Origin of the sequence: Streptomyces sp. NPDC000983 (assembly GCF_040299205.1) — a bacterium.
GTDB lineage: Bacteria > Actinomycetota > Actinomycetes > Streptomycetales > Streptomycetaceae > Streptomyces.
Window position 1 is genome coordinate 107,769 of the sequence record NZ_JBEPBM010000001.1, and the last position, 115,343, is coordinate 223,111.

The 115,343-nt window shown below is 74.0% G+C and carries 83 protein-coding genes (2 of these 83 cut by a window edge); 35 read left to right on the plus strand and 48 right to left on the minus strand.

The features are described 5' to 3' along the window. Positions 1 to 415 carry the final stretch of a M56 family metallopeptidase gene (locus ABT296_RS00340; RefSeq protein ID WP_351922099.1) on the plus strand. Its footprint begins 518 nt before the window's first position, so only the last 415 of its 933 coding nucleotides appear in the window; the start codon falls outside the window, past its left edge; it ends in the stop codon at positions 413 to 415. Positions 416 to 444: 29 nt separating this feature from the next. Here the strand turns inward: ABT296_RS00340 and ABT296_RS00345 are convergent, their stop codons facing one another. The 4 genes from ABT296_RS00345 to ABT296_RS00360 form a co-directional block, all read right to left on the minus strand. Next, positions 445 to 900, minus strand: a complete 456-nt coding sequence (locus tag ABT296_RS00345; RefSeq protein WP_351922100.1) for a tellurite resistance TerB family protein — start codon at positions 898 to 900, stop codon at positions 445 to 447. Positions 901 to 1,017: 117 nt separating this feature from the next. Continuing rightward, positions 1,018 to 1,989, minus strand: coding sequence for a sporulation protein (locus ABT296_RS00350; protein WP_351922101.1), 972 nt, complete (start codon positions 1,987 to 1,989; stop codon positions 1,018 to 1,020). 228 nt (positions 1,990 to 2,217) lie between these two features. Beyond that, a complete protein-coding gene (locus ABT296_RS00355; RefSeq protein ID WP_351922402.1) occupies positions 2,218 to 2,787 on the minus strand; it encodes a DUF4240 domain-containing protein in 570 nt (189 codons plus the stop codon). Positions 2,788 to 2,846: 59 nt separating this feature from the next. Next, positions 2,847 to 3,740, minus strand: coding sequence for an aminoglycoside phosphotransferase family protein (locus tag ABT296_RS00360; protein WP_351922102.1), 894 nt, complete (start codon positions 3,738 to 3,740; stop codon positions 2,847 to 2,849). A gap of 820 nt (positions 3,741 to 4,560) precedes the next feature. Here ABT296_RS00360 and ABT296_RS00365 point away from each other — a divergent pair. Continuing rightward, positions 4,561 to 6,114, plus strand: coding sequence for a pectate lyase family protein (locus tag ABT296_RS00365; protein WP_351922103.1), 1,554 nt, complete (start codon positions 4,561 to 4,563; stop codon positions 6,112 to 6,114). A 73-nt stretch (positions 6,115 to 6,187) separates the two neighbouring features. On the opposite strand, the gene ABT296_RS00370 is transcribed toward ABT296_RS00365, so the two are convergent. After that, the gene (locus ABT296_RS00370; protein WP_351922104.1) at positions 6,188 to 6,964 is read right to left on the minus strand and encodes an IclR family transcriptional regulator; all 777 of its coding nucleotides are present in this window, start codon (positions 6,962 to 6,964) and stop codon (positions 6,188 to 6,190) included. Between the two features lie 72 nt (positions 6,965 to 7,036). Between ABT296_RS00370 and ABT296_RS00375 the strand changes: the two genes are divergently transcribed. The 7 genes from ABT296_RS00375 to ABT296_RS00405 all read left to right on the plus strand — a co-directional run bounded on the left by ABT296_RS00375 (position 7,037) and on the right by ABT296_RS00405 (position 15,053). Then, positions 7,037 to 8,206, plus strand: a complete 1,170-nt coding sequence (locus tag ABT296_RS00375) for a cupin domain-containing protein (RefSeq protein WP_351922105.1) — start codon at positions 7,037 to 7,039, stop codon at positions 8,204 to 8,206. Next, complete coding sequence (locus tag ABT296_RS00380; protein WP_351922106.1) at positions 8,203 to 9,042, plus strand: fumarylacetoacetate hydrolase family protein; 840 nt, start codon at positions 8,203 to 8,205, stop codon at positions 9,040 to 9,042. The genes ABT296_RS00375 and ABT296_RS00380 overlap by 4 nt, the downstream gene beginning before the upstream one ends. After that, a complete protein-coding gene (locus ABT296_RS00385; RefSeq protein ID WP_351922107.1) occupies positions 9,042 to 9,731 on the plus strand; it encodes a maleylpyruvate isomerase family mycothiol-dependent enzyme in 690 nt (229 codons plus the stop codon). The genes ABT296_RS00380 and ABT296_RS00385 overlap by 1 nt, the downstream gene beginning before the upstream one ends. Before the next feature lie 36 nt (positions 9,732 to 9,767). Continuing rightward, on the plus strand, positions 9,768 to 11,033 hold the full coding sequence (locus ABT296_RS00390; protein ID WP_351922108.1) for an FAD-dependent monooxygenase: 1,266 nt from the start codon (positions 9,768 to 9,770) through the stop codon (positions 11,031 to 11,033). A gap of 102 nt (positions 11,034 to 11,135) precedes the next feature. Further along, positions 11,136 to 11,993, plus strand: coding sequence for an ABC transporter ATP-binding protein (locus tag ABT296_RS00395; protein WP_351922109.1), 858 nt, complete (start codon positions 11,136 to 11,138; stop codon positions 11,991 to 11,993). Next, on the plus strand, positions 11,990 to 12,976 hold the full coding sequence (locus tag ABT296_RS00400; protein ID WP_351922110.1) for an ABC transporter substrate-binding protein: 987 nt from the start codon (positions 11,990 to 11,992) through the stop codon (positions 12,974 to 12,976). Before ABT296_RS00395 ends, ABT296_RS00400 begins: the two co-directional genes overlap by 4 nt. Positions 12,977 to 12,980: 4 nt before the next feature. Further along, positions 12,981 to 15,053: an iron ABC transporter permease gene (locus ABT296_RS00405; RefSeq protein WP_351922111.1), complete on the plus strand. Its 2,073-nt coding sequence runs from the start codon at positions 12,981 to 12,983 to the stop codon at positions 15,051 to 15,053. Here ABT296_RS00405 and ABT296_RS00410 read toward each other — a convergent pair. After that, positions 15,020 to 15,862 (minus strand): ABC transporter permease, encoded by an 843-nt coding sequence (locus tag ABT296_RS00410; RefSeq protein ID WP_351922112.1) that lies wholly within the window; start codon positions 15,860 to 15,862, stop codon positions 15,020 to 15,022. The genes ABT296_RS00405 and ABT296_RS00410 overlap by 34 nt on opposite strands. 8 nt (positions 15,863 to 15,870) lie before the next feature. Then, a complete protein-coding gene (locus ABT296_RS00415) occupies positions 15,871 to 17,199 on the minus strand; it encodes a lysine N(6)-hydroxylase/L-ornithine N(5)-oxygenase family protein (RefSeq protein ID WP_351922113.1) in 1,329 nt (442 codons plus the stop codon). A 122-nt stretch (positions 17,200 to 17,321) separates the two neighbouring features. On the opposite strand from ABT296_RS00415, the gene ABT296_RS00420 reads away from it, so the two are divergent. Continuing rightward, entirely contained in the window at positions 17,322 to 18,269 is a 948-nt protein-coding gene (locus tag ABT296_RS00420) for a methionyl-tRNA formyltransferase (protein ID WP_351922114.1), read from the plus strand. An 85-nt stretch (positions 18,270 to 18,354) separates the two neighbouring features. Here ABT296_RS00420 and ABT296_RS00425 read toward each other — a convergent pair whose 3' ends face one another. From ABT296_RS00425 to ABT296_RS00435, 3 genes are read right to left on the minus strand one after another with little or no spacing between them, the layout of a single operon-like run. After that, on the minus strand, positions 18,355 to 19,227 hold the full coding sequence (locus tag ABT296_RS00425) for an ABC transporter ATP-binding protein (protein ID WP_351922115.1): 873 nt from the start codon (positions 19,225 to 19,227) through the stop codon (positions 18,355 to 18,357). A 4-nt stretch (positions 19,228 to 19,231) separates the two neighbouring features. After that, the gene (locus tag ABT296_RS00430) at positions 19,232 to 20,341 is read right to left on the minus strand and encodes a FecCD family ABC transporter permease (protein WP_351922116.1); all 1,110 of its coding nucleotides are present in this window, start codon (positions 20,339 to 20,341) and stop codon (positions 19,232 to 19,234) included. Positions 20,342 to 20,345: 4 nt separating this feature from the next. Next, on the minus strand, positions 20,346 to 21,386 hold the full coding sequence (locus ABT296_RS00435; RefSeq protein ID WP_351922117.1) for a FecCD family ABC transporter permease: 1,041 nt from the start codon (positions 21,384 to 21,386) through the stop codon (positions 20,346 to 20,348). Between the two features lie 175 nt (positions 21,387 to 21,561). On the opposite strand from ABT296_RS00435, the gene ABT296_RS00440 reads away from it, so the two are divergent. Further along, the gene (locus ABT296_RS00440) at positions 21,562 to 40,413 is read left to right on the plus strand and encodes a non-ribosomal peptide synthetase (protein WP_351922118.1); all 18,852 of its coding nucleotides are present in this window, start codon (positions 21,562 to 21,564) and stop codon (positions 40,411 to 40,413) included. A gap of 21 nt (positions 40,414 to 40,434) precedes the next feature. Further along, positions 40,435 to 40,644, plus strand: coding sequence for an MbtH family protein (locus ABT296_RS00445; RefSeq protein ID WP_351922119.1), 210 nt, complete (start codon positions 40,435 to 40,437; stop codon positions 40,642 to 40,644). Between the two features lie 59 nt (positions 40,645 to 40,703). Here the strand turns inward: ABT296_RS00445 and ABT296_RS00450 are convergent, their stop codons facing one another. The 3 genes from ABT296_RS00450 to ABT296_RS00460 form a co-directional block, all read right to left on the minus strand. Then, a complete protein-coding gene (locus ABT296_RS00450; RefSeq protein ID WP_351922120.1) occupies positions 40,704 to 41,768 on the minus strand; it encodes an iron-siderophore ABC transporter substrate-binding protein in 1,065 nt (354 codons plus the stop codon). A gap of 77 nt (positions 41,769 to 41,845) precedes the next feature. Next, positions 41,846 to 43,501, minus strand: coding sequence for an ABC transporter ATP-binding protein (locus ABT296_RS00455; RefSeq protein ID WP_502977153.1), 1,656 nt, complete (start codon positions 43,499 to 43,501; stop codon positions 41,846 to 41,848). A gap of 110 nt (positions 43,502 to 43,611) precedes the next feature. Beyond that, positions 43,612 to 45,399: an ABC transporter ATP-binding protein gene (locus ABT296_RS00460; RefSeq protein WP_351922122.1), complete on the minus strand. Its 1,788-nt coding sequence runs from the start codon at positions 45,397 to 45,399 to the stop codon at positions 43,612 to 43,614. 229 nt (positions 45,400 to 45,628) lie between these two features. Between ABT296_RS00460 and ABT296_RS00465 the strand changes: the two genes are divergently transcribed. After that, on the plus strand, positions 45,629 to 46,936 hold the full coding sequence (locus ABT296_RS00465; RefSeq protein WP_351922123.1) for a serine/threonine-protein kinase: 1,308 nt from the start codon (positions 45,629 to 45,631) through the stop codon (positions 46,934 to 46,936). Positions 46,937 to 46,966: 30 nt separating this feature from the next. On the opposite strand, the gene ABT296_RS00470 is transcribed toward ABT296_RS00465, so the two are convergent. Next, a complete protein-coding gene (locus tag ABT296_RS00470; protein ID WP_351922124.1) occupies positions 46,967 to 48,187 on the minus strand; it encodes a hypothetical protein in 1,221 nt (406 codons plus the stop codon). Between the two features lie 440 nt (positions 48,188 to 48,627). Here ABT296_RS00470 and ABT296_RS00475 point away from each other — a divergent pair, with 440 nt between their 5' ends. Further along, on the plus strand, positions 48,628 to 50,178 hold the full coding sequence (locus ABT296_RS00475) for an MFS transporter (RefSeq protein ID WP_502977144.1): 1,551 nt from the start codon (positions 48,628 to 48,630) through the stop codon (positions 50,176 to 50,178). A gap of 659 nt (positions 50,179 to 50,837) precedes the next feature. On the opposite strand, the gene ABT296_RS00480 is transcribed toward ABT296_RS00475, so the two are convergent. From ABT296_RS00480 to ABT296_RS00505, 6 genes are all read right to left on the minus strand, one after another. Further along, positions 50,838 to 52,919, minus strand: coding sequence for a hypothetical protein (locus ABT296_RS00480; protein WP_351922125.1), 2,082 nt, complete (start codon positions 52,917 to 52,919; stop codon positions 50,838 to 50,840). Then, the gene (locus ABT296_RS00485; protein WP_351922126.1) at positions 52,916 to 56,395 is read right to left on the minus strand and encodes a vWA domain-containing protein; all 3,480 of its coding nucleotides are present in this window, start codon (positions 56,393 to 56,395) and stop codon (positions 52,916 to 52,918) included. The genes ABT296_RS00480 and ABT296_RS00485 overlap by 4 nt, the downstream gene beginning before the upstream one ends. Positions 56,396 to 56,399: 4 nt before the next feature. Next, positions 56,400 to 57,566, minus strand: coding sequence for an ATP-binding protein (locus ABT296_RS00490; RefSeq protein WP_351922127.1), 1,167 nt, complete (start codon positions 57,564 to 57,566; stop codon positions 56,400 to 56,402). Positions 57,567 to 57,624: 58 nt separating this feature from the next. After that, positions 57,625 to 62,613 carry a hypothetical protein gene (locus ABT296_RS00495; RefSeq protein ID WP_351922128.1) on the minus strand — a complete coding sequence of 1,663 codons (4,989 nt, stop codon included), beginning with the start codon at positions 62,611 to 62,613 and terminating at the stop codon, positions 57,625 to 57,627. After that, positions 62,610 to 63,464 carry a DUF4132 domain-containing protein gene (locus ABT296_RS00500; RefSeq protein WP_351922129.1) on the minus strand — a complete coding sequence of 285 codons (855 nt, stop codon included), beginning with the start codon at positions 63,462 to 63,464 and terminating at the stop codon, positions 62,610 to 62,612. Before ABT296_RS00500 ends, ABT296_RS00495 begins: the two co-directional genes overlap by 4 nt. A gap of 95 nt (positions 63,465 to 63,559) precedes the next feature. Then, a complete protein-coding gene (locus ABT296_RS00505; RefSeq protein WP_351922130.1) occupies positions 63,560 to 64,660 on the minus strand; it encodes a CapA family protein in 1,101 nt (366 codons plus the stop codon). 77 nt (positions 64,661 to 64,737) lie between these two features. On the opposite strand from ABT296_RS00505, the gene ABT296_RS00510 reads away from it, so the two are divergent. Beyond that, positions 64,738 to 65,406, plus strand: coding sequence for a dienelactone hydrolase family protein (locus ABT296_RS00510; RefSeq protein WP_351922131.1), 669 nt, complete (start codon positions 64,738 to 64,740; stop codon positions 65,404 to 65,406). A 458-nt stretch (positions 65,407 to 65,864) separates the two neighbouring features. Here ABT296_RS00510 and ABT296_RS00515 read toward each other — a convergent pair whose 3' ends face one another. Continuing rightward, positions 65,865 to 66,152, minus strand: coding sequence for a metal-sensitive transcriptional regulator (locus ABT296_RS00515; RefSeq protein ID WP_351922132.1), 288 nt, complete (start codon positions 66,150 to 66,152; stop codon positions 65,865 to 65,867). Between the two features lie 86 nt (positions 66,153 to 66,238). Here ABT296_RS00515 and ABT296_RS00520 point away from each other — a divergent pair, with 86 nt between their 5' ends. Continuing rightward, entirely contained in the window at positions 66,239 to 66,679 is a 441-nt protein-coding gene (locus ABT296_RS00520) for an RpiB/LacA/LacB family sugar-phosphate isomerase (protein ID WP_351922133.1), read from the plus strand. Between the two features lie 10 nt (positions 66,680 to 66,689). Here the strand turns inward: ABT296_RS00520 and ABT296_RS00525 are convergent, their stop codons facing one another. Then, entirely contained in the window at positions 66,690 to 67,775 is a 1,086-nt protein-coding gene (locus ABT296_RS00525) for a DUF5937 family protein (RefSeq protein ID WP_351922134.1), read from the minus strand. 100 nt (positions 67,776 to 67,875) lie between these two features. Here ABT296_RS00525 and ABT296_RS00530 point away from each other — a divergent pair, with 100 nt between their 5' ends. After that, on the plus strand, positions 67,876 to 69,141 hold the full coding sequence (locus ABT296_RS00530) for an MFS transporter (RefSeq protein ID WP_351922135.1): 1,266 nt from the start codon (positions 67,876 to 67,878) through the stop codon (positions 69,139 to 69,141). Here ABT296_RS00530 and paaK read toward each other — a convergent pair. Further along, positions 69,119 to 70,432, minus strand: a complete 1,314-nt coding sequence (gene paaK / locus ABT296_RS00535; protein ID WP_351922136.1) for a phenylacetate--CoA ligase PaaK — start codon at positions 70,430 to 70,432, stop codon at positions 69,119 to 69,121. The two genes, ABT296_RS00530 and paaK, sit on opposite strands and share 23 nt — an antisense overlap. Continuing rightward, positions 70,429 to 70,827 carry a hydroxyphenylacetyl-CoA thioesterase PaaI gene (paaI, locus tag ABT296_RS00540; protein ID WP_351922404.1) on the minus strand — a complete coding sequence of 133 codons (399 nt, stop codon included), beginning with the start codon at positions 70,825 to 70,827 and terminating at the stop codon, positions 70,429 to 70,431. The genes paaK and paaI overlap by 4 nt, the downstream gene beginning before the upstream one ends. 229 nt (positions 70,828 to 71,056) lie before the next feature. On the opposite strand from paaI, the gene paaA reads away from it, so the two are divergent. Genes paaA through paaE form a run of 5 tightly spaced genes read left to right on the plus strand, consistent with a single transcriptional unit; the run spans position 71,057 to position 74,756 of the window. Then, on the plus strand, positions 71,057 to 72,025 hold the full coding sequence (paaA, locus tag ABT296_RS00545) for a 1,2-phenylacetyl-CoA epoxidase subunit PaaA (protein ID WP_351922137.1): 969 nt from the start codon (positions 71,057 to 71,059) through the stop codon (positions 72,023 to 72,025). Then, complete coding sequence (gene paaB / locus ABT296_RS00550) at positions 72,022 to 72,312, plus strand: 1,2-phenylacetyl-CoA epoxidase subunit PaaB (RefSeq protein WP_351922138.1); 291 nt, start codon at positions 72,022 to 72,024, stop codon at positions 72,310 to 72,312. The genes paaA and paaB overlap by 4 nt, the downstream gene beginning before the upstream one ends. Before the next feature lie 9 nt (positions 72,313 to 72,321). Beyond that, on the plus strand, positions 72,322 to 73,149 hold the full coding sequence (paaC, locus tag ABT296_RS00555) for a 1,2-phenylacetyl-CoA epoxidase subunit PaaC (RefSeq protein WP_351922139.1): 828 nt from the start codon (positions 72,322 to 72,324) through the stop codon (positions 73,147 to 73,149). Then, positions 73,143 to 73,649 (plus strand): 1,2-phenylacetyl-CoA epoxidase subunit PaaD, encoded by a 507-nt coding sequence (gene paaD / locus ABT296_RS00560; RefSeq protein WP_351922140.1) that lies wholly within the window; start codon positions 73,143 to 73,145, stop codon positions 73,647 to 73,649. Before paaC ends, paaD begins: the two co-directional genes overlap by 7 nt. Further along, positions 73,650 to 74,756 carry a 1,2-phenylacetyl-CoA epoxidase subunit PaaE gene (gene paaE, locus ABT296_RS00565; protein WP_351922141.1) on the plus strand — a complete coding sequence of 369 codons (1,107 nt, stop codon included), beginning with the start codon at positions 73,650 to 73,652 and terminating at the stop codon, positions 74,754 to 74,756. A gap of 149 nt (positions 74,757 to 74,905) precedes the next feature. On the opposite strand, the gene ABT296_RS00570 is transcribed toward paaE, so the two are convergent. Continuing rightward, positions 74,906 to 77,071, minus strand: coding sequence for a TerD family protein (locus ABT296_RS00570; RefSeq protein WP_351922142.1), 2,166 nt, complete (start codon positions 77,069 to 77,071; stop codon positions 74,906 to 74,908). Positions 77,072 to 77,156: 85 nt separating this feature from the next. Beyond that, positions 77,157 to 77,552: a DUF5997 family protein gene (locus ABT296_RS00575; RefSeq protein WP_351922143.1), complete on the minus strand. Its 396-nt coding sequence runs from the start codon at positions 77,550 to 77,552 to the stop codon at positions 77,157 to 77,159. Positions 77,553 to 77,609: 57 nt separating this feature from the next. On the opposite strand from ABT296_RS00575, the gene ABT296_RS00580 reads away from it, so the two are divergent. Beyond that, positions 77,610 to 78,353: a LysR family substrate-binding domain-containing protein gene (locus ABT296_RS00580; protein WP_351922144.1), complete on the plus strand. Its 744-nt coding sequence runs from the start codon at positions 77,610 to 77,612 to the stop codon at positions 78,351 to 78,353. A gap of 37 nt (positions 78,354 to 78,390) precedes the next feature. Here the strand turns inward: ABT296_RS00580 and ABT296_RS00585 are convergent, their stop codons facing one another. From ABT296_RS00585 to ABT296_RS00600, 4 genes are all read right to left on the minus strand, one after another. Continuing rightward, a complete protein-coding gene (locus ABT296_RS00585; protein ID WP_351922145.1) occupies positions 78,391 to 81,219 on the minus strand; it encodes a beta-L-arabinofuranosidase domain-containing protein in 2,829 nt (942 codons plus the stop codon). A 128-nt stretch (positions 81,220 to 81,347) separates the two neighbouring features. After that, on the minus strand, positions 81,348 to 82,109 hold the full coding sequence (locus tag ABT296_RS00590; RefSeq protein WP_351922146.1) for a hypothetical protein: 762 nt from the start codon (positions 82,107 to 82,109) through the stop codon (positions 81,348 to 81,350). Further along, positions 82,106 to 82,861, minus strand: coding sequence for a hypothetical protein (locus tag ABT296_RS00595; protein WP_351922147.1), 756 nt, complete (start codon positions 82,859 to 82,861; stop codon positions 82,106 to 82,108). Before ABT296_RS00595 ends, ABT296_RS00590 begins: the two co-directional genes overlap by 4 nt. A gap of 56 nt (positions 82,862 to 82,917) precedes the next feature. Beyond that, positions 82,918 to 83,394 carry an Lrp/AsnC family transcriptional regulator gene (locus tag ABT296_RS00600; RefSeq protein WP_351922148.1) on the minus strand — a complete coding sequence of 159 codons (477 nt, stop codon included), beginning with the start codon at positions 83,392 to 83,394 and terminating at the stop codon, positions 82,918 to 82,920. Between the two features lie 255 nt (positions 83,395 to 83,649). Here ABT296_RS00600 and ABT296_RS00605 point away from each other — a divergent pair, with 255 nt between their 5' ends. Next, positions 83,650 to 85,146, plus strand: coding sequence for an FUSC family protein (locus ABT296_RS00605; protein ID WP_351922149.1), 1,497 nt, complete (start codon positions 83,650 to 83,652; stop codon positions 85,144 to 85,146). 12 nt (positions 85,147 to 85,158) lie between these two features. Here the strand turns inward: ABT296_RS00605 and ABT296_RS00610 are convergent, their stop codons facing one another. After that, positions 85,159 to 85,941 (minus strand): DUF899 domain-containing protein, encoded by a 783-nt coding sequence (locus ABT296_RS00610; protein ID WP_351922150.1) that lies wholly within the window; start codon positions 85,939 to 85,941, stop codon positions 85,159 to 85,161. A gap of 190 nt (positions 85,942 to 86,131) precedes the next feature. Here ABT296_RS00610 and ABT296_RS00615 point away from each other — a divergent pair, with 190 nt between their 5' ends. Continuing rightward, on the plus strand, positions 86,132 to 87,160 hold the full coding sequence (locus ABT296_RS00615) for a lactonase family protein (RefSeq protein ID WP_351922151.1): 1,029 nt from the start codon (positions 86,132 to 86,134) through the stop codon (positions 87,158 to 87,160). A gap of 97 nt (positions 87,161 to 87,257) precedes the next feature. On the opposite strand, the gene ABT296_RS00620 is transcribed toward ABT296_RS00615, so the two are convergent. The 4 genes from ABT296_RS00620 to ABT296_RS00635 form a co-directional block, all read right to left on the minus strand. Then, positions 87,258 to 88,178 (minus strand): sirohydrochlorin chelatase, encoded by a 921-nt coding sequence (locus ABT296_RS00620; protein ID WP_351922152.1) that lies wholly within the window; start codon positions 88,176 to 88,178, stop codon positions 87,258 to 87,260. Between the two features lie 118 nt (positions 88,179 to 88,296). Next, positions 88,297 to 89,274 carry an N-acetylglucosamine kinase gene (locus ABT296_RS00625; RefSeq protein ID WP_351922153.1) on the minus strand — a complete coding sequence of 326 codons (978 nt, stop codon included), beginning with the start codon at positions 89,272 to 89,274 and terminating at the stop codon, positions 88,297 to 88,299. Continuing rightward, positions 89,271 to 89,948 (minus strand): uracil-DNA glycosylase, encoded by a 678-nt coding sequence (locus ABT296_RS00630; protein WP_351922154.1) that lies wholly within the window; start codon positions 89,946 to 89,948, stop codon positions 89,271 to 89,273. The genes ABT296_RS00625 and ABT296_RS00630 overlap by 4 nt, the downstream gene beginning before the upstream one ends. 73 nt (positions 89,949 to 90,021) lie before the next feature. Next, the gene (locus tag ABT296_RS00635; protein ID WP_351922155.1) at positions 90,022 to 91,107 is read right to left on the minus strand and encodes a WD40/YVTN/BNR-like repeat-containing protein; all 1,086 of its coding nucleotides are present in this window, start codon (positions 91,105 to 91,107) and stop codon (positions 90,022 to 90,024) included. Between the two features lie 235 nt (positions 91,108 to 91,342). Here ABT296_RS00635 and ABT296_RS00640 point away from each other — a divergent pair, with 235 nt between their 5' ends. Continuing rightward, complete coding sequence (locus tag ABT296_RS00640; RefSeq protein ID WP_351922156.1) at positions 91,343 to 91,906, plus strand: Rv1733c family protein; 564 nt, start codon at positions 91,343 to 91,345, stop codon at positions 91,904 to 91,906. 767 nt (positions 91,907 to 92,673) lie between these two features. On the opposite strand, the gene ABT296_RS00645 is transcribed toward ABT296_RS00640, so the two are convergent. Continuing rightward, the gene (locus ABT296_RS00645) at positions 92,674 to 94,659 is read right to left on the minus strand and encodes a HEAT repeat domain-containing protein (RefSeq protein ID WP_351922157.1); all 1,986 of its coding nucleotides are present in this window, start codon (positions 94,657 to 94,659) and stop codon (positions 92,674 to 92,676) included. A 92-nt stretch (positions 94,660 to 94,751) separates the two neighbouring features. After that, positions 94,752 to 96,407 carry an acyl-CoA dehydrogenase family protein gene (locus ABT296_RS00650; protein ID WP_351922158.1) on the minus strand — a complete coding sequence of 552 codons (1,656 nt, stop codon included), beginning with the start codon at positions 96,405 to 96,407 and terminating at the stop codon, positions 94,752 to 94,754. Between the two features lie 75 nt (positions 96,408 to 96,482). On the opposite strand from ABT296_RS00650, the gene ABT296_RS00655 reads away from it, so the two are divergent. Continuing rightward, entirely contained in the window at positions 96,483 to 97,241 is a 759-nt protein-coding gene (locus ABT296_RS00655; RefSeq protein WP_351922159.1) for a PaaX family transcriptional regulator C-terminal domain-containing protein, read from the plus strand. 81 nt (positions 97,242 to 97,322) lie between these two features. On the opposite strand, the gene ABT296_RS00660 is transcribed toward ABT296_RS00655, so the two are convergent. Beyond that, positions 97,323 to 98,096 carry a pectate lyase gene (locus ABT296_RS00660; RefSeq protein WP_351922160.1) on the minus strand — a complete coding sequence of 258 codons (774 nt, stop codon included), beginning with the start codon at positions 98,094 to 98,096 and terminating at the stop codon, positions 97,323 to 97,325. 360 nt (positions 98,097 to 98,456) lie between these two features. Between ABT296_RS00660 and ABT296_RS00665 the strand changes: the two genes are divergently transcribed. Beyond that, on the plus strand, positions 98,457 to 99,776 hold the full coding sequence (locus ABT296_RS00665) for an extracellular catalytic domain type 1 short-chain-length polyhydroxyalkanoate depolymerase (protein ID WP_502977154.1): 1,320 nt from the start codon (positions 98,457 to 98,459) through the stop codon (positions 99,774 to 99,776). A 107-nt stretch (positions 99,777 to 99,883) separates the two neighbouring features. Here ABT296_RS00665 and ABT296_RS00670 read toward each other — a convergent pair whose 3' ends face one another. Both ABT296_RS00670 and ABT296_RS00675 read right to left on the minus strand, forming a co-directional pair. Next, positions 99,884 to 101,251, minus strand: coding sequence for a nucleobase:cation symporter-2 family protein (locus tag ABT296_RS00670; RefSeq protein ID WP_351922162.1), 1,368 nt, complete (start codon positions 101,249 to 101,251; stop codon positions 99,884 to 99,886). A gap of 77 nt (positions 101,252 to 101,328) precedes the next feature. Beyond that, on the minus strand, positions 101,329 to 102,681 hold the full coding sequence (locus tag ABT296_RS00675; RefSeq protein ID WP_351922163.1) for an FAD-dependent oxidoreductase: 1,353 nt from the start codon (positions 102,679 to 102,681) through the stop codon (positions 101,329 to 101,331). A 199-nt stretch (positions 102,682 to 102,880) separates the two neighbouring features. On the opposite strand from ABT296_RS00675, the gene ABT296_RS00680 reads away from it, so the two are divergent. Continuing rightward, positions 102,881 to 103,372, plus strand: coding sequence for a DUF6214 family protein (locus tag ABT296_RS00680; RefSeq protein WP_351922164.1), 492 nt, complete (start codon positions 102,881 to 102,883; stop codon positions 103,370 to 103,372). On the opposite strand, the gene ABT296_RS00685 is transcribed toward ABT296_RS00680, so the two are convergent. The 5 genes from ABT296_RS00685 to ABT296_RS00705 all read right to left on the minus strand — a co-directional run bounded on the left by ABT296_RS00685 (position 103,311) and on the right by ABT296_RS00705 (position 107,275). Beyond that, positions 103,311 to 104,051 (minus strand): TetR/AcrR family transcriptional regulator, encoded by a 741-nt coding sequence (locus tag ABT296_RS00685; RefSeq protein ID WP_351922165.1) that lies wholly within the window; start codon positions 104,049 to 104,051, stop codon positions 103,311 to 103,313. The genes ABT296_RS00680 and ABT296_RS00685 overlap by 62 nt on opposite strands. 158 nt (positions 104,052 to 104,209) lie before the next feature. Continuing rightward, a complete protein-coding gene (locus ABT296_RS00690) occupies positions 104,210 to 104,941 on the minus strand; it encodes an HAD family hydrolase (RefSeq protein ID WP_351922166.1) in 732 nt (243 codons plus the stop codon). A 41-nt stretch (positions 104,942 to 104,982) separates the two neighbouring features. Next, positions 104,983 to 105,675, minus strand: a complete 693-nt coding sequence (locus ABT296_RS00695; RefSeq protein WP_351922167.1) for a phosphatase PAP2 family protein — start codon at positions 105,673 to 105,675, stop codon at positions 104,983 to 104,985. A 58-nt stretch (positions 105,676 to 105,733) separates the two neighbouring features. After that, positions 105,734 to 106,672: a M56 family metallopeptidase gene (locus ABT296_RS00700; protein WP_351922168.1), complete on the minus strand. Its 939-nt coding sequence runs from the start codon at positions 106,670 to 106,672 to the stop codon at positions 105,734 to 105,736. A gap of 72 nt (positions 106,673 to 106,744) precedes the next feature. After that, the gene (locus ABT296_RS00705; protein ID WP_351922169.1) at positions 106,745 to 107,275 is read right to left on the minus strand and encodes a DUF5134 domain-containing protein; all 531 of its coding nucleotides are present in this window, start codon (positions 107,273 to 107,275) and stop codon (positions 106,745 to 106,747) included. Between the two features lie 170 nt (positions 107,276 to 107,445). On the opposite strand from ABT296_RS00705, the gene ABT296_RS00710 reads away from it, so the two are divergent. After that, positions 107,446 to 109,146, plus strand: coding sequence for an FUSC family protein (locus ABT296_RS00710; RefSeq protein WP_351922170.1), 1,701 nt, complete (start codon positions 107,446 to 107,448; stop codon positions 109,144 to 109,146). Continuing rightward, positions 109,143 to 109,682: a MarR family winged helix-turn-helix transcriptional regulator gene (locus tag ABT296_RS00715; RefSeq protein ID WP_351922171.1), complete on the plus strand. Its 540-nt coding sequence runs from the start codon at positions 109,143 to 109,145 to the stop codon at positions 109,680 to 109,682. The genes ABT296_RS00710 and ABT296_RS00715 overlap by 4 nt, the downstream gene beginning before the upstream one ends. Positions 109,683 to 109,688: 6 nt before the next feature. Here the strand turns inward: ABT296_RS00715 and ABT296_RS00720 are convergent, their stop codons facing one another. Together ABT296_RS00720 and ABT296_RS00725 are read right to left on the minus strand one after the other, a co-directional pair. Further along, the gene (locus ABT296_RS00720; RefSeq protein WP_351922172.1) at positions 109,689 to 110,456 is read right to left on the minus strand and encodes a VOC family protein; all 768 of its coding nucleotides are present in this window, start codon (positions 110,454 to 110,456) and stop codon (positions 109,689 to 109,691) included. Positions 110,457 to 110,564: 108 nt separating this feature from the next. Continuing rightward, complete coding sequence (locus ABT296_RS00725) at positions 110,565 to 110,957, minus strand: VOC family protein (protein ID WP_351922173.1); 393 nt, start codon at positions 110,955 to 110,957, stop codon at positions 110,565 to 110,567. Positions 110,958 to 111,028: 71 nt separating this feature from the next. Here ABT296_RS00725 and ABT296_RS00730 point away from each other — a divergent pair, with 71 nt between their 5' ends. Continuing rightward, positions 111,029 to 111,565: a GNAT family N-acetyltransferase gene (locus ABT296_RS00730; protein ID WP_351922174.1), complete on the plus strand. Its 537-nt coding sequence runs from the start codon at positions 111,029 to 111,031 to the stop codon at positions 111,563 to 111,565. Positions 111,566 to 111,568: 3 nt separating this feature from the next. Here the strand turns inward: ABT296_RS00730 and ABT296_RS00735 are convergent, their stop codons facing one another. Then, a complete protein-coding gene (locus tag ABT296_RS00735) occupies positions 111,569 to 112,252 on the minus strand; it encodes a glycerophosphodiester phosphodiesterase (protein WP_351922175.1) in 684 nt (227 codons plus the stop codon). Between the two features lie 360 nt (positions 112,253 to 112,612). On the opposite strand from ABT296_RS00735, the gene ABT296_RS00740 reads away from it, so the two are divergent. The 3 genes in view from ABT296_RS00740 to ABT296_RS00750 are tightly spaced (at most 35 nt apart) and all read left to right on the plus strand, a layout consistent with a single transcriptional unit that may run on beyond the window. Next, on the plus strand, positions 112,613 to 114,010 hold the full coding sequence (locus tag ABT296_RS00740) for a DUF6421 family protein (RefSeq protein WP_351922176.1): 1,398 nt from the start codon (positions 112,613 to 112,615) through the stop codon (positions 114,008 to 114,010). A gap of 35 nt (positions 114,011 to 114,045) precedes the next feature. After that, a complete protein-coding gene (locus ABT296_RS00745; RefSeq protein ID WP_351922177.1) occupies positions 114,046 to 114,798 on the plus strand; it encodes an SDR family NAD(P)-dependent oxidoreductase in 753 nt (250 codons plus the stop codon). Beyond that, positions 114,795 to 115,343: the 5' portion of a threonine aldolase family protein gene (locus tag ABT296_RS00750; protein ID WP_351922178.1), read on the plus strand. 522 nt of this gene lie beyond the right edge of the window; 549 of the gene's 1,071 nt are visible here — the first part of the coding sequence; it begins with the start codon at positions 114,795 to 114,797; the stop codon falls past the right edge of the window. The genes ABT296_RS00745 and ABT296_RS00750 overlap by 4 nt, the downstream gene beginning before the upstream one ends.

A 115,343-nucleotide genomic window follows, 5' to 3' on the forward strand; every position in this document is an offset into this window, starting at 1 on the left:
GGCCGCTCGCCACCACCGGTTGCTGCTGACCGTCCAACTGGCCGCGCGCGCCAATCCGTTCCTGCGCCCCCTGCGTGCGGCCGTCTCCTACACGGCGGAGCGCTGGGCCGACGAGGACGCGGCCCGGACCGTCGGCGACCGCCGGCTGGTGGCCCGCGCCGTCGGCCGGGCGGCGCTGGTGTCCCGGGGGACGCCGGTGGCGACCCTGGCCGGGTTCGCGGTGCCCGGGCCGGTGCCGCGCCGGGTGGCCGCCCTGCTCGGACCCGCCCCGCCGGTACCGCGCTGGCCCTCGCTGTTCACCTCGGCGGGCCTGGCGGTGTGGTGCGCGGCCGTGGGGACGGCCGTGTCGGCGATGTCGTCGGCGAACTCGGCGGTGACGATGGTGCTCATCCTGCACGCGGCGACGCCCCTCTGAGCGAGGGGCGCCGCCGTCAGGTGTCTCGCTCAGAGGTCGAACTCGTGCGGCGGCAGGTCGAGCGCGAAGCACGCCTCGCGGACGACGGCCTGCTCGTCCTTGTCGAAATCGCCGTCGGCGCCGCCGATGACGATGCCGATCTGGATGACCGCACGCGCCTCGGCGGGCTTCTTCCCCGCCTTCGCGATCTCCTGCATCACGCTCACCTTGCCGAACGCGAAGTCGGCGGTGAGCTTGTCGAGGTTGGCCTCGAAGCGGCGGCGCAGATCGTCCGCGTCGAAGTTCCGCAGCACCTCGTTGGTGGCGATCAGCTGGGCGACCCGCTGCCGCTCGGCGGGATCGACGGAGCCGTCGGCAGCGGCGACGAGCGCGCACATGGCCATGCTCGCGTCGCGGAACGCACCGCTCTTGAGGTCGTTCTTCTTCGCCAGCAGTTGGGTCTGCATCGTCGACGCGGATTCCTTGACGCGGTCCCACAGGGCCATGAGAACTCCAAACGAAATACGGAGGTACGGGGTTCGAGGGGCCGCCCGGGACGAACGGCCCCAACTTCTACAGCAACGTAGAAGTAAGGCCGACGGTTCCCGGGGGAGCTCTTGGCCTCAGCCCTCCTCCTCGCCGCCCTCCTCGCCCTCGTCCTCGAAGAAGTCCCCGACCTCGTCGATCACCTCCGCGGCGACCATGCCGCCGACGACGCCCGCGGCGAGCCCGGCGGCACCCGCCGCGACGGCCGTGCCCACGCCGACCCCGTGGCCGCCATGGCCCCCGTGCCCGTGCTCGTGTCCGGAGTGCGGCGCGCCGTACGACCCCCGGTGCTCCAGCAGTTGCCGGATCCAGCCCTCGACCTCGGCGTTCCAGTCACGGCCCTCGTCGTGCCCGACACTGAAGCGGGTGAGGGAGTCGTGCCCGGCGGAGAACGGCCCCGCGCGCTTGTCGGCCTCCAGCACCACCTCCAGACCGCCCGGGTGGGCGAGGAAGGTCACCTCGATCTCGTTCACCTCGTGCGCGTACCGGGGCGGCGGGGTGATCTCGATCTCCTGGTAGAACGGCAGCCGTTGTCCGGTGCCGCCGATACGGCCGTACTCCAGGTCCGCCGAGGCGAACCCGAAGCCGAGCGCGCCGAGCGCTTCGAGCACCGCCTCCTGGACGGGCAGCGGGGCGACGGTCAGCGTGTCCAGGTCGCCCTTGTCCTTGGCGCCCGCGACCGACAGCTCGGTGCGCACTCCGAGCACGACGCCGAGCGCCTGGCCGTACAGCTCGGTGATCGGCGTCTCCCAGGGCAGGGTCACGGCGAACGGCACGCTCCGCTCCTCACCCTCGGCGAGCCGGAAGCCGCCGCCCACGGTGAACCGTTCGAAGGCGAGGACCCCCTCGCTCTCACCGTCCTCGTGCTCCGCCTCGACCCGCGCCACCAGTTCGAGGGTGACGGCCTCGATCTCGAAGTCGGCACCGCCACCCTTGATCCGCACCTGCCCGCCGAGCGTGCCGCCGGGCCGGACCGGCCCCGGGTCGAGAACCGTGTCGACCGTGGGGCCACCCACGCCGAGTGAGCCGAGCAGTCGCTTGAACACCATCGTGGCGTTCACTCCTTCATCTGCGTACGAGCGAATCCGTGCGAACGGCCCTGATCCCCGAGACCGTTCTTCTACAAGCGAGTAGAAGCATAGGGTCGCCGAACCTTCCGATCAGGACTCCGTGGCCGGAGCCGCACGACCGAACCCGGGAAAGTCCGAAAACCACCGCCCGACGCCGACCGGGCAGGACGGTGCCGCTCGACGGGGCGGGGGTGCGCCGCCCGCTGGTCAGTCGAGGAAGAGCGCGGCCAGGCCGGGCAGGCGGCGGCGGGTTTCGTCGGTGTCGGCTACGTCCCAGCGCGGTCCGGTCGGCTCGGTGATGGTGCTCAGTGGGCCGGCCTCCGGTGCGCTCTCCAGGGCCTCGTCGAGGCCGTCGGGTTCGCCGGTGAGGCGTTGGTGGGCGCGGTGGGCGACACGGGCGAAGTCCTCGTTGCCGATGAGTACGTCCCCGCCGCCTCGCACGGCGGGGTGCTCGGCGAGGGAGTCGGGGTCGGCCAGTGCGCGCTCGTACCAGTGGCGGCCGAACGAGATCAGGCCGTCGCGGAAGTCCATGAACCCGTCGTCGGACCACCAGCCTTCGATGAGGTACGCCGCCGCCCACAGGTCGTACCGGTACGCCTGGTCGCGCAACTGCCAATGGCGCAGGGCGAACTGGACGATCTCGGCCGGCGTGCGGCTCACGAGCCGCTCCTCGCACGCCCGCACGATGGCGTCGCTCCGTTCGACGTGGCTCGGCCGCTGTGCGTCGACCTCGGCGCATGCCTGGTCCAACAGGGCCCAGAACTCCTCGACTTCCATCACGGCGGCGAGTATGTCAGGCGGCTCGGTGCCGAGGCGTGGGCACTTCCGGCCCGGGTTCAGCCGGCGAGTGCCTGGGTGATCTGGCGGGTGGTCTGTGCGGCGACCCGCGGGTTGACGGCGGCGTAAGTGGTGTACGCGTTCAGGCCGGTGGCCATCGCCCAGGCGCGGCCTCTGAGCCAAGTCGCGTCGTCGACGCCCAGTGCGGTGCGGAACACGGATCTGGTGTGGGCCGACATCAGGGTGAAGGCGATCATCAAGTCGCAGGCGGGGTCGCCGATTCCGAGTTCGCCGAAGTCGATGACGGCGCTCAGGCGGCCGTCGACCGTCAGCAGGTTGCCGGTGTGGAAGTCGCCGTGGAACCACAGCGGCGGGCCGTCCCAGCCGGGCGCGTCGAGGGCGGCGTCCCACAGGTCGGTCATGGCCCGGGCGTCGAACACCCCGCCGGTCTCCTCGACGGCGGCTCGCGTGGCCGTGTCGCGTTCGGCCAGCGACCAGGTGGCGAGGCCGTCCGCGGCCCCCTCGGCCGACCCGGTCCGCGGTGCCCGGTGGAGGGCGGTGAGGAACCCCGCCAGATCCTTCGCGGCCCGGGGTGAGTGGGCGAGCGCCTCCACGGTCGCCGCCTCGCCGTCCAGCCAGCGGGAGACCGCCCAGGGCCAGGGGTAGCCGAAGCCGGGATCTCCCACCGCCACCGGGACCGGCACGGCCAGGGGCAGGTGCGGGGCTAGCGTGGGCAGCCACGCGTACTCCTTCTCGGCCTGTCCGACGGCTCCGGAGTGGCGCGGCAGCCGGACCGACAACTCGCCGCCCAGCCGGTGGATGACGTGGTCGGAACCGGCCGGATCGACCAGGGTCAGCGGCAGTTCGGACCACTCGGGGAACTGCTGGTCCACCAGGCGCCTGACCAGCGCCGTGTCGATGGGCGGGAGCGTGTCCGTGGGGCTGGTGGTCATCTGCTGCGGGCTCCCCGGGGCGGCCCGCTGCGGGCGGCGGGCACTCGGACCCATCTCACGGCTTCGCACCTTCGCGTGTCGACCGGATTTCCCCGCCCCTCGGCTTCGCGAAGGCGAGAGGTCGAGAAAGCGACAAAGCGAGAGGTCGAGAGGTTGGGATGGAGGGAGGGCGAGATGGGGAGAAGGCGGCGCCGGGTCCGGCGAACTCCCTTGTCCTTCAGGGCGGAGAGGATGTCAGAACGGCGAGAAGCGGGTCGGGGCCCGCGCCGATGACGTCCTGTACGTGCCAGTCGGTGGACCGCGCGCCTTCAGGAATGTGACCGACGAGCCGACCTCGATGCTCCTGCTCCTCGCCCTGGGTGCGGGGGAGCGCCCGTGCGGAGGCCCCGTGCGGCGCGACTCCGGCAACTCGGCGCGCCTCAAGGTTTGTTCGAGAATGTGAACCAGATTCTGCGGGTGGTCTTGTCAGCCCGTCAGGCGGCCCCTATCGTCTCCGGCCAGAAAGCGCTTTCCCAGGGTGGGGACGCCCGAGGGAAGCCGCGTCGCGGGGGCCGCCGTGACGTGCGATCGAGTCGCCGACGATCCGTCAGAGGACGTTTCAGGGTGCCCCCGTGCCCCTTGGAACGAAGGGTCCACCTCACAGGGCTCGGCGTGAAACGAGTGCCCGCGAATCCCCGCATCGGCTCCGGCAGGTGCCCGCCCGGCGGCCTCCGGACGGCCCCACCGAGGTCGATGCGCGTGGGCACGGCGGGACCCAGGCCCAGGGTCCCGCCGTACCAGCCACGCATCGGACGAACCACGAACACCCCTGGAGACGACCATGAGAAGCCCTCTCGCGCTGCGGCTGTCGGCCGCAACGGGCGCGCTGGCCCTGGCCGCCGCGGCCGGCATCGCCCTGGCGATGCCCGAGGCGTCCGCCGCCACCGGCGGCGCCACCGGCTACGCGACCCAGAACGGCGGCACCACCGGCGGAGCCGGCGGACAGACCGTCAAGGCGACCACGGGCACCGCGATCCACGCGGCGCTCTGCGGCCGGGCGAGCAGCAGCACACCGATCACCATCCAGGTCGAGGGAACCATCAACCACGGCAACACGGCGAAGGTCTCGGGCAGCAGTTGCAGCACCGCCGCCGGTGTGATCGAGCTCAAGCAGATCAGCAACGTCACCATCGTGGGTGTCGGCAGCGGAGCCGTCTTCGACCAACTGGGCATCCACATCCGTGAATCCAGCAACATCATCATCCAGAACGTCACGATCCGGAACGTGAAGAAGTCCGGCTCGCCCACCTCCAACGGCGGCGACGCCATCGGCATGGAGAGCGGCGTCCGCAACGTCTGGGTCGACCACGCCACACTGGAGGCGTCGGGCGGTGAGTCGGAGGGCTACGACGGCCTCTTCGACATGAAGGACGACACCAAGTACGTGACGCTGTCGTACAGCATCCTGCGCAACTCCGGCCGGGGCGGCCTCATCGGGTCCAGCGAGAGCGACCTGTCGAACGGGTTCGTGACCTTCCACCACAACCTGTACCAGAACATCGACTCCCGCGCGCCCCTGCTGCGCGGCGGTACGGCCCACGTCTACAACAACCACTACAAGAGCCTCAACGAGTCCGGCATCAACTCCCGGGCCGGCGCCAAGGCCAAGGTCGACAACAACTACTTCGAGGACTCCAAGGACGTCCTCGGCACCTTCTACACCGACGAGCGCGGCTACTGGCAGGTCAGCGGGAACATCTTCGACAACGTGACCTGGTCCTCCACCGGCAGCGACAACTACCCCGCGGGCCCGAACGTGCAGTCCAACACCACGGTCAGCATCCCGTACTCCTACACCCTCGACGCCGCCAGCTGCGTGCCCGACGTCGTCAGCCGTACGGCGGGCGCGGGTACCGGTCTGAAGGTCTCCGACGGCAACTGCACCCCGCAGACCCCGTCGCCGACCCCGACCTCGACGGTGACGCCGACCCCCACCGCCACGCCGACCGCGACGCCGACCCAGCCCAGCGGCACCAACCTCAGCATCGGGGCCGGCTCCGACGGCTCCAGCAAGGCCGACGGCACCAGCTACGGCAACGTCCGCGACGGCGACCTGAACACCTACTGGTCGCCGAGCGGCACGACCGGTTCGATCTCCGTCAAGTGGGGGTCCGCCACCTCCGTGTCCAAGGTCAACATCCGTGAGGCGTCCGGATCCACGGGGGCCATCGGCTCCTGGCGGCTGCTCAACGGCGACAACGGAGCGGTCCTGGCCTCCGGCAGCGGCGCGGGCGTCATCAGCTTCGCGCAGACCTCGCTGAAGAAGGTCACCTTCGAGATCACCGGTGCCAGTGGCACCCCGAAGGTCGCCGAGTTCGAGACCTACGCCTCCTGACGGCACGCCACCGGCGTCCCGCCGCCCACCTCCGGGCGCGCGGGGCGCCGTTGGCGTGTGCCGCGGCGGCGGCTCAGGGCCGCTCGGCCAGGTCCCGCTCCAGGGCCTGGGCGGCCGTGTCGAGCGCCGCCACCAGGGCCTGGAGCCGGCGGGCGTCGTAGCGCACGCTCGGCATGGACACCGACAGGCCCGCCACCGCCGTGCCCTGACCGTCGCGCACCGGGACGCCGACCGCGACCAGCCCGCGCTCGGAGCGCTCCTGGTTGACGGCGAAGCCGTTGCGGCGCAGCCGCCCCAACTCGGCACGCAGCCGGGCGAGATCGGGACGCTCGGCCGGGCGGTCCCGGTAGCGGTCGGAGGCGTAGACCTCCGCCAGCTCCTCCTCGGTGAGGCCGGCCAGCAGGAGCAGGCCGGCCGTGGTGCGGTGGGCGGGAAAGACCATGCCCTCCCGGGAGCCGACCCGCAGGGCCTGGCGGCACTCGACGCTGGCGATGAAGCGGGCCGTGTCACCGGCGCGGACGATCAGGTTCGTGGTCTCGTCCAGCAGGTCGACCACCCGGCGCAGATGGGGCAGGGCCGCCGCGCGCAGCCGGGAGACCAGCGACTGGGAGTGCGCCGCCAGTTCCAGCACCGGGCCCGCCCGGTAGACGTGGTCCTCGTCCTGCACCGCGAAGTCCCGGTACACCAGCATCGCCAGCAGCCGGTGCGCGGTGGACCGGGCCACCCCGAGGCGCTCGGCGACCTGGGACACCGTCGCGCCGCCCTCCATCTGGAGGATCGTCGCCGCGCGCAGCGCGTGGTCCACGCTGGCGATGGGATAGGGCGGAGGATTCTTGAGCGGTTTGTCCATGGCGGTGCCCCTTTGATTCTGCTCTGCAGAATCTAGCCGTTCCGCTGACAGGCGCGTCGCAGTCTGGGTGCCGTGACTCAGTCCTCCATCGCCCAAGACTCCGGCACGGGTTCCCCGGTCCGCCTGAAGGCCGTCACCGCGGAGGGGCAGCCCGAGGTCACCCCGGCGCTCGAAGAGCTCTACCGGGGCTTCGAACACGAACTCCTGGTCCCGTTGTGGACCGAGATCGGCGACCTGATGCCCGCCCACCCGCGCTCGCGCGCCGTCCCGCACCTGTGGCGCTGGGAGCGGCTGCGCGCACTGGCCGCGCGGGCCGGTGCCCTCGTCCCGGTCGGCCGCGGCGGGGAGCGCCGGGCCATCGCGCTGGCCAACCCCTCCCTCGGCGGCCGGCCCTTCGCCACGCCGACGCTGTGGGCCGCCGTCCAGTACCTGATGCCCGGGGAGGACGCCCCGGAGCACCGGCACACCCAGCACGCCTTCCGCTTCGTCGTCGAGGGCGAGGGGGTGTGGACGGTCGTCGGACGCGACCCGGTGGCCATGCGGCGCGGCGACTTCCTGCCGCAGGCCGGCTGGAACCTGCACGCCCACCACAACGCCACCGCCGAGCCGATGGCCTGGATCGACGGCCTGGACATCCCCTTCCAGTACGCCACCGAGGCGCAGTTCTTCGAGTTCGGGCGGGACGCGATCAGTGACGCGGAGCGGGCCACGCCCGAGCGATCCCGCTCCGAGCGGCTGTGGGGCCATCCGGGCCTGCGGCCCGTCGCGTCCGCCGCCGCCGGACCCGGCACCCCGCTGCTGGCCTACCGTTGGGAGCACACCGACCGGGCCCTCGGCGACCAGCTCGCCCTGGAGGCGGAAGGGCACCGCGGCACCGTGGAGCCCGGTCACGCGGCCGTACGGTTCACCGACCCGGCCACCGGTGCCGACGCGCTGCCGACCATCCGCGCCGAGATGCACCGGGTGGTCCGCGGCGTCGAGACCGCGCCCGCCCGGGAGACCGGCTCCAGCGTCTACCAGGTCTTCGACGGCTCCGGCACCGTCACCGTCGGCGGCCACAGCTGGTCCGTGACGCGTGGGGACCTGTTCGTCGTGCCCTCCTGGCAGCCGTTCTCGGTCCGCTCAGAGGCCGGTGCCACCGATTCCGACTCCGGCGCGCTGGACCTGTTCCGGTTCAGCGACTCCCCGATCTTCGAAGCGCTGCGGCTCGACCGCGCCCAGGTGGAAGGAACCCCCCGATGAAGCTCGCCACCCTCCGCACCGGCGGCACCACCCGGGCCGTACGGCTCGACGGAGACGTGCTGACCGACCTCGGGGTCCCGGACGTGGGCGCGCTGCTCGCCGAGGAGGGCTGGGCCGAGCGTGCCGCGACCGCCACCGGCACCGCCCACCCCGTCGGGGGCGCCGACTTCGCGCCCCTGGTCCCCGCCCCCTCCAAGGTGGTGTGCGTCGGCCTCAACTACCGCAACCACATCCAGGAGATGGGCCGGGACCTGCCCGAACACCCCACACTCTTCGCCAAGTTCGCCGACAGCCTGATCGGCGCGGGCGACGACATCGTCCGCCCCGACGAGACCGCGAAGTTCGACTGGGAGGTCGAACTCGCCCTCGTCGTGGGCGCGCCCGTGCGGCGCGCCCGGGGTGCCGAGGCCGAGGCGGCCATCGCCGGGTTCACCGTCCTCAACGACATCACCTGCCGCGACTGGCAGTTCCGCACCCGCGAATGGCTCCAGGGCAAGAGCTGGGACTCCACGACACCGGTCGGCCCGTACCTGGTCACCCCCGACGAGCTGCCGGGCGGGGTCCGTCCCGCCCTGGAGGTGAGGCTGCTGGTGGACGGCGAGGTCATGCAGTCCGACTCCACCGGCGACCTGCTGTTCGACCCGGTCGCCCTGGTCGAGTACGTCTCCACCGTGGTCCGCCTCAACCCCGGCGACCTCATCGCCACCGGCACTCCGGGCGGCGTCGGCCACGCCCGCAGGCCCGAGCGCTACCTCCTCGGCGGCGAGAAGGTCGTCGCCGAGATCGAGGGCATCGGGCGGCTGGAGAACCGGGTCGTCGAGGAGAAGTCCGCCTGATGCCCCGCACGTTGGACGACGCCCGCCGCTGGAGTCGGATCGGCACCGAACTGCTGGTGAAGGCGGCTCAGTTCGACGAGGCCGGTTATGCCGCACCGAGTCTGCTGCCGGGCTGGAGCCGCGCCCACCTGGCCGCGCACGTCGCCGCCAACGCCGAGGCGCTCGCCAACCTCGTGCACTGGGCCGCGACCGGCGAACCCACCCCCATGTATGCCTCGCCCGAGGAGCGTCTCGCCGGCATCGAGCGGGGCCGGGCCCTGCCCGCCGCCGAACTGACCGACTGGCTGCGGGAGTCGGCGGCGGCGCTGGAGCGGGGGACGGCCGCGCTGGGGGAGGAACGGTGGCGGACGCCGGTCGTCACCGCGCAGGGCCGGACCGTACCGGCCGCCGAGGTGCCGTGGCTGCGCTCCCGCGAGGTGTGCGTGCACGCGGTCGACCTCGCGAACGGCGTGACCTTCGCCGACCTGCCGTCCGACTTCCTGACCGCACTGTGCGAGGACGTGGTGGCCAAGCGCTCCGCCGTCCCCGGACCCGCCCTCTCCCTGCGGGCCCCGGGGGCCGCCTGGGAACTCCCCGGCACCGGTGAACCCGTGCTGGTGGAGGGTGAGTTGGCAGACCTCGCCGCCTATCTGACCGGACGGGGCGACGGCCCCGGCGCGCCCGCACCCACCCTGGGCACCTGGCTGTGACCGGGGCCCGCCCCGCGAGAGGGAACGGAGCAGACCATGAACCCTGAACCCAGCCCCGACGTCCTGGTGGTCGGCGGCGGCATCGGCGGACTCGGCGCCGCCTTCGCCCTGGCCCGCCAGGGACTGCGGGTCCGCGTCCTCGAACGCGCCATGGAGTTCGGCGAGGTGGGCGCCGGCCTCCAGATCGCGCCCAACTGCACCCGCATCCTCGCCGAGTACGGCCTGCTCGACGAGGCCAGGTCGCTCGGGGTGCTGCCCGAGAGCATGGTGATGCGCGACGCCCTCGATGCCCGGGAACTGACCCGGCTGGACCTGCGCGACCTCGAACGCCGCTACGGCTACCCGTACATGGTCATCCACCGCAGCGATCTGCACGGCATCTTCCTGCGCGCCTGCGAAAGCGCCGGGGTGGAACTGCTCACCGACCGGACCGTCGTCGGGTACGAGAACGTCCCGGGCGGGGCCCGGGTGCTGCTGGCGGACGGGCGGGCCGAGTCCGCGCCACTGGTCGTGGCGGCCGACGGACTGCACTCCGTGGCCCGGCGCCAGTTGGTCGGGGACGACGTCGTCAGCTCCGACTACGTCGCCTACCGCGCCGCCGTCCCCATCGAGGAGGTTCGCGGCAACGGCATCGCGGAGAAGGACGTCACCGTATACGTCGGCCCCCGCTGCCACTTCGTCCAGTACGCGCTGCGCGGCGGCGACATGTTCAACCAGGTCGCCGTGTTCCAGTCGCCCAAGGCCCTGGCCGGCCGGGAGGACTGGGGCACCCCCGACGAACTGGACGCGGCCTTCGAGGGCGCCTGCGACACCGTACGCAAGGGCATCGGGCTGATGTGGCGGGACCGCTGGTGGCAGATGCTCGACCGCGACCCGGTCGAGACCTGGGTGCACGGCCGGATCGCGCTCCTCGGCGACGCCGCGCACCCGCCCCTTCAGTACATGGCACAGGGCGCCGTCATGGCCATCGAGGACGGCTGGGTGCTCGCCCGGCACCACGCCCGGCCGGCCGGCGCCGCCGGCCCGGGCTCGGGGCCGGACTGGGACGGCGCGCTGGCCGCCTACCAGGCGGTCCGGGTGGAGCACTGCGAGCGGGTGCAGAGCACGGCCCGCGCCTGGGGCGAACTCTGGCACCTCGACGGGGAGTCCCGGCTGCGGCGCAACGCGGTCATGCGGGCCAGGGACCCCTACGACTACGCCTTCACCGACTGGGTGTACGGCCCGACCGCGCTCACCCCGGACGAGGAACCGGCGATGTTCACACCGATCCCGCTGTCCTCGGCGCCGGCCGAGGAGTCCTAGGGCGCTGCTCGGTGGCCGCCGTACTTTGGCCGATCTCCTTCTTGCATGTGTGACGAGCACCCCCCTCGCAAGGACTAGTTAGGTTAGGCTAGCCTTTGCGCTGTGCGATCAGGTGAAGAGATCTCCGCGGAGGCGAGCCCCCGCGGTCATGAACTGGCGGCCACGGGTGTCACCGTGGCCTACGACGGCGTCGACGTCCTGCACGACGCCTCGGTGACGCTGCGGCCCGGCCAGGTGACCGTGCTGGTGGGGCCGAACGGCAGCGGGAAGTCGACGCTCCTGCGCACCGTCGCGCGGCTCCAGCGGCCGCGCACCGCCACCGTCACCGTCGACGACACCGACGCCCTGGCGCTGAGCCCCCGTGAGTTCTCGCGCCTGGTGGCCCTGCTGACACAGGGCCGGCCCACCCCCACCGGACTCACCGTCCGGGACGTCGTCGAGTTCGGCCGCTACCCCTACCGGGGCCGCTGGGGCCGCGCCGACGCCGACGGACGGGCCGCGGTGGACCGCGCGCTGGCCATGACCGGAGTCGCGGACCTCGCCGAGCGCGGCGCCGAACACCTCTCCGGCGGCCAGCTCCAGCGCGTGTGGCTGGCGAGCTGCCTCGCCCAGGAGACCGGCGTACTGCTCCTGGACGAACCCACCACCTACCTCGACCTGCGCTACCAGATCGAACTCCTCGACCTCGTCCGCGACCTGGCGGACGACCACGGGATCGCCGTCGGCGCCGTCCTGCACGACCTCGACCAGGCCGCGGCCCTCGCCGACCGGATCGTGCTCCTGCACCGGGGACGCATCGTCGCCGACGGCCTCCCCGAAGACGTACTCACCGCCGAGCGGCTGACCGACACCTACGGCATCCGCATCGAAGTCGGCACCGACCCCCTCACCGGCCGGCTGCGCACCCGCGCCATCGGCCGACACCACTCGCGAAGCGAAAGGCTCAGCACAACCTCATGAGACGCCTCCTGCTCACCGCGGCCGTCGCCACCGCCGCGGCCCTCACCCTGACCGCCTGCGGTACGACCGAGCCCGCCGCCGACAGCGACGACGCCAAGAAGACCAGCGAGAAGATCACCCTCACCGACGCCTCCGGCGCGAAGGTCGAACTCGACGGTCCGGCCACCAAGGTCGTCGGAACCGAGTGGCACGAGGTCGAGCTGCTGGTGTCGCTGGGCGTGGACCCGGTCGGCGTCGCCGACGTCAAGGGCTACAACACCTGGGACAGCGCGGTCCCGCTGAAGAACGACCCCAAGGACATCGGCACCCGCGGCGAGCCCAGCATGGACACCATCGCCGCGCTGAAGCCCGACCTCATCGTCGCCAGCACCGACCTGCCGCCGGCCGCCGTCAAGCAGCTGCGCAAGGTCGCCCCGGTGGTGGAGGTCAAGTCCGCCGACGCCGCCGACCCGATCGGGCAGATGACGGAGAACCTCGACCTCCTCGCCAAGGCCACCGGCACCACCGACCAGGCCGAGAAGATCAAGGACGACTTCGACGCCAAGCTCGCCGAGGGCAAGAAGGCCCTCGCCGACGCCGGCCTCGACGGCGCCCAGTACGCCTTCGCCGACGGCTACGACATGTCCAACCAGGTCTCCATCCGGCCCTACACCAGCGGCTCGCTCATCGGCGCCGTCAACGAGGAGCTCGGCCTGAAGAACGACTGGACCGTCAAGGGCGACGAGAGCTACGGCCTCGCCTCCACCGACGTCGAGGGCCTCACCAAGCTCAGCGACGACGTCCACTTCGCCTACATCGGCAACGACGGCGACGAGAGCAGCAACCCGTTCACCGGCGCCCTCGCCAAGGACAAGGTCTGGACCTCGCTGCCGTTCGTGAAGAAGGACAACGTCCACCGGCTGCCCGACGGCATCTGGATGTTCGGCGGTCCCGAGTCGATGAGTCAGTACGTCGACTCCGTCGTCGCCGCGCTGACGAAGTAACGCCATGGCCGTCACCGCGACAACCCCCGCCACCCGTCCGTCGGCGGCCACGTCCCGCACGGGCGCGGCCGCGGTGACGGCCGCACTGGTCCTGCTGGTCGCCGCCCTCGCGGTCGCCGACATCACGCAGGGCACGGCCGCCGTCGGCGCCTCCGAAGTCTGGAAGGCGTTCACCGGCGACGCCGACCCCGGCGACGCCTCCGTCGTCATCGCCTCCCGGCTGCCGCGCATGACCGCCGGGATACTCGTCGGCGCCATGCTCGGCATGGCCGGCGCCGCCCTCCAGGCGGTCAGCCGCAACGTCCTCGCCGCGCCCGACACCCTCGCCGTAAACGCCGGCGCCTACCTGGCCCTCGGCCTGGTCGCCGTCACCGGCGTCTCGCTGCCGCTGCTCGCCTCCTCCGGCGTCGCGCTGATCGGCAGCCTCGCCGCCGCCGCGGTCGTGCTGGGCCTGTCGGGCCTCGGCGCCGGCACCGTACGCCTGGTGCTCGCCGGCACCGCACTCATGCTCGGCCTCAGCGCCATCACCGAGGGCCTGCTGCTGCTCTTCCCCGAGGAGACCCACGGGCTCTACCAGTGGAACCAGGGCAGCATCGGGCAGAACGGCTTCGACGGCGTGATCCGGATGGCGCCCCTCGGCGCGCTCGGTCTGCTCGGGCTGCTGCTGGTCGCCCGCCGGGTCGACGCGCTCGCCCTGGGCGACGACGCCGCCCGCGGCCTCGGCGTGCCGGTGCGCGCCACCCGGGTCACCGCCGTCGTCCTCGCGGCCCTGCTGTCCGCGGCCGCGGTCACCCTGGCCGGGCCCATCGGCTTCGTCGGCCTGTGCGCCCCGGCCCTGGTCCGCGCGCTCGCCCGCCGGTTCCACGGCCTCACCAGAAGCCGGGTGAGCCTGCCGGTCACCGGCCTCGCCGGCGCCGCGCTGGTCCTCGGCTCGGACGTCCTGCTGCGGTCCCTGGTCCCCGCGGACCTCGCGGTGGCCGTGCCCACCGGCGTGGTCACCAGCCTCGTCGGCGCCGTGTTCCTGGTGGTCATGGCGGTCCGGCTCAAGGACACCGCCACCTCGGCCGCGCCCGACCGGCTGCGCATCCGCAGCCGCGCCGTCTTCCTCACCGTCACCGCCGTCCTGGTCGCCGCGCTCGTCGGCGTGACGATCGCGGCCGTGCTGCTGGGCGACGCCAAACTGCTCCTCGGCGATGTCGTCAACTGGGCCGGGGGCAACGCGGGCCAGACCGTGGGCTTCGTGCTCGACACCCGGATGCCCCGGGTCCTCGCGGCACTCCTGGCCGGCGCGGCCCTCGCCCTGGCCGGGACGCTCATCCAGGCCGTGACCCGCAACCCGCTCGCCGAACCCGCCGTCCTCGGCGTCTCCGGCGGCGCCGCGCTCGGCGCCGTGGTCCTCGTGACCACAGTGCCGCTGGCCGGCTCCTGGGGCCTGGCCGGCGCTGCCTTCGCGGGCGCGGCGGTCAGCTCCGTCATCGTCTTCGGGCTCGCCGCGCGCGGCGGGTTCCAGCAGAACCGGCTGGTCCTCGTCGGCATCGGAGTCGCCACCGCCGCCACCGCGCTGATCAGCCTGCTGATCGTGCTCACCGACCCGTTCAACGCGGTCAAGGCCCTCACCTGGCTGTCCGGTTCGACCTACGGCCGGACCATGCCGGACATCGTGCCGATGGCGATCCTGGTCGCGGTGGGTATCGTCGTCGCGCTGCTGCGCCGCGGTGACCTGGACCTGGTCTCGCTCGACGAGGACACCCCGCGCCTGCTGGGCCTGGACCTGGGCCGGGCCCGCCTCGGCTTCCTCGCCCTCGGCGTGCTGCTCAGCGCGACGGCCGTCGCCGGCACCGGCACCATCGGCTTCGTCGGGCTCGTCGCCCCGCACGCGGCCCGGGCCCTGGTGGGCCGGCAGCACGTCCGGGTCGTCCCGGTCGCCATGCTGCTCGGAGCCGTACTGGTCTGCGGCGCCGACCTGTTGGGCCGTACCGTCATCGCGCCCGCGCAGCTCGGCGCCGGCATGGTGACCGCGGTGATCGGCACACCGTACTTCCTCTACCTCCTGGTGCGCAGCCGCCGCCAGGCGTGAGCACCCCGCCGCTCCGGTTCCCGGGCGCGGTGGAGCCGGCGGCGCGCGACGAGCTCGACGGTCAGGGCCACCGACAGGGCCTCGACGGCGAGCAGCGCGATGAGGACGAAGACCTGCACGGTGCCCGCGAGCACGGGGGAGGCACCGGCCAGCAGCATGCCGACGAACGCGCCCGGCAGGGCGACCAGACCCACCGTGCGGGTCTGGTCCAGGGCCGGCAGCAGCGCGTCCGAGGCCGCGCCGCGCGCCACTTCGAGACGGGCGTCGCGCTCGGAGAAGCCCAGCGAGAGCGCCGCCTCGATCTCGCCGAAGCGTCCGGCGACCTCGTCCAGGGCGCGCCGCCCGGCCAGTACGGTCGCGGTCAGCGCGCCGCCGATGAGGATGCCGCTCACCGGCACGACGGCGACACCGGGCACCGTCAGCAGACCGGACAGCACCAGTGCGGCGACCACCGGTGCCACCGGGGCCGCGATCGGCAGGGCCGCCCACCACCAGGTGCGGTTGGCCGTGATACGGCGTCCCGCGGTCCGGGTGGCGACGGCGAACATCAGCAGGAGGAACCCGACGAGGGCCGCGGTGCGGTGGACGGCCCAGCCGATCACCAGGGACACCGCGGCCAGTTGCAGGGCCGCCCGCACGCCCGCCGTCACGATCTCGCGGGCCCGTCCGTACGACTCGTCGGGCGAGAGCCGGAAGACGGCGGCCACCGCGGTGGCCGCGAGCAGCAGGACCGTGAGAGCGACGGCGAGCGTGGAGTTGACGGGCAGCAGGGTGTCGGCGGCCAAGGTGAAGGCGGCCGGGGTGGGCATGGGGTCGGCTACCCGTGGGCGTCGGCCCTGGTGCGGTCGGCGAGCAGCGTGGAGCAGATCTCCCCGGCCCGTACGGCGGTGGTGGACAGCAGGGTCGAGGTCAGGCCGTGGGTGTGCTCGGTGCCGCCCTGGAGGTAGATGTCCGCCGTGACGTGCGCGGCGGTCTCCACCCGGTGGTCCCGCCCGACGCGGAGCTGGTCCTCGTCGTCGCGCAGGCAGAGCTTGGCGATCTCACCGAGATGGTCGCCGAGACCCCGCGGCTGGTAGCCGGTCGCGTAGACGATCAGGTCCGCGGAGAGGACCTCGCGTTCACCGGTGGGCAGGAACTCCACCGTCACCCACACGCCGTCGTCGTCGCCGGTCACCTCGCGGATGCGGGAGACGTTCATCATCCGCAGCCGCTGCGTGCCCTGGACCTTCTCCTGGTACATGGTGCGCGACAGCGACTCGATCAGGTCCATGTCGACGACGGAGTAGTTGGTGCCGCGGTGGTAGTCGTGCAGGGACCGCTTCACCTGGGGTGGCGCGCCGTAGAACAGGTCGACGGCCTCGGGGTCGAAGATGCGGTTGGCGAACGGGCTGTCGTCGGCCGGCGTGTAGCCGTACTTGGCGAACACGGAGCAGATCTCCGCGTCGGGGAAGTTGCGGTGGAGGTAGTCGACCGCCTCGGCGGCGCTCTGTCCGGCGCCGAGGACGACGGCCCGGCGCACGGGTTTGCCGGAGCGCCGCAGACGCTCCACGCGAGGAAGCAACTCGCTGTTGTGCCAGGCGCGTTCGGACAGCACGGTGCCCGGGGGCAGGTGGGGTTCCAGGCCGGAGGCCACGCACAGGGCGCGGGTCCGGCGCACGGTCAGCCGCTCCGGGGCGGCCGGGTCGCGGCTGGCGACGTCGAAAGAGCGGACCTCGCCCTCCTCGGTCACCGGCCGTACGGAGACCACGTCGGCGGAGTAGTCCACGAGGTGGCCGACGCGGGCGGCGGCCCACTCGAAGTAGTCGTGGAACTCGATGCGCAGCGGGAAGAGCGTCTTCTGGTTGAGGAAGTCCACCAGGCGCCCGCGGTCGCGCAGATAGCACAGGAAGCTGAAGTCGCTGGTGGGGTCACGCATCGTCACCAGGTCCTTCAGGAAGGACACTTGCATGGTCGCGTCGTCGATGAGCATGCCCCGGTGCCAGCCGAACCGCGGTTGCCGTTCCAGGAATCCGACGCGGAACCCGTCTCCCGCCCGGGGCGTACCGCCGTGTTCGTGGAGCGCGATTGCGAGTGCGAGGTTGGAGGGGCCGAAGCCGATGCCCAGTACGTCGTAGATGGAGTCCGGATCACTGTGCAGCGTGGTCACCGCGTCATCGCCTCCTGTAGGGGGGAGTGCACAGTGGTCTCAGATGAGGTGCACAGGCTCCCCCGAGCAGCCATATGCTAGATAAGGTAAGCCTTACCTAGCAATGGCTGAGGAGGGCTTATATGCGGGTCGTCATGTTCGGCTACCAGACCTGGGGACACCGGACGCTGCAGGCTCTGCTGGACTCCGAGCACGAAGTGGTCCTGGTGGTGACCCATCCCAAGAGCGACCACGTGTACGAGAGGATCTGGAGCGACTCGGTCGCAGAACTCGCCGAAAAGCACGGTGTACCCGTGCTGTTGCGCAACCGCCCGGGGGACGAGGAACTGCTCCGGGCGCTCAAGGACGCCGAGCCGGACATCATCGTCGCCAACAACTGGCGCACCTGGCTGCCCGCGGAGATCTTCGATCTGCCCCCGCACGGCACGCTCAACGTCCATGACTCGCTGCTGCCGTCGTACGCCGGCTTCTCGCCGCTGATCTGGGCGCTCATCAACGGGGAGAAGCAGGTCGGCGTCACGGCCCACCGCATGGACAGCGAGCTGGACATGGGCGACATCCTGCTCCAGCGAGCGGTCCCCGTCGGATCCGCCGACACCGCGACCGACCTGTTCCACCGCACCGTCGACCTGATCGGTCCCGTGGTCCGAGAGTCCCTGGACCTCATCGCCTCGGGCCGGGCCGAGTGGATCCCGCAGGACCGCACCCGGTCGAGCTTCTTCCACAAGCGGTCCCTGGAGGACAGCCGGATCGACTGGACCTGGCCCGCCGAGGACCTGGAGCGGCTGGTGCGGGCCCAGTCGGACCCGTATCCGAACGCCTTCACCCACCATCGCGGCGAGCGCGTACGGATCGTCAAGGCGGCTGTCTCCGAGGGGCGTTACGGCGGGACACCGGGCCGCATCTTCATCCGCGAGGGCGACGGGATCGTCATCGTGGCCGGTGCCGGGGCGCGTTCGGGCCGGCTGCCCGGCCTGCTGGTCCGGCGGGTGCGGACCGAGGACGGCACCGAGTACGCGGCGACCGAGTACTTCCGCACGATGGGGGGTTATCTGACGCCCCGTCCGTGACCGGTGCGGCGGTGGGACCGGGGAACGTGCCGGTACCGCCGCCGCGGCCCGTTGCGCCGCCGCCCAGGCCGGCCGTGCCGTCGCCTCAGCCGGTGACGCCCGTGACGCCGGGGACGGTGACGGGGGCCGCGTCCTCGACTCCGTCGTGGTGCCTGCCCATCGGGATCACCATCGGGGTGCCGCTCACCGGGTCGGTGTGCACGACGGACCGCAGCCCGAAGACCTCCTCCACCGTCCTGGCGGTGACCACCTCGGCCGGGGCGCCCTCGCCGACGACGCGGCCCGCCTTCATCGCGACGATGTGATCCGCGTACCGGCAGGCCTGGTTGAGGTCGTGCAGCACCATCACGACCGTGCGGCGCTGATGCCGGTTGAGGTCGGTGATCAGGTCCAGCACGTCGATCTGGTGGGCGAGGTCGAGATACGTGGTCGGCTCGTCCAGGAGCATCACCTCGGTGCCCTGGGCCACCGCCATGGCGATCCAGGCCCGCTGCCGCTGCCCGCCGGAGAGTTCGTCGACGGCGCGGTGCGCGAGGTCGGTCATCCCGGTCGCGCGCAGCGCGTCGTGCACGGCCTCCTCGTCGGCCGAGGACCACTGCCGCCACCACGTCTGGTGCGGCGACCGTCCCCGGCCCACCAGGTCGACGACGGTCAGCCCCTCGGGGGCCACGGGGGACTGCGGCAGGATGCCGAGCCGCTGCGCGAGCACCCGGGTCGGGATCGAGTGGATCGAGCGCCCGTCGAGGTGCACGGCACCGGACCTGGGGGCCAGCAGCCGGGCCAGCGCCCGCAGGAGCGTGGACTTGCCGCACGCGTTCGCGCCCACGATCACCGTGATCCGCCCGGTGGGGACCACCAGGTCGAGATCCTCGACCACCACCCGGTCGTCGTACGCCAGCCGCAGGCCCTCGGCGCGCAGCTCGGGGCCGCCGTTCTCGAGAGGGTCCGTCTTCGACACGTTCTCAGCCTCCTGAACCGGCGCGGTTGGCGCGGACGAGCAGCCACAGCAGAACGGGCGCGCCCAGCACGCCCGTGACGATCCCGACCGGAAGCTCGGTGTCCGTGATGAGCTTGCGCGCGACGAGATCGGACCCGAGGACCATCACGGCGCCGGTCAGTCCGGCGCCGACGGGCGGCGGGAAGGCCGTACCGGCGAGGCGCTGCGCGACCTGGGGGGCGGCGAGTGCCACGAAGGCCACCGGACCGGCGGCCGCGGCCCCGAAGGCCACCAGGCCGACGGCGGCCAGCAGCACCGCCACCCGGACGGTCTGCACCCGGGTGCCCAGGCCCCGGGCGACGTCGTCGCCCAGCTCCAGCGTGCGCATCAGCCGGCCGAGCAGCAGGGCCGGGGGAAGCAGCAGCACGGTCGCCCACAGCAGCGGGGTGATCTGCTCCCAGGTACGGCCGTTGAGGTTGCCCACCAGCCAGCCGAGCGCCGCCTGCGCCTGGAAGCGCTGCCCCCGGGCCATCAGATAGTCGGTGGCGCTGGTGCAGATCCAGGCGACGCCCACGCCGACGAGGACGATCCGGTAGCCGCTGGTGCCCTTCTTCCAGGCCAGGACGTAGACCAGCAGGGCCGCCAGCAGCGCGCCGATCAGGCCGAGCGCCTGGGTGCTCAGCCCGCCGTCCCAGCCGAGCACGATGCCCGCCACCACCGCGGTGCCCGCGCCCTGGGTGATGCCCATCATGTCGGGGCTGGCCAGCGGGTTGCGGGTCAGGGTCTGCAGCAGCGCCCCGGAGACCCCGAAGGCGACGCCGACGAGCAGGCCCGCCAAGGCGCGGGGGAGGCGCAGTTCGTGGACGATCAGCTCGGTGGCGGGATCGCTCGCGCCGACCAGGGCGCCCAGCACGTCGCCCAGCGGCAGGGGGATGTCCCCGACCGACGTCTCCACGGCGAACAGCAGGAAGGCGGCGGCCGCGAGCAGCAGGCAGACGGCCAGCAGCCGGGGCCGCAGCAGCCCGGAGACCGGCGGCACGGCCAGCCGGAAGGTGACCCGGCCCCCGGTGCGCCGGGGAGCCGTGCGGTCGGCGGACTTCTTCGGGCCCGGTACGGGCGCGAGTTCGGTGGTCATGGGCTCACAGCTCCGCGAGTCGTCGGCGGCGCACCAGTGCGATGAAGAACGGGCCGCCGAGGAAGGCGACCAGGACGCCGGCCTGGATCTCGACGGGCCGGTCGATGAGCCGTCCGACGATGTCCGCGGCCAGCAGCAGACAGGGTGCGAGGACCGCGGACAGCGGGAGCAGCCAGCGGTGGTCGGGGCCGATCCCGGCGGCCTGCGCGAGGACGCGGGCGATGTGCGGGACGACCAGGCCGACGAAGACGACGGGCCCGATCACGGCCACCGCGCCGCCGGTGAGCAGGGTGACCGCCAGGACGCCCTGGACGCGGACCAGGCCGAGCCGCAGCCCCAGCGAACGGGCGACGTCGTCGCCGAGCGCCAGGCGGTTCAGCGCGGGCGCGCAGGCCAGCGCCAGGACGGCACCGACGCCGAGGAAGGGCAGGACCCGCAGCAGGACTTCCTCGTTCTGGTTGGCCAGCGAGCCCGCGGACCAGAAGCGGTAGCGGTTCAGCGCGTCAGGGTCGGTGAGGGCGATGGCGCTGGTCAGGGAGAACAGCAGCGAGGTGACCGCGACACCGGCCAGCGCCAGCTTCACCGGTGTGCTCCCGGAGCGGCCGAGCCCGCCCAGCAGGTAGACCAGGACGCTGGCCGCGAGCGCCCCGGCGAAGGCGAACCAGATGTAGCCGTAGACGGAGCTGATACCGACGACTCCGACCGACAGGACGACGGCGAAGGCGGCGCCCGCGCTGACGCCGAGGATGCCGGGGTCGGCCAGCGGGTTGCGGGTCAGCGCCTGCATCAGCGCGCCGGCCAGGCCGAGCGCGGCGCCGGTGGCGAGGCCCAGCGCGGTGCGCGGCAGCCGGACCGACCAGATGACGTTGTCGATCCGGGAACTGGGCGGATCGCCGAGCAGGGTGTGCCAGACCTGGTCGAGGGGGACGCTGAGCGCGCCGAACGCCATCGACAGACCGCACAGGGTCAGCAGCGCCGCGCCGGACAGCGCGAGCAGGAGTACCGCGCGGGGGCCTTTGGCCGCCCGGACCGCCGAGGTCCCCACGTCACTTCCTTCGGTCAGCCTTACCTTAACTGGGGTGACTTTAGGACGAGTTCGTCCCGCGTCTCATCCCCTTGGGCAAATCTGTGTCCGCCCTATTAATTAGGTAACCCTTACCTTACTATGGCGCCGACCCCCGGCCCAGGGCCGGGAACGACCCCGGGGAGGGCGCGCTGCTGTGTGCGGTTCCGAGGAAGTCCTGGCCCATTGGCAGCGGTTGCTGACACCGCTTCCGCTGGAGATCTCACTGCCCGCCGACCGACCTCATCCGCCCGAGCCGGACCCCGGACGAAGGACCCGCGCCATCGGCGCGGTCCCGGACGCCACCGACACCGAACTGCTCACCGCCTTCGTGGCGTTGCTGCACCGCTACGGCCAGACCACCGACATCACCGTCGGCCACGACGGACTGCCCCTGCGCGTCCGGACCGACCACGAGCCCACCTTCCAGGGGCTGTTGCTCCGGGTGGAACAGGCGTGGGCGGAGGCCGAGAACCACCGGCTGCCCCTCTCCATGCTGATCGACGAACTGCACCCCCGCCCCACCCGCGGCGGCGGCCGGTTCTTCAACACCGTGTTCGAGACCGCGGCCCGCCCCGCCGGCGAACTGCCCGGCCCGGTCGACCTGTTGCTGCGGGTGGAGGACGGCGAGGCGCGGGCCACGTACGACCCCCGGCTGTTCGACGACACCACCGTCGACCGGCTCCTCGGCCACTACCGGACCCTGCTCGCCGACGGGCTCGGCTGGCCCGAGACCCCCCTCGACCGGCTGGAGCTGCTGGACGAGCGGGAGTACCGGCGGATCGTCCACGACTGGAACGCCACCGAGCACACCGTGCCGGCCGCCACCTGGCCCGCCATGTTCGCCGAGCAGGTCCGCGCCCGCCCGGACGCCGTCGCCCTGGTCCTGGAGGACGAGCGGCTGACCTACGCCGAGCTGGACGAGCGCGCCAACCGGCTCGCCCACGCCCTCCTCGCGCGCGGCGCCGGACCCGAGCGCATCGTGGCGCTGGCCCTGCCCCGCTCCGTCGACCTGATCGTCGCCGAGGTCGCCGTCCTGAAGTCGGGCGCCGCCTATCTGCCGATCGACCACGACTACCCCGCCGACCGCATCGCCTACATGCTCGCCGACGCCGGGCCCGTCTGCGTCGTCACCACCGAGGAGACGGCCCGGGACCTGCCCGGGCAGGACGGCACCGCGCCGCTGGCGCTCGACGCCCCCGCCACGGCCGCCGAGCTGGCCGCGCGCCCCGCCCACGACCCCACCGCGGCGGACCGCGGCGCGCCGCTCACCGTCGACAGCGCCGCCTACGTCATCTACACCTCCGGCTCGACCGGCCGCCCCAAGGGCGTCGTCCTCGCGCACAGCGGGGTCGCCAAACTCGTCGCCACCCAGTCGGAACGCTTCGGCATCGGCCCGCACAGCCGCGTCCTGCAGTTCGCCTCGCCCAGCTTCGACGTCGCCTTCTGGGACCTGTGCCTCGGCCTGCTCTCCGGCGGCCGCCTGGTCGTCGTACCGGCCGAACGCCGGGTGCCCGGCGCGCCGCTCGCCGACTACGCCCACGCGCACGGCATCACCTTCATGATCCTGCCGCCCGCGCTCCTCGCCGCCATGCCGGACGACGTCCACCTGCCGCCCACCGCGACCCTGCTCGCCGGCACCGAGCGGGTCTCCCCGGAACTCGTGGGCCGCTACGCCCGCGGACGGATGATGTTCAACGCCTACGGGCCGACCGAGGCGACCACCAACTCCACGCTCGGACTGTGCGATCCGGACATCCCGGCCGGCGCCGTCGTACCGATCGGCGTGCCCGACCCGGGCACCCGCGCCTACGTCCTGGACGCCTACCTCCGGCCCGTCCCCGCCGGACTCACCGGAGAGCTCTACCTCGGCGGCGCCGGACTCGCCCGCGGCTACCTCGGCCGGCCCGACCTGACCGCCGAACGGTTCGTCGCCGACCCCTTCGGCGCACCCGGCGAACGCCTCTACCGCACCGGCGACCTGGTGCGCTGGCGGGCCGACGGACGGCTGGAGTTCCTCGGCCGCGCGGACGCCCAGATCAAGATCCGCGGGTTCCGGATCGAGCCCGGCGAGATCGAGTCCGTGCTCCGCGGCCACGCGGCCGTCGACCAGGTCACCGTCGTCGCCCGCGAGGACCGCCCCGGCGACCGGCGTCTCGTCGGCTACGTCGTCCCGAGCCTCGACCGGTCGCGCCACGACGCCGCCGACGCCCGGGTCGAGGAGTGGAAGGAGGTGCACGAACTCCTCTACGGCGCCGCCGGTTCGGAGAGCCCGCGCGAGAACTTCGCGGGCTGGAACAGCATGTACGACGGCACGCCCATCCCGGTCGCCGAGATGCGCGAGTGGCGTGAGGCCACCGTCGCCGGCATCCGTGAACTCGGGTCGGCCCGAAGCGTGTTGGAGATCGGCGTCGGCAGCGGACTGATCCTGTCCCGGATCGCCCCCGACTGCGAGAGCTACTGGGGCACCGACCTCTCCCAGGAGGCGATCCAGGCACTGCGCGCCCAGGTGGCGGCCGATCCGGAGCTGGCCGGCAGGGTCGAGCTGAGCGCCCGCCCCGCGCACGACACCGAGGGGCTCCCGGAGGGCTTCTTCGACACGGTCGTCATCAACTCCGTCGCCCAGTACTTCCCCGACGCCGGCTACCTGGAGGACGTACTGCGGCGGGCCGCGCGCCTGCTGGCCCCGGGCGGCCGGATCTTCGTCGGCGACGTGCGCAACCTCCGTCTGCTGCGCACCCTGCGGGCGGCCGTGGAGACCCGGCGGGCCCCGGAGGGCGGCGACCCCGACAAGAGCGCGCTGCGCGAGGCCGTCGAACGCTCGGTCAGCTGGGAGGGCGAACTCCTGCTGGACCCCGACTACTTCGCCTCCCTCGACGGCTTCACCGCCGACATCCGCCTCAAGCGGGCCGCCCACCACAACGAACTGAGCCGCTACCGCTACGACGTCGTCCTGCGCCCCGGCACCGGTACGGCGGCCCCCGCCCCCTACGAGCGCGAGATCTCCTGGGCCACCGCCGGGGACCTCACCGCCCTGGCCGCGCTGCTCGCCGAGGAGCCGCCCCGGCTCAGGGTCACCGGTGTGCCCAACGCCAGGCTCGCCGACGACCTGACGGACCTGCGCGCCCTGGAGGGCAGCAGCCGCGAGCCGGCGCCCGGGGTCGACCCCGAGGACGTCCACGCCCTCGCCGCCCGGCACGGGTACGCGGCCGCGCTGACCTGGAACGGCACGGCGGACGACGGCGCGTTCGACGCGGTGCTCACGCCAAGGCCCGCCGGCGACGAAGCCGGGTTGTGCGCAGGCCCGTACCGCCCCGCCGGTGCCTACCCCCTCGCCAACCGCCCCGCTCCCTTCCGGGACGTCGCCGCGCTGATGCGGACCCTGCGTGCGCACGCCGCCGAGTGGCTGCCCGACTACATGGTCCCGTCGGCGCTGGTCCCCCTGCACGCGCTGCCGGTCACACCGAGCGGCAAGATCGACGCCCGTGCCCTGCCCGCCCCCGACTTCGGCGCGATGAGCTCCGGACGCGCCCCCGAGACGCCCCGCGAGAAGCTGCTCTGCTCCCTGTTCGCCGAGGTCCTCCGGCTGGACTCGGTCACCGCCGAGGACGACTTCCTCGCCCTGGGCGGCGACAGCATCACCGCCATCCAACTCCTCATCCGGGCGCGGGAGTCGGGGCTGGCCCTCACCACCCGGGACGTCTTCCGGCACCGCACCGCCGAGTCCCTCGCCCGGGCCGCGGTCGAGCGGGTCGCCGAGGACACCGAGCACACCCCGCTGGTGGAACTTGCCCCCGCCGAACTCGACGAACTCCAGGGCGCCCACCCCCTCGACATCGCCGAACTCCTCCCGCTGACCCCGCTCCAGCAGGGCTTCTTCTTCCACGCCCTGACCAGCGGCACCCACGGCGACGCCTACGTCGTCCAGCAGGTCCTCGACCTGGCCGGACCGGTCGACGGCGCCACCCTGCGCCGGGCCGCGCAGCACCTCCTGGACCGGCACGCACCCCTGCGCGCCGCCTTCCGGCAGGGCCCCGACGGCACCCCCGTGCAGATCATCACCCGGAACGCGGAACTGCCCTGGCGGGAGGTCGACCTCTCCGCCCAGGACGGAACCGTCCGGGAGGCCCTCGGCGAGGCCGTGGCCGCCGACGAGCGCGCCGCCGGCTTCGACCCGGCCGCGCCGCCCCTGCTGCGCTGCGCGCTGATCCGCCTGGGAGAACACCGCCACCGACTGGTCCTGACGTTCCATCACATCGTCGCCGACGGATGGTCGCTGCCCGTCCTGCACCGCGAACTGATGGCCTGCTACGGCACCGACACCCCGGACCTCCCCGAAGTGGCGCCCTACGAAGGCTTCCTGCGCAGACTCGCCGCGCAGGACCGCGACGCGGCCCGCACGGCCTGGCGCACGGCGCTCGCGGGGCTCGACGAGGCCACCCGGCTCGTCGGCACCCCGGCCACCGGTGCGCCCGTCCACCCCGCGCACGTCCGGGTGGAACTCTCCGAGCGGACCACCGCCCGGCTCGTGGAGCGCGCCCGCGCGCACCAAGTCACCCTCGGCACCGTCGTCCAGGCCGCCTGGGGCCTGCTCCTGGGCCGGCTCACCGGCCGCGACGACGTGGTGTTCGGCACCACCGTCTCCGGCCGGGACAGCGAGGTCGACGGCATCGCCTCCATGGTCGGCCTGTTCATCAACACCCTGCCGACCCGACTGAGCTGGACGCCCGCCGAACCGCTCGGGGAACTCCTGACCCGCCTCCAGGAGGAACAGGCCCGCCTCCTCGACCACCAGCACCTCGGGCTGGCCGAGATCCAGCGGCTCACCGGCCACGCCGGCGAGGGCGAACTCTTCGACACCCTCGTGGTGTTCGAGAACTATCCGGCCGAGGACGACCTGCGCGACCCCTCGGGCACCGTACGGATCACCGGCGACGCCTTCCACGACGCCGTGCACTACCCCCTCGCCCTCGTCGTCAAGCCGGGGGAGCGGCTCGACCTGCGGCTCAAGCACCACGCCGACCGGCTCGACGGCGACACCGTACGGGTCCTCGGCGACCGCCTCGTCCGCGTGCTCGACGCGATCGCCGCCGACCCGGCCCGGCCCACCGCCTCCGTGGACCTGCTCTCCCCGGACGAGGCACTGCGCGCCCACCCGGCCGGCGAGGAACACGCCGTCCCGGAGACGACCCTGGCCCGCGCCTTCGCCGACCAGGCCGCCCGCACCCCGGACGCCACCGCCGTGGTATTCGCCGGTGAACGGCTCACCTACGCCGAACTCGACGCGCGCGCCGAGGCGTTGGCCGTACGGCTGCGCGCCCGGGGCGCGACGCCCGGGACGTTCGTCGCCGTCGCCGTCCCCCGCTCGGCCGAACTGATGGTGGCACTGCTCGGCGTCCTGAAGTCCGGCGCCGCCTACCTGCCCGTCGACCCGGACTACCCGGCGGACCGCGTCGCCCACATGCTCGCGGACTCCCGGGCCACCACGGTGGTCACCCTGAGCACGACCGCCGACCGCCTCCCCGCCGAGGCCGCAGACACGATCCTCCTCCTCGACCGCGACGAAGACCTCCGCGAAGACCTCCGCGAAGACCTCCATGCATACGGCGACGAGGTCCGCCACGAACCCCCGGCCCGGCCCGCCGAGACGCGCGAGGCCCTTCCCGACGACCCCGCCTACCTCATCTACACCTCCGGTTCCACCGGCCTGCCCAAGGGCGTGATCGTCACCCACCGGGCCATCGTCAACCGGCTCGCCTGGATGCAGGGCGCCTACCCGCTGACCGCCCACGACCGGGTGCTGCAGAAGACGCCGTCCAGCTTCGACGTCTCCGTGTGGGAGTTCTTCTGGCCGCTCCTGGAGGGCGCGGCCGTCGTCCTCGCCCGCCCCGACGGCCACCGCGACCCCGCTCACCTGGTCTCGCTGGTACGGCAGGAGGCGGTCACCACCCTGCACTTCGTGCCGTCCATGCTGGAGGCGTTCCTCCAGGCCGACGAGGTCACCGAGGACTCCTCCTGGGCGGCCTCCCTGCGCCGGGTGCTGAGCAGCGGCGAGGCCCTACCGGCCGCCGCCGCCCGCCGCTGGCGGGAGCTGACCGGCGTACCGCTGCACAACCTGTACGGACCCACCGAGGCCGCCGTCGACGTCACCCACCACCCCTGCGGGGACGACGACGAGGGCACCTCCGTGCCCATCGGCCGACCCGTGTGGAACACCGGCCTGCGCGTGCTCGACACCTGTCTGCGGCCGGTCCCCGACGGCGTCCCCGGCGAGCTGTACCTGACCGGCGTGCAGCTCGCCCGCGGCTACCACGACCGCCCCGCGCTGACCGCCGAACGGTTCACCGCCGACCCCTACGGCCCGCGCGGCAGCCGGATGTACCGCACCGGAGACCTGGTCCGCCGCCGCCCCGACGGCGTCATCGAATACCTGGGCCGCACCGACCGGCAGGTCAAACTGCGCGGCAACCGCATCGAACCCGGCGAGATCGAGGCCGCCCTGACCCGGCTGCCGGCCGTCGCCGGGGCCGCGGTGACGGTACGGGACAACGCGCTCGTCGCCTACGTCGTACCGGCCGCCGGGGCGGAGACCGAACCCGCCGCCCTGCGCGACGCCCTCGCGGACGCGCTGCCCGCGGCGATGGTGCCGACCGCCTACGTCGTCCTCGACGCCCTGCCGCTGACGCCCAGCGGCAAGCTGGACCGGGGCGCACTGCCCGCACCGCGCGCCGTACGGGCCGAGGCACGCGCCCCGCGCAACCCGCGCGAGCAGCTCCTCACGGAGATCTTCGCCGCCGTGCTGAAGCTGCCCGACGCCGGCGTCGACGACGACTTCTTCCTGCTCGGCGGGGACAGCATCAGCTCCATCGCCGTCGCCAGCCGGGCCCGCCGCGCCGGACTGGCGATCGGCCCCCGCGAGGTCTTCGAACACCGCACACCGGCCGCGCTCGCCGCCGCGGCCGGTGTGGAGGACACCTCGGCAGCCCCGCGGCCGTCCGTGTTCGCGCTCACCGACGAGGAACGCGCCCGCGTCGAACGGCTCGCACCCGGCCGCGTCGAGGACGTCTGGCCGCTCGCCCCCCTCCAGGAGGGCCTGTTCTTCCACTCCACCTACGACGACGGCGCCCTCGACGTCTACACCGTCCACGAGTCCTTCGACTTCACCGCCGGAGTCGACGCCGAACGGCTGCGCGCCGCGACCCGCACCCTGCTGGCCCGCAACCCCTCCCTGCGCGCCGGGTTCACCAGCGAGGGACTGCGCCAGCCGGTGCAGTTCATCGTGCGCGACGCCGGGGTCCCGCTCACCGAGATCGACCTGTCCGCGCTGACGGCGGCCCAACAGGACGTGCGGATGGCTGAGTTGATGGACCAGTCGCGCGCCCGCCGCTTCGACCTCGGCGACCCCCTGCTCTTCCGGATGCTGCTGGTGCGCCTCGGTGAGGGGCGCGGCGACCGGCTCGTCGTCGGCCGCCACCTGATCCTCTGGGACGGCTGGTCGGCCTGGCTCTTCCTCGACCAGCTGTTCGCGCTGTACGAGAGCGGCGGCGACCCGGCCGGCCTCGCCCGCCCCGGCTCCTACCGCGACTACCTGACCTGGCTGGAGCAGCAGGACGACACCGGCGCGACCCGGGCCTGGCGCACCGCGCTCGCCGGCTTCGAGGAACCCACCCTGCTGGTCCCGGCCGTGGACGACCGCGGCCTGGAACCCGTCGTCCCCGAGCATCTGGAGGCCGTCCTCGACCCCGGCACCGCGGCCCGCCTGCGGGACACCGCACGGCAGCACGGACTGACCCTCAACACCGTGCTGAACGCCGCCTGGGGCCTGGTCCTCGCCGGGGCGTCCGGCCGCGCCGACATCGCCTTCGGCACGACCGTCGCCGGGCGGCCCAGCGAGGTGCCGGACGTCGAGAACGTCATCGGCATGTTCCTCAACACCGTGCCCGCCCGGATCGCCTTCGACCCGCGCGAGCCGGTCCTCGACCTGCTCCGCCGCGTCCAGCGCGAACGCCTCGACGTCATGCCGTACGAACACCTCGGCCTCGGCGTGCTCCAGGCCGAGACCGGACACCGGCGGCTGTTCGACACCCTGTTCGTGCTCCGCAACGCCGACACCGACGAGCGGCTCGCCGCACTGCGCGAGCGGCACGGGGCGACCGCGGTCGCCAACGTCGACGCCACGCACTACCCGGCCAACCTCGTTGTCACCCCCGGCGAACGGGTCCGCGTCACCCTCGCCTACCGGCCCGACCTGCTGGACGAGGCGTACGCGCGCGGCCTTCTCGACCGATTCGTGCTGCTCACCGGCCGCCTGACGGCCGACCCGACGGCGCCCGTCGGCTCCCTCTCGGCCCTGCTGCCCGCCGAGGCGGACGCCCTGGCCCGCGAGGAGGAGCGGCAGCGCCAGCCCGTGCCGCACGAGACGGTCGCCGACATGCTCGCCGCGCAGGCCGCCCGCACCCCCGACGCCACCGCCCTGGTCTTCGGCGCCCAGCGGATCAGCTACGCCGAACTCGACGCCCGCTGCGACCGCATGGCCCGGCTGCTGATCGCCCGCGGCGCGGGACCCGAGCGGGTCGTCGCGCTCGGCCTGCCGCGCTCGATCGACACGGTGGTGGCGCTCTTCGCGGTACTGCGCACCGGAGCCGCCTACCTGCCGCTGGAGCTGGACCACCCCGCCGAGCGGCTGTCGCTGATGCTCGCCGACGCCCGCCCCCTGCTCCTGCTCTCCACGACCGCCGTCTCCCACACCCTCACCGGCGACACCCCGCGCCTCCTCCTCGACGACCCCGAGACGGCGGCCGAACTCGCCGCCCTGCCCGACGGCCCCGTACGGGTGTCCTTCAGCCTGGACCACCCCGCCTACGTGATCTACACCTCCGGCTCCACCGGCCGCCCCAAGGGCGTCGTCACGCCCTACGTCGGCCTGACCAACATGCAGCTCAACCACCAGAAGGAGATCTTCGCCCCGGCCGTCGCCTCGGCCGGCGGACGGCGCCTGCGCATCGCGCACACCGTGTCCTTCGCCTTCGACATGTCCTGGGAGGAGCTGCTGTGGCTCGTCGAGGGCCATGAAGTGCACATCTGCGACGAGGAGTTGCGCCGCGACGCCATCGCGCTGGTCGCCTACTGCGAGGAACACTGCGTCGACGTCGTGAACGTGACCCCGACCTACGCCCATCTCCTCATCGAGGAGGGCCTGTTGGAGGGCCACCGGCCGCCGCTGGTCCTGCTGGGCGGCGAGGCCGTCACCGAGACGGTGTGGAACACCCTGCGGGACACCGAGGGCACCTACGGCTACAACCTGTACGGGCCCACCGAGTACACCATCAACACCCTCGGCGGCGGCACCCACGACAGCGCCACCCCCACCGTCGGCCGCCCCATCCGCGCCACCCGCGCCCGCGTCCTGGACAGCTGGCTCAGGCCGGTCCCGGACGGCGTGGCGGGCGAGCTGTACATCGCCGGCGTGGGCCTGGCCCGCGGCTACCTCGACCGGCCGGGCCTGACCGCCGACCGGTTCGTCGCCGATCCCTACGGCCGCCCCGGCGAGCGGATGTACCGCACCGGCGACCTGGTACGGCGCCGGCCGGACGGCAACCTCGACTTCCTCGGCCGCACCGACGACCAGGTCAAGATCCGCGGCCACCGGGTCGAACTCGGCGAGATCGAGACCGCGCTCGCCCAGCACCCCGAGGTCTCCCAGGCCGCCGTCCTCGCCCGCGACGACACCGCCGCCCCCGGCACCCAGCGCCTCGTCGGCTACGTCGTTGCGGCCGAACCCGACGCCGAGGCCCGCCAGGAGGCCGAGGAGGAGCAGATCGGGGAGTGGCGGGAGATCTACTCCGCCGAGTACACCGAGATCGGCACCGCCGTCCGCACCGAGGACTTCGCCGGCTGGGACAGCTCCTACGACGGGACACCCATCCCGCTGGAGCACATGCGGGAGTGGCGCGAGGCGACCGTCGAACGCATCAGGGAACTCGCCCCCCGGCGCATCCTGGAGATCGGCGTCGGCTCCGGCCTGCTGCTCTCCCGGCTCGCCCCGGACGCGGAGGAGTACTGGGCCACCGACTTCGCGGCGCCCGTCATCCGCAAGCTCGGCGAGGACCTCGCCGCCGACCCGGAACTGGCCCGCAAGGTCCACCTGCACTGCCGGCCCGCCGAGGTCACCGAGGGCCTGCCGGCCGGGTTCTTCGACACCGTCGTCATCAACTCCGTCATCCAGTACTTCCCGAGCCTGGACCACCTCGCCAAGGTCATCCGCGGCGCCATGAAGCTGCTCGCCCCGGGCGGCGCCCTGTTCCTCGGCGACGTACGGGACCTGCGCCAGGCCCGCGTCTTCCAGACCGGCATCCAGCTCGCCCGCACCGGCCCCGAACCCGAGGCGCTGCGCCGGGCCGTGGACCGCGGCCTCGCCCTGGAGAAGGAACTCCTCGTCGACCCCGACTGGTTCAGCACCCTCGGCCTGGGCTGCGAACTGCGCACCAAGGCCGGCCGGCACCACAACGAACTCACCCGCTACCGCTACGACGTCGTCCTGTACGCCGACACCGAACCCGCCCTCCGACTGGACGACGCACCCGAACTCCCGTGGGGCACGGACCTCCACGCCCGCCTCGACGGCACCGGACCCCTCCGGGTCCGCGCGATCCCCGACGCGCGCACGGCCGAGGACCTCGCCGCCCTGCGCGCCACGGAGTCGGCGCCGACCCCGGCCCCCGGCGAGGAGCCCGAGGACATCCGGCAGCTCGGCGCCGCGCACGGCTACCGCGTCCTGACCACCTGGTCCGACGAACCCGGCTTCTTCGACGCCGTGTTCGTCCCCGACGGCCGATCCGGCCGCACCCTCGGCCTGCACCGTCCCCGCGCCGACCGGGGCACCGCCCCCTACGCCAACACCCCCACCGCCACCCGCGGTCAGGGCGCCCTCGTGCGCAGGCTGCGCGAGGACCTCGGCCGACGGCTGCCCGGCTACATGGTCCCGGCCGCGTTCGTCGTCCTGCCGCGGCTGCCCATGAACGACAACGGCAAGCTCGACGTCCGCGCCCTGCCCGACGCCGAGCCCGCGGTCGCCCTCTCCCGGGGGCGCGGCCCGGCGACCCCCGTCGAGGAAGTGCTGTGCCGGCTCTTCGCCGAGGTCCTCGGACTGCCCCGCACCGGAGCCGAGGACAACTTCTTCGACCTGGGCGGCCATTCACTCCTCGCGACCCGCCTGATCAGCCGGGCCCGCACCGAACTCGGCGCGGAACTGGCGATCCGCGACCTCTTCGAGGCCCCCACCCCGGAGGCCCTGGCCCTGCGCGCCGGGGCGGGCCGCCCCGCCCGCCCCGTGCTCGCCCCGGTGGACGAACGGCCCGAGCGGATCCCGCTGTCGGCGGCCCAGCGCAGGCTGTGGCTGGTCGAGCGGATCGGCGGCGGCGTCGCCTACAACTTCCCGCTCGTCTTCCGGTTGCGCGGCGCACTCGACGTGGACGCGCTGCGGGCGGCCCTGAGCGATGTGACGGCACGTCATGAAGCACTGCGCACGCGGATCCTCGACGAGGACGGCGAGCCGTACCAGTGGATCGCCGCGCCCGGTGAGGCGGAACCCGAACTGCGGGTCGTCGACTGCGCCGAGCGGGATCTGGCCGTACGCGTCGCGGACGCGCAGCGCCGGCCGTTCGACCTGAGCGTGGAACTGCCGCTGCGGGCCGAGGTGTTGCGGCTCGGGCCGGCCGACCAGGTGGTGGCGCTGATGCTGCACCACATCACCACCGACGAGTGGTCCGACCGGCCCTTCCTCACCGACCTCGACACCGCCTACCGGGCCCGCCGCGAGGGCCGCGCTCCCGACTGGACGCCCCTTCCGGTGCAGTACGCCGACTACACCCTCTGGCAGGACACACTCCTCGCCGAGGTCGGCGCCGCCCAGCTCGCCCACTGGACCGAGACCCTGCGCGGCCTCCCCGAGGAGCTGGCCCTGCCGCTCGACCGGCCCCGCCCGGACACCCCCACGGGCCACGGCGGCCGGGTCCGCCTGGAGCTGGACCCCGGCACCGGCGCCGCCCTGCGGGACCTGTCCCGGTCCACCGGCACCAGCATGTTCATGCTGTTCCAGGCGGCCACCGCCGCGCTGCTGCACCGGCTGGGCGCGGGCGAGGACATCCCGCTCGGCGCACCCGTCGCCGGACGCACCGACGAGGCCCTCGACGACCTGGTCGGCTTCTTCGTCAACACCCTCGTCCTGCGCACCGACCTGTCCGGCGCCGACCTCACCTTCCGGGGCCTGCTCGCCCGGGTCCGGGAGGCGTCCCTGGCCGCCTTCGAGCACCAGGACCTTCCCTTCGACCACGTCGTCGAGGCCCTCAACCCGCCCCGGGAGGCCGGCCGCAACCCGCTCTTCCAGGTGATGCTCGGCTACCACCACCGGCCGGACGGCGACCCCGACGTTCTGGGCCTGCCCACCGAGTGGTTCGACATGGACACCGGCGCCGCCAAGTTCGACCTCCACTTCACCTTCGTGGACGAGACCGGCCGGGGCCGCCTGGTGCTGCTCCTGGAACACGCCCTGGACCGGTGCGACCCGGCGACCGCACGACGCCTGGCCCGGTACCTGGCCCGCCTGCTGGACCAGGTGGCCGCGACGCCGGACCTGCCGGTGCGCGACCTGACCCTGCTCGACACCGACGAACGGCACCGGGTCGTCGAGGGCTGGAACGACACCGCCGCCGACCTGCCCGCGACGACCCTGCCCGAACTCTTCCGCGCCCAGGCGGCCCGCACCCCGGACGCCACGGCCCTGATCAGCGGCGAACAGCGCCTGACCTACGCGGAGCTGGACGCCCGCGTCGAACACACGGCACGGGTCCTGGCCGGTACGGGCGTCGGACCCGAACGCACGGTGGGCGTGGCACTGCCCCGGTCGACCGAACTGGTCGTGGCCCTGCTGGCCGTACACCGGGCGGGCGGGGCGTACCTTCCCCTGGACCCCGGCCAGCCCCCGGAGCGCCTGGCGTTCACCCTGGAGGACGCGGCTCCCGTCCACGTCGTCCGCGACACCCTCCCGGAAGGCCCCGAGGGAGAACTGCCCTCCCGATACGACCCGTTGAGCCCGGCGTACGTGATCTACACATCCGGCTCGACGGGCCGGCCCAAGGGCGTCGCCGTCCCGCACGCGGGCATCGCCAACCGGCTGCTGTGGATGCAGCACACCTACCGGCTCACCGCCGAGGACCGGGTGCTCCAGAAGACCCCGGCCGGGTTCGACGTCTCGGTGTGGGAGTTCTTCTGGCCGCTGATCACCGGCGCCGCCCTCGTCGTCGCCCCGCCCGACAGCCACCGCGAACCCGCCCGGCTCGCCGGGCTGATCCGCGAACACGCCGTCACGACCGTCCACTTCGTGCCCTCCATGCTCCAACGGTTCCTGGAGGAGCCCGCCGCCGCGCACTGCACCGGCCTGCGCCAGGTGATGTGCAGCGGCGAGGCGCTCCCGGCGCCCGTGGCCGAGCACTTCCACCGGCTGCTCCCGGCCCGGCTGCACAACCTGTACGGGCCCACCGAGGCGTCCGTCGACGTCACGGCCACCGAGGTACCCGCGGGGGAGCGGCAGGTCACGATCGGCCGCCCGGTGTGGAACACCCGCGCCTACGTCCTGGACGCCGCCCTGCGTCCCGTCCCGCCCGGCGTGCCCGGCGAGCTGTACCTGGCGGGCGTCCAGCTCGCCCGCGGCTACCTCAACCGCCCCGCCCTCACCGCCGAACGGTTCCTCCCGGACCCCCACGGCGCCCCCGGCACCCGCATGTACCGCACCGGCGACCTCGCCCGCTGGACGGCCGACGGCACGCTCGACTTCCTCGGCCGCACCGACGACCAGGTAAAGATCCGCGGCATCCGCGTCGAACCCGGCGAGGTCGCCGCCGTCCTCACCCGGCACCCGTCCGTCGGGCACGCCGTCGTCGTCGCCCGCGACCAGCGCCTCGTCGCCTACGTGATCCCGGCCGCCGAAGCCAGCGCCGACCCGGCGGAACTGCGCCGCCACAGCGCCGCCGCCCTGCCCGAGCACATGGTGCCCGCGGCCTTCGTCACCCTGGACGCGCTGCCGCTGACGCCCAACGACAAGCTGGACCGGGCGGCCCTGCCCGCCCCCGACTTCGCGGCGGAGGGCACCCCGGGCGGACGCCCCCGCACCCCCCGGGAGGAGATCCTCTGCGCCCTGTTCGCCGACGCCCTCGGCGTGCCCCGGGTCGGCGTCGACGACGACTTCTTCGCCCTGGGCGGCCATTCCCTGCTCGCCATGCGCCTCACCGCACGGATCCGCACCGCCCTCGGCGTCGAGGTGGCCCTGCGCACGGTGTTCGACGCGCGCACGGTGGCCGCGCTCGCCGCCCGGCTCACCGAGGACGGCGCCGCCGGGGCGGCCCGCCCGGCACCGGTCGTCGCCCGGCGTCCCGAGCGGCTGCCGCTCTCCTCCGCCCAGCGCCGCCTGTGGGTGCTGTACCAGGTCGAGGGCCCCAGCGCGACGTACAACATCCCCTCGGCCCTGCGGCTCACCGGCGCGCTGGACGTCGACGCGCTGCGCGCCGCCGTGCACGACCTCGTCGTACGGCACGAGACCCTGCGCACGGTCTTCCCCGACGAGGACGGACGGGCCTTCCAGCTGGTCCTCCCCCCGGACCGGGCCCGGATCCCCTTCGAGGTGGCGGACACCGACGAGGAGCGGCTCCCCGCACTGCTGACCGAGGCCGGCGCCTACGGCTTCGCACTCGACCGCGAACCCCCGCTGCGCGTCCGTGTGTTCCGCACCGGCGAGGACCGGTGGACGCTGCTGCTCCTGCTGCACCACATCGCCGGCGACGAGTGGTCGCAGGCCCCCTTCCACCGCGACCTGGCCCTCGCCTACGCCGCCCGCACCGAGGGCCGGGCCCCGGACTGGGCGCCGCTGCCCCTCCAGTACGCCGACTACACGCTGTGGCAGGAACGCCTGCTGGCCCAGGTCGGCGACGGCCAGATCGCCTACTGGCGGCGTGCGCTGGCCGGGCTGCCGGAAGAACTCGAACTGCCCGCCGACCGGCCCCGGCCCCTGGAGTCCAGCTACCGGGGCGGCTCCGCCGACCTGTCGCTCGACGCCGAACTGGCCGCGGACATCGACCGGTTGGCGAGCGCCAACGGCGTCAGCGTGTTCATGGTGCTCCAGGCCGCCGTGGCGACGCTGCTCACCAGGCTGGGCGCCGGCCACGACATCCCCATCGGCAGCCCCATCTCCGGGCGCACCGACGCCGCCCTGGAGGACCTGGTCGGCTTCTTCCTCAACACCCTGGTCCTGCGCACCGACACCTCCGGCGACCCCACCTTCCGGGAACTCCTCGCCAGGGTGCGGGAGACCGACCTGGCCGCCTTCGACCACCAGGACGTGCCGTTCGAACGCCTGGTGGAGGTCCTCAACCCGGCCCGCTCCCTCGCCCGGCACCCGCTGTTCCAGGTGATGGTCGTGTACCTCACCGCCGGGGAGGAGGAGGCGGGCCTGCCCGGACTGACGGCCCGCCGCGACGAAGTCGCCCAGACGACCGCCAAGTTCGACCTCTCCTTCGACTTCGTGGAGCGCGGCGACGGCAGCGGCGTCGACGGCGTCCTGGAGTACAGCGCCGACCTGTTCGACCACGCCACCGCCCAGTCCTTCGCCGACCGGCTGCGCCGCGTCCTGCGCGCCGTGACCGCCGACCCCGACGTCACCGTGGGCCGGGTCGACGTCCTCGATGCGGACGAACGCCGGCTGCTCGGCGAGGGCTGGCACAGCCGCCCGGCCCTCGCCCCGCCGACGACGGTGCCCGCCCTCTTCCAGGAGCGGGTGCGCACCTGCCCGCAGCGGCCCGCCGTCGCCTCCGACGGCATCGAACTCACCTACGCCGAACTCGACGCCGAGGCCAGCCGGCTCGCCCGCCTCCTCGTGGAACTCGGCGCGGGACCCGAGCGGTTGGTGGCGCTCGCACTGCCCCGCACCGCCCGCTTCCTGGTCGCCGTGCTCGCCGTCCACAAGGCGGGAGCCGCCTACCTGCCCCTCGACCCCGACGCGCCCCGGGAACGCACCGCCGACGTCCTCGACGACGCCCGGCCCGTGCTCACCCTCACCACCCAGGGCCTCGTCGGCATCCTGCCCACGGGCTCGGAGCGGCTGGTCCTGGACGAGCCCGGCACGGCCCGCCGGATCGCCGCCCAGGACGCGTCCGACCTCACCGACACGGACCGCGACCGCCCGCTGACCCCGCTCCACCCCGCCTACGTCATCTACACCTCGGGCTCCACCGGCCGCCCCAAGGGCGTCGTGATCACCCACGAGACCCTCGGCAACCTCTTCCACAGCCACCGCGAGACCCTGTACCGGCCCGCCGTCGAGGCCACCGGGCGGCGCCATCTGCGCGCCGGGCACGCCTGGTCGTTCTTCTTCGACGCCTCCTGGCAGCCCCAGTTGTGGTTGCTCGACGGCCACTGTGTGCACATCGTCTCCGAGGAGGTCCGGCGCGACCCCGAACTGCTCGCCGCGGCCGTGCGCGAGCACCGCCTCGACTTCCTGGAGGTCACTCCGTCGCTCTTCGCCCAGATGGCCGAGAGCGGGCTGCTGGACGGTGACGACTGCCCCCTCGCCGTCGTCGGGGTCGGCGGCGAGGCGGTGCCCCTCGCGCAGTGGCGGCGGCTGGCCGCACTGCGCGGCACCGAGGCGTTCAACCTCTACGGACCGACCGAGTCCACCGTCGACGCCCTGGTGGCCCGGGTCGGCGACAGCGAACGCCCCCTGGTGGGAAGGCCGGTGGCCGGGACGCGGGCCCATGTGCTCGACGGACTCCTGCAACCGGTGCCGCCCGGGGTGACCGGCGAGCTCTACCTCGCGGGCGGCGGACTGGCCCGCGGCTACCTGGGCGCCCCCGCGCTCACCGCGGAACGGTTCGTCGCCGACCCCTTCGGCCCACCCGGCTCCCGCCTCTACCGCACCGGCGACCTCGCCCGCTGGACGTCCGACGGCCGCCTGGACTACCTCGGCCGGGCCGACGACCAGGTCAAGATCCGCGGCTTCCGCGTCGAACCCGCCGAGATCGAGTCCGCCCTCACCACCCACCCCGGCGTCGCACAGGCCCTGGTGACGGTCCATCGGGACGGCGTGCGCACACTGCTGGTGGCCTACGTGGTGGGCGCCCCGGACGCCGCCCCGCCGGACCCGGCGCGGCTGCGCGGGCATGTCGCCGCCCGGCTCCCCGACCACATGGTGCCCGCGGCCGTCGTGGCCCTCGACCGGTTCCCGCAACTGGCCAACGGCAAGCTCGACCGGGCCGCCCTGCCCGCGCCCGACTTCACCGCCCTGTCCTCGGGACGCGCCCCCGGCACCGCGCTCGAAGTGGCGCTGTGCGCCGTCTTCGCCGAGGTCCTCGGTCTGGAACAGGTGGGCGCGGACGACGACTTCTTCGCCCTGGGCGGCGACAGCATCGTGGCGATGCAACTCGTGGGCCGCGCCCGTGCCGCCGGTGTACGGATCACCCCGCGGCTGGTGTTCCGGCACCGCACCGTCGCCGCCCTGGCCGCCGTCGCGGAGACCGCCGACGCCACGGCACCGCGACCCGAGGACGACGGCACCGGCACCGTGCCGCTCACCCCGGTCATGCACTGGCTGCGCGAACTGGGCGGCCCCACCGCCACCTACCACCAGGGCGCGCTCGTCCGGACCCCCGCCGAGCTGGACCTGCCCGGCCTGACCGCCGTCCTCCAGGCGCTGGCCGACCGCCACGACCTGCTCAGGGCCCGTCTGGAGCGGCCCTCCCGGGAGGCACTGGAGGACTGGTCGCTGCACGTCCCGCCTGTCGGCTCGGTGAACGCCGCCGGATGGATCCGACGGGTCGACGTGACCGGCCTCGACGCCGCCGCGCTGGACGGAGCCGTGCGGGAACACGCTCACTCCGCAAGGGCGTTGCTCGATCCGGACGCGGGCGCGATGGTGCGGGCGGTGTGGTTCGACGCGGGCGCAGAGCCCGGCCGCTTGCTGCTGATGGCCCACCACCTCGTCGTGGACGGCGTCTCCTGGCGGGTGCTGCTGCCCGACCTGGCCGCCGCCTGGCGGGATGTCCGCGCCGGGCGGGCGGCGCGCCTCGACCCCGTCGAGACCTCCTTCGCCCGCTGGTCCCGTGTCCTCACCCAACGAGCCCAGGAACCGGCCCTGGAGGCGGAACTTCCCCTGTGGACAGCCGTGTTGGACGGAGGCACCGAACCGCTGCCGCTGACGAGGCCGTTGGACCCCGACCGCGACACCACCGCCACCCAGCGGGAGGTCGTCATGCGACTGCCCGCCGAGCGGACCGGGCCCCTGCTGTCCACCGTGCCCGCCGCGTTCGGCGCCGGAGTCAACGACGTACTGCTCGCCGGGCTCGCCCTGGCCTGCACCGACTGGCGGCGGCGCGCGGGCGGCACCGACACCTCCGTCCTGGTCGACCTGGAGGGCCACGGCCGCGAGGAGGAGCTCGCCGGGGACCGGGCCGATCTCTCCCGCACGGTCGGCTGGTTCACCAGCGTCTACCCGGTGCGGCTGGACTCCGGCACCGCCGAACCCGCCGACGCCTTCGCCGGCGGCCCGGCCGCCGAGCAGACCGTGCGACGGGTCCGTGAACACCTGGCGTCGCTGCCCGCGAGCGGCGTCGGCTACGGCCTGCTGCGCCACCTCAACCCGCGCACCCGCGAGGAGCTGGCCGGCCGGCAAGGAGCGCAGATCGAGTTCAACTACCTCGGCCGCTTCGGCATCCCCGAGGAGACCGACTGGTCGTACGCGCCCGAGGAGGACGCCGCCGACATCGGACCCGAGGCCGCGATGCGCCAGGGACACGCGCTGACCGTCAACGTGGTCACCGAGGACCGGGCGGACGGCCCCGTGCTCACCGCCCACTGGTCGTACCTGGAAGGGCTGTTGCCGCGCGAGACCGTCCAGGACCTCGCCGAGACCTGGTTCCGGGCACTGGAGGGAATCGTCGCCCGGGCCGAGCGCGATCGTCGACCGTAGGACCCTGAGGAGAGGATGACCATGAGCAACCCGTTCGAGGACCCCGAGGGCGTCTACCTGGTTCTCGTCAACGACGAGAACCAGCACAGCCTCTGGCCCGACTTCGCCGACGTGCCGGCCGGCTGGCGCACGGTCCACGGCCCCGCCGCGCGCCAGGACTGCCTGGAGTACGTGGACACGCACTGGACCGACATGCGGCCCCTGAGCCTCGCGGAGGCCATGGACCGCTGACCGCACGCGGAAGAGGGGCGGCCGCCCGGCCGCCCCTCTTCCTCATGCCTTGTCGCGCGTCAGTCGGCGGGCTGCTCCACCGCGGTGTCCGGCTTGCCGTCCACGGCCGCCGCCAGCTGCGGGACCAGCCGCTCCACCACGTACGGCAGGCTCAGCGGGGAGACGAACGAGGTGGCGTTGCCGTAGTCGCTCGACTCGTTGACGAAGACCTCGCGGCCCTCCTTCACGACGCCGAGGTCCTTGTAGGAGGCGTCCTTGTGCAGCTTGCCGGACTCCTTGTCGACGTCGGCGACGATCCAGACCACCGCGTCCTGGTCGAGCAGGTCGGTGCGCTCCTTGCTGATGTTCGCCCCGAACTGGTCACCGATCGCCTTGTCCAGGTCCTTCGGCAGGGCGAAACCGAGCCCGGTCAGCAGCCGGGAGCGCGCGTCCTGACTGCCGAAGACGAACATGCCCTCGTACGGCGTGGCCATCACCGCGCTCGCACCCTTGAACTCGGGGTGCTCCCCGGCCGCGGCCTCGATCTTCGCCTCGGTGTCCGCGACGACCTTCGCCGCCTCCTCCGACTTGCCGAGCGCCTTGCCGATCGTCTCGGTCTGCTCCTGCCACGGCACGCCCCAGTCGTTGTACTCCTTGGGCTGCGCGACCACGGGCGCGAACTTGGACAGCGACTCGTACTGCTCCTTGGTGAGCCCGCCGTACACGGCGAGGATCAGGTCCGGCTTGAGCGCCGCGATCTTCTCCACCTGCGGGCCGGTGCCGGTGTCCTTGAGCACCGTGGGCGCCTCCGCCCCGCCGAGCCTGTCCTCGGCCCAGGGGCCGATCGCGCCCTTGTAGCCGCCGAGCCACTCGGTGGTGCCGACCGGAACCTGGCCGAGCGCCAGCACCGAGTCCTGGTCGGTGAGGCCGACGGTGACGATCCGCTTCGGCTCGGCGTCGACGGTGGTGCTGCCGTACTTGTGGGCGATGGTGACCGGGAAGGCGGACGTCCCGGGTGAGCTCGCCTTCGCTTCGGTGTCCGAGGCGTCGGCGTCGTCGTCGCCGCAGGCCGTGGCGGCGGTGAGGAGGAGGAGAGCGGAGGCGAGGGCGCCGGTGAGCCTTCGGGTTCTGCGCGAGCGGAGCATCGGTGGTCCTTCGGTTCGGTTTCCTGCGGTGCGGTGCGGTGCGATGCGGGGGACGGGTAACGCGTGGGGTCGAAGGGCTAGGAGCCGGTGTCGCGGGTGTCGGACCAGGCGGCCCAGAGCGTGGCGTAGGGACCGGCGGCGGCGCGCAGTTCGTCGTGGGTGCCGGTCTCGACGATTCGTCCGGCCTCCATGACGACGATCCGGTCGGCGGTCGCCGCCTGGCTGAGCCGGTGCGCCACGATCAGCGCCGTCCGCCCGTCGGTGGCCTGGGTGACGGCCTTCTCCAGCGCCCGCGCCCCGGCGCTGCCCGCCTCGGCGGTGGCCTCGTCGAGGATCACCAGCGGAGGATCGGCGAGGATCAGCCGGGCGAGGGCCAGCGCCTGGGTGCGGTCCCCGGTGAGCCGGTGGCCGCCGTCGCCGACGACCGTGGCGAGGCCCTCGGGCAGTGCCTCGGCCCAGGCCAGCGCGTCGACCCGGTCGAGCGCGGCCCGCAGTTCGTCGTCGGTTGCGTCGGGTTTGGCGAGCCGGAGGTCGTCGGCGAGCGGACCGGCGAAGACATGCGTCTCCTGGGTGATCAGGGCGACCGTGCGGCGGGCCGCGGCCCGGCTCAGCTCGGTCGGCGGCACGCCGTCGACGAGCACGGTTCCGGTGGTCGGCGGCTGGATGCCCGCGACGAGCCGGGCCAGGGTCGTCTTCCCGGCCCCGCTGGCGCCCACCAGTGCCACCCGCTCGCCATGACGGATCGTCAGGTCGATGTCGTGCAGCACGGGATGGCCCGGACGGTAGGCGTGCCGCAGGCCGCGCACGGTGACCTCGAAGCGGCCCGTCCCCGCCGCGGCCGTGTGCTCCGCCGGCGCCTCCTCGTCGGTCACGCCGACGAGCCGGGCCAGGCCCGCCGTCGCCGACTGGGCGTCGTCGAGGAGGACGAGAGCGGCGTTGACCGGGGTGAACAGGCTGTGGAAGTACAGGGCGGCGGCGGTCGCGGTACCGATGGACGCCGAGCCCTGGCGGACCAGCCAGTACCCGGTGAACAGCACCGCGGCCAGGCCCAGGTACTCGGCGATGTGCAGCCGGCTGTAGAAGCCCAGCACCAGCCGCACCCCGCGCATGGTCAGCGCCACCACCGACCGGGACCGCTCGGTGACCTTCTCCATGTGCTCCCGCTCCAGCCGGAACGCACGCACCGTGGAGGCACCGGCGACGGTGTCGAGAAGCTGCTGCTGCTGGGCGCCCGCGGCCACCCGCTGCTCGGCGTAGAGCGGCACCGCCCGGGCCACGTACCAGCGGGCGGTGGCCACCTGCACGGGCACCGCCAGCAGCGCCGCGAGCAGGAACCGCCAGTCGAGCAGGGCCATCGCGCCCAGGGTGAGGAAGATGGTCAGCAGCGAACGCGCCAGTTCCGGAAGGGCGTTGCGGACCGCTTCGGCGATGAGGGAGACATCGGCGGTGACCCGGGCGGTCAGATCACCGGCCCCGGCCCGCTCGACCCGGTCCAGCGGCAGGCCGAGGGCGCGTTCGACGAACCTCTCCCGCAGCCGGGCCAGCGTGGTCTCGCCCAGCCGGGAGATCAGCGACAGGCCGAACCCGGAGAGGACTCCCTGGGCGACGGCCACGGCCACCAGCAGGGCCGCGGTGGTGGTGATGGCGTCGACCGACCCGCGGTCGGCGGCCAGGTCCACGATCCGGCCCAGCAGCGGCTGGGTGAGCAGCGCGACGGCGGTGGCGCAGACCATCACGGTCACCGCGGTCAGGGCCAACCCCTTCTGCGGGCGCAGCAGTTCGGCGACGGCGGCACGGGTGCGCGCGGGTGTCGCCACGGGCAGCAGCCCGGTCCCGGACTCGCTCACGCCAGCACCGCCCCACGGTAGGTGTCGTGCCGGTGGACCAGCCGCTCATGGGCGTCGGCCGCCACGACCGAGCCCCGGTCCAGCAGGACGACCCGGTCGGTCACGGCGAGCAGGGCGGGGCTGTTGGTGACCAGCACGGTCGTCCGCCCGGCCCGCAGCTCCTTCAGACCGGCGGCCATTCGGGTCTCGGTGACCGCGTCGACCGCGGTCGTCGGCTCGTGCAGGACGAGGACCGCCGTGTCGGCGGCCAACGCCCGCGCCAGCGCGACACGTTGGCGCTGCCCGCCGGAGAGCGAGCGGCCCCGCGCGGTGACCGCGGTCCTTGTCCCGTCGGGCAGGGTGCGGACGATCTCGTCGGTGCCGGAGGCGGTGATCGCCGCTTCGACCGGCGCGTCCGGCCCCGCCGCCGCGGTCACGTTCTCCAGCAGGCTTCCCTCGAACAGGTCCGCGTCGTGCTCGGCGACGAGGAGCGCCGCCCGCAACTCGGCGAGTTCCAGCGCGGTGACGTCCGTCCCGTCGAGTTCCACGGTGCCCTCGTCGGGGTCGGCGTGCCGGGCGAGGCAGCGGAGCAGGGCGGTGGAGTCGGCGGGGTCGGTGGCGACGACGCCGACCGTCTCGCCGGGCGCGACGTCCAGGTCCACCCCACGCAACGGCCCGTACGACAGCCCGCGCAGCCGCAGCCCGCCCTCGCCGGGGACCGGAAGGGCCGCCGACGGTACGTCACCCTCCGCGCCGGCCTTCCGCGGCCGTACGGCGTGCTCGGGGTCGACGTGCTGCTGCCGTACGGCGTGCTCGGCGTCGACGTGCTGCTGTCGTACGGCGTGCGGCGAGCCGAGGACGGCCGCGATGCGCGCCGCGGACGCCCTGGCCTGTGCCAGCTCCGCGTTGACCCAGGAGAACTCGGAGAGCGGGCCGATCAGGAAGAGCGCGAGCGCGACGACGGAGACCAGCTCGCCCAGGCCGATGTCACCGCGCGCGGCGAGCCGTCCGCCGACCAGCGCCACCACGGCGAGGAACGCTCCGGTCAGCATGGTGACGACACCGCTCTGCCAGGCCTCGGCCCGCGCCGCGCGCAGCGTGGCGGTCAGCGAGTCCTGGCTGATCCCGCGGTAGCGGGCGACGGCCGCCGGTTCCGCGCCGATGCCCTTGAGCACCCGCAGCCCCGCCACCAGATCGGCCGCCACCCCCGAGGCCCGGGCGGCGCGCTCCTGCTCGGTCTCGCTCCGCCGCTCGAGAGGCTTGCTCAACAGGTGGACCAGCCACAGCAGCACAGGCGTGCCCAGCAGCACCAGCAGACCGAGCGGAACGGAGACGCGCAGCAGGACGACCGCCCCCACCGCGAGCCCCGTCGAGGCCGCCACCCCGACTACCAGCGCCATCATCACGGCGCCGACGCGTTTGGCGTCCTCGGTCGCGGTGTTGGCGAGTTCCCCGGGCAACCGGCCCTCGTCCGCGCCGCCTTCGGGGGCGAGGACCCGCTCGACCAGCTCGGTACGGAGCCGGTGCGCCGCCGTCACCGAGGCGCGCTCCCCGGCACGCGCGCCGAAGCGGAAGCTGTACGAGAGGCCGACGTAGACGAGGGCCAACACCCCCAGCCAGAACAGCAGTCCACCGATGTCGCCGTCCACCACACCGCTGTCCACGGCGAGTCCGATGACGACGGGGACGAGTGCCTCGCCCGTCTGGTGCCCCATACCCAGCAGCGCGCCGAGCGTGACGTCGCGGCGCTGGCCGCGCACCGCGCGCCGCAGGACGTTCCGTCCCGGCAGGTCCGCTTCTCTCACGCATCCTCCGGACCGGATCCACAGCGTTCATGAACCGTACTCACAACTTAGGTAAGGCTAACCAGAAGTCCTTTGTGCTGCCACCCCTTTGGCGAAGCCCGGTCACGCACTGTCGCGGGCGTGAGAGGTGACGAGCGGGGTAACCGGTGCGCTGTAGGAAGCGGAAGGACGAGCGGCCGTCGTGAGGGCCGGACGAAACCGGACCGAAGCGGGGGAAGGGCGGAGACCAGTGCTGGTCGCACAGCGGTACCGGCTCGACGAACCACTCGGACGCGGTTCCACGGCCGACGTCTGGCGGGCCACCGACCAGATCCTCGACAGGCCGGTCGCGGTGAAGCTCCTGCGTGCCGACCGGCCGGACCCGGAGGCGGCGACGGACATCGAGCGGCTGCGCAGGGAGGCCAGGACCGCCGGGCGTCTCAACGACGCCCATGTGGTCACCGTCTACGACTTCGGCTCCGACGACGGCCGGCTTCACCTGGTGATGGAACTCGTCGACGGGCACAGCCTGGCCCAGGAGCGGGCCGCGCGCGGTGCGCTGGAGCCCTGGGAGGCCGCCGGAATAGTCGCGCAGACGGCTTCCGGCCTGGCCGCCGTGCACAGCCTGGGCGTGATCCACCGGGACATCAAGCCCGCCAATGTGATGCTCGCGGCCGACCGCAGCGTGAAGATAACGGACTTCGGCATCGCCCGGCTCGCCGGCGAGGCGGCGTGCTCGCTCACCGCGACCGGTCAGATCGTCGGTTCCGCTGCCTATCTCGCTCCCGAGCGGGCCCTCGGACGCCCCGCCGAACCCGCCTCGGACGTCTACTCACTCGGCTGCGTACTGTACGAACTACTCACCGGGGGACCGCCGTTCGCCGATACCACCGCCCTGTCGGTGGTCCGTCTGCACGTCGAGGCCGCCCCGGTCCCGCCCGAACGGCGACGGCCCGGCATTCCGGTGGAGCTGAGCGACTACGCGATGCGGATGCTGGCCAAGGACCCGGCGTTGCGTCCCTCGGCCCACGAGGCGGCCCGGTGGCTTGCGGACCGCGCGCACGGGGAGGCGGTGGCACGCCCCGCGGCGCCGGCGCCCGGCCCGTGCGCGGTGCGCGACTCCGCGAAGACGTCCCCGCCGTCGTCGGCGCGGCTCAACCCGACGGAGAAGCTGTCCACGGTCACCCGGTCGCATGCCGCCCCGCGCCGGAGCGGGTCCCGGAGGGTCCTGCTCGCCGCGGCCGGGGTCGTCGTGTCCGCCGTCGTCACGACCGCCGGGGTGACGCTGTCGCCCGACGGAGGCGGCTCCGTGTCCACCCCTCCGCCCGGCACCTCCGCGCCGGCCCCGGCCGCACCCCCCGCCGCCGAGCACTCGGCGACAGACCGTCATCGGGGCGTCGGCGAACCGGCGGAGAGGGCGGCGCACCGCGAACGCAAGGCGGCCGAGGAGGAGCGCAAGCGGCAGGAGAAGGAACGGGACCGGCGGGCGGACGAGCGCGAGGACCGGGAGAAGGAGCGGCGCAAGGCGGCCGAACGGGCCGGCGACGGGGACGACTGACCCGCCCGCCGACCCGCCCGGCCCGCCGTGTCAGCAGATGGACTGACGGCTGTTCACCAGCGTGTTGTTGCGGAACGTGGTGTTGTTCCCGCACGGGTTCTCGGTGATCGCCGAGTTGGTGACGGTCAGGTTCTGCACGAGGATGTCGGAGTTGTTGGCGAACTCCGACCGGGCCGCCAGGCGGATCTCGCCGCCGCCGGTGACCGTGCCGCCCTGGGCGGCGAGGTTCACGTTGTGGCAGTTCTCGATCAGGACCGCGTTGTTGCCGGTGTTGGACAGGTAGATCCGGTCGATGACCGCGCCGCCGCTCTCGGACACGCAGAACACCCCGCGTCCGCCGCCGCGCGCGACGACCTCGCCGACCCGGATGTTGGTCGGGTACGAACTGCCGATGCGGCCGTTGCGGTTGGCCATCCGGAAGGCCGCGTAGCCCGTGCCGGTGCCCGCCCCGTCGGCGTCGACCTTGGTGACGGTGGCGTTGATGGTCTGGTTCAGCAGCAGTCCGGACTCGCCGACGTTGCGGGCGGTGACCGTGCCGACGGTGAGGCCGTCCACGCCGTAGGTCTCCACCGCGTGGCTGCTCGCGCCGGACACGTACACGTTGTCGATGCGTACGTTCCTGGTCCACTGGCTGGTGTCGCCGCGGTTGTCGATGCGCACGCCGAGCCCCTTCGACAGCCGCATGTCGATCTGGCCGAGCACCACGTTCTGGACGTTGCGCATGAAGACGCCGTACAGCGGCGCGCCGGTCACGTTGAGGTGCTGCACCTCGATGTCGCGGACCCCGCGGGCGTAGACCGGGGCCTGGTCGCCCGAGCCGGAGCCGGTGACGTTGATGGTGCCGCACACGTCGAGGATGGTGTAACTGGGCAGTGACACGCGGGAACCGGCGCTGATCGAGCCCGAACCGCGCACCACCACGCGTTCCTTGGACGTGCGGCCCGAGGTGAGGCTGCTGATGGCCGCCTGCATGGCGGCGCGCATGTCCGTGCCGGTGTACACGGCCGAACCGCCGCGGCGGGCGGTCCAGGTGCTTCCGTTGAGCACGGCCTCCGCCTGGTAGCTGCCCTCGCCGCAGGCCGCGGCGAGCTGTGGTGCCGCCGCGAGTCGCGGTGCGGCCGCGTTCGCGGGCTGGCTCACTAACGCGGCGCCGGTGAGCAGTGCGGTGGCGCAGGCGGCGGTGACGACGGCGCGCCGGTGACGGTGGGCCGGGGTGTGCGGGGCGAGGTGAACTGCGGCTCTGCGTTTCATCTCGGCTTCTCCTTGGGGGGTTGGAGGCGCCCGGGCTGCGGGGTGCGGTGCGCGGCGGTGCACGGAGGTGCGTGGTGTGGTGCGCGGCGGTTCGCGGCGGTTCGCGGTGCGTCGTGGCCGTGGCTGGGCCGGATCGTCGCGTCGCCGTTGCTGAGTGAATCATGGGGTTGAATCGATTCACTCATGGGCCCGGGGTGGCCGGGGGCGTGCGGTGCCGCGGGTGCGGGCGGGCGCCGTGGGTGCCCATCGCGGGCGGTCGCAGCAAGCGTTTTCTACGACGCGGCGTGAGTGTGTCAACAGCCCGCGCGGGCGTCAAGGGGGGCTGTAGATCAAGTGGTGACCCGAGGGGCGCGGGCGTACCGTCGACTGGTGGACCGACGGTGGACGCAGTCGTTCACCGACCCCTCGCGAGGGCCCTAGCCCCGAGAGTGCGAGAAGCCATGAGCAGCAGCCCGCAGCCCACCTCCGCGCAGACCACCGCCCAGGAGAACGGCGGTGGCCGCAAAGCGATGGCCCTGTTGGTCATCGCTTCCTGTCAGTTGATGGTGGTCCTCGACATCACCATCGTGAACATCGCGCTGCCCGACATCCAACGCTCCCTGGACTTCTCCACCACCAGCCTGTCCTGGGTGGTCAACGCCTACACGCTGACCTTCGGCGGACTGCTCCTGCTCGGCGGCCGGGCCGGCGACATCCTGGGCCGACGGCGGGTGTTCATCTTCGGTGTGCTGCTGTTCGTCCTCGCCTCGCTGCTCGGCGGGCTCGCCCAGAACGAGGCCCAACTCCTCGCCGCGCGCGCCCTCCAGGGCGTCGGCGGAGCGATCGCCTCGCCGACCTCCCTCGCCCTGATCAGCACCACCTTCCGTGAAGGCCCGGAACGCAACCGGGCCTTCGGCGTGTTCGCCGCCGTCTCGGCGGGCGGCGGCGCCATCGGACTCCTCGCCGGCGGCATGCTGGTGGAGTGGCTCAACTGGCGCTGGGTCTTCTTCGTCAACGTCCCCATCGGACTGCTCATCGCCCTCGCCACCCCGCGCTTCATCAGGGAGTCCGAACGCCACCCCGGGCACTTCGACATCACCGGCGCCCTCGCCTCCACCCTGGGCATGGTGCTCCTGGTCTACGGCTTCATCCGCGCCGCCCAGGACGGCTGGCGGGACCCGCTGACCCTGGCCTCGTTCGCCGCGGCCGTACTCTTCCTCGCGCTGTTCGTCTTCGTGGAACGGCGCTCCGCGCAGCCCATCACCCCACTGCACATGTTCGCCGACCGCAACCGCGCCGGCACCTACGGCATCATGCTCTGCCTGGCCGCCGCGATCTTCGGCATGTTCTTCTTCCTCACCCTCTTCGTGCAGAACGTGCTGGACTTCAGCCCCTTGCAGGCCGGACTCGCCTTCCTGCCGGTCAGCGCGGTCATCGCGATCGGCGCGGGGCTCGCCTCCCGCTTCCTGCCCACCTACGGACCCAAACCGTTCATGGTGGTCGGCGCGATCCTCGCGGCCATCGGGCTGAGCTGGCTGACCCTGACCGACATCCACTCCACCTACGTCGGCAGCGTCCTCGGGCCGATGCTCGTCTTCAGCCTCGGCATGGGCATGGAGTTCGTCTCACTGACGCTGATGGCCCTGTCCGACGTGCCCGTCCGGGAGACCGGCGCCGCCTCCGGACTCCTCAACGCCACCCAGCAGGTCGGCGGCTCGCTCGGCCTGTCCATCCTGGTCACGATGTACGGCACGGCCAGCACCAACGAGGCGGAGGAGCAGATCCCGCTCTTCCTGTCCCAGGCGACCCCGGTGGAACGGCTGCGCTTCGAACGCACCGGGGAACTGCCACCGCCCTTCTCCGACGAGGTCCTCACCGCGGGCGTCTCGTCGGCGTTCATCATGGCGGCGATCTTCACCGTCGCCGCGGCCCTGATCGCCATCCTCGCCATCCAGGTCCGCCCGTCCGACCTGGAGCGGTTGAAGGGCGACGGGGTGCCGGGCGGGGTTTGAGGGGTGGGGGCGCGGTGCGGGGTGCCAGCGCTGCCCGAGAGCCCGGGCCTGGTGCGAAGGTGGCCTGTGCTGTGAGGCGCCGCCGCACCGCCTCATGCACCGGGCGCCGCACGGCGGCCCGTCGGGGAGCATCCACCTCTGCGGCGGAGCCGTTGCGCAGGCCCGCACCGGCTGTCGCGTGGCCGTCCTTCGGGCCCGGATGTCGCCTCCGTGACGGGGCCGTAGTACCACCCTCACCGGCTCACGCACCGGCTGCCCGAGCGGTCGCCCCTCGGGCAGGGAACCACCCCCGCGACGGGGCCGCTGCGCCGGCCCGCACCGGCTGTGCCGTGGCCGTCCTTCGGACCCCGATGTCGCCTCCGTGAACGGAGCCGGTGCACCGGTCCCACCGGCTGCCGAGCGGTCGCCCCTCGGGGAGTGAAGCACCCCCGCGACGGAGCCGTTGCACCTGCCCCACCAACTGCCGCCCGGCCGTCCTTCGGGCACCGACGGCACCTGCGCGACGGGGCCGCTGGGCCGGCCTCCACCGGCTGTCGCGTGGCCGCCCTTCGGGCCCCGACGTCATCCCCGTGTCGGGGTCGCTGTACCGGCCTCACCGGCTCACGCACGGGCGCCGCACGACCGCCCCTCGGGCGGCGGGCCAACCCCCGCGACGGGCCCTACCCGGTCACCCCCTGTTCCGCGCCCCAGGCCGCCGCGCACAGCGAGCGGTCGACCTCCGCGACGTAGTGGGCCGAGGCCAGCCAGGCGCGGGCGAAGCGGTCGAGGTCGGCCGGGGCGAGCCGGCCGAACACGTCCCGGTCCCGGTCGGCCGCCGCCGCGTGCAGTTCGTCGAGGAGGTCTCCCGCCGTGCCGAGGCCCAGCCCGCGCAACCGTCGCCCGTCGGTCGCGCTGTCCCCGGGGAAGGCCAGGACGCGGCGGCCGCCGGAGACGGCCTGGTGGACCCGGCGCGTCAGGAGGTGCAGGGGTGCCTCGTCGGTGGACGCACGCGGTGGCGCGGCCGCCGGGCCGGTCGGCAGGTCCGCGTGCTGGAGCCGGTCCACTCCGAGGTCCAGCCGGGCGGACGGGTCGGTGGGATGGGAGGCGGCCAGCAGGAGGGCGCGGGCGTGCGGGGCGGGGGAGAGGCGGGCCACGACCCGTAGCCGGGTGCCCCGGGCCGCCGCGAGAAGCCGCAGGTTGTCGCGGTCCGGGAGCGCCGGATGGTCGTGCGCGGCGGCCAGCCGGACCGTCAGGCCGTCGCAGTCGGCCAGCAGACAGTCGCCCGCCGCCTCCCGCACCGTGCCCACCAGGGTCACGTCCAGGAAGAGCAGGCCGTGCCCTTCACCGGCCAGCGCGCGCACCGCCTGTTCGGCGGCGGGCACCGCCCACATCCGGTCCAGCGGCTCGCCGTCCCAGGCGGCGCCGGACGCGCGCACCGCCCGTACCGCCTTCCCCGCCCCCAGCCGGCCCGACGGTGACACGGTCGCCCCGGACACCGCGAGGCCCGCCCGGGACAGCTCCCGGTGGGACAGCGCCGTGTCACCGATCCGTACGGCACGGTCGGCGGCGCCCACCGCCCGGCTCGGCCCGCCCGGCGCCACGTCCGAGACCGTGTAGAGGCGGCCCTCGGCGTCGGCGGTCCAGGTGACGGCACCGGCGTATCCGGTCGCGGTCAGCACGGGTTCCGAGAACAGGCCGTACAGCCGCAGTGAGCCGTCCGGTGTGTACGGCTGCCGCACTGTGCCGCGCAGCTCGGCCAACTCCGCGCCGTCCGCGTGCGGGAGCCGGTGGGCCGAGCCGAGTACGGAGTGCAGGGCCGCGACCAGGTCGGCGAGCCGGTACGACGGATCCGCGGCGCGGGCCGCGCGCAGCGCCGTGACGACGGCGACGGCCGAGGACGCGGCCCGGGGCAGCCCGGCGAGGCGCGCGGTGTGCGCCGCACGCAGCAACTCCGCCTGCGGCACGGCTCCGGCACCGTCGGTACCCGCGTCGAGGACGGCCGCGGCCGCGGTGTGCAGAGCGCGGGCGGCGGCCCGCTGCGCGGGGGTCGCGGAGGAGTCGGCGCCTGAGCCGCCGGCGGGTTCGGAGGCGGGGGCGCGCGGACGCCGGTGACCGTCCGCAGCCTCGGCCCGGTGCCCGGACTCCGTGCCGACGGCCGCAGCCCGCCGCCTGGCCTGCGCGTCGGCCGCAGCGCCGCGCCCGGGCTCCGCATCGGCCGTCTCGATCTGCTTTCCGGGCTCGCGGCCGGTCGTCTCGCTCTCCTGCCCGGGCTCGCCGCCAGTCGAGTCCGCCGCCCCGGTCGCCCCTCCCGGGGTTGTTGCGGTGGCCCCGGCCGGGCGCCTCGTACCTCCGTCCGGTTGCACGGCACTCGGCCCCGTGTCTCCGCGGAGTTGCCCGGCCCCCGCCCCCGCACCCCCGTCGGACCCCGTCGACGCGACGGGCTCCGCGGGCTCGCTCAGTTCCATGTCCTCCATGGACGCCACCGGCGCCGCCGAGGCCACCGCCGCCCGATGCAGGCAGTCCGGGGCCAGCAGGCACCCGCAGTGGATCGCCTCCGGGGTCGTCACGACCCCGCCCGGCGCGTGCAGGGTCAGGTCCGTGTCGTCGTCCACGGCGACGCGCACCGTGTCGCCGTCCACGACGACCGGGCGCCCCGACAGTTTCGCGACACCGGAGTCCAGCCGTTTGCGCAGCCGGGGCGAGAGCGCTCCGACGAGGTCCGCGGTCACGTCCGGGGTGACCGGGGGAAGGCCCGGGCTCATGCGATCTTCTCTCCTACCCAGCGGGCGAGTTCGAGCGGACTGAGGGCGGCCACCGGCATGCCCGCGGCGACGAGCTGTCCCGCCACGCCGGTGGAGTAGCGGGGCCGGCCCGCGTCGTCGAGGCTGGCGCAGCCCAGCACATGGCAGCCCGCCCCGACCAGGGCGCGCACCTCGGCGAGCAGCCCGCCCAGCGGGTAGCCCTCCTCGAAGTCGCTGACGACCACCACGAGCGTCCGGGACGGCACGGTCACCAGTTCGCGGGCGTGCCGCAGCCCCGCCGCGATGTGCGTGCCGCCGCCGACGCTGACCTCCAGCAGCAGCGACAGCGGGTCCTCGACATGGCCGGTGAGGTCGATGACCTCGGTGGAGAAGGCGAGGAAGTGCGTGGACAGTGTCGGCACGCCGGCCAGCACCGACGCGGTGAGGGCCGCCCAGACCGTGGACGCCTCCATCGACCCCGACACATCGGTGACCAGGACGAGCCGCCAGTCCGCGGCCCGCTTGGCACGGCTCCGGAAGACCGGCCGCTCGGGGATCACCACGACCCGGCCGTCCGGGCCGCGTCGCGCGGTCGCCAGGTTGGCGCGCAGGGTGCGCGGCAGGTCCAGGCCGCCGCCGGGACGACGGCTCGGGCGGGGCAGCGCCGTGCCGTGCAGGGCGGGGCGCAGCCGTGTGGCCAGTTCCCGGGTCAGTGCCTCCACCAGCCGTGCGACCAGCGGGCGCAGTGCGGCCAGCCGGGCCTCCGGCAGCCCGCCCGCGTGCCGCAGCACCGTGCGCAGCAGGTCGACGGAGGGGCGTACACGGTCGGGATCGAGCTCGGCCAGCACGTCGGTCCGCCCCGAGGCGGCCGCCGCGGCCAGCACCTCCTCCCGGATCCCCGGCCCGAACAGGGCCGCGAGTTCCTCCGACCACTCCCGCACCCCGGGGTACGGGGCCTCCCGGCCGCCCCCGGAGCCGGGCAGGCCGCCCCGGCTGCCCTCGCCGCGCCCGGTGCCGTACAGCTCGTCCAGCGCCGTCGCCAACCCGGCCGCGGAGGGGGAGAGTTGGTCGGAGCGGCGGCCCAGCAGGAGCCGCCAGCGGTCGGCGGGGGAGAGCCGCCGGTCCGCGGGCGCGGGCGCCCGCCGGGGCTCCCCGGGAGCCGGGCCGACGGCCGGGACGGCCGCGGGCGGCGGCAGCAGGCCCCGACGCTCCAGGTCCGCGCGCGCCAGGAGGTCGGCGCGGGTCCACGCGGCGAGCGACGCGGGGGAGACACCACCGGTGTCGGTCACCTCCGCCGAGCCGTCCACCCGGTCCTCGACCGCCGTCAGCAGGCGCTCGCGAGCCGCCGGACTGAGCGTGTCGAAGCCGCCCCGCAGCGCGGGCAGCCGGTCCAGGAACGCCCGGTCGGGCAGGTCCGTCACCCGGTCGAGGAGCGGTTCCAGGGCGGCCGGCGCCGACTCCAGCAGCGGTCCGGCCGCCGTCAGTACGCCCGTGAGCCGTGCGGTGAGCGCCGCCCGGGACTCGGGGCCGGTGGCCGAGTCGACCCAGGACGCGAGCCGCCCGCCGAGCGCGGCCGGCGTCTCGTGCCCGAGCAGCACCCGTACCGCCCCGGCCGCACCGCGCATCAGCGGCGAGCCGTCGGCCGCCAGCCGGGCCAGCGCGTCGGTGAGCCGCACCCCGCCCAACAGGTCGGCTCGGTGGGCGAGTTCGAGGAGGGCGTGGGCGTCGGCGGGCTCCTCGGAGCCGGTGAGTCCGTCGACCTGGCGGACCGCGGCCGCCGTCAGCAGCCCGGCGACCGCCCCGGCCCGGGCCGTACGCTCCTCGTCGGCGCCGAGCCCGGGAATGTGGCCGGCGCCCACCCGGTCCAACAGGGCGAGACCGGCGAGGAGTTCGGGCAGGGTCCCGGAGTGCGGCAGCACCTCGGCCACGTCGTCGAGCCGTTCCTCCGCGAGCGACCCGAGCCCGCACAGGGCAGCCTCCCGCAGCCCGCTCAGCGCCTGCTCGGCCGTGCACCCGCCGGCCTCCCGCTCCAGCCGCCGCCCCTCGCGCAGCATGCCCTCGGCGGCCTGTGCGGCGGTGACGCCCCGCACCCCGGCCGCGGTCAGCATCGCCGCCGTCGCGGGGGTCCACCGCACCGTCCACCGCGAGGTGAGCGCCTCCGCGCCGCCCGCACCGGTGACCTCCTGGGCCTCCGCGTAGGGAATCCGGCACACTCTCAGCCGGTGCAACAGCAGCTCGCGCCGCCGGTCCAGATCGGAACGCAGGGGATCCAGGCGCAGATCGCGGGCCGCCCCGGCCGCCCCCGGACCCGGCAGGCCGAGCGCCGCCAACTCCTCCTCCACCGCGGGCGCGAGCCCGCTGCGGGGCGCGTCCGGCGCGGGCCGCCCGGCGCGGGTGCCGACGAGCACGCGCTCCATCGCCCGTGCCACCGCCCGCCCCCTGCCGTACGGCTCACCCTGCGTCAGCACGGTCTGCACCGCCTCGACCAGCTCACCGCGCCCCGCCGCGGGCAGCCCCCGCAGCCGGGCCAGGTCACCGGCGAGCCGGGTGATCTCCCGTGCGTCGGCGGGCCCCGACGGATGGCCGAGCGCACGCAGCTCGGCGCAGACCCGTACGGCCGCCCGGGTCAGCGCGTCCTCCAGCGCGCCCGGATCGCCGCCCGCCTCCAGGACCAGGTGCTGCCACTCCGGGTCGCGGATGCCCGCCGGGTAGCCGGACCGTTCGTCGAGCAGCGCGTAGGTGTACGGGATGAGCGAGGTCGTCCAGCCGGCCTTCTCCGCGGGCGTGCCGTCCTCCCGCGTGGGCTCGTCCGACAGCAGCGCGGGGGCGTGGAAGGCGCCGACCAGCACGGCCGCCCGCCGCCCGTCCGCGGTGGCCGACGTCAGCCGCGCCCGCATCCACCGCTCGCGGCGCAGATCCAGCTCGGGAACGCCCCCCGACCCCGCGGCGTCCTCCCGCAGCGCCCAGCCGGTGAGCAGGGCGGCGCGCCGCAGCGCCTCCGGGGAGGAGCCCGGCGCGGTGGCCTCCACCAGCCGGTCCCACAGGTCGTCCCCCGGCCGGCCGGTCAGCCGGGCCCGCAGGGCGTCGGCGAGACCGGGCCCCACCGACGGCGCCCCGGCCGTCCCGCGCCCCTCGCCCCACGCCCGGTCGGCGAGCGGCAGGTCACAGGTGAGGACCGGCACGCCCCGCCCGGCCGCCCAGCGGACCGCCGCCAGCTCCGGAGAGAAGTCGGCGAACGGATAGAACGCCGGCCCGCCGGACCCGTCCGCCGGAGCGGCCGCGAGAGCGACCGGCGCCCGGGTCTGCGGGTGCCCCAGCCACGGCAGCCACTCCTGGAGCTCCTCGGGGAGTTCCACGAGCACCACGTCCGGGGCCGCCGCCTCCAGCAGCGCCGGCACGGCCGCCGCGAGGGACGGCGCGTGATGCCGCACGCCGATCAGGTACGGCGCCGCCGGGTCGGTGAGGGCCGCGACGGCCTCGTCGGGGGAGAGGGGCACGGCGTCAGCCCTCCAGGACCGTGCGCAGGTCCCACAGGGTGCGCCAGGTGGCGGAGCCCTGCTCGGCGCGCCGCCGCACCGGACCGTCCCAGTAGCCGCGCAGCCGGGCCGCGTCCGCCGGGTCGTCCTTGCGGACCACGCCGAGCAGATGCCCCGGCAGCAGACCGAGGACGTCGTGGTCGCCGGGGAAGTACGCCGCGGCCAGCCCCAGCGCGCCCGCCACGGCCACCGCCTCGGCGGTGCTCATCACCGTGGACGGCCGCTCCACCTCCCAGCCCTCGGCGGACCGGCCCTCGCGCAGATCGCGGAACGCCGTCACCAGGGCCTCGAGGACCGCGTCGTCGACCGCGAAGGCCGCCCCCGCCCGCTCCACCGAGGCCCGCGCCTGGGCGCGCACCAGCGCCGTCTCGGTGTCGAGGTCGGCGATGGGGCCGACCGTCTCGAAGTTGAAGCGCCGCTTGAGCGCCGCGGACATCTCCGACACGCCCTTGTCGCGCAGGTTCGCGGTGGCGATGAGGGTGAAACCGGGCGCGGCGTGCGCCAGCGCGTCCTCGCCGCCCGCCAGTTCGGGCACCGCGATCCGCCGCTCCGAGAGCAGGGAGACCAGCGAGTCCTGCACCTCGGGCAGACAGCGGGTGACCTCCTCGACCCGGGCGACCGCACCCCGGGTCATCGCGGTGAGCACCGGCGAGGGCACCAGGGCCTGCCGGCTGGGCCCCTGGGCGAGCAGCAGGGCGTAGTTCCAGCCGTACTTGAGCTGGTCCTCGGTGGTGCCCGCGGTGCCCTGCACGACCAGGCCGCTGGTGCCGCACACGGCGGCCGACAGCAGCTCCGACAGCATGGACTTGGCGGTGCCGGGCTCGCCGACCAGCAGCAGTCCGCGCTCACCGGCGAGCGTGACCACACAGCGCTCGACGAGCGCCCGGTCACCGACGAACTTGCCGCTCACCTCCATGCGCCGCGGCACGCCGTCCGGCGCCTCGGCGGCCTCCGGCAGCTTCAGGGCCCGGCCGCCGCTGCCCATGACGAAGGTGACGACGGCACGCGGGGTGAGCCGCCAGGCCGGCGGCCGCGGCCCGTCGTCGTAGGCGGCGAGGAAGGCCAGTTCCGCGGCGTACAGCTCCTCGGGCGGGACGATCTGGCGGGGTGGGGCGGTGGTGAGAGTGCTCATCGGCGGTCGTTCTTCCGGTCGGCGGGGGTGCGGGTCGGCTGGTGCGGGACGGCGCGTCTCATCGGCGGCGGCCCTTGCGCGTGGCCCGGGTGGTGAGTTCCTCGTAGGCCGGCGGGTCGCCGTCGAGCACCCGCGCCCAGGCGCGGGCGAACAGCTCCGGCAGCGGCAGCAGCGGGACGGCGCGCACATGGTCGTGGATCGGGTACAGGCCCTCCTTCCAGGACTCCACCGGCAGGGCCGAGCCCTTGAGGTCGCGCCAGCCGCCGGGCAGGAACAGGGTCCGTCCGGCGCGGGGCCGCTTGGCCTCCACGACCAGGCCGGACGCCGCGAGCTCGGCGCGGGCCTGCTTCAGCCGGGCCGGCTTCCAGCCCGTCCACCGGGCGCAGTTGCGGTCCGTCGGGTCGGGCAGCGCCAGCAACTGCAGGTACAGGGCCGCCGCGTCCTCGCCGAGGCCGTGGGCCGCCGCGACCTCGGCGACCAGCTCCGGCACGCTCACCGTGGGGTCCTGCGCGTGACCGGCCGGGCCGTCGGGGTCGATGCCCGCCGCGACGGTCCGGGCGAGGTCGTCCGAGAGCAGGTTCCGCAGCGACCGCATACCGGCGCCCCGCAGCGGTCCCGTCACCCCTTCGAGCAGCCCGAACACGGCGTCGTCGGGGCCGGTCAGGCCCGCCGGGCGGACCAGGGTGAGTTCGCTCTCGCCGTGCCACGGGCGCAGGACCAGCGCCTCCCCGGCGCGGGTCAGGCCGAGGGCGTCCGCGCCGCCGGTCTCCGGGAGCCCGTACGTCTTGCGCACCTCCACCGCCGAGGGGCTGCCCTTCTCCGTCCACTCCACGTCGAGCTGGAGCAGCAGTTCCGGGTCGGCGACCCGGCGGCGCAGCGCGGCGAGTCCCTCGGGCAGGGCGGCGCGCAGCGGATGCCCGTGGGGCAGTGCGTAGGCGAGCGAGGCCAGGGCGGCGACGGCGCCGGTCAGGTCGTGCGCGCTCGGCACGGCCGACGGGTCCTCGGCGACCAGGTTGCCGTCCTTGTCCAGGCCGAGGACGGTGGTCCTGCTGACCCAGGCCGAGTGCCCGGGGTTCAGCACGACCTGGGCGGATCCCGCGGGCAGCCCGGCGAGGTCCGCCGCGACGTCCTCGGGCAGCCGGACCAGCGAGCCGAGGCGCTCGGCCCACACCCGGCCCGCGGCCCCGGTGTCCGGGCCGGTGCTCCACAGGTCCGCCGGTTCGGCGGGCAGCAGCGCCCCGAGCAGGGCGTTGCGGTCCTGCGCCGAGACCGTGCTGAGCATGCGCGTGGCCTGTTCCAGCTGGCGCGGCTTGAGGTCCATCAGGGCGAGGGCCTGGGCGTCGCGGTCCTGGGGCTGACCGGCGAGCAGCACGGTCGCCTGGAGCGCGCCGAGTCCGCCCCGGGTCGCCGCGGCGAGCGCCTCGGACGCCTCCGGCCGCCAGGGGGCTGCCCCCTTGTCCCGGATCAGCCGGGTGAGCGCGGTGAGCCCGTCGGCGGGGAACACCTGCCCGATCCGGGTCTCCTCCTCCAGTGTGAAGTGGGCGATGGCGCCGAACGCGCCGGAGGGATCGTGGTCCAGGGCGGTCCAGTGCACCCTGCCGTTCACCCCGTGGGAGTTGGGGCAGCTCAGCACCACGACGGTACGGCCGTCCCGGCGCAGCACCTGGCCCACGCGCGGCTGGTTCTCATGCGGCTCGCTGAGGACGACCTGGCGCAGGGCGGACCCGGGCTCGGCGAGCGGGCCCTCGGCCACCGCCTCCAGCAGCAGGACCAGCGCCTCGCGCGCGGTGTCCGGCGTGGTCGGCAGGGCGGCCCGGTAGGCGAGCGCCCGGAGCGTGCCGAGCAGCGACGGCCACACCGCGCCCATCCGCGGGATCGTGCGCTGGTCGCTGGCCCAGCCGTCGCCGAGGACGCCGGGGTTGCCGGGCTTGGCGGGCAGCGCCGTTCCGTCGGCCGGCCTGCCGGACAGGACGTGGTTCACCGCGCGGATCTGCCGGAGCACGGTCCACTCCCGCTCGCCGCCCCAGCCGCCCCACAGCGAGGCGATGCCGGAGGCGGCGTCACGGACCGCCCGGTCGTTGCCGTGCTCGGGGCTGTAGTCCGCGAACATGCCCTGGGTGTTCCGCCGGTCCGGCTGCTCGCGGGGCACCGGCGGGGTGGCGAAGGTGGTGGCCGAGTCGCTCAGCCACAGCGCCGCGCGGACCAGCGCGGCCACACCGATGCGCAGCCGCTTGTCGGTGATCTCGGGCAGGACGTCGGCGACCATCCGCCTGATGAACACGTCACCGTTGGGCACCGCGGCCCGGGCGTCGGTGTCGTCACCGGCCGCGTCCAGCAGCGCCTTGCGCTCCGCCACGGCCTCGGCCCCGGCCCGCAGCAGCTTCGCCGCCCGCTCGTCGGTGAGCGCGCGCAGCGCCGCCGAACCCTGCTCGTCGCGGGCGCGCAGGGCGTGCCAGAAGGCCACCGGCGGGACGAACCGGGTCCCCGAGGCGAACTCGCTGCCCCGCTCGCCCAGCGTCACCCGGCCGAGCAGACCGCCCTCGGAGGTGTCGTCGGGGGCGAACAGGGCCACCCGCCCGTCGCGGTACGTGGCGACGGGTTCGGCGCCGCCGGGCAGCCGCAGCGCGCCGATCGGCACCCCCGCCGCCCGGCCGACGGTGACGGTACGGCCGTCCGGCGAACCGGCGGTCGTCAGGGTCTCCTCGCCGTCCTTCGCCGTGCGCACCCAGCGTCCGACGACCTTGCCGTCGGTGCCGAACGGGCTTCCCTCCAGGCCGGGTTGCAGCGGCAGGACCTCGCACGCCGACTGCACCAGCGAGGCGTCCTCGTGGATGCCGGACTGGAGGAAGGCGGGCAGGGAGGCACGCCCGTGCGTACCGGTCGCCGGGTCGTACTCGAGCCACACCTGCTTCAGGCCCTGCCTGCCCTGCCGCCAGCAGGTGACGCCGTCGCCGAGCAGGGGACGGCTCGGCGGCAGCACCGTGTCCCCGGCGTGCAGCGTGCGGCCGCCGGTCGCCACGCCGCCGCCGGACAGCGGCACGGAGGGGTGGCCGGCGTCGGAGCTGCGCCAGTAGGGCAGTTGCTCCCCGCCGAGGGCGAACACCTCCGACGGGCGGTTCGACCAGTAGCCGACCTGCTTGCCGTCCTGCCGCCACATCACCATCAGTTCACCGTCGGCGTAGCGGAACTGCGGACGGTTCCACCGGTCCAGCTCGATGGGCAGCCGCAGCTCGTGTTCGAGGAGCGTCCCCTGCGGGCCGACGACGATCACCTTGACGCCCCGGGACAGGATCAGCGCGGGCCAGGCCTCGGTGACCGTCAGTTCACGGTTCGGGTCCTTGGCCGGGACGGCCTCGTCGAGCACGCGCAGGGCCTCGTCGAGGGCGGGCCAGCCCAGCTCGTCGAGGATGCCCGCGCGCAGCGTACGGCCCAGGAGCGGGGCGACGTCGTGCGCGGCCACGCCGGCCACGGCCTCGGCGTCGACCCGGAACGCCACCGGCCGGAAGGGCTGGATCCGCTCCAGCGCGGCACGCGCCCCCGGCAGACCGGTGGCGGCGGTGTACCGCCCGGCCGACCGCTCCAGCCACGCCCGCAGCACCTCGCCCAGCACCGGGTGGTCGGCGAGGGGTTCCAGCAGCTGGGTCAGGCCCCGGTGCTCGCCGCCGAGACGGCCGACCGCCTCGTGGAGCAGCCGCAGCAGCCGCGGGTCCGCCGCGGTGGCCGTCAGGTCGCGGGCGCCGGGGCGCTCGTCGCGCAGCCACCGGTCCAGCGCCAGGTGGACGCGGGTCTCCGCGTCGGGCAGGGCCAGCGGGACCTTCTCGGCCGCGCACAGGTCCAGCAGGTCCAGGTCCGCGCCGGCCTGCCAGCGGCCGGAGAACAGGTCGACCGGCCGGCCGTCGGCGCGCAGCCGCTCCGCCATGCGCGCGGCGAGCGCCAGGGTGCCGGGGGAGCGCCAGGAGATCGCGGAACCGTGCTTGCGGTGGAACGCCCAGCGGCCCAGCCAGTCCGCCGCGTCGACCTCGCCGGCCGCCTCGGTGTCCTCACCGGTCAGCAGCCGGTCCGCGCCGCACTCGGCGAGCAGCGCCAGCCAGAACTCGTCGTCCTCCACGGACCGGCCCAGGCCGCCCGGCATGATCTCCAGCAGCCGGACCCGGGCGGCGGGCCGCCGCTCGGCGAGGACGCCCAGCGTCGCCCGGTAGGCGTTCCAGAACGAGGCCGGCGCGCGCACCGCGGCCGGGGAGGCGATCAGGTCGCCGACCAGCTCGCACTCCTCGTCGACCCGGGACAGACCGGCCGCCTTGATCAGACTCCGGGCGTCCTGCGGCAGCGAGGCGTACGGCGGCATGCCCGCCGCGCAGCGCTCCACCGTCAGCTGCCGGTACTGCGCCCACGCCTGCGCCGGGTCGAGCCGCCGGGCCAGGTCCTTGACGTGCTCCTTGAGCGCCTTCACCGTCAGGGCGCCGGCGAACGCGAACTCCAGGAACACCGCCCGCTGCCGGTCCTCGTCCACGGCGAGCGCGTGCACCCGCTCGGCCTGGCGCGCCTTGCCGAAGAAGGCCGCCGCGTAGGTGGTGTTCTCGTGCTGGAGGAAGATCCGCGCCGCCTGCTCGTAGAAGGTCGGCAGGAAGTGCGGCACGGCCCGGCCGAGCCGCTCGCCCAGCTCCTCGAAGCCCTCCTTGGCGGCGCCCGGCCGGGACTTGGCCTGGCGGGCGAGCCGCTCGACGTCCTTGACCAGGGCCAGCGCGTGGTGCCCGTTGGCCGGGTCGTTGACCAGCGCCCAGGCGGGGAAGCCGAGCGTCTCCCGGCGTACCTGCCCGACCTCGGGCACCTCGGCCTCGCGGGCCAGCCCGAGGAACTCCAGGGCGAGGTCCTCGGCCTCGCCGAGGGTGCCCGGCACCAGCCGGACGATCCGCCGGTCGTCCAGGGCGGGGTGGGTGTAGGTGCGGACGGTGAGGGTGTCGGCGTCCTCACGGTCGGTGGTGCCCGGCGGCAGGACGGCGCCCGCCTCCAGCAGCGCGGCCGCGGTGGTCTCGTCGTACGTGTTCATGCGGCCTTCTCCTCGTCCTCGATGTCGCGTCCGGCGTACAGCGCGGCCGCCATGCGCATGCCCTCCGACCAGGCCACCGGCCCGACCTGGCCGAGCTTCAACGGCCGTCCGGAGCCGTCGGTCCAGGTGAGGGGACCGGTCTCGGTCTCCATGTAGCCGTCGTAGTCGCCGATCCAGACGCGGGCCTCGATCGCGCGGCCGTCCTCGCGCAGCGAGCACACCGCGTCGCCGCCGCGGGCGCGGTAGCCGAGCTGGGTGGTCCTGCCGTGCAGGAACCGCAGTTCCTTGAAGACGCCGCCCGCGTAGTCCTCGACGGACGTGGACTCGGGGTCCAGGTCGGCCGGGCGGTGCCACACCTCGCGGAAGAGCTGCTGGGCCCGCTGCTCCACACCGAGTTCGACGGCGAACTCCCGCAGTTCCTCCAGGTCCGCCAGCAGCACCGGGTGCGGGATGTGCACGAGTTCGGGGCGGATGCGCACGGTGTCGCCGTCGAGGTCGACCAGTCCGAGGCCGCGCTCGGGGTCGGCGTCCCGGAGGAACCCGGCGACCTCGCCGTCCGGCCCGGTCACGACCACGTCCCGCAGGGCCGCCTGCCAGGCCGGGTCCGGCCACACCCCGGCGACGACCGCGAACGGCACCGGCAGCGAACGCACCATCCACTTCTCGACGTCGGCCAGGCACTGCCGTTCGTGCCGCTCCAGCCACTCGGTGAGCTGACGCAGCCCCACCACCGCCGGGTCGTCCGCGAGTTTGGTCGGTACCGACTTCAACCGCCGTCCGGCCGCGTTGCGGCACACGACCTTCCCCGACTCCAGCGCGACCTCGTAGTCGCCCGCCGTCACCCACCCCACAGGTGCCTCCCCCACATCCGTGATCAAGTGACCGGAACTCTAGGGCAGGCCACTGACAACGCCCTCACCCGGCCGCTGAACGGGGTCCGAACACCTCAGCGCAGGGTCAGCGACCCGTCGTCTTCCAAGGTGGGGCGCACTCCGTCGCTGATCCGCTCGACGGTCGCCCGCAGCCACTCCCGGTCCGCCTTCCGTGCCCCCTCCAGGCGCATCCGCCGGGCCGCGAGCGGGACCATGCGCAGCCCGGCCAGCCGTCCGTCGCCCGCCGCCAGCGTGGCGAGGAACATCAGCCGCAGGTCGTCCCGGTACCGCTCGAACCCCGGAATCCCCTCGTAGTCGTCGACGAAGTCGCCGCAGCCGTACAGGATCAGCCGCCCGCGGTACACCTCCACCGGGCGCGGGTGGTGCGAGGAGTGCCCGTGGACGAGGGCGACGCCGCCGTCCACCAGGGCGTGCGCGAAGCCGACCTGGTCCCGCGGTACGCGATAGCCCCAGTTGGAGCCCCAGTGCACGGAGACGACCACCAGGTCGCCGGGGAGCCGGTGCCGGCCCACCCGCTCCAGCACGGCACGGGCGGCCGCCGGCGTCGGCGCGGGCAGGTACGCCACCCCGGGCCCGTCCCCGGTCGCCGCCCACCCCGGGGGGACGCCGCTGGACCGCATCCCCAGCGCGAACACCAGCACCCGGCCGCCGCCGGGCAGGGGGACCGCCGCCGGCGCGTACGCCTCGTCGGCGTCCCGTCCCGCGCCCGCCGTCCGCAGTCCCGCGCGGGCGAGCGAGCCGAGCGTCTGCGCCAGACCGGAGCGGCCGAAGTCCAGGACGTGGTTGTTGGCCAGGACGCACACGTCGGGCCGGGCCACGGACAGGGCGGGCAGGTTCGCCGGGTGCATCCGGTAGTGGATCTCCTTGCCGGGCGCGAAGCTGCCGCCGCCGGTGACCGACGTCTCCAGGTTCACGATCCGCACGTCCGGCTCGGCCGCGCGCAGCACGCGCAGCGCCTCTCCCCACGGCCAGGACGGCCGCACCGGGGCGGGCACCGGGCCGTGCACCGACTCCGCGAGACGCACGTAGTCACGGGCGTCCGTCACGTACGGCTCGCGCAGCACCGGGTCACCGGGGTGCGCGAGGATCTGGTCGACGCCGCGCCCGAGCATCACGTCACCGCACAGGAACAACGTCACTGCACCGTCGCCCACACCTCCACGGTAGGCCGGTCGCGGTTGCGCCTGCGGATCGGAGGAACTCGGGGACCGGCCGACCGTGGAGGCAGGCGATGACGACGATCTCCGACCCGGTGCTGGTGCCCGCGGGCCCGGGCGTCGAACTGGCGGGCGACCTGGTGGTGCCGGAGTCCGCGCGGGCCGTGGTGCTCTTCGCCCACGGCAGCGGCAGTTCCCGGCACAGCCCCCGCAACCGGCGGGTGGCCGCCGTGCTGCGCACCGCCGCGCTCGGCACCCTGCTGATGGACCTGCTCACCGACCGGGAGGAGGAGCGCGACGCGCTCACCCGAGAGCACCGTTTCGACATCCCGCTGCTCGGCGGGCGGCTGGTCGCCGCGATCGACTGGCTCGCCGGCCGGGCGGACACCCGGGAGCTGCCCGTCGCCCTGTTCGGCGCCAGCACCGGGGCCGGCGCCGCCCTGGTGGCCGCCGCCGAGCGGCCCGCGCGCGTACTGGCCGTGGTCTCCCGGGGCGGGCGGCCCGACCTGGCCGGGGACGCCCTGGACGCCGTACGGGCGCCCGTGCTGCTGATCGTGGGCGGGCGGGACCGGGAGGTGCTGCGGCTCAACGAGGAGGCGGCGCGGAGGCTGCGGACACCCTGCGAGCTGTACGTCGTGCCCGGCGCCACGCACCTGTTCGAGGAACCCGGCGCACTGGACGAGGCCGCCGACGCGGCGCGGCGCTGGTGCGCCGAAAGGGCCGGGACGACCACGCGCGAGTGAGCGCGGCCGACCCGCGACCCCGGCCCGATCCGCCGGGCCGATCGGCCCGGGCCTCGGCGTGAGCCGCCATGCCGGTGGGGGCGGTTGACCTGTGACCCGGTGTGAGCCGCCAGGCTGGTGGGGGCGGTCGGCCCGGGATCCGGTGTGAGCCGTGAGCTAGGAGAGGGCGGCAGGCCCGGGACCCGGCGGGAGCCGTCAGCTGAGTGAGGCCGGCCGGGGACCCCGGCCCGAGCCGAAACCCGGCGACGCCGTCAGACCCCTGAAATCCCGGCGGGAGCCGTCAGCTCAGTGAGGGCGGCCGGCCCGGGACCCCGGCCCGAGCCGTCAGCCCGGTGAAGGGCGGAGGGCCACAATCCCGGCGGCAGCCGTCGGGCAGCCGTCGGGCAGCCGTCGGGCAGCCGTCGGGCAGCCGGAACGCGGCGGACGCCGTCAGGCGTCCGGAACCCCGGCGGGAGCCGTCAGGCCAGTGACAGGAAGAGCTTCTCCAGGCGGGCGCGCATCTGCTCGGCGTCCTCGCCCGTGCTGCGGCCCGACTCCATGTCGGCCACGCACCGCTGCAGACCCGTGGCGATGATCGCGAACCCGGCCCGGTCCAGGGCGCGGGACGCGGCGGCGAGCTGGGTCACGACCTCCTCGCAGTCCCGCCCCTCCTCGATCATGCGGATCACCCCCGCGATCTGCCCCTGAGCCCGGCGCAGCCGGTTCAGCACGGCCTTGAGCTCGGCACCCGCCAGATCCAGTTCCATGATCACCCCTCCGGAAATACCCCGAGGGGTACTCTACGTCCCGGTTCGGGACGACGTCGAACACCTGGCTGAGTAGGCTCCGCTCCATGCGGATCGCCGTCTCCTCCGACATGGACGAACCTGTCGCGCGCCTCCTCCTCGCGGAGCTGGAGCGGCGCGGCCACGAAGTCGTGCCGTACGGGGCGCTGCGCGAGGGCGACGACCCCCGGTGGGCGGTCTGTTCCGAGGCGGCCGCCCGCGAGGTCGCCGCCGGGACGGCCGAGCAGGCCGTGGTCTGCTGCTGGACCGGGACCGGGGCCTCCATCGCCGCGAACAAGGTGCGCGGGGTCCGCGCGGCGCTGTGCACGGACGCCTACACGGCGGACGGCGCCCGCCGCTGGAACGACGCCAACGTGCTCGCTCTCGGCCTCCGCCTGACCTCCGGGCCGCTGCTGACGGAGATCCTCGACGCCTGGTTCGCCGCCGAGGGCGGCCAGGACGCCGAGGACCGGGCGAACGTCGCCCACGTCGCGCGTATCGAGCGCTGACCCGGCCGGCTCAGCGCAGCACCGCGGCCAGCAGGTCGGTGCCCAGCGCGGTCAGCCCGGGCAGGTCGAGGGTGTGGCGGACGTAGCGGCCCTGCCGCCGGGCCGTGAGCAGGCCCGCGCGGCGCAGGACGGTGAGATGCCGGGAGACCTCCGGCGCCGACAGCTCCCAGGTGTGGGCCAGCTCGCCGGTGGTGTGCGGCCCGCGGGCCAGGGTGCGCAGCAGCCGCAGCCGTACCGGATGGGAGAGCGCCTCCAGGCGCAGGGCGACCGTGTCCAGGGACACCGGAGGTGCCGGGCTCGGCTCGCCCACGGGGTACTGCACCACGGGTCGCCAGCCCGGCGCGTGGACCACCGTCAGATGCGGGCTGCCGAAGACGCTCGGGACGAACGTCACCGCGGCGCCGTGCGCGGCGGTCGCCTTGTCCTGGAGCTTGTCCACCACGATGCAGTCGCCGTCCGACGAGAGCGCGACGGCGCCGGAGACCGCGGCGAGGGCCGCGCCGGCGCCCTGCCGCCGCAGCAGGTCGTTCTTGGTCCGCAGATCGGTGGCGAGGGACACGGCGACCTCCGCCCAGGCGGCGTCGAAGAACGCCTCCGCACACCGTTCCAGGGTGCCGCGCACCCGCGCCCGCACGGCCCCGGGGTCCGCGAGCAGCCGCTCCGCGAAGGCCTCCTGGCGGGGCCCGCGCGCCTGGGCGACGTCCAGCGCCCGCTCACGCGCGGCGGCGTCGGTGAGCGGGGACGGCGCGGCGACGGGGACCCGGCCGCCGCCGCAGGTGGTGACGAGCGCGGCCGTCACGTACGCCTCGTCGTCGATCCGGTCCACGTCGTCCAATTCCTCGGCGAGCGTCGGCCGGGGCCGGGCCGGCAGCAGGAAGTCGGCCTGCGAGGAACGCCAGAGGAACTCCGCCTCCCTGAGCCGCTCGGCCACCTCCGGCCGCAGCCCCGCCCACACGTCCGCCGCCCAGCCGGCGAACCCAGGATGATGACCGGGCTCGGCCAGCACATGCAGCATCGCGGTCAGCTCCGCCAGCGGGGACGCGGCGAACCGCAGACGCTCGGCCGACAGGCCGCTGATGTCGATCCTCAAGGTCACCCGCACAGGATCACCGACGGGGCGGCCGACGGCGGCGTCGATTGACGGTCTTCGTCAACTCGCGTGCCGGGCACGGCGGCCGAGGCCACGGTGGGGCGCCATGGCGACCCTCTCCAAGATCCGGCCCCGCGCCCTGGTCCACGCCTCCGGCGGCCCCCGCTACGCCGTGGCCCTGGCCGTGGACGCGCTCGGCACCGGCCTGCTGCGGCCCTTCCTGCTGCTGTACGGGGTGACGGTGCTCGGCCTGTCCGCACCGGCCACCGGCATCGCCATGACGGCCGGGATCGTCGCCGGCCTGGTGTGCGTGCCCGCGGTCGGCCGATGGCTGGACCGGGGCGCGCGCAGCACGGTCGTCGCGGCGTCGATGCTCGTACGGGCGCTGGGCGTGGCCCTGCTGCTGGCCACCCCTTCGGGACACGTCTGGCTGTTCGCGGCGGCGGCCCTGGTCCAGGGCGTCGGCAACCAGGCGTGGCCGCCCGCCCACGCCGCCCTCGTCGCCACGGTCTCCCACGGCCGCGAACGCGACGCGGCGCTCGCCGCGGGGCGTGCCCTGCGCAACGCCGGGATGGGGGTGGGCGCGCTGATCGCCACCGTGTGCCTGACGGGCGGCACCACGGCACTGCGGGCGCTGGCGGCGCTGACCGGTGTCGCCTGTCTGGTCGCGGCGGGCCTGGCGTGGTCGGTCCGCCTGCGCGCGCGGCCGTCGGCCGACCCGGCCGCGACCGCCGACGACGGCCCCGCCCCGCGGATGCGCGCGCTGCTCACCGCCAACGTGGTCTACGTCTTCTGCCTCAACGTCCCCGAGATCGCGCTCCCGCTGATCCTGGTGACCCAACTGGACGCGTCCCCGGTGTGGTCGGCCGCCGTCTTCGTCGCCAACACGGTCCTGGTGGTCACGCTCCAGGTGCCGGTCACGGTGCTGCTGTCCCGCTATCCCCGGCGGACCGTGCTGGCCCTGGGCGGCGTCCTGCTCTCCGTGTCCTACCTGGGCTTCCTCGCGGCGGCCTCGCTGGGACCCGGCCGGGGCGCCCCGGCCGTCGCCGCGGTCTCCGTGGTCTGCACCTTCGGCGAGATCGTCTACGCCGGCAGCGCCACCGCGCTGGTCACGGCCCTCGCCCCGGCCCACGCCCTGGGCCGGGTCCTGGCCCGCTTCGAGGTCTCCACCGGTTTCGGCCTCGCCGTCTCCCCGATGGTCATCACCGCCCTCGCGCCCCATGGCCCGACGGCCCTGTGGGGCACGCTCGGCGCGGCGACCCTGCTGTCGGCCGCCGCCGTGGTGGCCGAGCGGGACGGGGCGTCGACGGCCGCCGGAACGGCCGGGCGCGCCCCCGCCCTTCCGGCCGCTACTCCTCCCGGAGGTCCCTGACCCGCTTGATCTTGCCGACGGAGCGTTCCAGGGTCTCCGGTTCGACGATCTCCACGTCGACGCTGACGCCCACGCCGTCCTTCACGCCCTGCGCGACGAGCCGCGCCGCCGCCTGCCGCTGCTCGGCATCCGCGCCGGGGCGGGCCTCCACCCGTACCGTCATGTGGTCCATCCGGCCGCGCCGGGTGAGCCGGATCTGGAAGTGCGGGGCCACCGCGGGAGTGCGCAGCACGATCTCCTCGATCTGCGTGGGGAAGACGTTGACCCCGCGCAGGATCAGCATGTCGTCGCAGCGGCCGGTGACCTTCCGCATCCGGCGGAAGGCGGGGCGGGCGGTGCCCGGCAGCAGCCGGGTGAGGTCCCGGGTGCGGTACCGGATGATCGGCAGCGCCTCCTTGGTGAGCGAGGTGAACACGATCTCGCCCTCCTCGCCCTCGGCCATCACCTCGTCGGTGACCGGGTCGACGATCTCCGGGTAGAAGTGGTCCTCCCACACATGGAGTCCGTCCTTGGTCTCCACGCACTCCTGCGCCACGCCCGGGCCGATCACCTCGGAGAGCCCGTATATGTCGACGGCGTGGATGCCGGTGCGCTCCTCGATCTCGCGGCGCATCTCCTCCGTCCACGGCTCGGCGCCGAAGATGCCGACCTCCAGGGAGGTGTCCCGGGGATCGACGCCCTGCCGCTCGAACTCGTCGAGCAGGGTGAGCATGTAGGACGGGGTGACCATGATGATCTCGGGCCGGAAGTCCTGGATGATCTGCACCTGCCGGGCCGTCATCCCGCCGGAGGCGGGGATCACCGTGCACCCGGCCCGCTCGGCGCCGTAGTGCGCGCCGAGACCGCCGGTGAACAGGCCGTAGCCGTAGGAGATGTGGACCTTGTGGCCGGGCCGGCCGCCGGCGGCGCGGATCGAACGGGCCACCACGTCCGACCACATGGAGATGTCGTTCTCGGTGTAGCCGACCACCGTGGGGCGTCCCGTGGTGCCGCTGGAGGCGTGCACGCGCCGCACCTCGGACAGGGGCACGGCGAACATGCCGAAGGGGTAGGTGTCCCGCAGGTCGGCCTTGGTGGTGAAGGGGAACCGGGCGAGGTCGGCGAGCGACCGGCAGTCCTCGGGGATGACACCGGCCTCGTCGAACTTCTTGCGGTACAGCTCCACATGGTCGTAGGCGTGCCGCAGCGTCGACCGCAGCCGTTCGAGCTGGAGCTCGGCGAGCTGCTCCCGGCTCAGCCGTTCCGCGTCGTCCCGCAGATCGTGGGGGAGGGGTTCGCCCGGCTTGCTCATCGCGACTCCTTCGGCGCCTGGGTGGGGGTCCGGCCGATGCTGCGGCTGCGTCCGCGGAACTCCGCGACGGTCTCGTCACCGCGCAGGACGCTCACGTCGTAGATACCACTGCGGCCGTACCGGGTGCGTTCCTCCGCGCGGGCCACGAGGACGTCGCCCTCGTGGGCCGGGGCGACGAAGGTGATGTCGGCGCCCGCCGCCACGGTCACCGGGCCGTGGCTGTTGCACGCGCACGCGAAGGCGGTGTCGGCGAGCAGGAACACATAGCCGCCGTGGGCGATGCCGTGGCCGTTCACCATCGCGGAGGTCACGGTCATCCGCAGCACGGCCGTGCCCTCGCCGTGCTCCAGCAGTTCGATCCCGAGCCCCCGGGACGCCTCGTCCGCGGCGAACATCGCCCGGGCGGGCGACGCCGGGTCGGAGGTCCGTGTCACCGTCTCCACCACCTCATGTACCGACCGACCATTCGGTCCGGGTTCCGCACCGCCAAACAACCAGTCCCGCCCGCGGCCTGTCAAGGGTGGTCCGCGGCTTCGACCGCGGGGATGCGCGGGGGTCTTGCCGGGGAGGCGGAAACGCGTCACACTGATACCGAACGAATGGTCGGTTGGGAAGCTGGTGCTGATGACCACGACACGCCTCGCCGAGGACTCGCCCCCGGACGGACTCCAGGAGCACTTCGACGCGACGATCGCGCGCGACCACCGCGTCGAGCCGCGCGACTGGATGCCCGAGGCTTACCGGAAGACGCTGGTCCGGCAGATCGCGCAGCACGCGCACTCGGAGATCATCGGCATGCAGCCCGAGGGGGAGTGGATCACCCGCGCGCCGTCCCTGCGCCGCAAGGCGATCCTCTTCGCCAAGGTCCAGGACGAGGCCGGCCACGGTCTCTACCTGTACTCGGCCGCCGAGACCCTCGGCGCGGACCGCGCGGACCTCACCGACCGGCTCATCGAGGGCCGCCAGAAGTATTCGTCGATCTTCAACTACCCGACGCCGAGCTTCGCCGACGTCGGTGTCATCGGCTGGTTCGTCGACGGCGCCGCGATCTGCAACCAGGTCCCGCTGTGCCGCAGCTCCTACGGCCCCTACGCCCGCGCGATGGTGCGGATCTGCAAGGAGGAGTCCTTCCACCAGCGGCAGGGCTACGAGCTGCTGATGACGATGATGCGCGGCACCGAGGCCCAGCGGGAGATGGTCCAGGACGCGGTGAACCGCTGGTGGTGGCCGTCCCTGATGATGTTCGGCCCGCCCGACGACGCCTCGCCCAACTCGGCCCAGTCGATGGCCTGGAAGATCAAGCGGCACAGCAACGACGAACTGCGCCAGCGCTTCGTCGACATGACCGTCCCGCAGGCCGAGAAGCTCGGCGTCACCCTGCCCGACCCGGACCTGAAGTGGAACGCCGAGCGCGGCGCCCACGACTTCGGCACGCCCGACTGGGACGAGCTGATGCGGGTCATCAAGGGCGGCGGCCCCTGCAACGCCCAGCGGATGGAACGGCGCAGAAGCGCCCACGAGGAAGGCGCCTGGGTGCGCGAGGCGGCCACCGCCCACGCGGCCAAGCGGGCCCGGAAGGAACCGGCGGCATGAGCCACACCGAGAGCTGGCCCCTGTACGAGGTGTTCGTGCGCGGCAAGCGCGGACTGAACCACGTCCACGTCGGATCGCTGCACGCGGCCGACGACGCGATGGCCCTCACCCACGCCCGCGACCTGTACACCCGGCGCAACGAGGGCGTGTCGATCTGGGTGGTGCGCTCCGAGCACATCGCCGCCTCCACCCGCGACGAGAAGGACCCCTTCTTCGCCCCCAGCGCGGACAAGGTCTACCGCCACCCGACGTTCTACGACATCCCTGACGATGTCCCGCACATCTAGGAGCCGGGGATGAGTGAGGACCACGTCTACATGACCCTCGCCGAGGGCCACGAGGACGACACCCGCTGGGCCTACGGCACCGGCTTCGAGGACCCCCTGCACGGCGTCGACACCACCGTCCCGGACGGCGTCGACGCCGCCGCGCTCGCCGCGACCTGCGTCGCCCTGGCCGACGACGCCCTGGTCGGCGCCCAGCGCCTCGCCGAGTGGATCACCCGCGCCCCCGAGCTGGAGGAGGAGGTCGCGCTCGCCAACATCGGCCTCGACCTGCTCGGCCAGGCCCGACTGCTGTACTCCCGGGCCGGCCAGGCCGACGGCACCGGCCGCGACGAGGACGCCTACGCCTACCTCCGCGACCCCGCCGACTTCCGCAACGTCCGCCTGGCCGAACTTCCCAACGGCGACTTCGCGTTCACCATCGTCCGGCTGCTGGTGCTGGCCAGCTGGCGCCTCGCCCACTTCGAGCGGCTGGCCACCCACCCCGACCCGGTGCTGTCCGCCGTCGCCGCCAAGGGTGTCAAGGAACTCGCCTACCACCGGCAGTACGCCGCCGAGTGGGCGGTGCGTCTGGGTGACGGCACCGAGGAGTCGCACCGCCGGATGCGCAGGGCCGTCGAGCAGGTCGCGCCGTACCTGGGCGAGCTGTTCACCGCCTGCGACGTACGGACCGAGGTCGTCGCCGTGCTGCGCCAGGTCACCGAGGAGGCCGGACTGCCCATGCCGGTCTACCGGCCGTGCCCCGGCTCCGGCCGCGACGGCGAGCACACCGAGCATCTCGCCCCACTGCTCACCGAGTTGCAGAGCGTGGCCCGCGCCCTCCCGGGGGCGACATGGTGACCCTCGCGCTCGACGCGGAGCACGCCCGGCGCGTCGCCGAGCAGGTGCCCGACCCCGAGCTGCCCATGCTGACCCTCGCCGACCTCGGTGTCCTGCGCGCGGTCACCCTCGCCGAGGACGGCACCGTCGTCGCCGAACTCACCCCGACCTACTCGGGCTGCCCCGCCATGGCGGAGATGCGCGCCGACGTCGCCGCCCGGCTGAGGGCCGCCGGCTACGAGCGCGTGGAGATCCGCACGGTGCTGAACCCGCCGTGGACCAGCGACTGGATCACCCCGGAGGGCCGGCGCAGGCTCACCGAGCACGGCATCGCCCCGCCCGGCGCCGCCCCCCGCGGCCCGGTCACGCTCACGCTGTCGCCGACCCGGCGCACCGTGGCCTGCCCGCGCTGCGGCTCGGCGGAGACCGAGGAGACCTCCCGGTTCGCCGCCACCTCCTGCAAGGCGCTCTGGCGTTGCCGCGCCTGCCGCGAGCCGTTCGAGTACGTCAAGGAGATCTAGATGGCCCCGACCGCCCCCGCCGAGGCCGTGAAGCCGCGCCCGCGCCGCCGCCCGGTCTTCCATCCGCTGCGGGTCGCCGCGGTGCGGCCGCTGTGCGAGGACGCCGCCGCCGTCGGCTTCGAGATCCCGCCCGAGCTGGCCGAGGAGTTCGCCTTCGCGCCCGGCCAGTCGCTGACCCTGCGGCGTGAGATCGACGGCCGCGACGAGCGCCGCTCCTACTCGATCTGCACCCCCGCCGGATCGGCCCCCCGTATCGGCGTACGGGTGGTGCCCGGCGGCCTGTTCTCCGCCTGGCTGGTCAACGAGGTGCGCCCCGGCGACACGGTCGAGGTGATGGCCCCCACCGGGAACTTCACGCCCGACCTGACCACCCCCGGACACCATGTGCTGATCGCCGCGGGATCCGGCATCACCCCCATGCTGTCCATCGCCGAGTCCGTCCTGGCCGCGGACTCCCGCTCCACGGTCACCCTCTTCTACGGCAACCGCCGCACCGGCACGGTGATGTTCGCCGACGAGCTGGCCGACCTCAAGGACCTCTACCCGAGCCGCTTCCAGCTCGCCCACGTCCTGTCCCGCGAGCCCCGGGAGGCCGAGGTGCTCTCCGGACGCCTCGACGCCGAGCGGCTGGCGGCGCTCGTCGACGGGCTGGTCGACGTGACGACGGCCGACCACTGGTGGCTGTGCGGCCCGCACGGCATGGTCCGTGACGCGCAACGCGTCCTCGACGGGCTCGGCGTCCCCGCCGACCGCGTCCACCAGGAGCTGTTCTACGCCGACGACGAGCCGGTGCGCGAGGTCCGCCACCAGGAGACCGGACCCACCGGACCGGTCAGCCGGGTCACCGTCGTCCTCGACGGACGCTCCACCACCGACGCGCTCCCCCGGGAGCGGACCGTCCTGGACGGCGCCCAACGCTCCCGCCCCGACCTGCCGTTCGCCTGCAAGGGCGGCGTCTGCGGCACCTGCCGGGCCCTGGTCACCGACGGCGAGGTCGACATGCGCCGCAACTTCGCCCTGGAGAAGGCCGAGGTGGAGGCCGGATACGTCCTCACCTGCCAGTCGTACCCGGTCTCCGAGACGCTGACGGTCGACTACGACAGCTGAAAAAGGCTCCGGCCGCCCCGCGTTCGGGCGGGGCGGCCGGAGCCTTCGTCAACGGCGAGGAGAGCGTGGGGACTAGATCCATTGAAGCCGCTTTCACGGCGGTGAGAAGGAAGCCCCCTCCATGGCCTCGCCACGGCTCACGCTACCAGTCACTCCGGGATCAGGTCGCGCAGGTTTTCCGGGGTGAAGACCCGCGAGTGAGGGTGCAGTCCCTCCGGGCGCTCCAGCCCGATGTAGGTGACCGGACCGTCCGGCAGGTCCGCGCCGTCCCACTCCGTCACCGCACCACCCGCCATCAGCCCCACCAGGTGACGCACCGTCAACTGCTCCCGCTCCACGATCCCGCGCAGCAGGGCGGCCACCGACACCCGGTTGCCCTCGACCTGGTTGGCGTTCGGGTCGCCCCGCAGGTACAGGTGCAGCCACTTGGCCCGCCACAGCCCGTCCTCGCCGCGCAGGAAGGCGAGCGGCAGCGCCACCCGGCCGGGCCCCCGCAGTTCCGACTTCATCCGCACGGTCCGCGGCTCGAACGGCCGCCCCCGCTGCTCGCCCTCGCGCAGCATGAATCCGAAGAACGACTCCGCGGCCTCCTCGAAGCCCTCCCCGGAGTAGACGTTGACCTGCGGCACGACGAACGTCCCGCGCACCGCCCCGAGCCGGAGGTTGATGAACTCCGAGGCACCCCGGGGCGCTTCGGTGATGTCGCCGGAGTGTTCGCCGCCCACCGCCGTGAGGCTGGTCCACGACAGCCAGCAGTCGGTGGAGTAGTCGGCGTTCAGGATCAGCGCGGACAGGTCGTAGTCGGTGGTCCGGGCGGCCTGCTTCCAGTACACGAAGAACCGCAGCAGTTCGCCGTCCACCACCGAGAGCGAACCGCGGGGCAGCACACCGAGCCCGGCCGCGGTCGCCCGCCCGCTGAGCGGCAGCGCCACGTCGAGCATCTCCGGGTCGACCACCAGCCGCCCGGGGTCGGGCAGCCGGCGGCGGATCTCCGCGTCCAACGCGGCGATCAGCGACTCCCGTTCGGCCTGCGGCAGCGCCGCCCGCGCGTCCTCGGTCACCCACGCCCGCCCGCGCCGGTTGACGAACACCCGCCGCCCGCCGCCGTCACCGGTCCGGTTGTGCAGATGCTCACGCACCGAGAGCACGACCCGCCCGGAGACCCGCGGCGCCGCCTCCACGACGGCGGCCACGACGGCCTCCCGCTCCTGCCCCGTACGGCACATCCGCAGCAGCCGGTCCAGGGCACGGTAGAGCCGGCCGGGCGCGTCGACGAGCACGCCCACCGCGCCGACGACATCACCGGCGCCGAGCAGCTCCTCGACCCGGCGGTCGAAGGACGGCGGCCTGCGCTCGCCGCGCGCCACCGCGAACACCTCGGCGGCGTGCGGCCACCGCGGGTACTCGTGCGGGTGCAGCCGCTCCCCGAGCCGCTTGAACATCTCGCGGTGCACGGGCACGTCGGCGAGCTTGCCCGGTGCGGCCGCGACGACGGAGTCCAGACCCGCCAGCAGGGCGCGGCGCACCGGACGCGACAGCGCCCGCAGCCGCGTCGGCCGCTGGAGCGTGACGTCGCCGCCGGAGAGCGCGCAGGCCAGCCGCAGCACGTCCGTGACGGTGTCCAGCAGCGGCGCGGCGCCCGCCGCCAGGCGGGCCCGGTTGACCACGGCCCGGTTCTCCCGCACCGGAATCGTCCCGGGCTGCGGTCCGTCGGCGCACACCGCGGCGAGGGCCTCCAGATCGGCGAGGTGCTCGTCGCCCGGCGGAGTGGTGGACCCGGCCAGCGCCAGGTACAACGCGCTCACCTCGTCGGCGAGTTCACCGCCCAGGTGCAGCACGGTGACCCGGTCGCCGGCCGCGGCGAGCAACTCGTCGTGCGCGGCGAGGAGTTCCTCGTAGGTGTGCTGGTAGCGGCCGTACGAGGGAAGCGTCAGCAGGTTCACCGCGCCGGCGCTCGACTCGGTGAGCAGGCCGGGGCGTACGGACCCGTCGGCGAGGGCCCGCACGACGCAGTCCCGCCAGAAGTCCACCGTGTCGGGCACGTTGGCGGGGAAGTCGACGAAGTAGGCGTTGTGACGGACGTGGTCGCCGACCGAGGCGCGGACCGTGGCCAGGGTGCGCGCGGCGGTGTCCACGACCGTCTCCACGGACAGCCCCGAAAGACGCTCCAGCAGTTCGCCGGAGAGCTTGAAGCCCACCGTCATCAGCGCCGCGTCCAACTGGCGTGCGGCGACGGCCCCTTGACCCGGGGTCCCGACGGGGGAGGGGAGTCGGCGGGTGTGCTGGACGACCAGCGATTCCAGGCTGTGCGACATGTCCGGGATGATCCCAGGGGCGCACGCCTGTACGCATTCGGTTTTGCCGGGCGCGCCCGGCGCCCGGCACCCGCGACGCGATGGGTCAGGAGTCCTCGCGGGCCGCCCGCTCGGCGTTCTTCTGCTTGATCCGGACCGACTCCTTGCGGACCTCGGCCTGCGTGGCGCGCTCCTTCGTCAGCCACTCGGGCTGCTCCTGCTTCAGCGCCTCGATCTGCTCGGTGGTGAGCGCCTCGGTCACGCCGCCGCGGGCCAGGCCGGCGATGGACACACCGAGCTTCGCCGCGACCACCGGGCGGGGGTGCGGGCCCGTGCGCCGCAGCTCGCTCAGCCACTGCGGCGGGTCCGCCTGGAGCGCGTTCAGCTCGGCACGCGAGACGACACCCTCCCGGAACTCCGCGGGGGTGGCCTCGAGGTACACACCCAGCTTCTTGGCGGCGGTGGCCGGCTTCATCGTCTGGGAGGTTTGGTGCGACGTCATGACCCAAGGGTATCCACTGGCCGGACCCCCGCCGACCACGGCCGGTAACCTGGCCTGGTGACAGGCTCGCAAGCACCCTCGACGTTCCGGCTCGCCTACGTTCCCGGAGTGACACCCTCGAAGTGGGTGCGGATCTGGAACGAGCGCTACCCCGACATCCCCCTGGAGCTCCTCCCGGTCACCGCGGCCGAGGCGCCGGGGGCCCTGCGGGACAAGGCCGCCGACGCCGGGTTCGTCCGCCTGCCGGTCGACCGGACGTTCTTCAGCGCGATCCCCCTCTACACCGAGACCACCGTGGTCGTGGTGCCCAAGGACCACGCGGCGGCCGCCGTGGAGGAGCTGACCGCCGAGGACCTCGCCGACGAGGTGGTCTTCCATCCGCTGGACGACGTGATCGGCTGGGACCGGCCGCCGGGCCTGCCCGGCTTCGAGCGCCCCGCCACCGTCGCGGACGCCGTGGAGCTGGTCGCGGCCAACGTCGGCCTGCTCGTCGTGCCCCAGTCGCTGGCCCGGCTCCACCACCGCAAGGACCTCACCTACCGCACCCTCGTGGACGCGCCCCAGTCGGGCATCGGCCTGGCCTGGCCGGAGGAGGCCACGACGGAACAGGTCGAGGACTTCATCGGCGTCGTACGCGGCCGGACCGTCAACAGCACCCGCGGCCGTACGGCCCCTCAGACGCAGCAGGCCGCCGAGCAGCCCCGGCGCAAGCGTCCCGAGGCCGCCGCCCAGCGCCGCAAGCCCGCCCCCGCGAAGAAGGCCGCGGCCGGCCGCCGGGGCAAGCCCCGCCGCAAGTCCTGACCGAGCGGGGGCCCGGTCACCTGGGCCCCCGCTCGGTTCAGCGGGCGTACGTCGCGCGTTGCGCCGTGCCCACCACCGTCCGCCCCTCGGCCGCCCCGAGCAGGCCCGCGGCCACCCAGGTGTCCACGGTGGACCGCACCCGGGCGACCAGCGCGCCCTTGCCGGTGAACGGCGCCCCGGCCCAGACCTCGTCCAGCAGCGTGGTCCCGTCGGACCGCACCGGATTGGCGACCCCCGAGTCGGAGTTCCCGAACACCACCCGGGGTTCCGCACGCCGGAAGTAGGCGTGCGTCGGGTCCTCCGTGCCCTCCGCGAAGGGCGCGAACACGGTGCCGTCGAGGGTGAAGTGCAGCGGGCTGCCCGCCACCGGGGTGAGGGTGGGCAGCAGATCGCCGGAGAGACCGGCGTTGCGGAAGAGCCCCAGGTTGAGCAGCGCCGTCGAGGCGTTGCGGCCGACCAGGTTCACCGGGCCGAGGAAGAGAGTCTGCAGCGAAGGGTCGTCGAGGGCCTTCTCCACCCGCAGCCGCAAGGGCACGGAGATCCGGACCACGTCGCCGCCGCGCCAGGTGCGGGCCACCGTGAAGTAGCTTCCGGGCGTAGCCGTCCCCGGCACCGCGGCGCCGTTGACCGTCACCCGGAACCCGGCCGTCGCCCACTTCGGCACCCGCAGCCGCAGCTCGAAGGCGGCGCTGCCGCCCGAGAAGGCCAGCGTGGTGCCCTGCTCGCTCGGGTAGCGGGTGGTCTGGGTGACGGTGAGGCCCTTCTCCGCCCAGGTCAGGGTGGAGGGGCTGAACAGGTTGACGTACAGGGCGCCGCCGTCGGCCGTGCGGAAGTACACCGAGTCCTGGTACTTGGTGGCGCTCTCCATGCCGGTGCCCTCGCAGCAGGTGGTGCCCTGCTTGGGGGTGTAGTCCCGCACATGGCCGGGCGTCAGCCCGATGAAGTAGGTCACCAGCGGCTTCTCCGCGTCGGCCCGGTCCTGCTTGGAACCGAGCACCTGGTTGAGGAGCGCCCGCTCGTAGTAGTCCATGTACTTCGGCGCCTGCTCGTGGAGGAACAGCGTCCGGCTCAGCTTCAGCAGGTTGTACGCGCAGCAGGTCTCGGCGGTGGTGGCGCCGATGCTGCCCGCGATGACGTCCCGCCCCTTCCAGAACTCGCCCGAGCTGGTGCCGCCGATGCCGTACATCCGGTGCGGGACGACCATGTCCCAGAAGTTCCGGGCCGCGGTGAGATAGCGCTCCTCGCCGGTCGCGTCGTAAAGCCGGACGTACCCGGTGAAGATCGGGATGTGCTGGTTGGCGTGGAGCCCGTCGAGGATGTCGGTGCCGGCCGCGCAGGCGTCGATCAGCCGGTCGAGGTCGAACAGTCGGGCCAGCGCGAGGTGCTCGGCCTTCCCCGTGAGCGTGTGCAGGTCGACGATCGCCTCCACGATGCCGCCGAACTCGCCGCTGGAGAAGATCCCCCACATCCGTTGCAGGGTGGCCTCGGGCAGCTTCGACAGCCGGGAGTGCATCCAGTCGCCCATGCCGGAGGCGAGGTCGAGGGCCCGTTCGTCTTCGGTGGCGAGATGGGCGTCCAGCAGCCCGCGCAGGATCTTGTGCGCGGTGTAGTACGGCGCCCACACCCGCGTGTAGTCGGAGCCGGTCATCGACTCCAGCTCGATGAACTGGGTCTCCGGACAGGCGGCGAGAAACCCCGGATGGCTGGGCCCGCCCCAGGTGCGGCGCAGGGTGGCGGTCAGCCCTCGCCCCGAGCGGTCGGCGAAGGCCGCGCCGGCGGTCTCGTCGAAGTCGTACGACACCAGGTCGCCGCGTCCGGCGGCGCTGTCCGCGGGGCGGCTGTCCCGCAGCGCGGAGATCTCGTCGGCGGACAGCGCCCGGGACCACAGGTCGAATGCGTCGAAGGCGCCCGCGAAGACGGGGTCGGCGGGGTAGTTCGAGCGGCCCAGCCAGTTGTTCACGGGGGTGCCGAGCGCGGCCGGGGTGAGGGTCATCGCCGTGTTGCGGGCCACCTCGGTGCCGTCGACGTAGAGGACGCCGGTGCCGTCCGCGAGGGTCACGGCGAGGTGGCTCCACCGGTCCAGCGGCAGTTCGGCGGTGCCGTCGAGCCCCTGCTCGGCGCCGGGCCCGCCGGTGGTGATCGCGAACCGGGGGACGCCGGCGGCGTTGCGGGCGGCCAGGTACAGATAGCGGGTGGTGTTGTCGCCGCAGTCCAGGATCCGGGCCCAGTTCCCGGCGTGGGCGGGCCTCACCCAGGCGGAAACGGTCACCGCCGAGGCGCCGCCGAGCACCCCGGAGGGCAGGTCGACGTACTGGTAGGAGCCGCGCGGCTGCTCGACGGCGGTGCCGAAGCGGCCGACTGTGGGGTGCACCACCGGGTCCCGGCGCAGCGCCTCGCGTACCTCGGTCAGCGCGTCGGTCATGGTGCGCAGCCGGTCTCCGAAGACCTGTTCGCCGGTGCTCGCCCGGGCCTGGGCGAGCATGGTCATGAAGTGGCCGGTGTAGTGGCCGCGGAGGTTGCCGTTGGCCTCGCCGTCCAGCCCTTCCCAGCCGCCGGGGGCGACGGCGTCGCCGGTGGGCAGACCGGCGTTGGCGCGGAAGACCTGGAGCAGCCGGTTCACGTCGTAGCCGCGGGCGTGGTCCAGCATCAGCTCGCGCTTGTCGGCGAGGACACCGGGCCCGAGGGCGACCTCGTCGAGGGTGAAGGGCCGCACGGTCCAGGCGGCGGGCGCGGGCAGCGCGGCCACGGTGGCGGATGCCTGCCCGGGCGCGGCCGCGGCGGGTCGGGCGGGGAGGTGGGCGGCGGTCGCGGCCGCGGTGGCCGCGCCGGCCTGGAGAAGGGATCGTCTGGAGAGGGGCGGTGCCATGGGTGCTCCTCCACGGGTCCACGTCGTAGCGAGTGGTCGACATGTCGAACGTCGTGCGGATGATCGACCAGACCCTAGGGAGGAGGCGGATGGTGGTCAACGGGTCGGGAGCGGCCAGTTCCGGCCGTTCAGTCGGCGGCCGTGCCGGGAAGCTTCGCGGCGACCTTGTTCACGGGGGCGATGAGCAGCCACAGCGCGGCCAGGCACACCAGGCCGCCGGTCCAGGCACCGTGCATGCCGGACAGCCACGGCGCCGCCAGCGGCAGGGGCGTGCCGTAGACCGTCAGCCAGCCGACCGCGCCCCGCGGGGTCCAGCAGTCCTCCGTGTCGGCGCCGAGACCCACGGACAACCCGCCGACGATCCCGCCCATCAGCGCCGTCAGCAGCAGGGCGCATCCGGCGGCCGCCCAGCGCAGGGCCGGCAGCCCGGGGTCGGCGTCGGCGAGGACCTGGTCGGCGACGAGGGCCAGCGTCAGGCCGGCGACCGGCACGCCCAGCAGGACCAGGTTCGCGATGCGCAGCGTGTTCCACAGCCACTCGGGGTCCCCCAGGTTGTCGGGGGCCAGGCCCGCCACCCGCGGCGCGCTCCCGGCGTCGTCAACGGCGCCGTCCCGCACCCAGCGGGCGGCGCGCCCCAGCAGCACCGTCCAGAGCACCCCGCAGCCCAGCGCGGCCCCGGCCACCGCCAGGGCCCGGCGCTGCCCGGCCCCGTCCGGGTGCCACCACAGGAGCACCCCGGCCAGCCAGCCGAGCAGCACCGCGGCGCCCGCGGCCAGCCGGGCCGCCCAGGTGCGGAGCTGCCCGGTCCGCTCCGCCCGCCTTCCGTCCGGGTGGAGACGGCGCAGCTCGTACACATGGATCAGTCGGCCACGCTGCCGGAGCCGGCTCACCACAGCAGCCCGAAGACCATCACGACGCCGACGACCAGCCACACCGCGCAGCCGACGAAGAGGACCACGGCCTTCGCGACGGCGAGGGGAAGCGACAGCGCGTGCACGGCGCGCTTGGGCTTGAGCGGGTCGTAGGAGAGCTGGGTGGCGGGCATCCGGCGCCGGCACGCGTAGGTGTGCGTCCGGCCCTCGGTGTCGGTGTACTCGAACACGACCGACCGCTTGCCGGTGGTGCCGACGGCGTGGGCGAGGACGGTGATGCCGCGGCGGGAGAGCAGGATCCGGCGAAACGTTTCCTGGACGGTCGTGCCGAGCCCGAACAGCCCCAGCCCGAGCGGCAGCAGACCGACGACGACGCCGAGGACGCGCGCGCCGTGCGTGGCGGCGACCCACACCGCGTACGCGAGGTAGCCGACCACGACGAGGGCCGCGGCCGCGAGCGGCCACCAGTCGCCGAAACCCGCGCGCCGGTTGGCGCTGCTGGTGACAAGCCTGCTGCCGGCCGGATCGCGTTGTTCCGGCAGTGCGGCCGTCAGGGCCGCGGCGAACGCGGCCGTCGCGGTCGGATTGCCGCCCTCGACGCGATGGGTCACACCGTCGGTGAGCACGATGTCGACCGCCCGCGCCTGAGCGGCCCGGACCTCGCGGACCGCGGCGAGCGGGATGTCGACACGCTGATCGGAGCGGTCCAGGTGAACGCCGTCGGCGTCGAACGCCGCGCGGACCCCACGACCGTTGAGTATCTGGGACACGCAGGAATGACCTTCGAGGCGGCCTCGGGGTTGTACGGCCGCGCCGACGGGAACGATCACTTGCGGGCCGCGCGGCCCACCGACTCCACCAGCGGCAGCAGCCGGTGCGCCACCCGCTCGCGCAGCGCCACCTCGGTCCGGGTGCGCACCACCCCCGGGAGACTGATCAGTTTCTGGATCACGTCCTCCAGATGCGCGTTGTCCCGCGCCACCACCCGGGTCAGCAGATCCCCGCCGCCCGTGATCGAGAACGCCTCCACGATCTCCGGTACGGCCGCCAGCGCGTCGCCCACGTCGTCGAGGTGTCCCTGGGTGACCTCGATGTGCACGAACGCGAGCACCGGATGGCCGAGCGCGCCGGGCGACAGGGCGGGTCCGGTGCCGGTGATCACACCGTCCCGCTCCAGCCGGTCGAGCCGGGCCTGGAGGGTGCCGCGGGCGATCCCGAGGACGCGGGCGTACTCGCGCACGCTGGTCCGCGGCTGCTCCAGCAGCAGCCGCAGGATGCGGGTGTCCAGCTCGTCCACGGTCATGCGGCCCGACCTCCTCGTCGCTCGTCGATCACCGGCGACTGTACCAATGGCCCAGCCTGACGGCCCGGCGGTGGTCCGTCCGACCTGGTCCGTTGGCTCGAGGGCGGCCCGCTCGACTCCGTCGCCGCTGGGCCAATGGACCAGCGGTTCGAGGTTCACTTGAGCCAGAAGCGGAAGGGATGCTCTCATGGAGCCGTCGATGGCGCTGCGGATCCCGCGGCGCCTTTTTCATGCCGGTCCGAAGGGCGGAGTGCATTGCTGAAGAGGGTGTTCGCGGCGCCGGACCCGGGGCGGACGCGGCTGCGCTTCGCCACCCGGGCCGTGCTCGGCATCGGTCTGGCGGTCGTGGTCTGCGGGCAGGCCGGCCACTCCCTCGTCGGAGCCGTCACCGGCGGACTGGCCGCCCTGCTCGCCCTCTTCACGGTCACCGACGCCACCGTCCGCGGCCAGGCCGTCACCACCGCGCTGCTGCCCCTGGTCGGCCTGCCCGTGCTCGCCGCCGCGGCCGAACTCCACGACCAGCCGCTCGCCCGTGACCTCACCTTCCTCGCGGTCGTCGGCGCCGGCGTGTACGCCCGCCGCTGGGGCCCGCGCGGCCACAGCCTCGGCGTCTTCGCGTTCATGACGTACTTCGTGGCGCAGTTCCTCCAGGCGACCCCGCGCCACCTCCCCGAGCTGTACGCAGCCCTGCTGCTCTCCCTGCTCACCGCCTTCGCCGTCCGTTTCGGGCTGTGGTGCTACGAGCGCCGCATCCCCCCGGCACCCCAGCCCGCCGCGCCCGGCGGCACCGGCCTGGCCCGGGTGACCACCCGCCAGGCCGTCCAGGCCACCGCCGGCGCCGGCTTCGCCCTGGTGGTGGGCCAACTGGTCTCGGGGGAGCGCTGGTACTGGGCCGTCGGCGCCACCTGGTGGGTCTTCGTCAACACCACCTCGCGCGGCGAGACCCTGGTCCGCGGCTTCCGGCGGGTCCTCGGCACGGTCCTCGGCATCGGCCTCGGCCTGGCCGTCGCGGTCCCGCTGCACGGCGCGCCGGCCCCCACGGCCGCCGTCCTCGCCGTCTGCGTCTTCGGCATCTTCTACACGGCGGCCGTCTCCTACACCTGGATGATGCTCTGCGTCACCCTCCTCGCCGGCCTCCTCTACGGCCTGCTCGGCGTCCTCGATCCCGCGCTGCTCGCGCTGCGGCTGGCGGAGACCGGCGTCGGAGCGCTGGGCGCCGTGCTCGCGGTGCTGTTCGTGCTGCCGGTGACGACCCACGCCGTCACCGACGCCTGGATCCAGCGGGCCCTGCGCTGCGTCCACGCGGCGACCGCCGAGGCCGCGGCCCGCCTCGCCGGCTCCCCGACCGCCGACCCCGCCTCGCGCGTCGCCGAACTGGAGACCCTGCTCGGCCGGGTCCGGCTGTCCGTCGCCCCGCTCGTCCACCCGCTCAACCCCATGCTGGGCCGCAAGCGCCGCGCCCGCCGGGTGCTGGCCCTGCTGGACGACTGCGCCCGCGAGATCCGCGGCCTGGCCGCGGTCGCCGCCGACCCGGTGGCCTCGCACGACGCCCGGCTGGCGGCGGCCTGCTGGCGGGTGGAGGCGGCGGTCGAGGCGCTCACCGGGGACGCCCCCGACGAGCCCGCGCGGCCGGCCACGGCCCCGGTGGCGGCCGAACCCGCCCTGGCCCACCTGCACGGCCTGGAGCGGGCGCTGGCCGAACTGGCGACGCCCCTGCGGACCCCCACGGGGTCGCCGCTCGTGGGGGCCTGAGACCCGCCCGCGTCAGTGGTGAGGACCGCTCCGGCCGAGGGTCTCTACGGGGGTCGCGCCGGGGCGGGTCCACTGGGGCACGGGACGGCTGGTGGGACCCCAGGTCGGGGCGCCGTCCGCGTCCGTGCGCCAGTACCAGCAGGCGTGGCGCCCCTCGGGCCGGCCCTCCGGGTTGTCCTCCCACGCCTCGCCCCGGCCGTACGGCGTCATGTCGAGCAGGCCGAAGGTCGCGTTGGCCGGCTCGATGCCGCGGCCCGTCGTGGAGTAGGTCAGGAAGACCCGGTCGCCGTCGCGCAGGAAGCAGTTCAGGTGGCCCATCTCGCCGCCGACCGGCCCCGGCACGCCCCGGACCGAGTACCAGGGCTGCGTGTAGCCCATGAACTCCACGAACGCGGCCACCTCCGCCCAGCGCCCCGTGGTGACCACGGCGAACGACACGCCGCGCGCGTTGAGGTAGACCGAGTCCCGGAGGTTCCAGGCCGCGTCGGTGCAGCCCTCGCACTGCCCCTGGTGCGGCGCGCCGTCGTACCACATGTGCTGGTAGACCACGAGCTCCGCACGGCCCTGGAACAGGTCCCGGAACGGGACCGGGCCGTCGGGTCCCACCACCTCGACGGACCTGTCCACCTCCACCATCGGCAGCCGGCGGCGCGCCGCCGCGAGGGCGTCGCCCGCCCGGGTGTGCGCCTTCTCCCTGACCAGCAGCTCGTCACGGGCGGTCTGCCAGGCGGCCAGGTCGACGACGGGCGGGCGGCCGGGCAGCGGGCCGGCCGGATCGTCGGGCACGGTCGTCATGATGTCCTCCGGGATCTGTCGGCCCGGGCCGGGGCGCCGGGCCGTCCTGAGACGGTCACCTGAAGAGACTCGCAAGGCCCCCGGAACTCATCGCCGCGGACGCCCTCAGCATGCGGTTCATTTGGTCTAGACCGCAATTGATCGACTGCTACCGTCACCTCCGGACGCACCCGACGGAGAGGGGACAGCGGTGGCAGACAGGGGCAGCAGGAGAGCCTTCATCGGCTCGTTCACGGCGGCCGGCGGTGCCGGCATCGTGGTGGCGGCCGTGGACCCCGACAGCGGCGCGCTGGCCGTCGTCGGCGGCGTGGACGACCTGCCCGATCCCTCCTACCTCGCCCTGGCGCCGGACGGCGGCACGCTCTACGCCGTCAGCGAGACGACCGAGGGCGCGGCGGCCGCGTACCGGGTGAACGGCGGCAGGCCCGAGCGCATCGGCCCGCCCACTCCCGTGGCCGGTCGCGGCCCCACCCACCTCGGCCTCCACGCCGGACACCTCCTCACCGCCAACTACGGCTCCGGAAGCGTCAGCGCCGTCCCCGTGCGCCCCGACGGCTCCCTCGCCGCCGCCACCTCCAGCGTCCTCGCGCACACCGGCTCGGGCCCGCACACTCCCCAGCAGCAGGGCCCGCACGCCCACCAGGTGCAGGCCGACCCCAGCGGCCGCTGGGCCGTCAGTGTGGATCTCGGCACCGACTCGGTGCGGGTGTGCACCCTGACCGAGGGCCGCCTCGAACTGCACGGGGAGTACGCGCTGCGCCCCGGCTCAGGCCCCCGGCACCTGGCCTTCCACCCCGACGGCACCCACGCCTACGTGCTGAACGAACTGACCCCCACGGTCACCGTGTGCCGGTGGGACGCCGTCGACGGCTCCCTGAAGCCGCTGACCGAGACCCCGGTGCTGCCGGGCGCCCCGGCGGGCGACGCCTACCCCTCGGCCCTCGCCGTCTCGCCCGACGGCCGCTTCCTGTGGACCGCCACCCGCGGTGAGGACGTCCTGTCCGCCTTCTCCGTCGAGGGCGAGGCGCTGCGGCTCCTGGGCACCGTGTCCTGCCGGGGGCACTGGCCGCGCGACCTCACCGAGTCCGGGGGCCGCCTGTACGTCGCCAACGAGCGCTCCGGCGACGTGGCCTGGTTCACCGCGGACCCGGCCTCCGGCCTGCCGCGCTACGGCGGCTCCGTGGAGGTCACGGCGGCCTCCTGTGTGATCATCGGCTGACCCGTGCCTGCCTGCCCCGGATCGCTCCGGGGACGACGAAGGGCCCGCTTCCGGCACGGAGCGGGCCCTTCTCGTCGTACCGGGGTCGTGCCGGGCCTCAGCGGGCCGGCGTGCCCTGCGGCTGCGGGGGAGCGATGCCCAGCGCCGTCGTGTACTTGGCCAGCGCGAGCTTGCCGATGGCCGGGTAGGGGCCCAGCGCCTCGGCGGCGGCGCAGCCCGCCTCCTTGGCCGCCTCCTCGATCAGCGCCGGCTCGATCTCCGGCCCTATCAGGTACGGGGCGAGCGCCAGCTGCTGCGAACCGGAGCCGCGCAGCTGCTCGGCGACGGAGGCGATGGAACCCTCCTGGTCGAGCGCCGCGGCCATCACCGGCACGGCGAGCCGCGCGGCGAGCAGCATGCCGGTGATACCGGCCGCCTGCACGGCCTCCTCGCCGCCCACGGAGGCCAGGATGATGCCGTCGGCGGCGGTCGCCACCGTGAACAGCCGGGCGCGGTCGGCACGGGCCAGACCGGCCTCCGACAGCCGTACGTGCAGCGCCTCGGCGAGCAGCGGGTGCGGGCCGAGCGCGTCGGTCAGATCCGCGGCGACCCGGCTTTCCATGACCGCCTGGCGGATCTGGCGCAGCAGGGCGCTGTCCGGGCCGGCCAGCAGGGGCACCACGACGGCCACCGGGCCGTCGGGCTCCTTGGCCTCCACACCGGCGGCGACGGCCTGCTCGTAGCGTGCGGTGCGCTCCTGCGCGGTGTGCGCGAGCACGTTCTGCAGCGTGGGGAACTCGGAGTCGTCCCCGTCGAGGTACCCGATGCGCGCGTCGAGGCCGGGCAGCTCGGAGCGGGCGATGCTCACGACCTCCTCGGCGAGGCTGCGGGTGGCGGGACCCGGCGTGCCCGGGACCGCGAGAACGAGCGCGGGCGCGCCCTCGGGAGCGGCCAGCGGCTCGGGTCGGCGGTGCCGCCCGGGCTGTCGCGGTCGCGGCATTCGTACTGGCAGGCCGGCGGGCCCAGTGGGGGAGCTCATGGCGCCGCATGTTACTGGTTTCCGGGGTTCCCCTGTTCGGGGAGGGTGCAGGTGAGCGGTATCCGTCCGGTTTTGTCTGATGAGTTACGCGCGCTGCGGAACCGGGCGGCGCGACCGGTCAGTCACCGGCGCCGGTCACCACGCTGAGCAGCGCACTGTCACCCGGCAGGGTGAGGTCGCCGGCCGCCAGCTCGGTCGCGATGCGCACCGCCCCCAGCAGCGGGTCCCCGGCGGCGGCCACCCGGCGCGCGTGCGGCAGCCGCTCGGCCAACTCCTCCTCCAGGGGGACGACGAGCGCGTCCCCGGTTTTCAACAGCCCGCCGGTGAGTGCCACTCGCGGTGCGCCGTCGGCGGGGCATACCGCGGCGGCCGATTCGGCGATGTGCCGTGCCGCCGCGCGCAGGACGGCCGCGGCGACCGGGTCGTGCCCGGCGAGGGCGGCCACCTCGGGAGCGAAGGAGGCGAGGACGGCGGGCCGGTCCGGCCGCGGGTACAGCTGCCCGGGAAGCCCGGGCATCGGCCCGAACATCTCCTCGGCCCGGGCGAGCAGCACCGTCGATCCGCCCGGCCGTCCGTCGTGGGCGCGCAGCGCCGCCTCCAGGCCGGCCCGTCCGATCCAGGCGCCGCCGCCGCAGTCGCCGAGCAGATGGCCCCAGCCGTCCGCCCGGCGCCAGCGCGTCAGATCGGTGCCGATGGCGATGAGACCCGTACCGGCGGCGACGACGGCACCCGGCCCGGTACCGAGCGCGCCGACGTAGGCGGTGACCGCGTCGGCGGCCAGCGCGACCCTGCGGATGCCGAACTCCCGCTCCAGCGCGGCCGGCAGCTCCGCGCGCAGGGCGTCACCCAGGGTGGCGAGCCCCGCGGCGCCGACCACCGCGGTGTCCAGCCGGTCGATCCGTGTCTCGGCGGTCAACTCGCGCACGAGGGGGACCACTTGTGCCATCAGATGGTCCGGGTCGATACCGCGCGCCCCGGTGCGTACCGGCTCACGGGACTCCCGCTGGCCCAGCACCCCCCGTTCGGCGGTGCCGACCACGACACGCAGCCCGGAACCCCCCGAGTCGACGGCGAGGAGCCCGCGCCGCCCGGTCACGGCAGGCGCCAGTCCACCGGCTGACCGCCCTGACCGATCAGCAGCTCGTTGGCCCTGCTGAACGGGCGGGAGCCGAAGAAGCCGCGGTCGGCCGACATCGGCGAGGGATGCGCCGACTCCACCGAGGGCAGCGAGCCGAGCAGCGGGCGCAGATTGCGCGCGTCGCGGCCCCACAGGATGGACACCAGCGGCTTGCCGCGCGCCGCGAGCGCCCGGATCGCCTGCTCGGTGACCTCCTCCCAGCCCTTGCCGCGGTGGGCGGCGGGCTTGCGAGGAGCTGTGGTGAGCGCCCTGTTGAGCAGCAGCACGCCCTGCTGCGTCCAGGGCGTCAGATCGCCGTTGGACGGCTGCGGCAGTCCCAGGTCGGTGTGCAGCTCGCGGTAGATGTTGATCAGGCTGCCGGGCAGCGGCCGCACCTCCGGCGCCACCGAGAACGACAGTCCCACCGCGTGTCCCGGTGTCGGATAGGGGTCCTGTCCGACGATCAGGACGCGTACTTCGTCGAAGGGCTGCTGGAAGGCGCGCAGTACGTTCGCTCCGGCGGGGAGGTAGGTGCGTCCCGCGGCTATCTCCGCGCGCAGGAAGTCGCCCATCTCGGCGATCCGTCCGGCCACGGGTGCCAGGGCCTCAGCCCAGCCCGCTTCGACGATCTCATGCAAGGGTCGTGGTGCCACGGGCGTCACCCTACTGCCGTACACGGAGGGGAGATCAACCCGTGGCCCGAACCCCGGCCCCCCGCGGTGCGGTTCATCCGACCACCGCGGCGCGCACGCACAGCACGTCCGGCAGATGCGAGGCCAACTGCCGCCAGGTGTCGCCGTCGTCGGCGGAGGCGTACACCTCGCCGTTGCGGTTGCCGAAGTACACCCCGGCCGGGTCGGCGTCGTCGGTGCACAGGGCGTCGCGCAGCACCGTGCCGTAGTGGTCGCCCTGCGGCAGCCCCGAGGAGAGCGCCTCCCAGCTCCGCCCGGCGTCCGAGGTGCGGAAGACCCGGCAACGCCGGTCCGCGGGCACCCGGTCGGCGTCGGCGTTGATCGGGAAGACGTACGCCGTGTCACCGCGGTGCGGATGGGCGGCCGCGGCGAAACCGAACGTCGACGGCAGCCCCTCGCCGATGTCCGTCCAGGTCGCCCCCGCGTCGTCGCTGCGGTAGACGCCCCAGTGGTTCTGCAGATACAGCCGGTCCGGGTTGGCCGAGTCCCGGGCCACCTTGTGCACGCACTGGCCGAACTCGGGGTCGGGGTCGGGCAGGAACACCGCCGAGACACCGGAGTTGGACGGGGCCCAGCTCTCGCCGCCGTCGGTGGTGCGGAAGACGCCGGCGGTCGACACGGCGACGGTGACCGACCGCGGGTCACGGGTGTCGGTCAGCACCGTGTGCAGGCCCTCCCCGCCGCCGCCGGGCACCCACTGGGAACGGGTCGGGTGCTCCCACAGCGGGCGGACCAGCTCGAAGGTCTCCCCGCGGTCCTCCGAGCGGTACAGCGCGGCCGGTTCGGTGCCCGCGTAGATGACGTCCGGCTCGGCCGCCGCCGGGTGCAGCTGCCACACCCGCTCCAGCGAAGCCCCGGTGTCCTTGGGGAACTTGACGGCCGGCCGGGCCGGTTCGGTCCAGGTGCGGCCCAGGTCGTCGGAGTGGAACACCGACGGGCCCCAGTGCGCGCTGTCCCCGCCCGCCAGCAGCCGCGGACGCCCGCCCCGGGTGTCGACGGCGACCGAGTACACGGCCTGCGCGTTGAAGTAGGGGCTCTCGTCGAACTCCCAGTCGTCATCTCGCCTGCGCCCGATGAACAGGCCCTTTCGGGTGCCCACGGCGAGCAGTACCTCGGTCATGCCGATCACCTCCGCGACGTCGCTGTCCCAGACACCGGCCAGTCTGCACCCCGGCACTGACAGTCACCTCTGGAAACGGCTCCGCCGCAGTTCAGGACGGCGATGGCGGCCGGCTGCCCGAGATCGCGAGGGCCGGCGGGCGCCGGGAACCGGGGCGCCGTGAGCATCCGGAGCGCGTCCGCCGTATGGGAGGGCGGTCGGGCAGTTCGGCGTGTGCATGAGGAGGAGCCCCGCGATGGCGCTGCGAGGTCCGAGGGTGTGGCTGTGGCGCTGGCGGCGCAACCCGCTCAAGCGTCGTGCCGACATGGTCGAGTCCTGGGTGCTGGTGGCCGCCTGGGCGCTGACCGTCCTCGTGGGCGTGGCCGTCGGACTGGCGACCGCCGGTTCCGTGGAGCGGGGTCTGGCCCGTGAGCGCGCCGAGTGGCGTCCCGTACAGGCCAGGCTCACGGATCCGGCGCCCTCCGCGGCGGGCTCCGGGCAGTTGTGGGCGCGGGTGAGCTGGACGGCCCCCGACGGCTCCGCCCGCACCGGGCAGGCACGGGTCGGCTCCGGCGGCGGATCGGGGACCACGGTCACCGTCTGGACGGACCGCTCCGGTCGCCTGGTCATCCGGCCCGCCACCGTCACCCAGGCACACCTGCGCGCGGGCCTCACCGGCGGCCTGGTGGGAGCCGGCGCGGCGATGTTCCCCTTCATGACCGGCCGGATGCTGCGCGACCGCATGGAACAGCGGCGCATCGACCGCTGGGACACGGAATGGTCCCGCTTCGGCCCCTTGTGGGGCCGCACCACGGGCTGACCGACGACGGGCCCCACCGACCGGGCTGACCCAAGACCGACCTCACCGGCCGAGCTGAGCCACGGAGGGCATCGCTTCCCCGGCCGTCCGGCGGGACGCCTCCGCCCCGAGCCCTGTCTGCGGGGGTTGCGTCACGGGCTGAGCCGCGAACGGCCTCGCCGGCCGGGCTGAGCCGCGAACGGCATCACTGTTCCGACCGGGCCATGGCGGGGCGCACCCGGCCGGAGCCCTGTCTGCGGGGCGGCGGTTCGGTCCGTCCTGCGGCCCCGTCCGGGCACCTGGCGGGGTGCACCCGCCCCGAGTCTCCCCACGGGGGCTGCACGACGGGCTGAGCGGCGACCGGCACGGCCGGACGGGCTGAGCCGCGGGCGGCAGTGCTCCCGGCGGCCCTGGCGGGGCGCACCACAACCCGACCCCTTCCTGTTGGGGCCGCATCACGGGCTGAGCCGCGACCGGCACGGCCGGACGGGCTGAGCCACGGCATCGCCGTCCGGGCCATCCGGCGGGGCGCACCCGGCCGGATGGCCTGTCTGCGGGGCGGCACGACGGGTCGAGCCACGGGCGGTCTTGCCGACCCGGCATCTGGCGGGGTGCACCCGCCCCGAGTCTCCCCACGGGGGCTGCACGACGGGCGGAGGCAAGATGATCGGCCTCGTCGGCCGGGCTGACCCGCGGTCCGCATCGCCTCCCGCCGGAGGGGGCCGCACGACGACCCGGACCGCCGCCCAAGCGGCGCGCCCCACCGACCGAGGCGAGACGGCCGTGTCCTAGTGACCCAGCAGCACCTCCCGGCACAGGCTCAGCAGTTCCTCGTCGTCTGCGATGTCATGGCTGCCGTAGCCGTCCGCGGTGGCCGTGTGGCGTCTCGGCTCCGCCAGTTCCGCCTCCACCAGGTCGTGCAGGGGCGTGCCGGCCGGGCCCATCGCGCGCAGCCACCCGGCCAGGGAGCGGCGCAGCCGGGGCTGGCCCGTCCAGGCGGGGCGCAGCACGGTGTGGCAGGCGTCCGCGTCGCCGTCGATCCGCCAGCGGGCGTACGCGGCCGTGGCCCGCCGCGCGGAGGGTCCCGCGGCCCGCGTCACCCGGCGCAGCGCGGGTAGCGCTGCCCGGGCCGGAGGCCCCAGCAGGCCCAGGGTCTCCACGGCCGTCTCCCACCGGCGGGCCGCCGGGTCCTTCGACACGTCCAGCAGCACGGGCAGTACGGCGGACGCGTCCCCCTCGATCTGCCACAGGGCGGCCGCCGCCGGAACCGCGTGGGCCGAGTCCAGCAGCTCCCGCAGGACCGGGACGGCCTCCCGGGACCCCCACGCGCCGAGGGCCCGCACCGCCTGCTCGGCGACCGTCTCCCACAGGAGACCGCCGACGCCCACGCCCCCGAGCAGCCGCAGCGTCTCGGGCACCGCCTCCGCGTGCCCCAGCGCGGTCAGCGCCCGCAGCAGCGGGACCGCCCGCGCCGGTGTCCCGGGGTCGTCGAGCGCCAGGGAGCCCAGGCGGCGCCGCAGCGCCGGGGCGAGGGGAGCGGCCGACGCGCCCAACGCGGCGACCTCGTGGCCGAGTTCGTCCGGCACCACGGCTCCGGCGAGCACCTCGCCCAGGATCGGCACCGCTCGCGGGTCCCCGCACCGCACCAGCGCGGTGAGCGGATCCGCGAGAGCGGGCGGACTGTGCTCCCGCTGCCGCACCCACGGCTCGAGGCGGGCCGCGACCAGGGCGTGCAGCGCGTCGGCGGCCGGGGCGGCCAGGGCGAACAGCGGTTTGAGCGCGGACACCGCGGCCTCGCGCAACCGGTCGTCGTCCTCGGCGAGTTGGGCCCCGATGAGCGCCACCGGCTCGCGGTAGTCGGCCCGCCAGCCGCGGAAGAGCCCACCGGACATCCACACCGCGTTGCACCGGTCCGCCCGGTCCGGGCTGCCCAACTGCCCCACCAGCAGGGCGATCCGGTCGCCCACCCGGGTGTCCAGCGCGTGGTGCAGGGTGCGCAGCAGCTGCGCGCCCTCCTCGTCCGAGGGTCGCAGTCTGCGCAGCCGCCCGACGAGCGTGTCGGTGTGCCCTCCGGTACAGGCCACGGGTGCGCCCTCCCGCCGTTCGGACCGCTCCCGAAGCAGCCGTACGGCGGTGGGCACGAGGCCGGCCGTTATCCGGCCGGGGGCGCAGGCCGCCAGTTGCCCGAGTGCCGCGAGCCGCAGCTCCGCCCCGTACGGCGGGGCGCTCTGCGCCACCAGGAGGTCCACCGCGGCGTCGGCGTGCGCGGGGTGCCTCCGGGTGTACAGGCCGAGGCTCTCGGTCAGGGCGAGCAGGACCCGGTCGTCCCGCTCCACCCTGATCCGCTGCCGTAACAGGTCCAGTACGCGGGCCGGTTCGTCCAGGAACCGCACGAGCGCGCCGGGGGCGGTCCGGCGCACCCCCACGTCCCGGTCCCCGGTGAGGCGGCCGAAGACCTCGGCGCCCGACCGCACCGCGGCCGAGCCGTCGGCCGCGCCCGCCTCCCCGCCGATGCTGACGAGGAGTTCCACGACGGCGCCCCGGTCCGGCAGCTCCTCGGCCGCCGCGAGCGCGAACAGGAACGGCACGCAGGCGAGCGTCGAGTCGTACACGTCGCCCTGGTGGTGCACGGCGCCGTACAGACCGTCGAGCGAGGACTCCCGCTCGGCGGGATCCGCCGAGGCCAGCCCTCTCAGCAGGCCGGGAACGTCCTCGGCGCTGCCGTACGCATGTCGCATCGAGGCCCAGTCGACCTCGTCGATCCCCGTGAACACCTAGTCCTCCCCACAGAGCGCCACCTGCTTCGGAGTCTGCACCACGGCACTGACAACGGGGTGGAATCGAGACGTAACCGTGTGCGATCCGGTCAGTCGGAGTCCGGTAGTGCGCGGTCCAGGACGGCCCCGAGGTCCACGCCGTCCGGCAGGGTGCCGAAGGCGTGGCCCCAGTCGCCGCCGAGGCGGCTCGCGCAGAACGCGTCGGCGACCGCGGGCGGGGCGTGCCGGACCAGCAGGGACGCCTGGAGCGCCATCGCCATCAGCTCCACGAGCCGCCGGGCGCCGGCCTCGGAGGCCGTGGTGAGCATGGACTTCAGCCGGGTCACGGCCGCGTCCAGCCGGGCGTCCGCTCCCCGGGCCAGGGCGAGTTCGTCGAACAGCGCCTGCGCCGCCCCCGGTTCCCTGCCGAGCGCCCGCAGGACGTCGAGCGCGTTGACGTTGCCCGAGCCCTCCCAGATCGACAGCAGGGGGGCCTCGCGGTAGTGGCGGGGCATGCCCGACTCCTCCACGTAGCCGTTGCCGCCGAGGCACTCCAGGGCCTCCGCCGTGAAGGCCGGACCGCGCTTGGTGACCCAGTACTTGCCGACCGCGGTGGCGATCCGCCGGAAGGCCGCCTCCCCGGCGTCCCCGCGCACCGCACGGTCGGCGGCGCCGGCCAGTCGCAGGGTGAGCGTGGTGGCGGCCTCCGACTCCAGCGCGAGATCGGCCAGAACGTTGCGCATCAGAGGCTGGTCGAGCAGCCGCGCGCCGAACGCGCTCCGGTGGCGCGTGTGGTGCCCGGCCTCGACCAGCGTCTTGCGCATCAGCGCCGCCGACATCGTCACGCAGTCCAGCCGGGTGCAGTTGACCATCTCGATGATGGTCTTCACGCCCCGCCCCTCGGGCCCGACCAGCCAGGCCACGGTCCCGTCGAACTCGGGCTCGCAGGAGGCGTTGGAGCGGTTGCCCAGCTTCTCCTTCAGGCGCTGGATCCGGAAGGCGTTGCGGGTGCCGTCGGGAAGGATCCTCGGCACCAGGAAGCAGGACAGCCCGCCCGGCGCCTGGGCCAGCACCAGGAAGACGTCGCACATGGGCGCCGAGGTGAACCACTTGTGGCCGCGCAGGGTGTACACGCCGGGTTCGGCGCTGGGCGTGGCCAGCGTGGTGTTGGTCCGTACGTCGGAGCCGCCCTGCTTCTCGGTCATCCCCATGCCCGCGAGCAGCCCCCGCTTCTCGGTCGGCACGCGCAGGCCCGGGTCGTACTCCCGGCTGGTCAGCAGGGGTTCGTAGACCTTGGCGAGTTCGGGCTGGGCGCGCAGCGCCGGTACGGCGGCGTACGTCATCGACGTCGGACAGCCGTGTCCGGCGTCGGTGTGCCCCCACACCAGTCCGCGCGCGGAACGGGCCACATGGGCGCCCTCGCGGTCCTCCGCCCAGGGCGCCGCGGCCAGGCCCTCGGAAACGGCGACCCGCATCAGGTCGTGCCAGCTCGGATGGAACTCGACCTCGTCGATCCGCCGGCCGTACCGGTCGTGCGTACGCAGCTCCGGCTCGTGCCGGTTGGCCCGCTCGCTCCACTCCTGGGCGGCGGCGCCACCCGCGGTACGGCCCAGCCACCGGATGTCGTCCTCGGCCCACCCGGCGCCCTCCCGGCGCAGCCCTTCGAGCAGGGCGGTGTCCTCGGAGGCGTCGTAGGGGGCGAGGAAGGGGGGCTGGTTGGTGACGTCGTGCGTGGCGTACGGGGCGTACCCGGGTGACTGGACCATACGGCGAGTGTTGCATTTCCGCTGCGATCGCAGCAATGGTGCAACATGAAGATCGGCGCCGTACAGTACGTGCCCATGCGGACGAACCAGACGGCGGAGGAGGGGGAGCCGGCCCTGCGCCCGCTGTCCGCGCGCTCGGTCGTCCTGAGCCTGCTGCTGGGCTGTCATCCGCCCGAGCTGCCGGTGAAGGACCTCGTGCGCGGCGTGGAGCCCTTCGGGGTGGGCGGCTCCACGGTGCGGGCAGCGCTCAGCCGGATGGTCGCGGCAGGCGATCTCCGGCGCGCCGACACCGTCCACCGGCTCAGCGACCGGCTGCTGGAGCGCCAGCGCCGCCAGGACGAGGCGGTGCGTCCCCGCACGCGCGCGTGGGACGGCGACTGGGAGATGGCCGTGATCACCGCGACGGGCCGCGGTCCCGCGGAACGCGCCGAACTGCGCACCCGGCTGGCGGCCCTGCGGCTGGCCGAACTCCGGGAGGGCGTCTGGCTGCGCCCGGCCAACCTCACCCGCCCGCTCCCGGCGGACCTCGGGCCGGTGTCCCAGCACTGGACCGCGCGCCCGGACGCCCCGGCGCGCGAACTGGCGGGAAGCCTGTGGCCGTTGGACGCCTGGGCCGCCACGGCGCGGGCCCTGCTGGCCAGGGTCACCGAGACGGACGCCCCGGCGGACCGGTTCGCCGTCTTCGCCGCCGTCGTACGCCACCTGCTGGCCGACCCGGTCCTCCCGCCCGCGCTGCTGCCCGCCGACTGGCCGGGCGCGTCGCTGCGGGCCGAGTACACCCGGTACCAGCGCGAGCTGACCGAGCGGGTACGCGCGCGTACCGGCCGGACATGACACGGAGGCCGTACGAAGCGCCGTGTGGGGACACTTCGTACGGCCGCCTTCACCAACCGGGGGGCTTTTGGGGGCCGACCCCTAGCGGTAGGTGATGTCCGAGGTGGAGTACAGGCAGTTGGTGCTGTCCGGGCCGGTGCCGACCGCGGTGGTGTTGTTGTACTTCTGGCAGGGAACGACCTTGCGGCTCGAGTCGTTCAGGATGGTGATGCCGCGCAGGGTCGCCACGTCGTTGCGGTTGACGTTGATGCCGACCAGGCGCGCGGTCGAACCGGTGCCGGTCGCCTCGATGTTGCTGAGGTTGACCTTGCGCGTGTACTGCGTGGAGCAGTCGCCGCAGGAGCGGTAGAGCGTCTTGAACTCGCTGACGGCGAAGTTGGAGATGTTCACCGTGCCGGGGCCGTTGTGCTGGAAGACCTTGTCCGCGGCCTTCTTCGCGCCGCCGCCGGTCACCGTGTAGGTGGACCCGCCGCGGAAGGTGGCGGCGTCCTCGCCGACGTCCTCCCACCAGACGTTCTGGAGCGTGCAGTTGCCCTCGCAGTGGATGCCGTCGGCGCCGGGCGCTCCGATGATCACGTTCTTCAGCGTGGCACCGGCGGCCAGCTTGAAGATCGGGTCCTGGCCCTCCTCCTGGCCGTCGCCGGCCAGGTCCCCGCTGCCGTAGTAGCGCTTCATGCCGCCGTCGACCGTGCCGGAGACGGAGATGGTGGAACTGACGGCCTGGCTGCCGTTGGCCGACGGCCAGGTGGCGGCGTGGGCCGTCGGTGCCGTTCCTGTCGTGATCATGCCAATCGTGACGCCGAGTGAGGCGATTCCGCCCATCAGGGCGCGTCGCCTGGTGTTCAGTGAAGTCATGTCCCGATGCCTTCTTCTGAGTGGGGGTCAGATGCGGGGCGTGCGGTGGCGCTGCCGGTCGGCGAGGTTCGCTCGCTGTTCGGGTACGTGAACGATGCTTGTCATGCAGAACACCGCACGCGCACAGGGTGACCTTCTGGGGGATTTGCGCCGCGGCTCGGTCACTCTGTTGAACGGAACGTAAGCGGTAAGCGCTTTCTGGTCAACGCTTTCGTCAAAAGAATCACGTCCGCCCTGGTGAAAGGGAGGGGGCCTTTCCCGCTTGTGCCCCGAGGCCGTGGGAGCGCTTCCATGGCAGGCGTGTCCATGCCACGATGCCCTTCCCGGACGCCACGAGTCGTGACCAGAAGGGACAAGGACGTGCCCACCCCCACCCGCACCCTCACCTCCGCCCGGTCCATCGCCCTGTGCGCGGCGCTCCTCGCGCTGCTCGCGACACTGCTCGTCACCGCACCCGCCTCGTCCGCCGCACCCGCCGCCCGCGCCGACGCGGTCCCCGCCGCCACCCTCACCGAGGTCACCGGCTTCGGCGCCAACCCCAGCGGCCTGCAGATGTACGTGTACGTCCCGGAGAGCGTCACCGACGATCCCGCGGTCCTGGTGGCCGTGCACTACTGCACCGGGTCCGGCCCGGCGATGCACTCCGGAACCGAGTACGCCTCGCTCGCCGACCGCTACGGGTTCATCGTGATCTACCCGTCGGTCACCCGTGCCGGCAAGTGCTTCGACGTCGCCTCCCCGCAGGCGCTCACCAGGGGCGGCGGCAGCGACCCGGTCGGCATCAAGTCCATGGTCGACTGGGTCACCGCCGCCTACGACGCCGACACCTCACGCGTCTACGCCACCGGCATCTCCTCCGGCGCCATGATGACCAACGTCCTGCTCGGGGTGTACCCGGACGTCTTCCGGGCGGGCGCCGCCTTCGCGGGCGTGCCCTTCGGCTGCTTCGCCACCACCGACGGCTCCGAGTGGAACAGCGCCTGCGCGGGCGGCACCGTGGCCCGCACCCCGCAGCAGTGGGGCGACCTCGTCCGCTCCGCGTACCCCGGCTACTCCGGCCCCCGGCCGCGCATGCAGCTCTGGCACGGCACCGAGGACGACGTCCTGCGGTACCCCAACTTCGGCGAGGAGATCGAGCAGTGGACGAACGTGCTCGGCCTCGGCCAGACCCCGGCCGCCACCGACTCCCCGCAGCCGGGCTGGACCCGCACCCGCTACGGCGGCACCGGTGACCAGGCCCCCGTCGAGGCGATCAGCCTCCAGGGCGTCGGCCACAACCTCTACAGCTACGGCGTGATGGGCCCGCTCGCCATCGCCTACTTCGGCCTCGACGGCGACGGGCCGGCGCCCGAGCCCCCGGCCGGCCCCTGCAAGGTCGCCGTCACCGTCAACGCCTGGAACACCGGCCTCACCGCCTCGGTGACGATCACCAACACCGGTACCACCACGGTGAACGGCTGGCGGCTCGGCTTCACCCTGCCCGCGGGCCAGACCGTCACCAACGGCTGGAACGCCTCGTACGCCCCTGCCTCCGGAGCGGTCACGGCGGCCAACGCCTCCTACAACGGCACGATCGCCCCGAACGCGAGCGTGAGCATCGGCTATCAGGCGACCCACTCGGGCGACAGCGCCGCGCCCGGCGCCTTCACGCTCAACGGGAGCGCCTGCACCGTCGGGTGAGCCCCGCGGCCGTCGGGGGGTGCCGGTGCTCCCCGACGGCCGCCGGCCTGCCGTCGAACTCCCGGCTGCGGTGCGGGGATTCGAACGCCGGCCCGCGACTCCTGCGGCTATCCGGCCTCCTCGCGCACCGGGGCCGCCGCCGGCACCGGCGCGGGCGTCGGTGCCTTTGCTTCCGCCGACGTCCCCTTCGAGGGAAGGTGGTTGAAGATCAGGTTCAGTGCGATCGCCGTCAGGCACCCGGCGCTGATCCCGCTGTGCATCACCGTCTGGAACCAGTCGGGGAACCCGTCGTAGAGCGTCGGCACGCCCACCGGCAGCACGCCCATGGCGACCGAGACGGCCACCACCGTCAGGTTGTTGTTGCCCTTGAAGTCGACCTGGGCCAGGGTCCGCAGGCCGCTCGCCGCCACCGTGCCGAACATGACCAGACCCGCGCCGCCCAGCACCGGCGCCGGTATCGCCGCCACCACGGCGCCCAGCTTGGGCAGCAGCCCCAGCAAAACGAGGATGCCGCCGGCCGCCGCGACCACCCAGCGGCTGCGCACCCGGGTCATGCCCACGAGGCCGACGTTCTGCGCGTACGCCGTGTACGGGAAGGTGTTGAACACCCCGCCGAGGACGGTCGACAGGCCGTCGGCGCGCAGTCCGTCGGACAGGGAGCGCGCGTCGACCTTGCGGTCCGTCATCTCGCCGACCGCGATGAAGTCGCCCGTCGTCTCGGTCATCGTCACCAGGGCCACCACCAGCATCGCGATGATCGCCGACGCCTCGAAGGTGGGGGCGCCGAAGTGGAACGGCGTGCTGATGCCCACCCAGTCCGCGTCCGCGACCCCGTCGAAGTCCGTGAACCCGAACGGCACGGCGACGGCCAGTCCGACGACGATGCCGACCAGCACCGCGATCCGGCTGAGGAAGACCGGCGCGAAGCGCTGCACACCGACCACCACGGCCAGCACGAACGCGGCGAGCGCGAGGTTCCTGGGCGCGCCGAAGTCCTGCGAACCGGCGCCTCCCGCCACCCAGTTGCCCGCCACCGGCAGCAACGAGATGCCGATGATCAGGATCACCGTGCCGGTGACCAGCGGCGGGAAGAAGCGCAGCAGTCGGCCGAACACCGGCGCCAGCAGCATGATCGCGAGCCCCGCGACGATCACCGAGCCGTAGATGGCGGGCAGTCCGCCGCCCGTGGTGCCGATGATCACCATCGGTGAGACGGCGGCGAAGGTGCAGCCCTGCATGATCGGCAGCCGGACGCCGAAGCGCCAGAAGCCGATGCACTGGATGAGGGTGGCGATGCCGCACACCAGGAGGTCGGCGGTGATGAGGTAGGCGAGGTCCGCCGGCGGCAGTTTCATCGCGCCGCCGACGATCAGGGGGACGGCCACGGCGCCCGCGTACATCGCGAGGACGTGCTGGAGGCCGAAGGCGGCCAGTTGGCGTGCGGGTGGGACTTCGTCCACGGGGTGCGTCGTCATGGGCGAGACCGTAGGCGCCTTGAACAGTTTGTTGATTTCGAAGCTGTTTCCGGTCGGTGACCCGTCCCCGGGGCCTGTCAGCGGGGCGGGACGGACCCGCCGCGCGCGGCGTCGAGCAGGGACCGCCAGTCCGCGAGCTTCACCACGCGCCGCCCGAGCGCGGCGCCCAGTTCCGCCTCCGCGCGCTCGATGGAGCGCCAGCCCTCCCACGGCACCGGTTCGCTGCCCGCTGCCCGCAGCGCGTCCAGCGGGTCCTCGGGCACGGCCCTGCCCGCGAGCGCGGGGGCGTCCTCGATCAGTGAGGTCACCGTCTCCTTGGCGCAGGGCCGGTTGGTGCCGATGACGCCGGTCGGGCCCCGCTTGATCCAGCCGGCGACGTACTCGCCGGGGGCGACCGTGCCGTCCCGCAGCACCCGGCCCGCCGAGTGCGGCACGGTCGCGGTCGCCGGGTCGAAGGGGAGTCCCTCCAGCGGTACCCCGCGATAGCCGACCGAGCGCAGCACCAACTGGGCCCGCACCACCTCGAACCGCCCGGTCCCCAGCACCCCGCCCCGCCCGTCCGGTGCCGTGCGCTCGAAGCGGACGGCGCCCACCCTCCCGTCCTCGGCGAGGAGTTCGACGGGACGCAGGAAGAACCGCAGCCGGATGTGGCGCAGGGCCTCCGGGGTCGCCGCCCCGGGCCAGCCGCGCAGCACCTCCACGTTGCGGCGCTGGGCGCCGGGGAGGTCGGACGGGTCCGCCCAGGCGGGGTCCGCCGCCGCCTCCGCCGGATCCACCGTGACGTCGGTGTCCGGCAGCGAGCCCAGCTCGCGCAGTTCCTTGGTCGTGAAGCGGGCCTGCGAGGGGCCGCGCCGGCCGACCATCGCGATGTCGGTCACCCGGCTCGCGGCCAGTGCGGTCAGCGCCTGCTCGGGCATGTCCGTCGGACGCAGTTCCGCCGTGCCCCGGGCCAGCATGCGGGCGACGTCCACCGCGACATTGCCCATGCCGATCACCACCGCCGACCGTGCGCCGCTGACGAACCCGTCGTCGGCCGCGTCCGGATGGGCGCTGTACCAGGACACGAACTCGGTCGCCGACCAGCTGCCCGGCAGCTCCTCGCCCGGGATCCCCAGGTGCCGGTCGGTGGCCGCGCCCACGCAGTACACGACCGCGTGGTACAGCTCCAGGAGCCGGGCGGCCGCGACCCCGCCGGGCCCGATCCGCACCCCGCCGAGGAACCGCACCCGCTCGTGCTCCAGCACCGTACGCAGGTTGTTCTGCAGGGACTTGATCTTCTCGTGGTCCGGGGCCACGCCGTACCGGACCAGTCCGTAGGGGCAGGGCAGCCGGTCCAGGACGTCCACCCGGACGGCGGAATCCAGCTGTACGAGACTCTGCGCGGTGTAGCACCCGCTCGGCCCCGAGCCGACGACGGCGACATGCAGCACGGCGGAACTCCTCACCCGTGGGATCTCAGGAGAGCGCTGGTGGCTCCAGCATGGCACCCGGCGGGCTGCGCTGACAGGGTGCCGACCGTGACGGGCCGCGCGTGTTCGTTTGTATGGAATGTGATCATGCGGTTACGTTCCGTGTGTGCTAGAAGCATCCTTTCTTAATCTTTCTGATCGTTGTCCGACGGATGGCCAGGTGTCCGTGTGGCCCGCGTGGGAAGTGCGGGAGGACGGGGGCGCGACCTCGTGGTTCCAGGTCCGCCTCGCGTTCGCGGACGGTGCCCGGGTCGACGCGCTCGCCGTGGTCACCTCCGACGGGGGCGTCTCCGTCGAGGACGTACGGGCGCAGCCGGCCCTCTCCCTGGACGACCTGTCCGTGCTCGCCGACTGGATCGAGGAGCCGCTGTTCGAGGCGTGCGGGGTGCCGGACGGGCCCGGCGCGCGGACGGACGGCGCCGACGGGGAGCGGGACGCGGCCGGTACGGGGCGGCGGGCCCGGCCGGCCTGGCCGCGCGGCGCGGAGGGCCGGTGGCTGCTCGCGCAGGAGTACCGGGCCGCTCAGGAGGAGGGCTTCGACCCCGTGCTCGCGGTCATGTGCGCGACCGGGCACAGCCGCCGCAAGTCGCTCAGGCTGATCGCCCAGGCCCGGGACGCGGGGCTTCTGACGCCCCGGCACGCCCGGCGCTGAGTTCGCAGCCGGGCGTCAGCGGCTCGTCGCCGGTGGCGAAGAACCGCGAGAGGTCGGCGTCGCCGCAGGCGCCGGGCGGTGCGTCGGGGTCCGGCGGGAAGCCCATCTCCCGGTCGAGCCCGTAGCGCTTGAACAGCTCGGCGCGCAGCACCCGCACGGGCATCGGGACCCCGGGCACCACCGCCGCGTAGACCGCGCCCATCAGCAGCGCGCGCAGCATCGGGTAGTCGGCGTCGACGTCGGGGGAGCCGTACCGGGCGCAGGTGTCGCGGAGCAGTTCGGCGAGCCGGCGCTGCTCCGGGCACTGGACGAAGCCCTCGGCCTGGAGGATTCCCGCCATGTGCTGGCGCATCAGCACGGGCCGGTCCCGGGCCAGTCCCAGGATCGCGTCCACGGCCCGGGCCATCCGCTCCCGGCCGTCCTCGGCGCCCGGTTCCCGCTCCAGGGCCTCCTCCAGCGTGCGGTGCATCAGCCGGTGCACCGCGGACTGGAGGAGCTGGCGCTTGCCGGGGAAGTAGTAGGAGACCAGGCCGCGCGCCGAACCGGCCCGGTCCGCGATGTCGCCCAGGGTCGTGGCCTCGTAGCCGCGCTCGCTCACCAGCTCGACCGCTGCCTGGAGGAGCCGCTCCCGGGAACGCCGCCGCAGTTCTTCATTGACCGAGGCGCTGCGCGGGGACATGCTGTACTCCTGCGTTGACTGGCTGCCAGCCAACTATACTCAGCGCAGCCCGTCGGCCGCTGTGCCGTTCGGGTTTCGGGTTGCCGCCTGCCTTGGGCGACACGGGGGATCGCCCAAGGCGGGCGTGCGACTCCCCGATGGTGGCCCCGGGCGACCGATCAGACGCCGACGCCGGAGTCCTCGTGCCGGCCGCCCCGCATGCGCTCCACCACGTCCAGTACCGGGCGCAGCGCGTCGGGCCGTTCGGCCGCCGGCAGATGGTCCACGAAGTGGACCCCGCACCCCAGCGCCGCGGCCCCGCCGTCCGCCCGGCGGTTGTCGCCGACCATCAGGACCTCGCGCGGATCGGCGTCCAGTGCGGCACAGGCCGTCCGGAACAGCCGCGGGTCCGGCTTCTGCACCCCGTGCTCGAAGGACAGGACGTAGACGTCCACGTACCGGTCGAGCCCGTGCTCGCGGAAGACGGGGCGCAGGTCCCAGCCGATGTTGCTGACCACGCCGACCCCGATCCCGCGCTCCTGCAGGCCGGCCAGCACCTCGGCGGCGTCCGGGTAGGGCCGCCAGGCGTCGGGGTCCATGTGGCGGTCGTAGAGGAGGTCGTGCAGCCCCTCGTCGGGCAGCGGGACGTGCCGGGACAGTCCCGTGTAAGCGGCCCGGTGCAGTTCCGGGCTCTTGTCCCGTACGCCCCAGACGCTCGCGACGTCCTCCGGCAGCCAGGCGGGATCCGCCCCGCCCGGCAGCGCCCCCATCCGTTCCAGGGCCCTCGCGGTGCCGGACACCTCCGGCTCCGGCAGTTCGATGTCCCGCTCGGCCAGCGCCCCGCGCAGCCAGGACTCGGCGGACTGGATGCGGAAGAGCGTGCCGGAGAAGTCGAACAGGACTGCCGTCATGCCCGAAGCCTACGGGGGAGTGGATCTGCCGCGAGGGCGTTTCAGTCCGTTGCCCCGCCCCGCCGCCGGGACCCCCAGCGGCCGTGCGCGATCACCGCCAGGGCCACCAGCGCGGTGCCCATGACCCAGCCGCCGACCACGTCCGAGGCCCAGTGGACGCCCAGCCACACCCGGGTCAGTCCGACACCGAGCACGGACACCACCGCCACCGCGACGGCCGTGCGCCACACCGCGCGGCCGACGCCGTGGCGGTGCAGCAGGTACAGCAGGAGCCCGCAGACCACCGTGGCGGTCATGGCGTGGCCGGACGGGAAGGCGGAGTAGTGGGCGGAGTCGACGGGGTCGGGCCAGACCGGGCGAGCACGGTCCACCGCTGCTTTCAGGCCCTGCTGGAGGGCGGTGCCGAGCGCGGTGGCGAGGACCAGCCACAGCGCCGTCCGGCGGGCCGCGTGCCGCCACAGCAGCCACACCACCGCCGCCGCGCACAGCAGCCGCATGGTCCAGGGGTCCCAGACCCAGTCCGTCAGGATCCGGAACGTCTGTGTCAGCCCGGGTTCGTCGACCGCCCAGCGGTGGGTGGTCTCCGCGATGTCCCCGTCGAGGGTCATCAGGGGACGCCACCGGGTCGCGACCAGGGCGAGCAGGAGAGCGGAGCACAGGGTGAGCACGGCCGCCCAGCGGGCGGGGGCGGGGGCCGGCGGACGGGGCGGGGAGTCGACGGGCTGGGTGTGCATACTGCGATACTCGCCGACCTCGGGTGCCGGAGGCCAACTCCGGCCCGCCCGTGCCGGACTATCCGAGTGCCCGCAGCCCCGGTCCGAACGTCACCAGCACCGGGATCACGGGCACCAGAGCGCCGGCCGCCGTCAGCCGCAGCCGGCGGGCCGGGGTGAGCCGCCGGGGCGGAGTGAGCAGGCGGGTCACCCGCTGGGGCACATGAGCCTGCGTGCTGGGGCCGGGGCCGAACACGCCCCGGTCCTCGTTGAGTTCGACCAGCGCCAGCGCGGTGGTCAGCCGGCCGTGGCGGCGCGAGGCCATGTCGTCGGCGGCCAGTTCGACCAGCCGGTGCATCTCGTCCCGGAACGCGGCGAACACCGGCACCTGCGGAAACGCCGTGGCCAGCGCCGCGGAGGAGTGCAGCAGCCAGTCGTGCCGGGCCCGGGCGTGGCCCTGTTCGTGGGCGAGTACGGCGTCCAGTTGCCGCCCCTTCAGGCGGCGCAGCGCGGCCGTGGTGACGACGAGGCGCGGCACCGACCCGGGCAGCCACCAGGCGTCGGGCCGCTCGCTCTCCAGGACCACCAGACGTCCGTCGGGACCGCTCTCCTCGCCGGGCAACAGCGGGGCGCGGTCGAGGAGTTCGGCCTCCTGGCGGCAGCGTCTGGCCCGGGCCCGCGCGATCTCGCGGACCAGCGTCACACCGCTCCACGCCCCGGCGCAGGCGAGCGCCACCGCGGTCACCGCCGCCCAGGGGCCGGGCACCCCGAAGGCGTACGCCTCGACCACGGTCGACGGGGCCGGCGCGAACACATGACCGCGCACCGCCTGCCAGGCCGCGGCCGCGCTGAGGGTCATCGACAGGGCGCAGCACAGCAGGACGGCCACCACCACGCACTGCCACACCCAGAGCGCCACCACCGGTTCACGGTCGGGGAATTCGGCCCGGGCGAGCACGCGGGGCGCCAGCACGGCGGTCAGGGCGCCGAGCAGCAGCAGTGCCGCGGGGACCATCATGGGAGCAGCCTATGAGGGCCGTACCGCCGAGGGGTACGGGCCGCGGCGGCAAAGTGACACAGGCCACGGGGCTCACACGGTCAGCAGCATCGCGACCATCGCGATGCCCATCGACAGCCGGCACGCCCGCGCCAACTCCGGCCGGTCGCCCAGCCGTACGGCGCCGCCGCCCGCGGCCACCGGGACCAGCCGGACGCCGGTCACCAGCACGTAACCGGTGAAGTAGAGCAGGAGCGTCCCGGTCAGGAGGGGGACGCCGGAGGTGCCGTGGTGGCCGGGGGAGGAGGACATCGCGACCGCCATGTAGACCATCGCGCAGGCGCCGACGAGATGGTGCAGATGGTGGGCGCTGGCCCGGGCCGCCCACAGGGCGTGCAGGGCCGCCGCGCCGAACACCGCCGCGTACCCGGGCCAGGCCCAGGACGGCGGGGTGAACACGGCGGCCGGTACGGCCATCACGGCCATGCCGAAGCCCATCAGCGCCTCGCCGCCCGCGGCCCGGCGCTGTTCCTCGACGCCGCTGCGCATCCGCAGCAGACAGTAGGCGCCGGTCGCCGCGCACAACGCGACCAGCAGCCAGCCGGGCGAAGCCGGTAGATGCACACGTCCTCCCCGCTGGGCGCCGCCGGGCGGTCCCCCGTTGGTCGCACGGAGACTGCCCGGGACACGCGGCGCGCACGCGAGCGCAAGGGTGTACACGGGGAGCATTCACGGGAGCACGACAGGTCGGCGCATATCTTTTACGAGTAAAACACCTGCTAAGGTTATGAGTCATGAGCAGTGCGACCCCCTCCCGACGTCTTCCGCTGGCCGGCGCGCTGCGCCTCGGCCGCCCCTCGGAGATCTGGTTCAAGCCCGCCCTGAGCGTGATCGTCGCGGTCGCCCCGCCCAACCTGACCCTCCTCGCCCTCGGCCGCCTCGACCTGGCCATGTACACGATGGCCGGATCGCTGTGCGCCCTCTACGCCCACAACCGCCCCTACGCCGCACGGGCCCGCACCCTCGCCCTGGTCGTCGCCGGGATGCTCGCCGGGCTCGCCGTGGCGCTGGTCGCCGCCTCGCTCACCGGCAGCGCCGTCGTCCTGGTGGCCGTCGGGGCGCTGGTCGCCGCGGTCCAGAAGGCGCTGTGCGACGCCACCCGCGTCGGCCCGCCCGGAAACGTCGTCCTCACCTTCATCAGCTCCGCCGCCCTCTTCGTGCCGCAGACCCTCGCCCAGGTCCCCGGCCATCTGGCGCTCGCCGCGGCGGCCGGCGTCTGGGCCTGGGCCGTCGGCATGGCCCCCGGCCTGCTCCGCCCGCACGGCCCGGAGCGCCGGGCCACCGCCGCCGCCCTGAACGCGGCCGCCGCGTACGCCGCCGCCCACCGCCCCGGGGACGGCGCCGCCGAGCCCACACCCGGCCGCCCCAGGGCCGCCGCCGAGCACACCCTCGGCCGCGCCCGGGCCGCCGTCGCCCTCCACACCGCCTGGCAGACCCTGCTCTCCGCCGGGCGCCGCTCGGCCACCCGGCGCGCCCTGGAACGGCTCCTCGTCCGCGCCGAGGTCGCCCTCGCCGCCCCCGCCGACGCCGACCCCGAGCGGCTGCGCGACTGGGCCCGCGCGCTGCGCGGCACCGGCGCCGTCCCGAGCACCGGCGCCGCCGTCCCGGACACCGAAGGGCTCCCCGGCCGGAGCGCCACCACCCCGGCCGCCCCCGAGCGGCAGCCCCTGTGGCCCCGGCTCCGCCCCCTGGCCCCGCTCGCCGCCCGCACCGCCCTCGGCTGCGCCCTCGCCGGATACGCCTCCCTCGCCCTCGGCATCGGCCGCCCCTACTGGGCGCTCGTCACCGCCGCCGCCCTGTACCAGGCCAACCTCACCCTGACCTGGAGCCGCGGCGTCCAGCGCGTCGTCGGCAACCTCGCGGGCGTCCTGTTCTTCGCCGCCCTCGCCCCGCTGGCCCACCTCGGCCCGGCCGCCCTCGTCCTGTGCTGCCTCGCCCTGAACTTCGGCGCCGAGGCCCTGATCGGCCGCAACTACTGGCTCGGCAGCGTCTGCGTGACCCCGATGGCGCTCCTGATCACCGAGTTCACCGGCTTCCAGGAACCCGGCACCCTCATCACCGAACGCGTCGTCGACACCCTGGTCGGCGCCCTCGTCGGCCTCGCCGCGGCCCTCCTCGTCGCCGACCGCGGCGCCGGTGACCGCGTCGAAGGGGCACTCGCCGGCCTGGAACACGCCCGGGAGCGCGCCGTCCGGCTGCTCGCCGAACCGCGTCCGGCGCCCGCCGCCGTGGACGCCGCCCACCGGTCCCTGACCGCCGCCCTGGTCGACCTGCGCGCCGTCTTCGACACCGCCTGCGGCGAACGGGTGCGGCGCGCCCTGCCCGCGGACCGGGTGGTGCTCGCCGAGCACGCCGGACACCGTACGCTCGCGGCGACCACCCGGCACCGGGCCGCACGCCCGGACCACCGCACCACGGAGGGCGTACGACCATGACGGCATCACCGGCGGGAGGCGCACGCGGCGGGCGGGACGACACGGTCGCCGCGGTCGTCCGGCAGTGGCGGGCCGTCCACCCCGACCTGGACACCGGGCCCATGGAGATCATCGGCCGGGTCAACCGCTGCGCCGCACTCCTCCAGCAGGCCGAGGACGCGCCGCTGCGCCGGGCCGGACTCAGCCGCCCCGAGTTCGACCTGCTCGGCGCGCTGCGCCGCACCGGCCATGAGCTGACGCCCGGCGAACTGGCCCGCGAGACCTTCTCCTCGGGCGCCGCGGTCACCAAACGCCTCAAGCAGCTCACCGAGCGCGGCCTGGTGGAGCGCCGGGGCGACGACCGCGACCGCCGCGTCACCCACGTCCGCCTCACCGAGGCGGGACGGACCCTGGTCGACGGCATCCTGCCCGAGCAACTGGCCTACGAGACGGCCGTCCTGTCCGACCTCGACACCCCCGGGCAGACCCAACTCGCCGCGCTGCTGGGCGAGTTGCTGATGCGTCTGGAGGGCCGGGCGGGAACCCTGCGGGTGTGAGGCCGCTCAGTCCTGGTAGTCCGCGGCGCGGTGGACGCCGAACATGGCGCCCTGCGGGTCCCGCAGCACCGCGATGCGCGGGCCCTCGGGGACCGAGGTCGGCTCCATGAGCACGGTGCCCTCCGCCTCGGTGGCGGTGGCCGCGGCGGCGTCGACGTCCGCCACGGCGAAGTACGGCAGCCAGTGCGCGGGCACCTCGGGCGGGAACTTCTCGTCCATCGCCACCATGCCGCCGAAGTCGGCGCCGTCCAGGCCCCACTGGGTGTAGTGCTCGGAGGCGTCGACGCTCCAGCCGAACAGCGCCCGGTAGAAGACCACGGCCCGCTCGGGGGCGCGGGTCATCAGCTCCACCCAGCCGAGCGCGCCCGGCACGTTGAACAGGCCCGCGCCGGGGAAGGCGCGGGCCTGCCACAGCTGGAACGCCGCCCCGCCCGGGTCGAGGACCACGGCGAAGCGGCCCATGTCGAAGACGTCCATCGGCCCGACCAGCACCGTCGCCCCCGTCGCCTCCGCCTTCCCGGCGGTGGCGTCGGCGTCGGCGACCAGGAAGGACACGTTCCAGGCGACGGGCTGCGACTCCTGGTACAGCGGGCTCAGCGCGGCCACCGCGGCGTCGCCGAGGTGGGCCACGGTGTAGCCGCCCGCCTCCTGTCGCGGGTCGGTCTCGCCGCGCCACCCGAAGAGGTGGCCGTAGAACCGCCGTGCGGCCTCGAGATCGCTGGTTCCCAGCTCGGCCCAGCAGGGCCCGCCGATCACCGGCCGGTCGACCTTCATGGCGCCCCTTCCGACAGCACGGCCCCCACCAGCACGCTAAGGCCCCCGTCCGCACCGGGCCAACGGAGCCGCGACCGGCCCGGTGCGACTGCCACGGGCGGAGAGCGGCTAGATGCCCGGCCGGTACCGCAGCGGATGGTCCTCGGGCGTCTCCACGAGCGCGATGCGGGTGCCGTCCGGGTCCTCGATCCACATCTCGACCAGCCCCCACGGCTCGCGCACCGGCGGGCGGACGATCTCGACGCCCTTGGCCAGCAGTTCCTCGTGCGCCGCGGCCGCGTCGGCCACCTGGAGCCAGAGCTGGAGCGCGGGGGAGGGCGGTGCCGTCGCCCGGCCGGAGACCTCCAGGAAGCCGCCGCCGAGGAAGTACACGGTGCCGCGCTCGACGCCGGTACCGAACTCGCGCTGGATCGCGAGCCCCAGCTGACCGCCGTAGAAGGCGCGGGAACGGTCGGGGTCCACGGGGTGGAGCAGGATTCTGCTGCTCAGTACATGCACCATGATCCCGGAGGGTAGTGGCAGCGGGTTACGCTCGTCCCTGCCCGTGCCGTGCGAGACAGGAGACGCGACCGATGGGGACCGCCGCCGCAGTGACCTTCCGTGACGCGACCGACGCCGACGTCGACGCCCTGGTCGACCTGGTCGAGTCGGCGTACCGGGGCGACTCCAGCCGGACGGGCTGGACCACCGAGGCGGACATCCTTGAGGGGCAGCGCACCGACCGGCAGGGCGTACTGGAGGTCATCGCCACCCCCGACAGCCGGCTGCTCGTGGTCGAGCGGGACGGCCGTGTCGTCGCCTGCTGCCATGTCGAGCACCGCGGCTCCCACGCCTACTTCGGCATGTTCGCGGTCAGCCCCGACCTCCAGGGCGCGGGGCTGGGCAAGGTCGTCCTCGCCGAGGCGGAACGCGTCGCCCGGGAGGGCTGGGGCGCCACCGAGATGCACATGACGGTGATCTCCGTGCGCGAGGACCTCATCGACTTCTACGTGCGCCGCGGCTATCGCCGTACGGGCCGGATGACCCCCTTCCCGTACGGCGACGAGCGCTTCGGCGTCCCGCAGCGCGACGACCTCCGGTTCGAGCTGCTCACCAAGGAACTCGGCTGACCATCAGGCGGTGAAGCGGCCGGTGCGCTTGATCTCCGGGAGGTCGGTGGTCGCCCCGTCCAGCTCCAGGGCGCGGACGAGGCGCAGGTGCTCCTGGGTGTTCACCACCCAGCCGATGATCCTCAGATCCGCCGCGCGGGCCGCCTCGACCACCTCCAGGGTGATCCGGCGGATGTTCAGGCAGACCGTACGGGCGCCCACCGCCACGGCCCGGTCCACGATGTCGGTGCCGTAGCGGCTGCCGATCAGCGCGGTCCGCACGCCCGGCACCAGGCGGGCGATCTCGGCGACGGCCTCGTCGTGGAACGACGACACCTCCACCCGGGAGACGAGGTCCCGCCGGAGCATCACCTCGGCCAGCGCCCGTGCCGCGGCCACGTCCTTGATCTCCGCCTGCAACGGCGCCGTCACGGCGTCCAGGACCTCCTCGAAGACCGGTACCCGCTCGCCCCGGCCGGCGTCCAGGGCGCGCAGCTCCGCGAGGGTCTTCTCGGCGATCGGGCCGTTGCCGTCGGTCGTGCGGTCCACGTCGGTGTCGTGCATGACGACCAGGTGGCCGTCCTTGCTCAGGTGCAGATCGAGTTCGATGAGGTCGAGGCCGGCCTGCTGGGCGGCGACGAAGGATCGGAGGGTGTTCTCGGGCTCGACACCCATGACTCCGCGGTGACCGATGGTGAGGAAGTTCAAGGTTCGACTCGCTTCCGTCGACGGCGGCTCGGCACGCGCCCGACCCGGAACGGCACGTTCGCGTGACAGTGCCGCAGCCTAACCGCCGGGGAGGCGGATGAAACCCGTGCGTACGCCGGGGATCGGCCCCGTGGACGGCGGGATCCGGCCGGTGCTCACCCGGCCGTGGGCACATCGCGCCGCGATTGACCGATCGGAGCATTGCGCCTACCCCGGAAGAGTGCAGCCATCCCGTCAGACAGGAAAAACTTCGGTGACGATGGGGGGTGCGCAGGATATTTTCCCGGGCTTCCTCTTGCTGAGGTAAAGCTCCTACGCGTACGGTGGCCTTACGCGAGGTTCTCCCGTGGAGGATGGGACATGACGGAAATTCTTGTGCAGTCGGGTACGGAGATGCAGGTTTCTCCTGTGGCCAGGGTGGTGGAGCACCCGGCATGGCCCGTGCTCAAGGATGCCGTGGAGCAGATCCGGCCATGGCAGTCCAAGGACGGGTCGATCGACTTCGTGGCCGAGGGCGCACCCGCCCGGGCGGACGCCGAGGCCGCCGTACGGCGTGTCGTCGAGGCCGTCGAGGAGCTCTCCCCGCTGCTGCCGCACGACGCCGACTACCACAAGGCCCTGGTGCAGGACCTGAACCGCTGGGCCGACGGCGGCTTCGAGGTACCGGACTTCCTGGACTCGCTGCTGGCCTTCCAGCCCGCCGCCAACCGCGCCGACGGCCTCCAGCACCTGGTCGTCTTTCCGATGTACACGCAGAACGGCAACCCCGACCGCAACCTCGAAGCGGTCGTGCTGCGCATGGTCTGGCCCGACTGGCTGGCCGAACTGGAGCGCACCCGCTACGACAACCCGCTGTTCTGCGGCATCAAGTTCGAGGACTTCACGGCCGGGTACGACACCAACTCCGCCGTGCTCTTCCCCGAGACGATCGCCGTGCGCGAGGCGCCCGAGCGCTTCACCTGGGGCGGCATCTTCTGCGACCGCGAGGCCGCCCGCTTCCGCCGGGTCACCGAGGCCTCCGTCGACACCCTGGGTCTGGAGCTGCCCGAGGACATCGCCGCGATGGTCCACGACCAGAAGCGCTGCGAGGAGGCCTTCGTCCTGTGGGACATGGTCCACGACCGCACCCACAGCCACGGCGACCTGCCGTTCGACCCCTTCATGATCAAGCAGCGCCAGCCGTTCTGGATGTACGGCCTGGAGGAGCTGCGCTGCGACCTCACCGCCTTCAAGGAGGCCGTGAAGCTGGAGGCCGAAGGCGTCCCGCAGGCCCGCGACGTGCAGTACGCCGTGCTCTTCGACCGGATGTTCCGCTTCCCGCTCACCGGCGACCGCAACCGCAACTACGACGGCCTCGGCGGCCAGCTGCTCTTCGCCTACCTGCACAAGCACGACGTCGTCCGCTGGACCGACAACAAGCTGTTCATCGACTGGCAGCGCGCCCCGCAGGTCACCAACCAGCTCTGCGCCGACATCGAGAAGCTGTACCGCGACGGCATCGACCGCCCCAAGCTGGTCCACTGGTTCGCCGGGTACGAGCTGGTCTCCGGCTTCCTCTCCCCGCACCCCGGCTCCAAGTGGGCCAAGGGTCCCGACGCCCTGGACCTGACCCAGCCGCCGCGCAAGCTCGTCGATGACGTGCTTCCCGACGAGTTTCCGCTGAGCATGTTCTATGAGGCCCTGTCCAAGAAGCTCAAGAACGTGATCGCCTCCACCAAGGGCATCACGGCGGACAGCGCCGAGCGGGTCGCCGCGTGAGCGACCGTGCCGAGGACCTGGCTCAGGAGGGCAAGATGGCAAACGGGAACGGGACGCTCAACGGTGCGGTGATCGCGGTGGCGGGCGCGGGCGGGCCCGCCGGACGGGCGGCCCTGCTGCGGCTGGCCGAGGCCGGCGCGACCGTCGTGGGCTCGGACAACGACCCGGAGCGCCTCGCGGCGGCCGTGGACGCGGCCAGCTACGCGCACGGCGGCGCCACCGTCGTCGGCGACACGGTCGACCTGCTCGACCTGGACTCCACCCGCGACTGGGCCACCCGCATCGAGAAGGACTTCGGCCGGGTCGACGGCCTCGTCCACCTCGTGGGCGGCTGGCGCGGCAGCGAGACCTTCACCAAGACCAGCCTCGACGACTGGGACTTCCTGGAACTGCTGCTCATCCGCACCGTGCAGCACACCACCCTCGCCTTCCACGAGGCGCTCCAGCGCAGCGACCGGGGCCGGTACGTCCTGATCAGCGCGGCGGGCGCCAGCAACCCGACCGCCGGCAACGCCGCCTACGCCGCCGGCAAGGCGGCGGCCGAGGCGTGGACGCTCGCCATGGCCGACTACTTCAAGAAGGCCGGGGGCGAGCAGGGGCCCACGTCGGCGGCTGCCATCCTGGTGGTGAAGGCGTTGGTGCACCAGGCGATGCGTGCCGACCGCCCCCACGCGAAGTTCGCGGGCTTCACCGACGTCGACGACCTCGCCGAGGCCATCGCCGGCGTCTGGGACAAGCCCGCCGCCGAAGTGAACGGACAGCGTCTGTGGCTCACCGAGAAGCCGTGAACCCCCCGAAGACCGATGCGCGTCGCCATCACGACCCGGAGCTCCGCGGTTTCGCCAGCGACAACTACGCCGGCGTCCACCCGGAGATCCTCGCCGCGCTGGCCCTGGCCAACGGCGGCCACCAGGTCGCCTACGGCGAGGACGACTACACGGAGAACCTCCAGGGGATCATCCGCACTCACTTCGGTCCCACGGCCGAGGCGTTCCCGGTCTTCAACGGCACCGGCGCCAACGTCGTCGCGCTCCAGGCGGTCACCGACCGCTGGGGCGCGGTGATCTGCGCCGAGAGCGCGCACATCAACGTCGACGAGGGCGGTGCGCCCGAGCGGATGGGCGGCCTGAAGCTGCTCACCGTGCCCACCCCGGACGGCAAGCTCACCCCCGAGCTGATCGACCGGCAGGCATGGGGCTGGGAGGACGAGCACCGGGCGATGCCCCAGGTCGTCTCGATCACCCAGAGCACCGAGCTGGGCACGCTCTACACGCCCGACGAGATCCGCGCCATCTGCGACCACGCCCACGCGCGCGGCATGAAGGTGCACCTC

Bases quoted from the DNA above. Each gene is read 5' to 3' on its own strand.
- ABT296_RS00640 (WP_351922156.1), top strand. From the start codon at position 91,343: ATGGCGCTGCGAGGTCCGAGGGTGTGGCTGTGGCGCTGGCGGCGCAAC.
- ABT296_RS00405 (WP_351922111.1), top strand. From the start codon at position 12,981: ATGGCCGTCACCGCGACAACCCCCGCCACCCGTCCGTCGGCGGCCACG.
- paaB (WP_351922138.1), top strand. From the start codon at position 72,022: ATGAGCCACACCGAGAGCTGGCCCCTGTACGAGGTGTTCGTGCGCGGC.
- paaK (WP_351922136.1), bottom strand. From the start codon at position 70,432: ATGAGCAAGCCGGGCGAACCCCTCCCCCACGATCTGCGGGACGACGCG.
- paaC (WP_351922139.1), top strand. From the start codon at position 72,322: ATGAGTGAGGACCACGTCTACATGACCCTCGCCGAGGGCCACGAGGAC.
- ABT296_RS00655 (WP_351922159.1), top strand. From the start codon at position 96,483: ATGCGGACGAACCAGACGGCGGAGGAGGGGGAGCCGGCCCTGCGCCCG.
- ABT296_RS00360 (WP_351922102.1), bottom strand. From the start codon at position 3,740: ATGACCACCAGCCCCACGGACACGCTCCCGCCCATCGACACGGCGCTG.
- ABT296_RS00400 (WP_351922110.1), top strand. From the start codon at position 11,990: ATGAGACGCCTCCTGCTCACCGCGGCCGTCGCCACCGCCGCGGCCCTC.
- ABT296_RS00620 (WP_351922152.1), bottom strand. From the start codon at position 88,178: ATGAGCTCCCCCACTGGGCCCGCCGGCCTGCCAGTACGAATGCCGCGA.
- ABT296_RS00385 (WP_351922107.1), top strand. From the start codon at position 9,042: ATGCCCCGCACGTTGGACGACGCCCGCCGCTGGAGTCGGATCGGCACC.
- ABT296_RS00475 (WP_502977144.1), top strand. From the start codon at position 48,628: ATGAGCAGCAGCCCGCAGCCCACCTCCGCGCAGACCACCGCCCAGGAG.
- ABT296_RS00715 (WP_351922171.1), top strand. From the start codon at position 109,143: ATGACGGCATCACCGGCGGGAGGCGCACGCGGCGGGCGGGACGACACG.
- ABT296_RS00350 (WP_351922101.1), bottom strand. From the start codon at position 1,989: ATGGTGTTCAAGCGACTGCTCGGCTCACTCGGCGTGGGTGGCCCCACG.
- ABT296_RS00690 (WP_351922166.1), bottom strand. From the start codon at position 104,941: ATGACGGCAGTCCTGTTCGACTTCTCCGGCACGCTCTTCCGCATCCAG.
- paaE (WP_351922141.1), top strand. From the start codon at position 73,650: ATGGCCCCGACCGCCCCCGCCGAGGCCGTGAAGCCGCGCCCGCGCCGC.
- ABT296_RS00520 (WP_351922133.1), top strand. From the start codon at position 66,239: ATGCGGATCGCCGTCTCCTCCGACATGGACGAACCTGTCGCGCGCCTC.
- ABT296_RS00530 (WP_351922135.1), top strand. From the start codon at position 67,876: ATGGCGACCCTCTCCAAGATCCGGCCCCGCGCCCTGGTCCACGCCTCC.
- ABT296_RS00355 (WP_351922402.1), bottom strand. From the start codon at position 2,787: ATGGAAGTCGAGGAGTTCTGGGCCCTGTTGGACCAGGCATGCGCCGAG.
- paaD (WP_351922140.1), top strand. From the start codon at position 73,143: ATGGTGACCCTCGCGCTCGACGCGGAGCACGCCCGGCGCGTCGCCGAG.
- ABT296_RS00650 (WP_351922158.1), bottom strand. From the start codon at position 96,407: ATGGTCCAGTCACCCGGGTACGCCCCGTACGCCACGCACGACGTCACC.
- paaI (WP_351922404.1), bottom strand. From the start codon at position 70,827: ATGTTCGCCGCGGACGAGGCGTCCCGGGGGCTCGGGATCGAACTGCTG.
- ABT296_RS00420 (WP_351922114.1), top strand. From the start codon at position 17,322: ATGCGGGTCGTCATGTTCGGCTACCAGACCTGGGGACACCGGACGCTG.
- ABT296_RS00725 (WP_351922173.1), bottom strand. From the start codon at position 110,957: ATGGTGCATGTACTGAGCAGCAGAATCCTGCTCCACCCCGTGGACCCC.
- paaA (WP_351922137.1), top strand. From the start codon at position 71,057: ATGACCACGACACGCCTCGCCGAGGACTCGCCCCCGGACGGACTCCAG.
- ABT296_RS00575 (WP_351922143.1), bottom strand. From the start codon at position 77,552: ATGACGTCGCACCAAACCTCCCAGACGATGAAGCCGGCCACCGCCGCC.
- ABT296_RS00685 (WP_351922165.1), bottom strand. From the start codon at position 104,051: ATGTCCCCGCGCAGCGCCTCGGTCAATGAAGAACTGCGGCGGCGTTCC.
- ABT296_RS00430 (WP_351922116.1), bottom strand. From the start codon at position 20,341: ATGACCACCGAACTCGCGCCCGTACCGGGCCCGAAGAAGTCCGCCGAC.
- ABT296_RS00370 (WP_351922104.1), bottom strand. From the start codon at position 6,964: ATGGACAAACCGCTCAAGAATCCTCCGCCCTATCCCATCGCCAGCGTG.
- ABT296_RS00720 (WP_351922172.1), bottom strand. From the start codon at position 110,456: ATGAAGGTCGACCGGCCGGTGATCGGCGGGCCCTGCTGGGCCGAGCTG.
- ABT296_RS00410 (WP_351922112.1), bottom strand. From the start codon at position 15,862: ATGCCCACCCCGGCCGCCTTCACCTTGGCCGCCGACACCCTGCTGCCC.
- ABT296_RS00470 (WP_351922124.1), bottom strand. From the start codon at position 48,187: ATGAAACGCAGAGCCGCAGTTCACCTCGCCCCGCACACCCCGGCCCAC.
- ABT296_RS00570 (WP_351922142.1), bottom strand. From the start codon at position 77,071: ATGTCGCACAGCCTGGAATCGCTGGTCGTCCAGCACACCCGCCGACTC.
- ABT296_RS00710 (WP_351922170.1), top strand. From the start codon at position 107,446: ATGAGCAGTGCGACCCCCTCCCGACGTCTTCCGCTGGCCGGCGCGCTG.
- ABT296_RS00515 (WP_351922132.1), bottom strand. From the start codon at position 66,152: ATGGAACTGGATCTGGCGGGTGCCGAGCTCAAGGCCGTGCTGAACCGG.
- ABT296_RS00365 (WP_351922103.1), top strand. From the start codon at position 4,561: ATGAGAAGCCCTCTCGCGCTGCGGCTGTCGGCCGCAACGGGCGCGCTG.
- ABT296_RS00670 (WP_351922162.1), bottom strand. From the start codon at position 101,251: ATGACGACGCACCCCGTGGACGAAGTCCCACCCGCACGCCAACTGGCC.
- ABT296_RS00600 (WP_351922148.1), bottom strand. From the start codon at position 83,394: ATGACCGTGGACGAGCTGGACACCCGCATCCTGCGGCTGCTGCTGGAG.
- ABT296_RS00495 (WP_351922128.1), bottom strand. From the start codon at position 62,613: ATGAACACGTACGACGAGACCACCGCGGCCGCGCTGCTGGAGGCGGGC.
- ABT296_RS00695 (WP_351922167.1), bottom strand. From the start codon at position 105,675: ATGCACACCCAGCCCGTCGACTCCCCGCCCCGTCCGCCGGCCCCCGCC.
- ABT296_RS00455 (WP_502977153.1), bottom strand. From the start codon at position 43,501: ATGGTCTGCGCCACCGCCGTCGCGCTGCTCACCCAGCCGCTGCTGGGC.
- ABT296_RS00480 (WP_351922125.1), bottom strand. From the start codon at position 52,919: ATGAGCCCGGGCCTTCCCCCGGTCACCCCGGACGTGACCGCGGACCTC.
- ABT296_RS00390 (WP_351922108.1), top strand. From the start codon at position 9,768: ATGAACCCTGAACCCAGCCCCGACGTCCTGGTGGTCGGCGGCGGCATC.
- ABT296_RS00445 (WP_351922119.1), top strand. From the start codon at position 40,435: ATGAGCAACCCGTTCGAGGACCCCGAGGGCGTCTACCTGGTTCTCGTC.
- ABT296_RS00380 (WP_351922106.1), top strand. From the start codon at position 8,203: ATGAAGCTCGCCACCCTCCGCACCGGCGGCACCACCCGGGCCGTACGG.
- ABT296_RS00700 (WP_351922168.1), bottom strand. From the start codon at position 106,672: ATGATGGTCCCCGCGGCACTGCTGCTGCTCGGCGCCCTGACCGCCGTG.
- ABT296_RS00585 (WP_351922145.1), bottom strand. From the start codon at position 81,219: ATGGCACCGCCCCTCTCCAGACGATCCCTTCTCCAGGCCGGCGCGGCC.
- ABT296_RS00610 (WP_351922150.1), bottom strand. From the start codon at position 85,941: ATGACGACCGTGCCCGACGATCCGGCCGGCCCGCTGCCCGGCCGCCCG.
- ABT296_RS00660 (WP_351922160.1), bottom strand. From the start codon at position 98,096: ATGACTTCACTGAACACCAGGCGACGCGCCCTGATGGGCGGAATCGCC.
- ABT296_RS00635 (WP_351922155.1), bottom strand. From the start codon at position 91,107: ATGACCGAGGTACTGCTCGCCGTGGGCACCCGAAAGGGCCTGTTCATC.
- ABT296_RS00510 (WP_351922131.1), top strand. From the start codon at position 64,738: ATGACGACGATCTCCGACCCGGTGCTGGTGCCCGCGGGCCCGGGCGTC.
- ABT296_RS00450 (WP_351922120.1), bottom strand. From the start codon at position 41,768: ATGCTCCGCTCGCGCAGAACCCGAAGGCTCACCGGCGCCCTCGCCTCC.
- ABT296_RS00730 (WP_351922174.1), top strand. From the start codon at position 111,029: ATGGGGACCGCCGCCGCAGTGACCTTCCGTGACGCGACCGACGCCGAC.
- ABT296_RS00740 (WP_351922176.1), top strand. From the start codon at position 112,613: ATGACGGAAATTCTTGTGCAGTCGGGTACGGAGATGCAGGTTTCTCCT.
- ABT296_RS00490 (WP_351922127.1), bottom strand. From the start codon at position 57,566: ATGAGCACTCTCACCACCGCCCCACCCCGCCAGATCGTCCCGCCCGAG.
- ABT296_RS00345 (WP_351922100.1), bottom strand. From the start codon at position 900: ATGGCCCTGTGGGACCGCGTCAAGGAATCCGCGTCGACGATGCAGACC.
- ABT296_RS00745 (WP_351922177.1), top strand. From the start codon at position 114,046: ATGGCAAACGGGAACGGGACGCTCAACGGTGCGGTGATCGCGGTGGCG.